At 35.4% G+C, this 115,343-nt stretch carries 111 protein-coding genes, 3 pseudogenes, 2 riboswitches and 1 other annotated feature (1 of these 117 only partly in view); of the genes and pseudogenes, 64 read left to right on the plus strand and 50 right to left on the minus strand.

From position 1 onward, the window contains the following. Nucleotides 1–636 precede the first annotated feature (636 nt). Nucleotides 637–1,167: a hypothetical protein gene (locus QNH24_RS13355; RefSeq protein ID WP_283868088.1), complete on the minus strand. Its 531-nt coding sequence runs from the start codon at nucleotides 1,165–1,167 to the stop codon at nucleotides 637–639. Nucleotides 1,168–1,278: 111 nt separating this feature from the next. Continuing rightward, nucleotides 1,279–1,404 carry a hypothetical protein gene (locus tag QNH24_RS13360; RefSeq protein ID WP_283868089.1) on the minus strand — a complete coding sequence of 42 codons (126 nt, stop codon included), beginning with the start codon at nucleotides 1,402–1,404 and terminating at the stop codon, nucleotides 1,279–1,281. Nucleotides 1,405–1,544: 140 nt separating this feature from the next. On the opposite strand from QNH24_RS13360, the gene QNH24_RS13365 reads away from it, so the two are divergent. The 18 genes and pseudogenes from QNH24_RS13365 to QNH24_RS13450 all read left to right on the plus strand — a co-directional run bounded on the left by QNH24_RS13365 (nucleotide 1,545) and on the right by QNH24_RS13450 (nucleotide 17,247). Continuing rightward, nucleotides 1,545–2,600: an ankyrin repeat domain-containing protein gene (locus tag QNH24_RS13365; protein WP_283868090.1), complete on the plus strand. Its 1,056-nt coding sequence runs from the start codon at nucleotides 1,545–1,547 to the stop codon at nucleotides 2,598–2,600. A 264-nt stretch (nucleotides 2,601–2,864) separates the two neighbouring features. Then, nucleotides 2,865–3,521 (plus strand): YolC/YozM family protein, encoded by a 657-nt coding sequence (locus QNH24_RS13370; RefSeq protein ID WP_283868091.1) that lies wholly within the window; start codon nucleotides 2,865–2,867, stop codon nucleotides 3,519–3,521. Nucleotides 3,522–3,630: 109 nt separating this feature from the next. Next, nucleotides 3,631–3,822: a hypothetical protein gene (locus QNH24_RS13375; protein ID WP_283868092.1), complete on the plus strand. Its 192-nt coding sequence runs from the start codon at nucleotides 3,631–3,633 to the stop codon at nucleotides 3,820–3,822. A gap of 228 nt (nucleotides 3,823–4,050) precedes the next feature. Next, a complete protein-coding gene (locus QNH24_RS13380; protein ID WP_283868093.1) occupies nucleotides 4,051–4,401 on the plus strand; it encodes a PadR family transcriptional regulator in 351 nt (116 codons plus the stop codon). Next, nucleotides 4,388–5,203: a permease prefix domain 1-containing protein gene (locus QNH24_RS13385; RefSeq protein WP_283868094.1), complete on the plus strand. Its 816-nt coding sequence runs from the start codon at nucleotides 4,388–4,390 to the stop codon at nucleotides 5,201–5,203. The genes QNH24_RS13380 and QNH24_RS13385 overlap by 14 nt, the downstream gene beginning before the upstream one ends. 596 nt (nucleotides 5,204–5,799) lie before the next feature. Then, nucleotides 5,800–6,435, plus strand: a complete 636-nt coding sequence (locus QNH24_RS13390) for a TnsA endonuclease N-terminal domain-containing protein (protein WP_283868095.1) — start codon at nucleotides 5,800–5,802, stop codon at nucleotides 6,433–6,435. A gap of 154 nt (nucleotides 6,436–6,589) precedes the next feature. Beyond that, on the plus strand, nucleotides 6,590–6,940 hold the full coding sequence (locus QNH24_RS13395) for a helix-turn-helix domain-containing protein (RefSeq protein ID WP_283868096.1): 351 nt from the start codon (nucleotides 6,590–6,592) through the stop codon (nucleotides 6,938–6,940). Nucleotides 6,941–7,245: 305 nt separating this feature from the next. Next, nucleotides 7,246–9,204 carry an FRG domain-containing protein gene (locus tag QNH24_RS13400; RefSeq protein WP_283868097.1) on the plus strand — a complete coding sequence of 653 codons (1,959 nt, stop codon included), beginning with the start codon at nucleotides 7,246–7,248 and terminating at the stop codon, nucleotides 9,202–9,204. Between the two features lie 481 nt (nucleotides 9,205–9,685). Further along, nucleotides 9,686–10,012 carry an ArsR/SmtB family transcription factor gene (locus tag QNH24_RS13405; protein ID WP_283868098.1) on the plus strand — a complete coding sequence of 109 codons (327 nt, stop codon included), beginning with the start codon at nucleotides 9,686–9,688 and terminating at the stop codon, nucleotides 10,010–10,012. Further along, on the plus strand, nucleotides 10,005–11,063 hold the full coding sequence (gene arsB / locus QNH24_RS13410; RefSeq protein WP_283868099.1) for an ACR3 family arsenite efflux transporter: 1,059 nt from the start codon (nucleotides 10,005–10,007) through the stop codon (nucleotides 11,061–11,063). The genes QNH24_RS13405 and arsB overlap by 8 nt, the downstream gene beginning before the upstream one ends. Before the next feature lie 21 nt (nucleotides 11,064–11,084). Continuing rightward, nucleotides 11,085–11,504, plus strand: coding sequence for an arsenate reductase (thioredoxin) (gene arsC, locus QNH24_RS13415; protein ID WP_283868100.1), 420 nt, complete (start codon nucleotides 11,085–11,087; stop codon nucleotides 11,502–11,504). 1 nt (nucleotide 11,505) lies between these two features. Continuing rightward, the gene (arsD, locus tag QNH24_RS13420) at nucleotides 11,506–11,865 is read left to right on the plus strand and encodes an arsenite efflux transporter metallochaperone ArsD (protein ID WP_283868101.1); all 360 of its coding nucleotides are present in this window, start codon (nucleotides 11,506–11,508) and stop codon (nucleotides 11,863–11,865) included. A 1-nt stretch (nucleotide 11,866) separates the two neighbouring features. Then, nucleotides 11,867–13,636 (plus strand): arsenical pump-driving ATPase, encoded by a 1,770-nt coding sequence (gene arsA / locus QNH24_RS13425; protein ID WP_283868102.1) that lies wholly within the window; start codon nucleotides 11,867–11,869, stop codon nucleotides 13,634–13,636. After that, nucleotides 13,633–13,914 (plus strand): Fe-S cluster assembly protein HesB, encoded by a 282-nt coding sequence (locus tag QNH24_RS13430; protein ID WP_089932649.1) that lies wholly within the window; start codon nucleotides 13,633–13,635, stop codon nucleotides 13,912–13,914. The genes arsA and QNH24_RS13430 overlap by 4 nt, the downstream gene beginning before the upstream one ends. A 399-nt stretch (nucleotides 13,915–14,313) precedes the next feature. Next, nucleotides 14,314–14,487 carry a hypothetical protein gene (locus QNH24_RS13435; protein ID WP_157059193.1) on the plus strand — a complete coding sequence of 58 codons (174 nt, stop codon included), beginning with the start codon at nucleotides 14,314–14,316 and terminating at the stop codon, nucleotides 14,485–14,487. A 302-nt stretch (nucleotides 14,488–14,789) separates the two neighbouring features. Next, nucleotides 14,790–15,428 (plus strand): annotated as a pseudogene (locus QNH24_RS13440) (FadR/GntR family transcriptional regulator). 21 nt (nucleotides 15,429–15,449) lie between these two features. Then, a complete protein-coding gene (gene accD, locus QNH24_RS13445; protein ID WP_283868103.1) occupies nucleotides 15,450–16,298 on the plus strand; it encodes an acetyl-CoA carboxylase, carboxyltransferase subunit beta in 849 nt (282 codons plus the stop codon). Next, nucleotides 16,291–17,247, plus strand: coding sequence for an acetyl-CoA carboxylase carboxyltransferase subunit alpha (locus tag QNH24_RS13450; RefSeq protein ID WP_283868104.1), 957 nt, complete (start codon nucleotides 16,291–16,293; stop codon nucleotides 17,245–17,247). Before accD ends, QNH24_RS13450 begins: the two co-directional genes overlap by 8 nt. A gap of 1,302 nt (nucleotides 17,248–18,549) precedes the next feature. Here the strand turns inward: QNH24_RS13450 and QNH24_RS13455 are convergent. Together QNH24_RS13455 and QNH24_RS13460 are read right to left on the minus strand one after the other, a co-directional pair. Beyond that, nucleotides 18,550–19,176, minus strand: coding sequence for an SdpI family protein (locus tag QNH24_RS13455; protein WP_283868105.1), 627 nt, complete (start codon nucleotides 19,174–19,176; stop codon nucleotides 18,550–18,552). Continuing rightward, nucleotides 19,173–19,460 (minus strand): autorepressor SdpR family transcription factor, encoded by a 288-nt coding sequence (locus QNH24_RS13460; RefSeq protein WP_283868106.1) that lies wholly within the window; start codon nucleotides 19,458–19,460, stop codon nucleotides 19,173–19,175. Before QNH24_RS13460 ends, QNH24_RS13455 begins: the two co-directional genes overlap by 4 nt. Before the next feature lie 411 nt (nucleotides 19,461–19,871). Between QNH24_RS13460 and QNH24_RS13465 the strand changes: the two are divergent. From QNH24_RS13465 to QNH24_RS13480, 4 genes and pseudogenes are all read left to right on the plus strand, one after another. Next, nucleotides 19,872–20,057, plus strand: a pseudogene (locus QNH24_RS13465) (arsenic resistance protein); the annotation flags it as partial. Between the two features lie 311 nt (nucleotides 20,058–20,368). After that, nucleotides 20,369–20,734, plus strand: coding sequence for a DUF2089 domain-containing protein (locus QNH24_RS13470; RefSeq protein WP_283868107.1), 366 nt, complete (start codon nucleotides 20,369–20,371; stop codon nucleotides 20,732–20,734). Nucleotides 20,735–20,747: 13 nt separating this feature from the next. After that, nucleotides 20,748–21,137, plus strand: a complete 390-nt coding sequence (locus tag QNH24_RS13475) for an SHOCT-like domain-containing protein (protein WP_283868108.1) — start codon at nucleotides 20,748–20,750, stop codon at nucleotides 21,135–21,137. Nucleotides 21,138–21,145: 8 nt separating this feature from the next. After that, nucleotides 21,146–21,427 carry a hypothetical protein gene (locus QNH24_RS13480; RefSeq protein WP_283868109.1) on the plus strand — a complete coding sequence of 94 codons (282 nt, stop codon included), beginning with the start codon at nucleotides 21,146–21,148 and terminating at the stop codon, nucleotides 21,425–21,427. Nucleotides 21,428–21,780: 353 nt separating this feature from the next. Here QNH24_RS13480 and QNH24_RS13485 read toward each other — a convergent pair whose 3' ends face one another. Next, the gene (locus QNH24_RS13485; protein WP_283868110.1) at nucleotides 21,781–22,368 is read right to left on the minus strand and encodes an SCO family protein; all 588 of its coding nucleotides are present in this window, start codon (nucleotides 22,366–22,368) and stop codon (nucleotides 21,781–21,783) included. 588 nt (nucleotides 22,369–22,956) lie between these two features. Between QNH24_RS13485 and QNH24_RS13490 the strand changes: the two genes are divergently transcribed. The 5 genes from QNH24_RS13490 (at nucleotide 22,957) to QNH24_RS13510 (ending at nucleotide 27,509) form a co-directional block, all read left to right on the plus strand. After that, nucleotides 22,957–23,292: a DUF485 domain-containing protein gene (locus QNH24_RS13490; RefSeq protein ID WP_283868111.1), complete on the plus strand. Its 336-nt coding sequence runs from the start codon at nucleotides 22,957–22,959 to the stop codon at nucleotides 23,290–23,292. Then, entirely contained in the window at nucleotides 23,293–24,846 is a 1,554-nt protein-coding gene (locus QNH24_RS13495; protein WP_283868112.1) for a solute symporter family protein, read from the plus strand. 493 nt (nucleotides 24,847–25,339) lie between these two features. Continuing rightward, nucleotides 25,340–25,678: a DUF485 domain-containing protein gene (locus QNH24_RS13500; RefSeq protein WP_283868113.1), complete on the plus strand. Its 339-nt coding sequence runs from the start codon at nucleotides 25,340–25,342 to the stop codon at nucleotides 25,676–25,678. A gap of 11 nt (nucleotides 25,679–25,689) precedes the next feature. Next, nucleotides 25,690–27,234, plus strand: a complete 1,545-nt coding sequence (locus QNH24_RS13505) for a solute symporter family protein (RefSeq protein ID WP_283934541.1) — start codon at nucleotides 25,690–25,692, stop codon at nucleotides 27,232–27,234. Nucleotides 27,235–27,332: 98 nt separating this feature from the next. Continuing rightward, nucleotides 27,333–27,509 carry a hypothetical protein gene (locus QNH24_RS13510; RefSeq protein ID WP_283868114.1) on the plus strand — a complete coding sequence of 59 codons (177 nt, stop codon included), beginning with the start codon at nucleotides 27,333–27,335 and terminating at the stop codon, nucleotides 27,507–27,509. A gap of 24 nt (nucleotides 27,510–27,533) precedes the next feature. On the opposite strand, the gene QNH24_RS13515 is transcribed toward QNH24_RS13510, so the two are convergent. The 9 genes from QNH24_RS13515 to parE form a co-directional block, all read right to left on the minus strand. Continuing rightward, nucleotides 27,534–28,286 (minus strand): TatD family hydrolase, encoded by a 753-nt coding sequence (locus QNH24_RS13515; RefSeq protein WP_283868115.1) that lies wholly within the window; start codon nucleotides 28,284–28,286, stop codon nucleotides 27,534–27,536. Then, a complete protein-coding gene (locus tag QNH24_RS13520) occupies nucleotides 28,276–29,025 on the minus strand; it encodes an ABC transporter ATP-binding protein (protein ID WP_283868116.1) in 750 nt (249 codons plus the stop codon). The genes QNH24_RS13515 and QNH24_RS13520 overlap by 11 nt, the downstream gene beginning before the upstream one ends. Continuing rightward, nucleotides 29,003–29,773 (minus strand): ABC transporter permease, encoded by a 771-nt coding sequence (locus QNH24_RS13525; protein ID WP_283872838.1) that lies wholly within the window; start codon nucleotides 29,771–29,773, stop codon nucleotides 29,003–29,005. Before QNH24_RS13525 ends, QNH24_RS13520 begins: the two co-directional genes overlap by 23 nt. Then, nucleotides 29,773–30,063 (minus strand): thiamine-binding protein, encoded by a 291-nt coding sequence (locus tag QNH24_RS13530; RefSeq protein ID WP_054770681.1) that lies wholly within the window; start codon nucleotides 30,061–30,063, stop codon nucleotides 29,773–29,775. The genes QNH24_RS13525 and QNH24_RS13530 overlap by 1 nt, the downstream gene beginning before the upstream one ends. Before the next feature lies 1 nt (nucleotide 30,064). Then, nucleotides 30,065–31,063 (minus strand): ABC transporter substrate-binding protein, encoded by a 999-nt coding sequence (locus QNH24_RS13535; RefSeq protein WP_283868117.1) that lies wholly within the window; start codon nucleotides 31,061–31,063, stop codon nucleotides 30,065–30,067. A 159-nt stretch (nucleotides 31,064–31,222) separates the two neighbouring features. Then, a riboswitch (TPP riboswitch) is annotated at nucleotides 31,223–31,333 on the minus strand. Between the two features lie 59 nt (nucleotides 31,334–31,392). Next, the gene (locus tag QNH24_RS13540) at nucleotides 31,393–32,583 is read right to left on the minus strand and encodes a hypothetical protein (RefSeq protein ID WP_283868118.1); all 1,191 of its coding nucleotides are present in this window, start codon (nucleotides 32,581–32,583) and stop codon (nucleotides 31,393–31,395) included. Next, nucleotides 32,564–33,097, minus strand: a complete 534-nt coding sequence (locus QNH24_RS13545; RefSeq protein ID WP_283868119.1) for a sigma-70 family RNA polymerase sigma factor — start codon at nucleotides 33,095–33,097, stop codon at nucleotides 32,564–32,566. Before QNH24_RS13545 ends, QNH24_RS13540 begins: the two co-directional genes overlap by 20 nt. Nucleotides 33,098–33,302: 205 nt before the next feature. Further along, entirely contained in the window at nucleotides 33,303–35,741 is a 2,439-nt protein-coding gene (gene parC, locus QNH24_RS13550; protein ID WP_283868120.1) for a DNA topoisomerase IV subunit A, read from the minus strand. Next, nucleotides 35,738–37,714, minus strand: a complete 1,977-nt coding sequence (gene parE, locus QNH24_RS13555; RefSeq protein WP_283868121.1) for a DNA topoisomerase IV subunit B — start codon at nucleotides 37,712–37,714, stop codon at nucleotides 35,738–35,740. The genes parC and parE overlap by 4 nt, the downstream gene beginning before the upstream one ends. Before the next feature lie 819 nt (nucleotides 37,715–38,533). Between parE and plsY the strand changes: the two genes are divergently transcribed. The 6 genes from plsY to QNH24_RS13585 all read left to right on the plus strand — a co-directional run bounded on the left by plsY (nucleotide 38,534) and on the right by QNH24_RS13585 (nucleotide 43,945). Then, the gene (gene plsY, locus QNH24_RS13560; protein ID WP_283868122.1) at nucleotides 38,534–39,136 is read left to right on the plus strand and encodes a glycerol-3-phosphate 1-O-acyltransferase PlsY; all 603 of its coding nucleotides are present in this window, start codon (nucleotides 38,534–38,536) and stop codon (nucleotides 39,134–39,136) included. A 19-nt stretch (nucleotides 39,137–39,155) separates the two neighbouring features. Beyond that, on the plus strand, nucleotides 39,156–39,446 hold the full coding sequence (locus QNH24_RS13565; protein ID WP_283868123.1) for a HesB/YadR/YfhF family protein: 291 nt from the start codon (nucleotides 39,156–39,158) through the stop codon (nucleotides 39,444–39,446). 147 nt (nucleotides 39,447–39,593) lie between these two features. After that, on the plus strand, nucleotides 39,594–41,156 hold the full coding sequence (locus QNH24_RS13570) for a spore germination protein (RefSeq protein ID WP_283868124.1): 1,563 nt from the start codon (nucleotides 39,594–39,596) through the stop codon (nucleotides 41,154–41,156). 14 nt (nucleotides 41,157–41,170) lie between these two features. Beyond that, nucleotides 41,171–42,373, plus strand: a complete 1,203-nt coding sequence (locus QNH24_RS13575) for a Ger(x)C family spore germination protein (protein ID WP_283868125.1) — start codon at nucleotides 41,171–41,173, stop codon at nucleotides 42,371–42,373. A gap of 4 nt (nucleotides 42,374–42,377) precedes the next feature. Next, a complete protein-coding gene (locus QNH24_RS13580; protein WP_283868126.1) occupies nucleotides 42,378–42,611 on the plus strand; it encodes a hypothetical protein in 234 nt (77 codons plus the stop codon). Nucleotides 42,612–42,631: 20 nt separating this feature from the next. Continuing rightward, nucleotides 42,632–43,945, plus strand: a complete 1,314-nt coding sequence (locus QNH24_RS13585) for a GerAB/ArcD/ProY family transporter (protein ID WP_283868127.1) — start codon at nucleotides 42,632–42,634, stop codon at nucleotides 43,943–43,945. Nucleotides 43,946–43,989: 44 nt separating this feature from the next. Here QNH24_RS13585 and QNH24_RS13590 read toward each other — a convergent pair whose 3' ends face one another. The 3 genes from QNH24_RS13590 to metA form a co-directional block, all read right to left on the minus strand. Continuing rightward, nucleotides 43,990–44,544 carry a TetR/AcrR family transcriptional regulator gene (locus QNH24_RS13590; RefSeq protein WP_283868128.1) on the minus strand — a complete coding sequence of 185 codons (555 nt, stop codon included), beginning with the start codon at nucleotides 44,542–44,544 and terminating at the stop codon, nucleotides 43,990–43,992. Between the two features lie 159 nt (nucleotides 44,545–44,703). Continuing rightward, nucleotides 44,704–47,871: a bifunctional cytochrome P450/NADPH--P450 reductase gene (locus tag QNH24_RS13595; protein ID WP_283872840.1), complete on the minus strand. Its 3,168-nt coding sequence runs from the start codon at nucleotides 47,869–47,871 to the stop codon at nucleotides 44,704–44,706. 205 nt (nucleotides 47,872–48,076) lie between these two features. Continuing rightward, a complete protein-coding gene (metA, locus tag QNH24_RS13600) occupies nucleotides 48,077–49,012 on the minus strand; it encodes a homoserine O-acetyltransferase MetA (RefSeq protein ID WP_283868129.1) in 936 nt (311 codons plus the stop codon). A gap of 125 nt (nucleotides 49,013–49,137) precedes the next feature. Further along, nucleotides 49,138–49,248, minus strand: a riboswitch (SAM riboswitch). 194 nt (nucleotides 49,249–49,442) lie between these two features. Here metA and QNH24_RS13605 point away from each other — a divergent pair. After that, nucleotides 49,443–49,814, plus strand: a complete 372-nt coding sequence (locus QNH24_RS13605; RefSeq protein WP_054770698.1) for a nucleotide excision repair endonuclease — start codon at nucleotides 49,443–49,445, stop codon at nucleotides 49,812–49,814. Between the two features lie 53 nt (nucleotides 49,815–49,867). On the opposite strand, the gene QNH24_RS13610 is transcribed toward QNH24_RS13605, so the two are convergent. Continuing rightward, nucleotides 49,868–50,650, minus strand: a complete 783-nt coding sequence (locus QNH24_RS13610; RefSeq protein ID WP_283868130.1) for a TrmB family transcriptional regulator — start codon at nucleotides 50,648–50,650, stop codon at nucleotides 49,868–49,870. Between the two features lie 123 nt (nucleotides 50,651–50,773). Between QNH24_RS13610 and QNH24_RS13615 the strand changes: the two genes are divergently transcribed. The 3 genes from QNH24_RS13615 to QNH24_RS13625 all read left to right on the plus strand — a co-directional run bounded on the left by QNH24_RS13615 (nucleotide 50,774) and on the right by QNH24_RS13625 (nucleotide 54,009). Continuing rightward, nucleotides 50,774–51,544 (plus strand): TSUP family transporter, encoded by a 771-nt coding sequence (locus tag QNH24_RS13615; RefSeq protein WP_283868131.1) that lies wholly within the window; start codon nucleotides 50,774–50,776, stop codon nucleotides 51,542–51,544. 235 nt (nucleotides 51,545–51,779) lie between these two features. Next, a complete protein-coding gene (locus QNH24_RS13620) occupies nucleotides 51,780–53,207 on the plus strand; it encodes a serine hydrolase domain-containing protein (RefSeq protein WP_283868132.1) in 1,428 nt (475 codons plus the stop codon). Between the two features lie 544 nt (nucleotides 53,208–53,751). Next, on the plus strand, nucleotides 53,752–54,009 hold the full coding sequence (locus QNH24_RS13625; RefSeq protein WP_283868133.1) for a hypothetical protein: 258 nt from the start codon (nucleotides 53,752–53,754) through the stop codon (nucleotides 54,007–54,009). A gap of 37 nt (nucleotides 54,010–54,046) precedes the next feature. On the opposite strand, the gene panF is transcribed toward QNH24_RS13625, so the two are convergent. The 6 genes from panF to QNH24_RS13655 all read right to left on the minus strand — a co-directional run bounded on the left by panF (nucleotide 54,047) and on the right by QNH24_RS13655 (nucleotide 59,482). Continuing rightward, nucleotides 54,047–55,492: a sodium/pantothenate symporter gene (gene panF / locus QNH24_RS13630; protein ID WP_283868134.1), complete on the minus strand. Its 1,446-nt coding sequence runs from the start codon at nucleotides 55,490–55,492 to the stop codon at nucleotides 54,047–54,049. Next, nucleotides 55,492–55,755 (minus strand): YhdT family protein, encoded by a 264-nt coding sequence (locus QNH24_RS13635; protein WP_054770700.1) that lies wholly within the window; start codon nucleotides 55,753–55,755, stop codon nucleotides 55,492–55,494. The genes panF and QNH24_RS13635 overlap by 1 nt, the downstream gene beginning before the upstream one ends. Nucleotides 55,756–55,868: 113 nt before the next feature. After that, nucleotides 55,869–56,498, minus strand: a complete 630-nt coding sequence (locus tag QNH24_RS13640) for a type 1 glutamine amidotransferase family protein (RefSeq protein ID WP_283868135.1) — start codon at nucleotides 56,496–56,498, stop codon at nucleotides 55,869–55,871. A 107-nt stretch (nucleotides 56,499–56,605) separates the two neighbouring features. After that, nucleotides 56,606–56,803 (minus strand): hypothetical protein, encoded by a 198-nt coding sequence (locus tag QNH24_RS13645; protein WP_283868136.1) that lies wholly within the window; start codon nucleotides 56,801–56,803, stop codon nucleotides 56,606–56,608. 455 nt (nucleotides 56,804–57,258) lie between these two features. Beyond that, nucleotides 57,259–57,405: a PepSY domain-containing protein gene (locus QNH24_RS13650; RefSeq protein WP_283868137.1), complete on the minus strand. Its 147-nt coding sequence runs from the start codon at nucleotides 57,403–57,405 to the stop codon at nucleotides 57,259–57,261. A 382-nt stretch (nucleotides 57,406–57,787) separates the two neighbouring features. Beyond that, nucleotides 57,788–59,482 carry a methyl-accepting chemotaxis protein gene (locus QNH24_RS13655; RefSeq protein WP_283868138.1) on the minus strand — a complete coding sequence of 565 codons (1,695 nt, stop codon included), beginning with the start codon at nucleotides 59,480–59,482 and terminating at the stop codon, nucleotides 57,788–57,790. A 559-nt stretch (nucleotides 59,483–60,041) separates the two neighbouring features. Here QNH24_RS13655 and QNH24_RS13660 point away from each other — a divergent pair. Together QNH24_RS13660 and QNH24_RS13665 are read left to right on the plus strand one after the other, a co-directional pair. Then, nucleotides 60,042–60,593 (plus strand): sigma-70 family RNA polymerase sigma factor, encoded by a 552-nt coding sequence (locus tag QNH24_RS13660; protein WP_283868139.1) that lies wholly within the window; start codon nucleotides 60,042–60,044, stop codon nucleotides 60,591–60,593. Beyond that, nucleotides 60,590–61,165: a hypothetical protein gene (locus QNH24_RS13665; protein ID WP_283868140.1), complete on the plus strand. Its 576-nt coding sequence runs from the start codon at nucleotides 60,590–60,592 to the stop codon at nucleotides 61,163–61,165. Before QNH24_RS13660 ends, QNH24_RS13665 begins: the two co-directional genes overlap by 4 nt. 70 nt (nucleotides 61,166–61,235) lie before the next feature. Here QNH24_RS13665 and QNH24_RS13670 read toward each other — a convergent pair whose 3' ends face one another. Further along, on the minus strand, nucleotides 61,236–62,054 hold the full coding sequence (locus QNH24_RS13670) for an alpha/beta fold hydrolase (RefSeq protein WP_283868141.1): 819 nt from the start codon (nucleotides 62,052–62,054) through the stop codon (nucleotides 61,236–61,238). Between the two features lie 228 nt (nucleotides 62,055–62,282). After that, nucleotides 62,283–63,263: a diaminopimelate dehydrogenase gene (locus tag QNH24_RS13675; protein ID WP_283868142.1), complete on the minus strand. Its 981-nt coding sequence runs from the start codon at nucleotides 63,261–63,263 to the stop codon at nucleotides 62,283–62,285. Between the two features lie 283 nt (nucleotides 63,264–63,546). Here QNH24_RS13675 and QNH24_RS13680 point away from each other — a divergent pair, with 283 nt between their 5' ends. After that, nucleotides 63,547–63,870 (plus strand): hypothetical protein, encoded by a 324-nt coding sequence (locus QNH24_RS13680; protein WP_283868143.1) that lies wholly within the window; start codon nucleotides 63,547–63,549, stop codon nucleotides 63,868–63,870. 160 nt (nucleotides 63,871–64,030) lie between these two features. On the opposite strand, the gene yeiL is transcribed toward QNH24_RS13680, so the two are convergent. Further along, entirely contained in the window at nucleotides 64,031–64,693 is a 663-nt protein-coding gene (yeiL, locus tag QNH24_RS13685) for a transcriptional regulator YeiL (protein ID WP_283868144.1), read from the minus strand. Nucleotides 64,694–64,788: 95 nt separating this feature from the next. Here yeiL and QNH24_RS13690 point away from each other — a divergent pair, with 95 nt between their 5' ends. Next, entirely contained in the window at nucleotides 64,789–65,940 is a 1,152-nt protein-coding gene (locus QNH24_RS13690; RefSeq protein ID WP_283868145.1) for an MFS transporter, read from the plus strand. A 54-nt stretch (nucleotides 65,941–65,994) separates the two neighbouring features. Here QNH24_RS13690 and QNH24_RS13695 read toward each other — a convergent pair whose 3' ends face one another. Continuing rightward, on the minus strand, nucleotides 65,995–67,170 hold the full coding sequence (locus QNH24_RS13695) for an oxalate decarboxylase family bicupin (protein WP_283872842.1): 1,176 nt from the start codon (nucleotides 67,168–67,170) through the stop codon (nucleotides 65,995–65,997). Nucleotides 67,171–67,366: 196 nt separating this feature from the next. Here QNH24_RS13695 and QNH24_RS13700 point away from each other — a divergent pair, with 196 nt between their 5' ends. Genes QNH24_RS13700 through QNH24_RS13710 form a run of 3 tightly spaced genes read left to right on the plus strand, consistent with a single transcriptional unit; the run spans nucleotide 67,367 to nucleotide 68,658 of the window. Continuing rightward, complete coding sequence (locus tag QNH24_RS13700; protein ID WP_283868146.1) at nucleotides 67,367–67,936, plus strand: GNAT family N-acetyltransferase; 570 nt, start codon at nucleotides 67,367–67,369, stop codon at nucleotides 67,934–67,936. Nucleotides 67,937–67,954: 18 nt separating this feature from the next. Further along, a complete protein-coding gene (locus tag QNH24_RS13705) occupies nucleotides 67,955–68,095 on the plus strand; it encodes a hypothetical protein (protein WP_283872844.1) in 141 nt (46 codons plus the stop codon). Nucleotides 68,096–68,109: 14 nt separating this feature from the next. Continuing rightward, nucleotides 68,110–68,658, plus strand: a complete 549-nt coding sequence (locus tag QNH24_RS13710; protein WP_283868147.1) for an SDR family NAD(P)-dependent oxidoreductase — start codon at nucleotides 68,110–68,112, stop codon at nucleotides 68,656–68,658. Between the two features lie 134 nt (nucleotides 68,659–68,792). Here QNH24_RS13710 and QNH24_RS13715 read toward each other — a convergent pair whose 3' ends face one another. Continuing rightward, nucleotides 68,793–70,235 carry an aminotransferase-like domain-containing protein gene (locus tag QNH24_RS13715; RefSeq protein ID WP_283868148.1) on the minus strand — a complete coding sequence of 481 codons (1,443 nt, stop codon included), beginning with the start codon at nucleotides 70,233–70,235 and terminating at the stop codon, nucleotides 68,793–68,795. 108 nt (nucleotides 70,236–70,343) lie between these two features. On the opposite strand from QNH24_RS13715, the gene QNH24_RS13720 reads away from it, so the two are divergent. Then, the gene (locus QNH24_RS13720) at nucleotides 70,344–70,946 is read left to right on the plus strand and encodes a LysE/ArgO family amino acid transporter (protein WP_283872846.1); all 603 of its coding nucleotides are present in this window, start codon (nucleotides 70,344–70,346) and stop codon (nucleotides 70,944–70,946) included. A 438-nt stretch (nucleotides 70,947–71,384) separates the two neighbouring features. On the opposite strand, the gene ileS is transcribed toward QNH24_RS13720, so the two are convergent. The 6 genes from ileS to QNH24_RS13750 all read right to left on the minus strand — a co-directional run bounded on the left by ileS (nucleotide 71,385) and on the right by QNH24_RS13750 (nucleotide 78,438). Next, nucleotides 71,385–74,477 (minus strand): isoleucine--tRNA ligase, encoded by a 3,093-nt coding sequence (gene ileS, locus QNH24_RS13725; protein WP_283868149.1) that lies wholly within the window; start codon nucleotides 74,475–74,477, stop codon nucleotides 71,385–71,387. Between the two features lie 58 nt (nucleotides 74,478–74,535). Beyond that, nucleotides 74,536–74,776: a binding site (T-box leader), on the minus strand. 403 nt (nucleotides 74,777–75,179) lie between these two features. Then, complete coding sequence (locus tag QNH24_RS13730) at nucleotides 75,180–75,584, minus strand: hypothetical protein (protein ID WP_283868150.1); 405 nt, start codon at nucleotides 75,582–75,584, stop codon at nucleotides 75,180–75,182. Beyond that, complete coding sequence (locus QNH24_RS13735; RefSeq protein WP_283868151.1) at nucleotides 75,577–75,900, minus strand: hypothetical protein; 324 nt, start codon at nucleotides 75,898–75,900, stop codon at nucleotides 75,577–75,579. Before QNH24_RS13735 ends, QNH24_RS13730 begins: the two co-directional genes overlap by 8 nt. 377 nt (nucleotides 75,901–76,277) lie before the next feature. After that, nucleotides 76,278–77,225: a DUF3221 domain-containing protein gene (locus tag QNH24_RS13740; RefSeq protein WP_283868152.1), complete on the minus strand. Its 948-nt coding sequence runs from the start codon at nucleotides 77,223–77,225 to the stop codon at nucleotides 76,278–76,280. Then, complete coding sequence (locus QNH24_RS13745) at nucleotides 77,218–77,706, minus strand: sigma-70 family RNA polymerase sigma factor (RefSeq protein WP_430675510.1); 489 nt, start codon at nucleotides 77,704–77,706, stop codon at nucleotides 77,218–77,220. The genes QNH24_RS13740 and QNH24_RS13745 overlap by 8 nt, the downstream gene beginning before the upstream one ends. Before the next feature lie 285 nt (nucleotides 77,707–77,991). Then, nucleotides 77,992–78,438, minus strand: a complete 447-nt coding sequence (locus tag QNH24_RS13750) for an Lrp/AsnC family transcriptional regulator (RefSeq protein WP_283868154.1) — start codon at nucleotides 78,436–78,438, stop codon at nucleotides 77,992–77,994. Between the two features lie 141 nt (nucleotides 78,439–78,579). Here QNH24_RS13750 and QNH24_RS13755 point away from each other — a divergent pair, with 141 nt between their 5' ends. Beyond that, nucleotides 78,580–79,164, plus strand: a complete 585-nt coding sequence (locus QNH24_RS13755) for a DJ-1/PfpI family protein (protein ID WP_283868155.1) — start codon at nucleotides 78,580–78,582, stop codon at nucleotides 79,162–79,164. Between the two features lie 634 nt (nucleotides 79,165–79,798). On the opposite strand, the gene QNH24_RS13760 is transcribed toward QNH24_RS13755, so the two are convergent. The 3 genes from QNH24_RS13760 to QNH24_RS13770 form a co-directional block, all read right to left on the minus strand. After that, a complete protein-coding gene (locus QNH24_RS13760) occupies nucleotides 79,799–81,343 on the minus strand; it encodes an S-layer homology domain-containing protein (RefSeq protein WP_283868156.1) in 1,545 nt (514 codons plus the stop codon). Nucleotides 81,344–81,534: 191 nt separating this feature from the next. After that, a complete protein-coding gene (gene acnA, locus QNH24_RS13765; protein ID WP_283868157.1) occupies nucleotides 81,535–84,240 on the minus strand; it encodes an aconitate hydratase AcnA in 2,706 nt (901 codons plus the stop codon). A 588-nt stretch (nucleotides 84,241–84,828) separates the two neighbouring features. Next, nucleotides 84,829–85,167, minus strand: coding sequence for a DUF4288 domain-containing protein (locus QNH24_RS13770; RefSeq protein WP_283868158.1), 339 nt, complete (start codon nucleotides 85,165–85,167; stop codon nucleotides 84,829–84,831). A gap of 279 nt (nucleotides 85,168–85,446) precedes the next feature. Between QNH24_RS13770 and QNH24_RS13775 the strand changes: the two genes are divergently transcribed. Further along, nucleotides 85,447–85,893 (plus strand): GNAT family N-acetyltransferase, encoded by a 447-nt coding sequence (locus QNH24_RS13775; protein WP_054770722.1) that lies wholly within the window; start codon nucleotides 85,447–85,449, stop codon nucleotides 85,891–85,893. 395 nt (nucleotides 85,894–86,288) lie between these two features. Here QNH24_RS13775 and QNH24_RS13780 read toward each other — a convergent pair whose 3' ends face one another. The 4 genes from QNH24_RS13780 to QNH24_RS13795 all read right to left on the minus strand — a co-directional run bounded on the left by QNH24_RS13780 (nucleotide 86,289) and on the right by QNH24_RS13795 (nucleotide 89,904). After that, nucleotides 86,289–87,044: a CPBP family intramembrane glutamic endopeptidase gene (locus QNH24_RS13780; protein ID WP_283868159.1), complete on the minus strand. Its 756-nt coding sequence runs from the start codon at nucleotides 87,042–87,044 to the stop codon at nucleotides 86,289–86,291. Nucleotides 87,045–87,183: 139 nt separating this feature from the next. Further along, nucleotides 87,184–87,936 carry a GNAT family N-acetyltransferase gene (locus QNH24_RS13785; protein WP_283868160.1) on the minus strand — a complete coding sequence of 251 codons (753 nt, stop codon included), beginning with the start codon at nucleotides 87,934–87,936 and terminating at the stop codon, nucleotides 87,184–87,186. Nucleotides 87,937–88,070: 134 nt separating this feature from the next. After that, nucleotides 88,071–89,426 (minus strand): serine hydrolase domain-containing protein, encoded by a 1,356-nt coding sequence (locus QNH24_RS13790; RefSeq protein ID WP_283868161.1) that lies wholly within the window; start codon nucleotides 89,424–89,426, stop codon nucleotides 88,071–88,073. Next, on the minus strand, nucleotides 89,407–89,904 hold the full coding sequence (locus tag QNH24_RS13795) for a MarR family winged helix-turn-helix transcriptional regulator (protein ID WP_283868162.1): 498 nt from the start codon (nucleotides 89,902–89,904) through the stop codon (nucleotides 89,407–89,409). The genes QNH24_RS13790 and QNH24_RS13795 overlap by 20 nt, the downstream gene beginning before the upstream one ends. A 595-nt stretch (nucleotides 89,905–90,499) precedes the next feature. Here QNH24_RS13795 and QNH24_RS13800 point away from each other — a divergent pair. The 8 genes from QNH24_RS13800 to QNH24_RS13835 all read left to right on the plus strand — a co-directional run bounded on the left by QNH24_RS13800 (nucleotide 90,500) and on the right by QNH24_RS13835 (nucleotide 98,292). Then, nucleotides 90,500–90,745, plus strand: coding sequence for a hypothetical protein (locus QNH24_RS13800; RefSeq protein WP_283868163.1), 246 nt, complete (start codon nucleotides 90,500–90,502; stop codon nucleotides 90,743–90,745). 700 nt (nucleotides 90,746–91,445) lie between these two features. Then, a complete protein-coding gene (locus tag QNH24_RS13805) occupies nucleotides 91,446–91,850 on the plus strand; it encodes a VOC family protein (RefSeq protein WP_283868164.1) in 405 nt (134 codons plus the stop codon). 910 nt (nucleotides 91,851–92,760) lie between these two features. Further along, nucleotides 92,761–94,038: an IS110 family RNA-guided transposase gene (locus QNH24_RS13810; RefSeq protein ID WP_283868165.1), complete on the plus strand. Its 1,278-nt coding sequence runs from the start codon at nucleotides 92,761–92,763 to the stop codon at nucleotides 94,036–94,038. Nucleotides 94,039–94,416: 378 nt separating this feature from the next. After that, nucleotides 94,417–94,719, plus strand: coding sequence for a PadR family transcriptional regulator (locus QNH24_RS13815; RefSeq protein ID WP_054770725.1), 303 nt, complete (start codon nucleotides 94,417–94,419; stop codon nucleotides 94,717–94,719). Beyond that, nucleotides 94,716–95,159, plus strand: a complete 444-nt coding sequence (locus tag QNH24_RS13820) for a hypothetical protein (RefSeq protein ID WP_054770726.1) — start codon at nucleotides 94,716–94,718, stop codon at nucleotides 95,157–95,159. The genes QNH24_RS13815 and QNH24_RS13820 overlap by 4 nt, the downstream gene beginning before the upstream one ends. Before the next feature lie 207 nt (nucleotides 95,160–95,366). Beyond that, on the plus strand, nucleotides 95,367–95,564 hold the full coding sequence (locus QNH24_RS13825) for a hypothetical protein (RefSeq protein WP_283868166.1): 198 nt from the start codon (nucleotides 95,367–95,369) through the stop codon (nucleotides 95,562–95,564). 591 nt (nucleotides 95,565–96,155) lie between these two features. Then, nucleotides 96,156–96,497 (plus strand): ATPase, encoded by a 342-nt coding sequence (locus QNH24_RS13830; RefSeq protein WP_283868167.1) that lies wholly within the window; start codon nucleotides 96,156–96,158, stop codon nucleotides 96,495–96,497. Nucleotides 96,498–96,879: 382 nt separating this feature from the next. Further along, entirely contained in the window at nucleotides 96,880–98,292 is a 1,413-nt protein-coding gene (locus tag QNH24_RS13835; RefSeq protein WP_283868168.1) for a VanZ family protein, read from the plus strand. Nucleotides 98,293–98,375: 83 nt separating this feature from the next. Here the strand turns inward: QNH24_RS13835 and QNH24_RS13840 are convergent, their stop codons facing one another. Both QNH24_RS13840 and QNH24_RS13845 read right to left on the minus strand, forming a co-directional pair. After that, on the minus strand, nucleotides 98,376–98,771 hold the full coding sequence (locus tag QNH24_RS13840) for a DUF2178 domain-containing protein (RefSeq protein ID WP_283868169.1): 396 nt from the start codon (nucleotides 98,769–98,771) through the stop codon (nucleotides 98,376–98,378). A gap of 1 nt (nucleotide 98,772) precedes the next feature. Continuing rightward, nucleotides 98,773–98,979: a helix-turn-helix transcriptional regulator gene (locus QNH24_RS13845; RefSeq protein WP_054770729.1), complete on the minus strand. Its 207-nt coding sequence runs from the start codon at nucleotides 98,977–98,979 to the stop codon at nucleotides 98,773–98,775. Nucleotides 98,980–99,655: 676 nt separating this feature from the next. Here QNH24_RS13845 and QNH24_RS13850 point away from each other — a divergent pair. The 4 genes from QNH24_RS13850 (at nucleotide 99,656) to QNH24_RS13865 (ending at nucleotide 102,984) form a co-directional block, all read left to right on the plus strand. Further along, entirely contained in the window at nucleotides 99,656–99,799 is a 144-nt protein-coding gene (locus QNH24_RS13850) for a YjcZ family sporulation protein (protein ID WP_283868170.1), read from the plus strand. A 161-nt stretch (nucleotides 99,800–99,960) separates the two neighbouring features. Beyond that, nucleotides 99,961–100,614, plus strand: a complete 654-nt coding sequence (locus tag QNH24_RS13855; RefSeq protein ID WP_283868171.1) for a pentapeptide repeat-containing protein — start codon at nucleotides 99,961–99,963, stop codon at nucleotides 100,612–100,614. A gap of 193 nt (nucleotides 100,615–100,807) precedes the next feature. After that, nucleotides 100,808–101,380 carry an AAA family ATPase gene (locus QNH24_RS13860; protein WP_283868172.1) on the plus strand — a complete coding sequence of 191 codons (573 nt, stop codon included), beginning with the start codon at nucleotides 100,808–100,810 and terminating at the stop codon, nucleotides 101,378–101,380. Nucleotides 101,381–102,117: 737 nt separating this feature from the next. After that, the gene (locus QNH24_RS13865; RefSeq protein WP_283868173.1) at nucleotides 102,118–102,984 is read left to right on the plus strand and encodes a hypothetical protein; all 867 of its coding nucleotides are present in this window, start codon (nucleotides 102,118–102,120) and stop codon (nucleotides 102,982–102,984) included. 343 nt (nucleotides 102,985–103,327) lie between these two features. On the opposite strand, the gene QNH24_RS13870 is transcribed toward QNH24_RS13865, so the two are convergent. The 3 genes from QNH24_RS13870 to QNH24_RS13880 all read right to left on the minus strand — a co-directional run bounded on the left by QNH24_RS13870 (nucleotide 103,328) and on the right by QNH24_RS13880 (nucleotide 104,876). Continuing rightward, on the minus strand, nucleotides 103,328–103,843 hold the full coding sequence (locus QNH24_RS13870; RefSeq protein WP_283868174.1) for an SRPBCC domain-containing protein: 516 nt from the start codon (nucleotides 103,841–103,843) through the stop codon (nucleotides 103,328–103,330). Nucleotides 103,844–103,873: 30 nt separating this feature from the next. Beyond that, nucleotides 103,874–104,218 (minus strand): ArsR/SmtB family transcription factor, encoded by a 345-nt coding sequence (locus QNH24_RS13875; RefSeq protein WP_283868175.1) that lies wholly within the window; start codon nucleotides 104,216–104,218, stop codon nucleotides 103,874–103,876. A gap of 289 nt (nucleotides 104,219–104,507) precedes the next feature. Further along, on the minus strand, nucleotides 104,508–104,876 hold the full coding sequence (locus QNH24_RS13880; RefSeq protein ID WP_283868176.1) for a DUF6713 family protein: 369 nt from the start codon (nucleotides 104,874–104,876) through the stop codon (nucleotides 104,508–104,510). 608 nt (nucleotides 104,877–105,484) lie between these two features. Here QNH24_RS13880 and QNH24_RS13885 point away from each other — a divergent pair. Further along, the gene (locus QNH24_RS13885) at nucleotides 105,485–107,191 is read left to right on the plus strand and encodes a methyl-accepting chemotaxis protein (protein ID WP_283868177.1); all 1,707 of its coding nucleotides are present in this window, start codon (nucleotides 105,485–105,487) and stop codon (nucleotides 107,189–107,191) included. A 230-nt stretch (nucleotides 107,192–107,421) separates the two neighbouring features. Here the strand turns inward: QNH24_RS13885 and QNH24_RS13890 are convergent. Next, nucleotides 107,422–108,433: pseudogene (locus tag QNH24_RS13890) on the minus strand (S66 family peptidase). Nucleotides 108,434–108,716: 283 nt separating this feature from the next. Between QNH24_RS13890 and QNH24_RS13895 the strand changes: the two are divergent. Next, a complete protein-coding gene (locus QNH24_RS13895; RefSeq protein WP_283868178.1) occupies nucleotides 108,717–109,178 on the plus strand; it encodes a GNAT family N-acetyltransferase in 462 nt (153 codons plus the stop codon). Nucleotides 109,179–109,343: 165 nt separating this feature from the next. Here QNH24_RS13895 and pdxR read toward each other — a convergent pair whose 3' ends face one another. Beyond that, complete coding sequence (gene pdxR / locus QNH24_RS13900) at nucleotides 109,344–110,750, minus strand: MocR-like pyridoxine biosynthesis transcription factor PdxR (protein ID WP_283868179.1); 1,407 nt, start codon at nucleotides 110,748–110,750, stop codon at nucleotides 109,344–109,346. Nucleotides 110,751–110,888: 138 nt separating this feature from the next. Between pdxR and QNH24_RS13905 the strand changes: the two genes are divergently transcribed. Both QNH24_RS13905 and QNH24_RS13910 read left to right on the plus strand, forming a co-directional pair. Further along, on the plus strand, nucleotides 110,889–111,515 hold the full coding sequence (locus QNH24_RS13905; protein ID WP_283868180.1) for an FMN-binding negative transcriptional regulator: 627 nt from the start codon (nucleotides 110,889–110,891) through the stop codon (nucleotides 111,513–111,515). 234 nt (nucleotides 111,516–111,749) lie between these two features. Next, complete coding sequence (locus tag QNH24_RS13910) at nucleotides 111,750–112,013, plus strand: hypothetical protein (RefSeq protein WP_283868181.1); 264 nt, start codon at nucleotides 111,750–111,752, stop codon at nucleotides 112,011–112,013. Between the two features lie 772 nt (nucleotides 112,014–112,785). Here the strand turns inward: QNH24_RS13910 and QNH24_RS13915 are convergent. After that, nucleotides 112,786–114,273, minus strand: coding sequence for a methyl-accepting chemotaxis protein (locus QNH24_RS13915; RefSeq protein WP_283868182.1), 1,488 nt, complete (start codon nucleotides 114,271–114,273; stop codon nucleotides 112,786–112,788). A 139-nt stretch (nucleotides 114,274–114,412) separates the two neighbouring features. Here QNH24_RS13915 and QNH24_RS13920 point away from each other — a divergent pair, with 139 nt between their 5' ends. After that, nucleotides 114,413–115,343, plus strand: the 5' portion of a protein-coding gene (locus tag QNH24_RS13920; protein WP_283868183.1) for an MBL fold metallo-hydrolase. 29 nt of this gene lie beyond the right edge of the window; the window shows 931 of its 960 coding nt (coding positions 1–931); it begins with the start codon at nucleotides 114,413–114,415; its stop codon lies beyond the right edge, outside the window.

The raw sequence follows: 115,343 nt of genomic DNA on the forward strand, positions 1-115,343 counted from the left end.
TTTAGTTTACATAATATAAATACCGTGGTCACAACTTTCTAATTATCGGATGGTTCCTATAATTTATCGTTCAAAAGGGGATTATTCGTTTAAATAATGCTAATTATCGTTTAATGTAGATTTGTCCAATATTCATAAAAAATTCATAAGAGTGAACAAACTAAGCTAGTTGATACTATATCTTAACAAAGGATAAAAAGTTGATATGGTGTATTTCTCCTTATCAACTTTTTTATTATCATGAAATGATTTTGTGGATAGTTTAGCCAAATTAGTTGGTAGCAACATCAAAGAAATACGGAAATTGAAATTACTCAGGAAGAATTAGCTGAAAGATTCTGACTGCAAACCTCATATTTGATTGGGATTGAAAGAGGGAATAGGAAGATTATCATACAGACCTTTACAAGAAATATATCCTAGCATTTGAAAATACAAAATAATAATCGAGAAACTAACAGACATAAAAGTATAGTCGCTATATGGGATTAATGAGGTGGTATAGAGGAAAAAAACTGCTGAACACATTGCTCGATCGATGATGGTATCTTCTGGTGTTGGCTTCATTAATACGACCATCATATTAATGATGTGACGTACTGAACCAAACCCACCAACACTGTTGGTAAGGAATGACTACATGCCATTATTACATAATAGGCAACCATGACAAGATAGAAGAACTTTATGGTTCGAACATTTTGGGAAACCAATAGGTATAGTAGGTTCCTCATCTGACTCGTCTGTAACCCAGTAAGTGTAATAACTCTCATCTACAAATTCTTCATGAAAATTAGTTATTAATAAGCATAAATGATTTAAATTCCTTACTACCATGTACTCATTTGGGGTGTAATTTAAATCTTCCCATGTGCATTTATTAATTGCACCATCAATAACAGACAACAAAAATCTCTTTAGCTCGATAAAATCCCTTTTCGTCCAAGGCATCTCACTGATGCTAAAACCCACAGTTCCAATACCTACAACTGATTGATCTCTTTGATTCAACCAAACGATAAACTCTTTCTCTCTGGTTGTTACTGTTAAGTCTGACCCACTTAATGCTAGTACATCGAGAAGCACATTAGTGGCGCCATTGGACATAGAGAGTGACTCAACAATTTTTTCATCGCAATTGTCACATAAAGTTATTGTGTTTCCCATATAAACGATCACCTCGTCACTATTACGTACAAATTATTCCACGTTAAACTGCCCATTAGAGTAATATGAATCAATTCCTAATTTGGGTCACGGATACTGTCATAAGCGTAATTACTCTAATATTTCTCGCCGAGAGGAGGAAAAAACACGAATGTTTAAACGTCCTTTTACTTTTTCTTGGACTACCAAAAGCGTAATACCACCTTCTTTATAGTCATTTTCGCAAAACAGTTGCATAAGTATTACCTCTTTTCTTAATTAACTGTTAACTCTCATAGCAAAGAAATTATAACATGGTAAAATATAGATTGGTATATATATGGTGAATGACGTGATGAACTATATTCAAAAATCTAATGTAAGGAGCGAAAATACATATGTCGAGGAAGAGAAAAACGTTACCGAAAAATTTTAATGAACTAATTGAAGCAGGTGATATTGCGGCATTACAAGAGTTATTTACAAAGTGTGAGCTAGATGCATATGGTGGTTATAGTAAAACAACAGCCTTAAGCTTTTTCAATGTACCGGATGAATTGGTTCGCTGGCTCGTGGAACAGGGGGCAAATATAAATGCGAGAGACAAATACAAAAGATCGGCTTTACATAATCAGGCAATAAGTGGGCGAGGGAATATTGAATTACTTCTTGAGTTAGATGCAGATATAGAAGCCTTGGATTATCAAAACGAAACACCTTTATTTGCTGCGGCCGCTTTTTTTAAACCAAATGCTGTGCGCACATTGGTTTCTAAAGGCGCAAATATTAGCGCAGTAAATATGATGAATGAAACACCTTTAGACAAAGCTTTAGCAGTATGTAGAAATATAAATATTGTTGATCTAGTGGAAGTTTCTGAGATTTTTCTGAGCGCAAGTATAGCTGTGACACCGGAAATGAAAAATTCTATTAAGCGAATTGGAAAAGACTTTGAATTTCACAGAGAAGGTTTTAATAAAGAATATTTGATCGAAACGGATGAGGCACTTTCCCGTCTTTATGAGCTATTTGATGTTCCACCAGTAGAGAAGCGAAAAACGCATGATGGTACGTCTCCAATAACAGTAAGTACAAAGGGCTGGCAGGCTCAACATAATGAACTTTGGAATTTGCTAATTCCTTCGCAAGGACATGCGCAAACTGTACAAGGAGAGGTTATTCGTATTACTGGTAAAGTCTCATACGAAATTTTAGATAATGGCGGCATCAACTGGGATAATGATTTTCGTAAAATGCTCAAAAGTTTTAACCATTACATTAGCTTAGGGACACCATTACATCACGCTGCACTTCAGGAGTCTATCACTTTAGCGAAAGAACTTCACAAAGGCGATGGAGATGAGCAACCTGCGAGACTATGCGAGTTGGCAGTGCAATGGGTACTTAGCAATCCGAATCCGATTATTTTAGAACAGCCCGAATATAAGCGCTAACATATTTAACGAATCCAATAAGCATTTTTATAAACAATACTATCCTCTTTTCTAAGCACTTAACGGCTAAGAAAAGGGAATAGTATGCCGTAAGTGATGCATTGATGAACCAGATAAGTAATTTAAATTCACTAAAGGGGCTATACTTGAAGATCATTGATCTGTTTTAGACAGCTCTTTTTTCTTATTGAACTAACGGCGCAGTATTGTTCAATAAAATAATGGATTAATTTGGTATGATAAATCTAGAGGGGAGGATTTGTAATGAGAAAGTTTGTTCCTGTTTTAGTAATAGTTTTTGTAGTCGTCTTAGTAACTAATATATATGCCAACAATTATGATAGTTTTTCTAATGAAAATAATAATGATGAGAAGCGATGGAACCGTATTGCATCTGTCCTTGATAATGAGATGGATAAATTTGGTTTATTAAGTTTTCAAAAGACCCCAGATTCAACAATTTTTATTGTAATGGATGAAACTAAAAGTGAATTACAACTGAAAAAGTATTTGGAGAAAAATGTAAATAAAACAGATTTGAGCCAATTCAACATCGATATTACTAAATTAAGTTTACAAGAAGTTGAGACGGAAGAATTTATGTCGATAGTTTCAGGCATTGTATATGATTATATACAAGAAAAAAATTATAACGACGTGCAAGTGTATCTTCCTTTAATTGTACCTGAACCGATACTAAAAATATCGATTCCTAAGTCCAGTGAACGATCTAGCGAAAACATGAAAAAAGAGCTAGAAGATGTATTAGCTTCCAAGAGCGCTGAACTACCCAAAAAAGATATTTCCTATGAAATCCAGGTGATAGAGCATGTTGATGAAAGTACTATTGAATCAGATGCCTTAATCAGTGATGTTGTTGAAGATTTTCAAGGAACAGAAAACCATTTAATTTATATCTGATACAGATATTTTTAAAGGAAATGGTATCTATAAAACGTCTTGGACACAACCATCAGATTCGAAGGTCTTTAAATTTCATGTTACAAACAATACAGGGAGAAATGTAACCGTGCAAATTCAACAGAGTAGTCACACACAAACTTATAATTTAGTGGCTAATGGTTCTACTACATGGGTCCAATCAGCTGCTTCTTATGGTGACCATACAATAGTGGTCACAACATCTGATGGAAGGATTGTTAAAGGGGATGTTTTTGTTAGTGTATGTGATGCTCCATTGAACCAATTAGAAAAACTTTAACAAAGTTAAGTTCTTTAACAGGGGATTTAGTGCAAACGTATACATAACTAAACCGAATAACGTTCCCAAACGAAAGTTAGGTAACTATACACCCCCATTCATTTGAACGGGGGCTTTTTGGCTGCTTATGAACATTATGTTCCAAACCTTCATTTTGGTATCTTTCCTGAAATAATACCTTGCATTATTAAGTAATATGTTTTATAAATGAATTGGGAGGTGAAAAATTTGGAAGTAAATAAAGAAGTTCTAAAAGGTCATATTGATACGTTAATCCTATCGCTTTTACATACAAGAGATATGTATGGTTATGAGCTAGCCAAATTGGTTCGAGAAAAAAGCGATGAACAGTTTGAATTAAAAGAAGGTACGCTTTATTTGTCTTTAAAGCGATTAGAAAGCAATAAATGGATTGAATCTTACTGGGGGGATGAACAAGGACCAGGAGGAAGAAGAAAATATTATAGGCTTACGCCTTTAGGTGCAGAAGGTTTTGAGGTTAAACGCAAGGAATGGGAATTTGTAAAAAAATTAATTGATTCGTTTTTGGAAGGTGGAAAAAAAAATGAAACAAATTGAAGCATTTGTTGATTCCGTTTATCAAAATGTCGGTGGAAATAAAAAAGAAATAAATGAATTAAAAGCAGAAATGAAAAGTCATTTACTAGAAGCAGTTTACGAGTTGAAAACAGAAGGAAAGTCAGAGCAAAAAGCAATTGAAATAGCGATTGAACGATTTGGCGGTGAAAAAGAAATGCGTTCTGTTGTCGGTCAATTATTTAAAGCACAAAAAGCATTTGCCAAATGGGTGCTTTATACAGCGATTGCATTTCTTTTAATTTCTACTCTTATTTTTGGTATTGTAATGCCTATCGAAAAAAGTAAGGTTAATCAAAATAATCAGTTCGCTTCTCAAATTCTTAACAGTTTAGGCGATAATGAAGGAATACCAACACAACTTGAAACCGATATTCGGGAAATTGTACAAAATAGCGGAAGAATTACTGGAATTAGCATATATGATCATGAAAAATTATTTTCTTCTGCTGAAGGCACCGAACCAATATATAGTGTTCGAGAGGGAAACAAATTCAGTATTTGGAATAACATAGGATTTCTAAATTACATTGGATATGGCGAAAGTAACAATACTTGGCATGTTAGTATTGAATCAAAAAGTTATGAAGGAACAGCTATTATTCTACTTTTAGTAGGTATCGTTGTTTATTGGACATTATTTACTATATGGGCAACTATTAACGTTTATCATCATAGGCGTTTAAATATTGGATGGGTTATTGTGTTTGCTTTATTAAATATTGTAGGTTATTTTACTTACCGATTGGTTGGAAATAAACAGTTATCAAAGGTAAATAGTTAATTTCATTATTAAACTAACGGGTTTAGTGAAACAAGGATTTATAAGTTATGCAAAATAAATTTAATAAACGTTCCCAAACGCAAGCTTGGAAACACACCAAAAGCCCACGAAATGTTGTTAAATTAATATTTTCGTGGCTTTTCTTATGAACATTGTTTATACGTCTTTTTATACAGGTAGCGTAAACGGTTGAAGTAGCAGTATTTTTACTTGTTTGGTTTGTTCTTCACTTTGCATAAAATCGTGTATATTTCTTAACGTTGTAAATCCGCATAAATATGAATTTTCATCTGTCCGTAAAAATAAAGTGTCTAAAAGTTCTTGTCCAAAAATATAAAAAATCCCATAAATTCTTGATTACAAAGAATAAAATGTCTAAAAGTCCTTGTCCTCATTTAAAATAAAGTGTCTAAAAGTTTGTGTTCAAAGAATCAAAATGCTTTAAAAACCACGTGAAAAGAAGATGGGTTTGTCGCAGTGTCTAAAAGTTCTTGTCCAAAATTAAGGACAAGAACTTTTAGATTTTGTATAATAAAGACAAGAACTTCTATACATTTTTTCTGAAAATTCAAAAAATAAAAGACGAGGTGCTTATATTGTACAAACCTTTAATTACTGACGCTAGTAAAAAATATGGCAACAATAGATGGTTAGCATACAGTAATAAGTTAAAAAGAGTGGTCTATTTATTTAGCGATTTAGAATATGAGCATTGGCTTCAGGTAGAAACTGATCCGGATATAATCACTTTTTGTGAACAACCGATTAAAATGGAAATCATTGAAGACGACAGAACACATTCATCCATAATTGATATGTGGGTAAAATATAAAAATGGTGAGGAAGCATTTATTGAAATTAAATATACTAACGATTTATTAAAAAAATCTGTTGAAAAACAAATTTATGGTCAAAAAGTTTGGTGCAGGGCGAATCAAATAAAACATTTAATTAAAACAGAAAGGGAAATCAGACTTAATCCAATTAAATTATCAAATCTTAAACTATTAATAAAACAAGTTAATAATTCAGTAAATCAAAATTCTCAGACCAATGACTTTATAAAAAAACATATTATTGAAGAGCCAAAAACTATTCAACAAATAGAAAATGAAACAAATATCGAATTTCATACATTATTCAATATTTTATGCATTCTGTTTTATGAGGGAAGTATTAAATGTAATTTTGATGTAAAACATTTAGGTAAGTATACGGAGGTGTGGAGATAAAAATGCGAAGGTTTTTTCAGAAAAAGATGTTTCAATTCAAGACCTAAATATTTTTTCGTGGGATGCAATATAAGTACATAATTCAATCAAATTTATACTATATGTAACTGTAAGATAGTACAAACCTCACATAATCTAAATGTGAGGTGATTTTGTGGAAAGTTTAGTCAAATTAGTTGGTAGCAACATCAAAGAAATACGGAAAATGAAAAAACTCACTCAGGAAGAATTGGCTGAAAAATGCGGTCTGCAAACTTCGTATTTGGCCGGGGTTGAACGAGGGGATAGGAATATTACTATCCAAACCTTAGAAAAGATTACTGAAGGTTTGGAAGAAACACCTAGCAGTATCTTTAAATTTGATACTATCAATTTCGATAATAAGTATTTTGAAAAAAAAGAATTGATTATGATCTTGCAAAATCTAATAAAGGATAGAAGTGAAGTAGAGGTTCGTTTAATATTAAATATTGCCAATGAAATATTTAATACATTTGAAAAATGAAGTCCATTAATAAAAAAATCCATAAAGAATCATCAAGTTTACCACTCATCCGAGTGGTTTATTTTTTATCCTTCAAAAAAGTCAGTGTTTTTGAGTTCTCTAAACAAATCAAAGGATAGAAAAGAGTCGTAAAACTTCTCAAGTAACTATAATATATAGTTATTTCATTGGAATCTGTTATTCTATAATTATGTACAAGTAGGAAACAATGGTTAATTATTCATTTATATATTTTCTTTGTTCAGAAGTCATCGTTTAAACTAATGCAATTTATAATGTTTCGAAAAGTAAGGAGGAAAGTGTAAGTGGAACAAATCAATTCAATATTGGACTATCAAAAGGCGTTGGAATGGTATGAGCAATATTTTGAAAAATATTTTAGAGGACAGGCAGCTTTATATCCCTCAATTAAATCTAGCATTGCTCGAGATGATGAATATCTAATTAATGAATATAATATAAATCAAGAAGCTATAAAACTTGCTGAAATGGATTTTAGCAAATGCAATTCTCCTTTAGAAAAACTTGCTAAAATGCAGCATTATGGAATTCCTACTCGTCTAGTAGATGTAACGACTGATCCTTTAGTTGCTCTTTTTTTTGCTGTTACGGATACAAAAAACGGTGATGACGGATACGTGTATATGTTTGTGAAAAAAAGCAAAGAAAGCACCAGCAAAGAGGTTAAATTACTATCAATACTAGCGTTTTCACCAGATTATAATATTTCGACTTTACAGAGGGCATACGCAGAAAATTATGGTGAAACAATAGAAGAATATGAAATTTTTAAATACATTTCATCGACACCATTTATTAAACAAGAGGGTCATTGGGAAAACGAGCGATTAAAAAGACAGCAAGGTACTTTTGCGATTTGTGGAAATACCATTCAAAGCAGAAGGGTTAATCGCCATCTCTTAAATCTTGATTCATATAAGCCAACTATGACATTTAGAATTCCTTTTGAAAAGAAAGAGAGTATTAAAGCAGAACTAGATGAGATTGGATATAATTTGACGTGGATGTATCCAGATTTACCTTCAGTTGCTCAGTATCTGAAGGAAAAATATTCGGTATCTAATAGAGATTTAACAAAAGCTTTTATAATAAAAAAAACTGAAGAATCCAATGTATATGGTGGAAAAGTAAGAAGGATTTCTATTTACATAGCATTAACAGAAAAAGTATCAAGTAGGGAAATAAAAAAAATAGGGTCGATAATTAAAGAAAATAATGAGCATTTAGCTGATGTAATATTTTTATATGTTGCTAGAAATGAAAAGGATTTTTTATCCGATAATTATTTGATAAGAGGTCAATGGGTATCACCAGCACTTCCAGAAAAAATGTCACCTACGAAATGGGCTGAAGCAGATTTAACTGGATATCAATGGGTTGAAAATACAGGATACGCGGTCTATGGGGATTTTTTTGATAAACATCTCTTCAATTCAGATAAAGAAGTATATGTTAAAACCATTATTTTATTTAATAAAGTGCAATCATTGAGTGAAAAATTATTATCGGTTTGTGATGATATTGAAAAAATGCGAAAGTTTGCTATACAGAATCAGAGTAAAGTAAGAGAAATCTTTTTGCAGTCAGGAGATATTGGAATAACTGAAAAAGAGTTTATTAATGAGTTTATAACGAAACCAAAAGAAGTAATATCGACTTTAGACAATATTTTTATTTATTTGCTACGAGAAGATTATAAAGAACAACAGATACAATATAGAATTCAACGTAATTTATCGGAAATAAAGAGCATTACTGATAAAATTAATGAAGAGTATTTACATATTGAAAAACTGTTAAATATTTCTCAAGATGATTTTGAGAGGTACACGATGGAGAAAATAGAAGAAAAGTTTTGCTATACCGAAACATTGCCTATTTGTTCTGATGCGCTAGACGTAGAGATAAATGTCTCTATTCTTAAAAATGAACAGGGGTATGTAAAAGTTATGGGAAAAACAAATTTATTTGATGGTGCATCATTATTGATAGGATTTTCTAAAGGATCAGACCGTACAACTGTGTGCAAAGGAAAATTTGAAAGTAATTTTTTTAGTGATAAAGGACAGGGTTTCACACCCGGAAAGTATGAATGTAACATAACTTTATCTATTCCTCGAACACAAAGCAAAGAGTTTGTTTCGAAGACCGGTATCGAGTATGAGCGATTAAAAGGACCTTTGGTTAAAAGAGAGGGAATAGGTCCAACTATTAGTTATAGTAAAATTATTACGCTGAACTAATATGAGTTTAGTAAACAACAGTAAATAAAGAAATCTTAGACGCTGAATGTAAATTGCAATATGCCTGAGGATAGTTAGATTTATTGTAAATTAAAAAGGAAAATTGATTCTTTGAAAGTAAGTAGATTCAAGATTCAGGTTTCTATTTTTTAAATTACTTAGATATAAAAGTGCTCTGATAAATTAATTATAGAGCACTTTTAATCCATATTATTTTTGTAAATTAATATCTAATAACTTTTAGGGGTTGAATAAAAAGCAGAAAGCTCGATGTATTAACATAAAAATCACATAGAATTCTTTTCTAAAAATATATTGTGGCAGACTTTGCAAAAAATGTTGTATCGAAAAAAGCTATTGCATTTTTTTTTACTAAGCATAATATAAGTGTATAGTTATATATCAATTTAATCACCTGTAATTTTCGCAGGATTTTATTTTAAAATATATATAAGTAAATGATTATACAAGGAGAGCAGATATGGAAAACACACTAATTGAAAAACAACTAAAGGCAACAGCTGACTTGAATCGCATTAAACTACTTGCATGCATGAAAAATGGGGAGGTATGTGTATGTGATTTTGTGGATGTTCTAGGGATATCACAGCCAGCAGTTAGTCAGCATCTTCGAAAATTAAAGGAGGCAGGCATTATTACTGAGCGAAAAGTAGGAACTTGGAAACATTATCGTTTAGTTGAGGACCAAACGCCGTTGATGAAGGGCATTTTAGAACAAATCCAGCCTGTAACTGGATGCGATTGTGGCACAGATTGTTGCCATATAGGAGGAGATGTAAATGAGTAATGAATCCTTAACGAAACAACTATCTTTTCTTGATCGCTACCTTACACTATGGATTTTTGTAGCGATGGGGATAGGTGTTTTATTTAGTATTACAATGCCTAATATTGGCGAAGCATTAGAATCTATGTCTATCGGGACCACATCTACACCGATTGCTTTAGGGTTAATTGTCATGATGTATCCACCTTTAGCAAAAGTAAAATATGAGGAAATGTGGCGTGTGTTTAAGGACTGGAAAGTTCTTTTGCTTTCACTTTTCCAAAACTGGTTATTGGGTCCATTTTTAATGTTCTTTTTAGCCATTATCTTCTTGCGAGATTACCCAGAGTATATGGCTGGACTCATTATGATAGGTTTGGCTCGTTGTATTGCAATGGTTATCGTCTGGAATGATCTAGCTCGTGGGGATCGAGAATATGTTGCTGGTCTTGTTGCATTTAACTCCATTTTTCAGATCTTAACATATTCGATTTTTGCTTTCTTCTTCTTAAATGTCTTACCTGGTTGGTTTGGCTTAGATAATTTTAATGTATCGATTTCCATGTGGGAAATTACGAAAAGTGTTCTTATTTACTTAGGAATACCATTTGCAGCCGGAATTCTAACACGATGGATCGGCATCAAAACAAGAGGAAAACAGTGGTATGAAGAAAAATTCTTACCTAAGATTTCCCCACTTACTTTGATTGCACTGCTTTTCACTATTGTGATGATGTTTGCATTAAAGGGTGAAAAATTAGTCGAACTACCACTTGATGTAGTACGAATCGCTATTCCATTATTCATTTACTTTGTTGTGATGTTTGCTGTTTCATTCTTTTCTTCTCGTAAAGCTGGTGCATCTTATCCCGTTACAGCGGCTCTTTCGTTTACAGCTGCTAGTAACAACTTTGAGTTAGCCATTGCTGTAGCAGTAGGCGTTTTTGGACTTCATAGTGGAGTAGCTTTTGCCGCTGTTATTGGTCCACTTGTTGAAGTACCGGTACTCATTGGACTTGTATGGGTTGCTCTACGATGGCAAAAGAAATATTTTAAAACTATTAAATTATAAGAATTATAAGGAGCACTTAATATGACAAACACACTTTATTTCTTATGTACAGGGAATTCTTGCCGTAGTCAAATGGCGGAAGGGTGGGCAAGAAAACTATTGCCTACAGATTGGACAATTAAAAGTGCTGGTATTGAAGCACATGGTGTAAATCCGAAAGCTATCAAAGCTATGGCTGAGGTAGGAGTTAATATTTCGAATCATACATCTGATCTAATTGATTTTGAGACATTAAATAATGCAACACTAGTTGTTACTCTTTGTGGAGATGCAGCAGATAAGTGTCCGATGACGCCACAACATGTTCGTCGTGAGCATTGGGGATTTGAAGATCCAGCAAAGGCATCAGGTACAGAAGAAGAGAAATGGACAGTTTTCCAAAATGTCCGTGATGCTATTGGCAAACGTATTGAACAATTTGTAGCTGAGGAGTTGAAATAAAATGAAAAAAATTCATATTTATGAGCCAGCAATGTGCTGTTCTACGGGTTTATGTGGACCATCTATTGATCCAGAGTTATTACGCATGTCATTTGTCATGAATAATTTAAAGAAAACAGATATGGAAGCTGAACGATTTAATCTAACAAATGAACCAAATGCCTTTGTAGAAAACGAAGCCATCAATCAGCTTCTAATGTCAGAAGGAATGGATGCCTTGCCTGCAACATTTGTAGATGGAGAGTTACTCTGTAAAGGAAAATACCCTACTAATGCACAGTTTTCACAGTGGTCAGGGCTTACTGAAGAAGAATTATTACAAAAACCCAAAGTACGCTTATCTCTAAAAGGAGATGCGTAAAATGGAACGCTTTACAAGAAGTCATTTCCCTGATACCCCGTTCTTGTTTTTCACGGGGAAGGGGGGCGTTGGAAAAACATCAGTTGCTTGTAGTCTATCAATAGCCATTGCAAATGAAGGGAAAAAAGTACTTTTAATTAGTACAGATCCCGCATCCAATTTACAAGATATTTTCGGCCAAACGCTTTCTAATACCCCGACAAAAATTGAAGGTATAGACAATTTATTTGCATTAAATTTAGACCCTGAACAAGCAGCACAACAATACAAAGAGCAAATGGTTGGTCCGTACCGTGGGAAACTGCCTGATGTGGTGCTACAAAATATGGAGGAGCAACTTTCAGGCGCTTGTACAGTAGAAATTGCTGCCTTTAATGAATTTGCGACACTATTGACTGATACTTCAGTGATTGAAAAATTTGATACCGTTGTGTTCGATACGGCACCAACAGGACATACACTACGTTTATTACAACTTCCTTCTGCATGGTCTACGTTTTTAGATGATAACACTACCGGTACATCTTGCTTAGGTCCACTAAAAGGACTAGAGCCGCAACGTGATATCTATAAAAAGGCTGTTGAACGTTTAAAAAATGCCAATCAAACAACACTAATGCTCGTGACACGTCCAGACGTAAACCCATTAAAAGAGGCAGCACGTGCTTCTCATGAATTGTTTGAAATCGGCATTCAAAATCAGGTTTTACTAATTAACGGATATATGAAAAATGTTAGTTCTAATGATGAAATTGAGAAGGCATTCATTGCCCGCCAAACCGAGGCATTAGAGATAATTCCTAAAGAGTTAAAGCAATTTGACCAATACTACTTACCGTTTGTACCATACTCATTATCAAGTATTGAGCGTATGCAAGCATGGATGACAAATCAAGATATCACACATGAAAATGAAGCAGACAAAGGTATGACGATCCCTGAAGTAGAAGAAATGATTGCTGACTATTTAGAACGTAAACCGAAGCTTATTTTTACAATGGGTAAAGGTGGTGTTGGTAAAACAACAGTTGCTTCGTATATTGCCCTACGCTTAGCAGAAGAGGGTATCCGCATGCATTTAACTACGACTGATCCAGCAGCGCATTTAAATTGGACGTTCGGTGATGACAAAGTTAAAAATGTAACGGTAAGTCGTATTGATCCGAAGGTAGAAGTTGCAAATTATGAGGCAGAAGTGCTTGCAAAAGCAAGTGAAACAATGAATGAAGAAGGCTTAGCATTTGTGAAAGAAGACTTGGCATCTCCTTGTACCGAGGAAATTGCAGTATTCCGAGCATTTGCCAATGTTGTAGAAAATCATCAAGATGAAGTCATTATTATTGATACAGCACCGACTGGCCATACGTTGTTGTTACTAGATGCGACAGAAGCTTATCATCGTGAAATAAGCCGTTCACAAGGTGACATCCCTCCAGCTGTTTCAAACTTGTTACCACGGTTACGTGATGCAAGTTATACAAGTGTAGCAATCGTAACACTGCCTGAAGCAACACCTGTTTTTGAAGCAACACGTTTACAGGAAGATTTACAGCGAGCTGGTTTATCTGTTGGTTGGTGGGTTGTCAATCAGACATTTTCATCTATCAAAACAACAAGTCCAACATTAATACAAAAACAACAAGCCGAAACAAAATGGCTAGAAGAAATCAAATCCATCAGTAACAATCAATTCGTGGCAATTCCATGGGTAAAAACGCCACCAGTTGGAACAAAAGGTTTACATGAACTTAAAGGAGAGAACATTAAATGAAAATGAGTCCAGAAGGTAAAAATTATATAGAGCAGGTATTAGCTGATTCAGAGGTAAAAACACTTCGTTTCTTCGGTATTGCAGGATGCTGCGGAGTTAATTTAGGTGTAGGCATAGAAGCACCAACAGAAGATGATACTGTACAGACAATTGAAGGTATCGAAGTTGCTATTCATCCTGATATTGCACCACAATTAACAGATGTTACGATTCATGCAGAAGAAGAGAATGGTGAACTAGGTTTAGTGTTAGTAGGATATTCACCAAAATCTTGCTAAGAGGTGATTTTATTATGAAGAGAGAAGACGATATTCCACTCTTATCCCTATATCGGGAAAGAGCGTAATATTGCCAAAAAAGTACTATCCTTATTAGATTTTGACTTATAAATTGAGAAAGATTTTATTAAGAAGGATTAAACAACTTTAAAGAGCTTGGGATATAATTAATCAAAAACCTTCGCGAGAAATCAATGAAACTAAAGACACAAAAGTTTAAATTACTATAACTTTTTGTAGAATTGAAATAAAGTTGCGATGTTTATAAAAAGGATACGATGTTTAAAATAAAGTCGCGACGATTATAAAAAAGTTACGATTAATAACCCTGGGTATTGGCTCAGTGGGCCACGTCCGGACGATGCCAGGTACGTGCTTTCCTTGTAGGTCGCCGTTTACATGCTTCAGGATGAGTTTGGAACGGTTTCTGTAACCTTATTCCCGCAAGTTTTTCATCTTGTTCAAGAGCTTTTACTAGAAGATGAATTGCTTTACATTGAGAGAACGCTTGAAAAGCGCTTTGGTAGACCTCAAGTGAAAATAAAATATGCACAAACGACGAAAAGAATATGAAATTGAAGGGAATTTTAGAAACTGCATAAATTTTTATGCAGTTTTTTCTTTACTTTCAAATAATTATTTTGTAAGATAAAGCCAACTTCAAAAGTGGCCAGACCACTTTTGAATTCATTCAGTAAGAGACGCCATCATCTGAAGGTGGTGGATTTTGTTTCTTTTTAGTAGGTATCTAAACACCTACTGAATGAAGATACTGAATGAAGATAAAGCCTTTGGATGCATTGTTTATCTGCGCGAAAGGAAAGCGACAGCAATAATTATTCCAAGGCGAATAGATTGACCGAGGAGTTGATCGTATGGATAAAAAAACCGAACAAAAGAAAGTGTTTTTAGATATCGTCCAACAATTACGACAACTTATTAAAATAGAAAAAATACAGGCTGGTGAAAAGTTACCTTCCGAAAGAGTCCTTTCAGAACGTCTAGGTGTCGAGCGATCCTCTGTGAGAGAGGCATTGCGAAGTTTAGAGTTATTAGGTCTTATTGAAACGAGACATGGGGAAGGTACGTTTCTAGCTTCTACAAAAGCATCAGCTCGTAGAAATATTGTCGATGTTTATATTAGAAGATGAAAAATCAAAAAGGATGTCGAATTAACGCGACAAATTCATGAAAAGGAAGCCATTCGCGTTATAAGTTGTACAGAGACTCTGCGAACACTACCAGTGTGGGGCAGTTTTTTTGTAAAGCTAGAGATAGAAAGTACGATTAATTGTCGGGATGTTTTACGAGAAATAATCATCACGTCAGGAAATCGTCTTTCACTAAAAGTCTGGTTTCAGTTAGCAGTTTATGCCGGTGACCGTTTAAATCGAAACTCAACAGAAGAAGAAAAATTAATCATTCAAACTATGTTGAAATCGATGCAGCTTGGCTATGAAAAAGAAGCATTAAAAGCTTACGAACAGTGGATGAATGCTGAACAAGGCATTTAGACAACAAAGGGGGAGTAAAACATGGTAATACGTAGCTTATTTAGTAAAAAGAAAGAGGACGGACAGGAAAAGGGATTTCCAGAAGGACTTATGACAAAATGTCCAGAATGCCGTCACATTCAGTTAACAAAAGAATTAGAAAAAAATCATAAAGTGTGTACAAAATGCGACCATCATTTCAAAATGACTGCACAGGAGCGCGTAGCATATCTCTTAGATGAAGGTTCATTTGTTTCAATGGATGATCATTTACAAACAAGTAATCCACTTAATTTTCCTGATTATGTAGAAAAAATTTCAGTGGCTAAACAACAAACGGGATTAAGCGAAGCTGTACTGACTGGGTTAGGTACTCTTGATGGAGAAGAAATTGTTGTAGCCATTATGGATTCTCATTTCCGTATGGGCTCAATGGGCTCCGTTGTAGGAGAAAAAATCACACGTGCCGTTGAAAAAGCTATTGAATTACGTGTACCGGTTATTATTTTTACTGCTAGTGGTGGAGCGCGCATGCAAGAAGGTATTCTATCATTAATGCAAATGGTAAAAACGAGTGTGGCATTAAAACGTCATAGTGAAGAAGGACTATTATTTATTTCGATCATGACGCATCCTACATACGGTGGCGTTTCAGCAAGCTTTGCCTCTGTTGGAGATATTAATATTGCTGAACCACAAGCATTGATTGGCTTTGCTGGTCGCCGTGTCATTGAAGAAACATTAAGAGAAAAATTACCAAATGATTTCCAAAAGTCAGAGTTTTTACTAGAGCATGGTCAGCTTGATGCAGTTTTCCATCGAAAGGATTTACGAAATCAAGTAGTAATGCTTGTAAAAATGCATACAAAAGGCGGTGTGCAACATGTCTAAAAATTTAGCTTTTGAAGAACCAGTAGTACAATTACGAGAAAAAATTGATGAATTAAAAACGATTGCTACAGAGGCAGATGTAGATATGACAAGCGAAATCGAAAAGCTTGAAACACGTCTAACACAGCTAGAACAATCTATTTATGCCAATATGAAGCCATGGGATCGTGTACAGGTTGCTAGACATCCAGAACGACCAACTACTTTACAATATATAGAAGCTATGTGTGAAAACTTTATTGAGTTACATGGAGATCGTACATTTGGTGATGATGCAGCTATTCTTGGAGGAATTGCTCTCTTTGAAGAACAGCCCGTAACAATTGTTGGACATCAACGCGGAAAATCAACTAAAGAAAATATTCGACGAAATTTTGGTATGCCACACCCTGAAGGATATCGTAAGGCATTACGCTTAATGAAGCAAGCTGAGAAATTTAAGCGCCCAATTATTTGTTTTATTGATACAAAAGGAGCCTATCCGGGTAAGGCAGCCGAGGAACGCGGCCCAAGTGAAGCCATTGCTAGAACTCTCTCTGAAATGGCGATTCTAACAGTACCAGTTATTAGTATTGTTATTGGGGAAGGCGGAAGTGGGGGTGCCATTGCATTAGGGGTAGCTAATCGCGTCTTTATGTTAGAGAACTCAACGTATTCGGTTATCTCGCCTGAAGGGGCTGCATCGATCTTATGGCGAGATGGTAGCCTAGGGAAGCAAGCTGCAGAAGCAATGCGTATAACAGCACCTGACTTAAAAGAGCTCGACGTTATTGATGGAATAATCCCTGAAATAACTGGTGGAGCACACCGCAATGTTGCGAAGCAAGCATCTTATATAAAAGAATGTATAAGCGTCACACTAAAAGCATTGAATTCTCTAAATGGCGAACAATTAATTGAAGATCGCTATGAGAAATTCAGAAAGATTGGACAATATACAGAAGTTTAAATTCATTTTTAGGTTATTGGACATGTGAATTTGTTCGTAAAGAGATAAAAAATGTTTCTTAAATAAATTAATATCCTAATGATGGAAGAAAAAAGAGTTGTAGTTTGTAAAAAAGATTGATCATTTATAATAAAGTTCGATTATTTGTAATATAGTTTGATAAAAATAACTTCGCATTTAAATAAAACCCACGCATTTTGATCAAACTTTTTTCAAAATGCGTGGGTTTCTTCTATTATAAAATCAACGATTGCAACAAACTTTTAATCAAACTTTATTCCAAACCAACACTTTTGTGTCTTATTAATTTGCTTTAAGTGACCATTTACACAGAGTAATTTAAACTTTATGAGTTTTCATCTGTCCATAAAAATAAAATGTCTAAAAGTTCTTGTCTTCATAAAAAAATAAAGTGTCTAAAAGTTCTTGTCCTAAAAAATAAAAAAATCCTATATATTCTTGAATACAAAGAATAAAATGTCTAAAAGTTCTTGTCTTCATAAAAAATAAAGTGTCTAAAAGTTCTTGTCCAAAGAATCAAAATGCTTTAAAATCCTCGTGCAAAGAAGGTGGGTTTGTGGCAGTGTCTAAAAGTTCTTGTCCAATTTGTCTAAAAGTTCTTGTCCATATACAGAAAAGTTTATGGGTAGTTGACATATTCAAGCCCTCCTCCACGCCAAATAATTTTAGTTTACATAATATAAATTATAGGAAGTTATGTATCATTGAAAAGTATACTATTAATAATGAGACAAAATCACTTTGAACATGGACACCAAAGTCTAAACTCACTTCAAATTTTAGACTTTGGTGTCTTCTTTTTTTATTTTTCATAGGTTCACTCAAATGTTTTTACTGTAATAATAATAATAATCCATGAATACATGATTGATTAAAATTGAATACTTGATGTATTGTTGGCAAAGATAGATGATTGAAGTGTCCAAAACCCTGCCTAAACGCAATTTTGCATGGTGTCCTTCGTCCCATTCACGTTCACTTGGCACTTCTGTTTGAAAGGTAGCCATTCCTGTATCGATTCTCTCTTTATAAATCTTTAATACCTCATATAAATCCTTCTATTCCATTTTAAGCCTCTTCTTAAAAGAAAGATGTTAAGTCGGATAAAGAGCTAAATCTAGTCGCGAACCAATGGAAACACTATATGTATTTCTCTAGTTGAGTTTCTTAATAATACAAAAATATACCCTGAAGGTAGACTTTTTTAGGGGTTTACTCTACATGGTATATTTTAAAATAACTGAAGGCATGAACTTTTTTAATAATCTCAGGGCAGATTTCTTATACCCGTTGCAACCTTGTGTTATACCCAATAATTGAGATAATTACAGTAAGCAAAAGCAGTGTAATAAAGATTGGTAAAGATGCGCCACCAGGCACGAGTGTGCTAACTAGCATGATGAAGCCACCTGATACATAAACTCGCCCCATGAAAAGGTGAGATTTGCGAATTTCGATGCCGTTATTGGTATCGTATTGGGAAGTAGTCAGGCTGGATCCTAAATTCCCTCTCATTCTTGGAATAAAATTACCGATCACAATGAACACAGCACCTGTAACTAGAGGAGCAATGATATCCACGTTAAATGGATTACCAATGCCATAGGCCAATACCAGACCGTGAACTGGCAGGAGGATAAGAATGACGCCGTTCAGAATCGCATTAACCGGCCCAACGGAGCGCGGGTTTTTTTTATTCAATCCAAGCTTCTGGATCAATGCCATGCAGACAAGCATAAAAAACATCATTACTGGAATCATGCTCATAATAAACTCTTTGGGAGTAGCGGTAGAATCACTTCGATACTTTGAAGCGGAAATAATGTTTTCAGGAAGCTGTGGGTAGCTCCATACACTTGCTAACACAGCTATAATGAAAAGCAACACCGGAAACCAATACTTTTTCATAATTGTTCCTCTCCCTTTCCCTTGTTATTATTGAATTGCATAAACCACTTCATTACTTCCTGTAATACAGTAGTATTGATTGAGTAAACAACATGCTGCCCTTGCCTTTCGTCCCATACCAAATCCCCTTGCTTAAGCAAGCCCAAATGATGAGAAATCGCAGGCTTTGTCATCTGAAAATGATCGGCTATTTCCCCAGCCGTTAAATCCTTATCCATAAGCAGATCAAGAATTTTACGTCTAGTCGGGTCGGAGAGCGCTTTGAATGTAAGATTTAACGTCATATTATCATCTCCCTTTCCTATTACATTTAAACATTTAAATAATTGTTTAATAATTAAATTAAAACACGCTGGTGTATTTCTGTCAATATTGCAAATAACCAGAAGTGACAAAAGGTTGTTTGAATTTATTCAAGTGTATCTTTTTTCTCTTTAGCAGTAATGCTATCTTCTAGTAAACTTGGCTACTCTAAAATATCTGATTTACTTATGCTTGATATTTATTAGAGTATTTCCCATTGATCTGTGACACCTCCAATTTAGTTCCAAAAAAACATGTATCTAGGTTCGCGTTTATTTTTACATATTTGCGATTCCCACATGCTAAATCCAATATTGTACGTTTGATCATCGAGCCAGAAGTGATTACCAAAAACGTTAAATTTGAAAATTAATAAAATAATACTTAACTAATCTGGTAGAGCATTAATTTTTAGTGGATCTACACGTAATTCACTTGTTGTTCTTCCCCTAGCCTTATCATTACCGAATCATTTAAATACATTGGTAGCCGCCATTATTGTCACACAAACCATTGTTGAAATTATAGGGGAAATAATTTATATTCGTATAGTTCCGAATCTAATTTTACGAAAATAAAAATAATATTATCGAACGTGTTTGAAAAAACTTATTTCAAACACGTTCTTTTCGTTTATTTCACCTGACAAGTACACGAATCAGGCTTTCAAACCAATACTTTTAAGTTGATTCCTCCCTCTTTATTTTTAGTTCTTTATTTGAATCAGCAACTCAAAATCTAGGAATCGTATTCTGGGTAACAAAATTCAATATTATTAATTCAATTATTAACATTGTTTAATTTTTAGTTTAAAAAAATTAAATATTATTATTTATATTTTCAATTCCTTATTGTATAATCTAATAAACTAAAAGAAAGGAATCTTATTATGGCATATAAAGTAATTACAAATTGTCCTGTCTGCAGTCAAACATTGAAAATTACAAAGTTGCAGTGTTCCTATTGCCACACTACGATTGAAAATGAGTTTGAATTATCGAAGCTGGCAACCTTGTCAAAGGATCAGCTTCATTTTGTGGAGGTATTTTTAACATGCAGAGGGAATATTAAAGATGTTGAAAAGGAACTAGGGATTTCGTATCCAACGGTTCGAGGTAAGCTAACTGATATTATTTCTTCCCTTGGCTATGTACAAAAGAAGAAAAATGAAGTAGATAAGAAAAAGGTTGTAACCATGTTGGAAAATGGTGAAATCACACCTGAAGAAGCCATTAAGCTTTTAAAAGAAGAATAAGGAGGAATTTATCATGAAAGAGGAAATTACAAGAGTGTTAACAATGATTCAAGAAGGGAAAATTGATGCGGATAAAGGATTGGAACTCATTCAAGCATTACAAGAGAAAGAAGAAACAGGCAATAAGTCTTTTGAAAAAACTACTAGCTATTTAGATAAAACATTAAAAATCCGTGTTGTCTCAGCAGAAAATGATAACGTCACAGTCAATTTGCCTATTAAACTTGTTAAGGTAGTATTAATGGCTGGACATAGCATTGCAGCTAGTATTCCACAGTCGGAAAAATATGTGAAGGATATAGACATAAACCTTATTATAGAAGCAATCGAAAACGAATTAGATGGCCAAATTGTTGATATTAAATCGGCAAACGGGGATTCCGTTGCGGTCTTTATTGAGTAGTGTTGCTTATGATGCATGTAAAAGTAAAAGCAAAGGATATTCGGTTTACTATCCCAGTTCCATACGCTATTTTAAACATTGTTCTTTCTATTTTGTCTTCTAATTTTTTGCAGCAGCATGTCAACAAATGGACCAAAGAATACTCCGAAAGAAAAAAAATAAACCTTTTCTTACCACAAATAGACAAAAAAATGCTAATGCCTATTGTTAAGGAACTGAAAAATTATAAAGGTACCGTACTTGTAGATGTCAAAGCTAAGGACGGTACGGAGGTTAAGGTTAGACTTTAGAATACTGGCTACTGACATTTTCAAGAAAATACCTAATTTCACTAATAAAAAGCTGAAACAATATAGAATATACCCCGTTCTAGATTTAGGACGGGGTTAATGTTAGGTACCTCATTATATAAATTCCCCTTCCCCTTTCAATTAATTTTTTTAAATAGCAATTTCTCTGTCTTAAATTATACGGTGCTGTCTCACAGCCTTTTGGAGTAAAATCACAGGAAATTGAAAAGACAGAAACATTGATTTATCAACATTTCTGTCATTCACCTTTTTATTCATTTTTGGATATAAATTCTCTTTTGGGACAGCCCCATCAGAAGTTATCCATATCTTTAAATTGTAATATAAACCATTTATTTTGATAGAGCTTTTATGTCTGCCACAATTGTATCAACTGGTACATCTGTTGTGCCATCATAATCTTTAACAACTGTACCGTCTGCATTGACTAAGTAATATCTTCCCATATGTATAACTTGGTCAGAATTTGGATCATTTTTTACGTGTGAATTAAACGATTTCATTGCAAACTGTTCAATAAACTTTTGATCATAGCCAGTCAATAGCTGCCATTTGCTTTCATCCGGGATTGAGTATGTTTTTAAATAATTCGTTAAAACATCTGGTTTATCAACTTCTGGATCAACGCTAAAAGCTACAATTTGATAGTCTTCCAAGCCTTTATCCTTTAGCGCTTTTTGGACATCTGTCATATTAAACGTCATTGGTGGACATATGGTATTACAGTTTGTAAAAATGAACATCGCCAGCCATGGCTTGCCTTTAAAATTCTCTAGATTCACCTTTTCATTGTGTTGATTTGTTACTGAAAAATCCTGTACCTCTATATTCATTTCTGGTTCAAATTTATAGCTACCGCAAGCAGCCAAAATGCTACTTAATGCTAGTATCAATGCAAGCATTATACTTTTCTTTTTCATTAATTTGCCCACTTCCCTTCAATTTACCACTATTTTTATTGTATAAATTCTACCCACTAAATACAAGATTATGGTCTAAACCTTACAATTTAATATGTCCAATCTTTGTATTTTGTATGATTTTCCCATAACAAACCCCTGTATATTCCAGATAATTCTCATTTTTTTAAAATTTTTTTCAAGCTGTTTTTTACTATTTTGGTTATTTCCCAAGGGATCAGATAATTGTTATATAACAAAGTTTTTCTGCTTTTTTTAATCTTCCATTATTTGATAGCACAATAACAAATTCATTAAAATTCTCTTTCATGTTTAAATATTCTCCTACATTCAAAATTATTATCACTAAACTATTTCAATAATATTATTCCAGTAGGTAATTCGGTTCTCTTTCGTACGGAATATTTCTATTAAATCCTTATTATTTCTATGTTATTTCCATAAACATAAAGAGACTAAAAATTATAAAAACTCAAAATTTAGTATTGCATTATAAGAATATACCTCATAAAATAAGTGAATATAACGGCGATAAAGAAAGAAATATGCCGTTTAAAACAGAAATATAACACTTTAGGGGGAATAATAATGGCAAACATTTCTGGTAACAAAAATGTAGAATCAGTTGATTATAGTGCAATTGAAGCTATGGAATCGTTCAACAAGTTCGTGAAAAAGAAAAATACCTTTCTTTTCTCAATTACAGCAGCATTTTTAATTCTTTATATCTTGCTGCCAATCCTTGCTTTCCAGCCTGTACTACAACAAAAATTCATCGGAAATATTACAGGTGTTTGGATTTATTCAGCAGGGTTATTCATTATGACAATCGTACTTTGTACAGTATATGTAAAAAAAGCTTCTTCATTCGATAAAGCTGCAGCAGCCGTGCTAGCAGAATATCATGCGAAAGGTGGAAAATAAATGAACTTGGTATCTGTTGGTTTCTTTTTAGCAATTGTTGGATTAACACTTGTTGTTACCTATATCGCTGCAAAGCGCACGTCGTCTGCAGCGGATTTTTATACTGCTGGAGGAGGCCTTAAAGGCTGGCAAAATGGTTTTGCGATTGCTGGTGATTATTTATCTGCAGCCGCATTTTTAGGTGTATCTGGTGCAATTGCTTTAACAGGTTTTGATGGCTTTTTCTTCTCTGTTGGTTATGTAGTAGCAAACTTAGTTCTATTATATGTAATTGCAGAGCCAATGCGTAATTTAGGTCGTTATACATTAGCTGATATGCTAACTGCTCGTTTTAATGAAAAACGTATCCGTGGAGTTGCAGCTTCAGGAACAATTATTATCGTTATTCTTTATATGATTGCTCAACTAGTAGGTGCTGGTGCTCTTATTAAACTTTTATTCGGGATTGAATATTGGATTGCTGTGTTAATCGTCGGCGTGATGATGACAACTTATGTATTGTTTGGCGGTATGACTGCTACATCTTGGGTTCAAATCATTAAAGCAAGTCTTCTATTATTTGGGACAGGTTTATTAGCTACACTGGTATTAGTTAAATTTGATTTCTCTCTTATGAAGATGTTTGATACAATCGCTGTTGATCACGGTGAAAAATTCCTTGTACCAGGGATAAAATATACAAGTACGGTTGATTCTGTTTCGATGATGATGGCCCTTGTTTTAGGTACATCTGGTTTACCACATATTTTAATGCGCTTCTTTACTGTTAAAGACGCAAAAACTGCTCGGTCTTCTATTTCATGGACTACTTGGATTACAGCTATTTTCTTCTCATTAACTATTTTCTTAGGCTTTGGTGCATTAAATTTTGTAGGAATAGATAAAATACTTGCTGAAAGTAAAGCAGGTAACACTGCTGCCCCACTTCTTGCTCAGTTCTTAGGCGGAGATGTGTTAATGGCATTTATCGGTGCAGTAGCATTTGCCACTATTTTAGCTGTTGTTTCAGGCCTAGTTTTAACAGGTGCTTCTGCGATTTCTCATGATATTTATGGTGAAATTATTAAAGGTGGTAAATTAACTGAAAAGCAACAGGTTCTTGCAGCTCGTACTGGCTCTATTTCGATTGCCATTGTATCGATTATCCTTGCTTTATTTGCGCAAAACCTAAATGTATCGTTCTTAGTTTCCTTTGCATTTTGTATTGGTGCTTCAGCAAATCTACCTGTTATTCTTTACACAATTTATTGGAAAAAATTCAATTCCACAGGTGCTGTATCAGCAATGGTAACTGGTTTAGTATCGTGTTTAATTTTAGGTGCGATGGGACCAAATGTATGGAGTCCTGTTGAAGGAGCGGCAATCTTTGTTGGTAACCCTATTGTGCCTTTAGCCGTGCCAGCCATTATTACAATTCCACTTGGCTTTATCGCTGGTTACTTAGGTTCTGTTCTTTCCTCTAGCAAAGTTTCACAGGCAGAAGCAGATCGCATTTACAAGGAAATTCGTGTTAAAGCAAATACAGGTGTATCTGTTTCTGATATTTCACATTAATTTTTAGCACTTTACAAACTCAAATTTCATATATGCTTCTATCTGTTCTACAACACTAACAATTTAAGTAAAAAACTCGATTTTTTATCGAGTTTTTTACTTTTTTATTATAAAAATTTTACCAATTTACTTATTGAACAATACTATTCTATTTCCAAAAAACAGAAAAAACCCAATTTTCACTAGGTAAATAGTGTTTAATTTTTATGGAAAAAATAATTTTATTTTCAAATTTTAACCTTATTTTATGCCTTAAAATCTAGATTTGTCCTCGTTTCGTATATTTATCTGAATTTTCCAAAACCCCTATATTTCTAGGCTTTGTCATATATTTTCTCTTCTAAGACTATTTTTCTAAAAATTTTTTTTACATAATTTTTCTGAAATGTATTGCAATTTTGTGAACTGTCTCATAAAATGAAGATGTGAATTCACTTAACTAGCAAAATCAAGTCTTGAAGCAGTAAAAATAAACACAAAATGGGGAATGTTAATGGCGAACAATCAAGCAAACAAGGGCGTCGTGATTGACTATGATGCAATTGCAAATCAACAATCGTTTAAAGCACTTGTACGAAGAAAGAATTCATTTCTTTGGTCTATGACTGTAATCTTTTTAGCAGCATATATGTTGCTACCAATTCTTACTTCGTACACGACAATTCTACACCAAAAGGCATTTGGGGAAATCACTTGGGTGTGGGTTTATGCAGCAGGATTATTCATTATGACATGGGGGTTATGTCATTTATATGTAGCAAAAGCAAATAGCTACGATAAAGAAGCAAAGGCGATTATCGCTGAATATGAGAACGGAGGTGGCCGCCGATGAATGATGGAGGAATGAGTTTTACAGCCATATTCTTTTTCGTTGCCATTGTAGGTTTAACATTAGTTATTACATGGTGGGCATCTAAACGTACTTCTTCAGCAAGTGACTTCTATACTGCAGGCGGTGGATTAACAGGCTGGCAAAATGGACTAGCTATTGCTGGTGACTATTTATCAGCAGCCTCTTTCTTAGGAATCGCAGGTGCAGTTGCATTATTTGGATTTGATGGATTCTTCTTCTCTATCGGTTATTTAGTAGCCTACTTAGTGGTATTATACATTGTTGCAGAGCCATTACGTAACCTTGGTAAATTTACTTTAGCTGACATGATTACAGCGCGTTTTGATAGCTCAAAGGTTCGTGGTACAGCAGCTTTAAGCACTATTACAATTGTTTTATTCTACATGATTGCACAACTAGTTGGTGCAGGAGCACTTATTCAATTACTTTTAGGGATCGACTATTGGATTGCCGTGTTAATCGTAGGTGTTATGATGACAACTTATGTATTATTCGGTGGTATGACTGCTACATCTTGGGTACAAATTATTAAAGCATGTCTTTTAATGTTAGGTACTGTCATTATTTCATTCTTAGTATTAAAAGAGTTCGGCTTCAGCATTGCTACAATGTTCAAGGATATGTCAACTGCTACTGAAAGCGGTGCAGCTTATTTAAATCCTGGTCTTAAATATACAAATGGTATTGATACAATTTCAATGTTAATCGCTCTTGTATTAGGTACTGCTGGTCTTCCACACATCCTAATGCGCTTCTTTACAGTAAAAGATGCGAAGACAGCTCGTTCTTCAGTTATTTGGGCTACATGGATTGTAGGTATCTTCTATGTACTAACAATTTTCCTAGGCTTCGGTGCAGCAAAATTCGTTGGTAAAGAAGCTATTATTGAGGCAAACGCAGCTGGTAACATGGCTGCTCCACTTCTTGCAGAAGCACTTGGTGGCGACATTCTATTCTCATTCGTTTGTGCGGTAGCATTTGCAACAATTTTAGCGGTAGTAGCAGGTCTTGTACTTTCTGGAGCGTCTGCCCTTTCTCATGATATTTATGGTCAAATCATTAAAAAAGGAAAAATTACAGAAAAAGAGCAAGTACTTGCAGCTCGTATCGGTTCGATTACAATTTCAATTGTTTCTATCCTTTTAGCACTTGGTGCACAAACATTAAACGTAGCGTTCTTAGTATCACTTGCATTCTGTATTGCAGGTTCTGCTAACCTACCAGTAATCATTTATACAATTTATTGGAAACGCTTTAACACAGCTGGTGCTGTAACGGCAATGTTAACAGGCTTAATCTCTGCATTAGTACTTGTTGCAGTGTCACCAAACATCTGGAATCCAGTTGAAGGAAAAGCAATTTTCGTGGGTGAACCGTTAATTATGTTAACAAATCCAGCATTAATTTTGGTACCTCTTGGTTTCCTTGGTGGTTTCATTGGAACATTACTTTCTAAAGAAAGTGATGACAAGAAATATCGCGAAGTGGATGTTAAAGCAAACACAGGTATTTCTGTACAAGACGTATCTCACTAATAATATGACAACTACCTCGTAAGTAAGTTACTTACGAGGTTTTACATTTTCTGTTTTATTCAGTATTATATTGATAATAAGCAATTGGAGGTATTACTATGTCACAATCAAAAGCCAAAAAGAAACGTATGCATTTAAAGCGTACAAAAGGAAAAAATGTTGAAATCGATCGTCAATCCTCCCCTTTTAGTACACATGAACGTGTCACAAAGACAAGGCAAGAAACCTTAGAACGCAACTTCACAAAATACAAAAAGCAGCGTATAGATGAATAAACATTCTATATACTGCTTTTTTATTTATGATAGATTGTAAAATGATCTAGTGTTTTGTGTAATTATTTGAGCCGCTTCCTGTGTTAATATCCCCTTTATTGATGCAATAGCCGCTATAGAATGATTCATCATCCAGGGAGATGTACGTTTATTTTCAAAAAGACCTTCAAATGGCCAAGGCCCATCCGTTTCTACCATGATTAGCTCGATTGGATATCTCGTAATAAGCTGTTGAATCTCCTCCTCATATGTACAATCAGGTGTAACAGAAATAAAATAGCCATTCTGGATCATGCGTTCTATTACTTTCTCATCTCCCTTGAACCAATGGAAATGGGCTTTCGTTACTTGATGTTTTTCAAGCAAATCACAAACAAATGCTGCATCCTCATAAACGGCATGTAAAATAATTGGTTTATCTAATTCCTTTGCTAACAAAATAAACCTTTCCAATAATGCTGTATATGGACGATAATCAATAGATTTTTCTTGCTTTAAATAATAAGGCAAACCTACTTCCCCTATTGCTATCATTTCATGAGCATGTTGACGTATCCAATTAAATAAAGCATCCATTTCCATTTTACTAGGTAAGACTTGCTCCGGATGAAAGCCAAATGCAGCCTTTACATTTTTATAGGTTTTCGATAGCATCCATGTTTTTTCACATGATGCAAGATTCATACTGACAGCAATAACATATTCAGCCGCCTCTAGTAAAGAGGGTATCTCGTTGTCTTGATACTGATCTAAATGAATATGAGCATCAATCAACATAAGCATCATCCTTTTCTTCTTTTAAAAACATAAATAATTGCTCTTTTAATGCTGTAAATGTCTCAGAATGACGAATCTTCTCTTGTCGTGGTCGTGCAAAAGGAACAATTATTTCTTTTTTAATTGTTGCTGGCCGTTTTGATAGCACAATAATCCGATCTGCCAAAAATAGCGCTTCCTCAATACTATGGGTAACAAATAAAATGGATTTTCGATATTTTTCCCAAATGGATAATAGCCAAGCCTGCATTTCCAGTCTCGTAAACTCATCTAGTGCAGAAAATGGCTCATCTAAGCATAATATAGGCTTGTCACTAACTATTGCACGGATAAAGGACACTCGTTGTTGCATACCGCCAGATAGCTCATTCGGATAGGCATTAATAAATGAAGCAAGACCCACTTTTGCTAACCACTCCTTGGCAAGTTCCACATTCGGCTTTTGCTGAAGCTCCTCTACAATTGTGACATTTTCTAAAATGGTTCGCCATGGTAGTAAGCAGGGTTGCTGAGGCATATAGCCAATAGTTCCTCTTTTTTGCTGTATATCTGTACCATCTAATAAAATGGCTCCCTTATCAATAGAAGAAACACCACCAATTAGTTGAAATAGCGTGCTTTTCCCGCTACCAGATGGACCAATGATTGCCACAAATTCACCGTCCTTTACCTCAAAGGATAAATCTTGAATGACCTGAAGAGAATCAAAGGATTTATCAATATTTTGAACGCTTAGCATGGAATCCTCTCCCCTTCACAATGATTTTTTCTAGCAGTCGAATAGCGCTAAATAACACTAAACTTAAGCATATAATAGCCAAAATGGCCACAAACACACGATCTGTACGAAATGATGACTGTGCCAATGTCATATAGACTCCTATCCCCTTTTTAGCACCTAGCCATTCCGCAATAACAGCCCCCATAACGCTGTAGGTAGCGGCAATTTTAATGCCCGAAAAAATAGATGGGTATGCAAATGGCCATTCTAGCTTCCAAAAGGTTTGTGCCTTTGTTGCCCCAATCATCTCAAAATAATGCTTCAACTCTGGTGAGGTTTGACGAAAGCCATCCATTGCTGCAATAACAATCGGAAAAAAGCATACCAGGCAAATAATGATAAGCTTAGGTAATAAACCAAAGCCAAACCAAATAATTAACAAGGGCGCTAGGACAAGTATTGGAACGTTTTGTGACATAATAAGAATGGGATAAAATAGCTCTCGAATAAATGAAAAACGATGTAGGAGAACAGCAACTGCTAGTCCACAACATATGCCAATCGTAAGTCCTAGTAAAGCTAATTGTACTGTTGCAAAGGCATGAGGCATAAATGTTTCAAACGATCGTATCCCTTCTGTTAAAATAGCACTTGGTGACGGTAATAACCAATGTGGGATGTCTGCTAAACGCACGATTAGCTCCCATATGAATAAGAGGAAGGCGATAAAAATTATCGACCTTCCCTTTTGTATTGCCTGCTTCATCACTGGTATTTCTCCGTTAATGTATCCATTGTAATACCGGATGGTTGATATAAAATTTTCACTTGTGTAATAACATTGATGGCACCAAGCTCTATCATCTTAATATTCATTCGTTCAATAATTTGTAATAACGTTGTCAGCTCACCCTCCATTGTTGTTTCTAAAGGGTGCACCTCATATTTCACGCCTGAGGCATCAATAATAGCAATGGCCGCATCAACAAATGGAATAACATCTTCATATTTTTCTGTTTTCGGAATAATTTGCACACTGATTAATGAGTTTGCCATGTTACTTCGTCTCCTTTTTCGGTAAAAAGTCGTTTGTAAATGCTTGTTCTGCGTTAAATTCGCCCTCTAAAACGTTGTTGCTAGTCATCCACTTCGCATAGTTTTCCCAGACAGCTAGCTTTTGCTCGCCCCATTGAGCAGCGTCATCCTGATATTTATCTGCCAGCCACTCCTGACTTTTATGCACAAGATCTTTATCTAAATCAGGTACTGCCTCAAGTAAAACATCTGCCGCCTCACTTGGATTACTGATCGCGTATTCATAGCCCTTTGCCACGGCAGCGACAAATGCTTCAACGGTCTTTGGATCATCCTTAATCATTTTTTCATTTGTAGCAAGAACGGGTGTATAATAATCCAGTTGGTCACTATAATCTGTTAAATACAGCATGTTCAGTTTTTCACCACGAAGCTCAGCTTCAATCCCAGTCCAAGCATAATAAATCCATGCAAAATCAATATCTTTTTTCATCATTGTAAAGAAATCTATATCACCAGCATTAATAATATCTAATTTATTAATATCCGCATTTTCAGTTTGCATTAATGATTGTAGTACGGCCTGCTCTAATGGAGCTCCCCAGCCGCCATATGTTTTCCCTTCAAATTTCTTCGGTGATGTAATGCCTTTAGAAGCTATTGAGGCAAAGCCAGAAGTATTATGCTGAATAATCGCTGCAATCGATACTAGAGGTACACCCTGTACACGAGCCTGTGTAATTCCCTCCTGATAGCTTACGCCAAATTGTGCCTTGCCAGATGCTACAAGCTGATCCGCTCCTGCGTCACCAGGTTGTAATATATCAACATCTAAGCCCTGCTCTTCAAAATAACCTAATTTCTTAGCAACATATAACCCTGTATGATTTGTATTTGGTGCCCAATCGAGTACAACAGATATCTTTTTCAATGCATGCTCATCCTTGTTGGCATCCTTTTTTTCGCTACAGCCCGCTAATGTTAAAAGGGTAGCCATAAGAACCAATAACCATTTTTTCATGCTGATTCCTCCCAGTAAATAGTGTGAAAGTGTTCATGAATGAATGTTTTAACCAGAAGAAAGCGTATTTATGGATTGTCTGCACCCAAGACATGTACATTTAACAAAAAAACGCCCAGGATTTCTCCCAGACGTTGTCAATCAATATCAAAAATTTACTTTTTTTGAATAGATGTTCCCTACGCTGGTACGAGCCAAATCAGGTTCAAAGGGTCAGCGTCTAACGGACACAATCTCAGCTGGCAACTACCAGCCCCCCTACATTCTTTCCATATGAACTTTTCGATGATTATTATACCCATATCTCACTGCAAATGACAAGGCACTATTTAATAATAACGCTGTAAAAATATTTTAATTGCATCATCTTTCGCTTCATGAATTCCATCCTCCGTGAGATACTTTTCATTTAGCCCAAATACCTGTAATGTTCCTTCCTTTGTATAACGTGGTATTAAAAGAGCTAATGAAACATCTTTAAAGGCGTAAAGTGGTGTTAATGAACCATCTTCTTCGACTTGATATAATCTAAAGCGGTAATGTTCCTCTTTCGGTATCCATTCGTAAATAGCAAGATTATTTTGATAGGCTGTTAAAGTAAGGGCTTTTTTACCATCAAGTTTATGATAGGAGCCATCTACTAAATCAACATATCCTGTCTCTAAGCTATCTTCAGTTCTAAAGGAGGCATAGATTTTATGGTCAGTAAGTGCCACGTCATGTATGCCTTTCAAAGGTAAATCGTATTGTTTTTCTTTTTCCGTTCCAACATCATAGAGCGTAAAGCTGACCGTTTCTACTCCATCTTTTTTAAAGGCTCTTGGTAGGAGCAACTGATTGTCCTGATAAATTGGCTGACTTACTGCACTATTATCAAAGGCTTGTTTAAATTGTTTTACCTCGTTTGTACGCAAATTTGTTAAGCTATAAATGGTATGACCTGTCCTTGTGTCAGACATTTCTGTCAGTAGCGTATCATCTTCTAAACCCATAAAAGTTTCCGTAGAAAAGCCTTTGACCTCTAATGTTTCTCTATTTTTTACAAACACAGAATTCCTATCATCAGCCATCCAAGCAAGCCAATCTTCATTTACTAACATTTCTGAAATAGGGAATTCACTTGTTACTTCCGCTTTTTCAATATGTGTATCGAGTGCATAGGAATAAATGGTATTACCCTCGTAATAATAAAAGGAGTTCGTTGCATCATCAAAGACAGCTGTAGATAATGTATTAGCAGATCGACCAGGGATACTAACTTCTTCATAGGATTGTTCACTTATTTGCGAAATCATCAATTGTTCCTTTATTTCATCTATAAATGGATAACTTAGTAATGCTGTAAGTGCTAAAGCTGAAAATCCTACTGCTACGGGCTTCCACACATGTTTTTTTACAGGGGTTTGCTGTTGCTCAAATCTTACATGAGCAGCTTCTAAAATCTCTTCTTTTTTTTGGGGAGTTAATGCTAATTGATCTGGTATAGTAGCCTTTAATCGATTACGTAAATTCATTTCCATTATAAAATCCCTCCTTTTCTAATTGGATGCCTACTCGTTTTCTCCCTCTTGCTAGCCTTGTTTTCACTGTATTGACTGAACATTGTAAAATGGATGCGATATCGGTGATAGATAGTTCATCATAGTAATAAAGCCAAAGGACCTCTCGATATTTCGTTTCTAATGTTGTAATGCTATGAGCAATAACATCCATTTCCTCCTGCTTTAAAATTTGAGATTCCACTGAAGTAGAGGCTTCCTGCTTTTTAAAAAGATTAGTTAACTCTGTTTTCCGATATGTCCAGCTCTTAAAGTAATTGTGACACTCGTTGACGACCATACGGTATAAGTAAGTTTTGACACTAGAACGTCCTTCAAATTGCTCCATATGAATGTAATAGCGGATGAATACTTCCTGTACAATATCCTCTGCCCTTTCTTTACTTTTTACATATGTATAAGCTAGTCGAAGTAAGTAATGACCGTATAAATCCATAACCTCCCGTAAATGTATATCTCTTTGTTGTTTCTCCAAGCAATTCCCTCCCTTCATCAATTTGTATAAGTTAGACAAAGCACATTGCTCGTTGGTTTCATCTTTTCATTAATTTTATATTAATACCATTATTTATCTGGTACTGAACAACAATTAAAGAAGGGCACTAAATAACTAAAAAAGTCAATTTGCATCACATTTTTGTGGCAAATCGACTTTTTTTAGTGTCCTTCTCATTAAGAGATCAGCTTGGGTTTTGTTCTTTTTTTACTGTTAATACATGTGAAATCTGTCCATCAGTTGCAATATCTACCTTGAATGAGCCATTTGAATGACGATCTGCTCGCGTTAATGCTTGTACATCAATAACCTCTTGCACACCTTTTTCAGTTTCAATGATAACATGCTCCTCATCTGTAGCCTTGACTACTGCAACGATACGATGAGGGTTAGCTTTTAATTCAGTTAACACCTTTAAGCCCCGTTTTGCGCGACTTGCCATCTCAACTTCAGCTACATTCATTTTCTTAACAGCACCACGCTGCGTTACAATAACAACATATTCTGTGTCGTTTGGCTGTAAAACATTGATACCCACTAATGCTTCCCCATCTTTTAAGGTAATTCCTTTAACACCACCAGTTTTGACACCAGTTACTGGTAATTCCTCCGTTGGGAAACGAATCGCATAGGCTGTATCGGTTGTTAATAGTAATTCAGTGTCATCCGTTACAAAATCTGCAAAAATCATTTCATCGCCAGCTTTAACATTCATTGTCTTTATCGGCTTCGAATAACGGGTAACTGCATAATCTGCTAAAGGCGAGCGTTTAATTTGTCCATCTTTCGTAGCCGTTAAAATATAAGTATTCGCTTGCTCAAATGTCTCGAAACCATAGACCGCAATAATGGATTCATCCTCTCCAGTTGGCACAATACTAGAAATATGCTGACCGAGATCCTTCCAGCGAATGTCTGGTAGCTCATGAACAGGCTGATAAATATAATTGCCTCGATTTGTGAACAGCAGCAGATGATGCTGTGTATTTAAGTTTTCTTCATATAATAAATAATCTGAATCCTTCATCGCAATATCCTGACCATTTGAGGCTGCATGGGAACGTGTGGAAGTACGTTTAATATAACCATCCTTAGTCACAGTCACGACAACCTCTTCACTTGGTACAAGGACATCTAATGTAATTTTGATTTCTTCAATTTCTTGTTCAATTTTCGAACGGCGTGGCTCTGTAAAGCGTTTTTTAATATCAAGCAACTCCTGTTTTATGACGCGGATAAGCTTTGCCTCACTATTAAGAATGCCTTCTAGCTTGGCAATTAATTTATTTAATTCATCCTGTTCTTGGCGAAGCTCTGTAATGTCCGTGTTCGTTAAACGGTATAATTGCAAGCTAACGATCGCCTCTGATTGTACCTCTGTAAAGTCAAACTTAGTTTGTAAGTTTAATTTCGCATCTTTTTTATCATTTGAAGAACGAATTGTCGCAATTACTTCATCTAAAATAGACAATGCCTTAATTAAGCCGTCAACGATATGCGAACGATCCTTAGCCTTTTGTAAATCATAGATTGAACGGTTGGTAACGACTTCTTTTTGATGTGCAATATACGCATCAAGTAATAATGGCAATGTCATCATCGTTGGACGACGATTATGAATGGCAATCATATTAAAATTATAAGCTACTTGTAAATCTGTTGTTTTAAATAAATAATTTAAAATACCTTGTCCTGGTACATCTTTTTTCAGTTCAATGACCACACGTAAACCTGTACGATCCGATTCATCACGAATTTCCGCAATACCTTCTAGACGCTTATCAACACGTTGCTCATCTATTTTTTTAACAAGGTTCGCTTTATTAACATCATATGGCAATTCCGTAATGACAATCTGCTCTTTGCCACCCTTAATTGGCTCCACAGCGGCTTGTGCACGGACAATGATTTTACCGCGGCCCGTTTCATAAGCTTTTTTGATGCCATCAACACCTTGAATAATGCCACCTGTTGGGAAATCTGGACCTTTAATAACGGTCATCAACTCATCAACCGTTGAGTGAGGCTTTTCTAAGCGCATTAGAACCCCGTCAAGCACCTCATCAAGAGCATGTGGAGGAATATCAGTTGCATAGCCGGCTGAAATACCTGTTGAGCCATTCACTAGTAAATTCGGGAAGCGTGCTGGTAAAACGGTTGGCTCCATATCCTGATCATCAAAGTTTGGCACGAATTCAACGGTTTTCTTGCCGATATCACGTAGCATCTCTGCAGCAATAGCTGAAAGTCTTGCTTCCGTATAACGCATCGCTGCTGGCGGATCACCATCTACTGACCCGTTGTTCCCATGCATTTCAATAAGCATATGACGCGCTTTCCAATCTTGACTCATGCGCACCATAGCCTCATAAACTGAGCTATCACCATGAGGATGATAGTTCCCAATTACATTCCCGACTGTTTTAGCGGATTTTCGAAATGGTTTATCATGTGTATTCCCCTCAGAAAACATTGCATATAATATACGACGCTGCACAGGCTTAAGACCGTCACGTGCATCAGGCAACGCGCGGTCTTGAATAATATATTTACTATAGCGACCAAAACGGTCACCCATCACTTCTTCTAAAGGTAAATCTTGAAACTTTTCCGTACTACTCATGCTTGGTCCTCCTCTTGTTGGATGAATTCATTGTCTAAAATATTTGAATCATCCTCCATACCGAAGTTTACATTGGCTTCGATCCATTTACGACGTGGTTCAACTTTATCGCCCATTAATGTTGTAACACGTCGTTCAGCACGTGCACCATCCTCAATCGTTACACGAATTAATGTGCGTGTTTCTGGGTTCATCGTCGTATCCCACAGCTGGTCTGCATTCATCTCACCAAGACCTTTATAGCGCTGTAGTATGTAACCCTTTCCAACTTTTTTGATGGCATTCTGTAAATCATTTTCAGTCCAAGCATATTCAATCACTTCTTTTTTACCAGTGCCCTTAGAAATTTTATACAGTGGTGGTAAGGCAATAAAGACCTTGCCTGCTTCAATTAATGGACGCATGTAACGGTAGAAAAACGTTAATAGCAACACTTGAATATGTGCACCATCTGTATCGGCATCGGTCATAATAACGACTTTATCATAGGCTGAATCTTCAACAGAGAAATCTGTACCAACACCTGCACCAATAGCATGAATAATCGTTGAAATTTCCTCATTTTTCATGATGTCCTGTAGCTTGGCTTTTTCCGTATTAATGACTTTACCGCGCAAAGGTAATATTGCTTGGAATGTACGATCACGCCCTTGCTTTGCTGAGCCTCCAGCAGAATCTCCTTCGACTAAATATAGCTCGTTTTTCGCTGCATTGCGAGATTGTGCGGGCGTTAATTTTCCTGAAAGGATGGTACTGGCCTTTTTGTTCTTTTTGCCATTTCGTGCATCTTCACGTGCTTTACGAGCCGCTTCACGAACTTGCTGTGCACGAATAGCTTTACGCACAAGGGATGCAGATAGCTCAGCATTTTCCTCTAGTACATATAAAATTTGCTCAGAGACCACACTATCTACGGCAGAACGAGCCTCACTCGTTCCTAGCTTGCCTTTTGTTTGACCCTCAAATTGTAGTAAATGTTCAGGAATACGTACAGACACAATTGCTGCTAGACCCTCACGAATATCTGTCCCTTCAAGGTTTTTATCTTTATCTTTTAACAGACCTATCTTTCTTGCGTATTCATTAAATACACGTGTTAATGCTGCTTTTGCGCCTGTTTCATGTGTGCCGCCATCACGTGTACGAACATTGTTAACAAAAGACAGAATTGTTTCTGAATAGCCATCGTTATATTGGAATGCAAATTCTACTTCAATATCATCCTGAATCCCTTCCACATATTTGACAGGATGAAGAACGTCTTTCTCCTCATTCAAATACGCAACGAAAGCTTCAATGCCGTTCTCATAAAAGAACACATCACCTTTGCCTTCCTCGCGTTCATCAATTAACTCAATTTTTAAGCCCTTCAATAAAAATGCTGACTCACGTAAACGTTCTGCAAGTGTATCATAATTAAACTTTGTAACAGAGAAAATCTTGTCATCTGGTAGAAAATGGACTAGAGTACCTGTCTGTTTCGTACTGCCGATTTCTTCAAGTGTCGTAACTGGATGACCACCATTTTCAAAACGTTGGCAATATTTCTTACCGTCGCGATGTATGGTTACCTCTAAAAATGTTGATAACGCATTAACGACAGAAGAACCTACGCCATGTAAACCGCCACTTGTTTTATAGCCGCCTTGTCCAAATTTGCCACCAGCATGTAAAACCGTAAAAATAATTTCAGGTGTTGGCTTTCCCATCTTATGCATACCAGTAGGCATTCCACGACCGAAGTCTCGCACGCTAATACTTTGATCTTTATGAATCTTGACAATAATATGAGAACCAAAGCCAGCCAATGCTTCATCCACCGCATTATCCACGATTTCATACACGAGGTGATGAAGACCACGGCCATCTGTAGAACCGATATACATGCCGGGTCTCTTTCGTACCGCTTCTAATCCTTCTAATACTTGTATAGCGTCATCATTATAGACGCTTGGTGACTGTTTATTCGTCAAAAAATTCCCCTCCAAAAAACAAACGCATGTTCTATTTATCTTCTCTTCCTAATAATAATAGCATTTCCTGTCAATAGCTAGCGACAGGCCCAATAAAATTTTTTATTCCTCACAGCTTCTTCGTTTTTAAAAGTAATTATCCGCATTGTCATAAGCTGTTATATTCCCTTGACGCAAGGACCTAAGCTTTTGTTGCATAAATCGATTATGCCACAGCGTAATGACATCCAAATTTCTCCATAATCAAGCTCCTCTTAAAAAATCATCCGCTACATACGCCCCTTAAGGGTAAAAGTTGTCTGTATCTGAGGCTAAGCTTTCGATACAAGAACATTACCGCTTCAAGATAAGACATCGAATGACTAATAACCGATTATAAACTTTCAGCTAAAACAAAGATAGCTCGTGAAGGTTTTCAATTCTTCATGCAGAAGCATTTGATAGCCACTTGAATAAGAGTGGATATGTATGAACAACTAAGTGGGTATCTTCTGTCTGACTGATGATTTATACTAGCATTTCCATGAAATTTAAGATAGACTTCTATTCTACCAAAGGAAAGGATGATTGACAAAATTGCCATTTTACCTATATTTTTAGAAAAGGATTGTCTTGATGTTAGGATACTCGTGTCAAATAGCCTAACCTCAATCATTATACATATCGAAACCCTTGAAAAAATAGTTATCTTTTGTATTGAATTCAAGGAACGTCATGAAATCTCCTTCATGCCGTTGTAGATTATCAAGAAAAAGTGTAAAATACTTGTTACAAACTATTAGTACCAAGTGATGAATTACCAATGAAAGGAGTCCAACTATGGTAAATGGACTTATTATTTTATGTGCTTATCTAATTGGCTCTATACCTTCTGGATTATGGATAGGCAAAATTTTTTATAAAACTGACATTCGTGAACATGGTAGTGGTAATCTGGGTGCCACGAATACCTTCCGTATCTTAGGAAAAACAGCAGGAATTGTCGTAACCATTATGGATGTCTTAAAAGGGACAGCGGCTGTATTGTTAGTAGCACTACCGATATTTTCCGAAGTCTCCATACACTCGTTAATTCTTGGACTTATAGCGGTTATTGGTCATATGTTCCCTATTTTTGCAAGCTTCCGCGGAGGGAAGGCCGTAGCGACATCCGCTGGCGTTCTCTTAGGATATACATGGCCATTATTTGTCTTACTTTTTATTACGTTCATTGTAATGTTAAAAGTCACAAAGATTGTAAGTTTAACATCCATGATTGCCGCTTTAGTAGCACTTATTTATTCAATCGTTTATTATTTTGTTACAGGTGATTTTGCGTTAAGCATTTTAGTCGCATGTTTATTCACCTTTATTATTTATCGTCACCGCGCAAACATTGGCCGCATTAAAAATGGGACCGAGCCAAAGGTGAAATGGCTGTAGCAAAGAGAGGAGCATTCTAATGAATATTGCACTAACAGATGAAGCCCTACATTGGTTTAAACGAGAAATGGAAGTAGAAACAGGCGATACCATTCGTTTTTATGCAAGATACGGAGGTTCCAGTCCATTTCATGAAGGCTTTTCTCTTGGTATGACTCGTGAGGAACCAATCGAGATTGGTGTTAAAACAGTGATTGATGGAGTTACCTACTATATTGATGAAAAAGATGTATGGTTTTTTAATAACCATAACCTACATGTAGATATTGATGCTACAAACGATGAATTAAAATATGACTATCGTAAATAAAGCCGTGTTTCCTTTCGTTTCTACGAGGGGAACACGGCTTTTTCATTTCCCCAACAATTAAATAGAATAATTTCCTACCTTTGTTTATCTATCCTGAAATTTGTCCATTCTATTGGTAGTGAATGCACACTTGGAGGAGGAAAGTAAATGTCCGTTTCAAAAAGTACAGATGCCTCCCAACCAAATTCCAACAATGAACTCCTATATAGTTCACTTTCGAGCAATGTCAAACTGATTCGAAACACACTTGGAAATAGTAATGATTTGGTTATCCGAGAAATACTGATTGGAAAAGCTGACAAGCATACAATCGCAATTGTTTATATGGATGGCTTATCTGATAAAACAACCATTTCGGATACTGTTATTGATAAGCTCATGCACGATATGGTTGAAGCAAATGGCTCAGAAACAGATATAGAAGCTATTCATCAATATATAAGAGAATCTTGTTTGACAGTCGGTGACGCAAATAATATTTCTCATTTCTCTGCACTATATACCGAAATTTTAAATGGCAATACAGTCATTTTATTAAATGGATGTACTATTGGTATCGTGACAAGTACAAAAGGTGCAAAAGATCGAGAGGTTACAGAACCATCAACAGAATCTGTAATTAGAGGTCCCAGGGAATCCTTTACTGAAACGTTACGCACAAACACAGCCCTTATCCGCCGAAAAATAAAAAGTCCTAATCTTTGGATAAAATCTCGTGTGGTTGGAGAGGTAACGCAAACAGATGTAGCTGTTATGTATATAAATGGCATTGCAAATGACAAAATAGTGGCAGAGGTTCTAGCACGCATAGATCGTATTAACATTGACGGCATTCTAGAAAGTGGCTATATTGAGGATTTTATTCAAGATTCTAGATTCACATTGTTTCCAACAATCTATAATTCTGAACGACCTGATGTTATTGCTGGAGAATTGTTAGACGGGAAAATTGCTATTTTAGTGGATGGTACACCCTTTGTGTTGGTGGTACCCGCTTTATTTACTTCCTTTTTACAATCTGCGGAGGATTACTATCAAAATTGGATCATCAGCTCTCTTATTCGGTTATTAAGATTTTTAGGAATAAGCCTAGCATTGGTGGCACCGTCACTCTATGTAGCTATTACCACCTTTCATCAAGAAATGCTTCCAACCGCTATGCTTATTAGTATTGCCTCCCAACGAGAAGGCGTTCCCTTCCCTGCAGTGGTTGAAGCACTTATTATGGAGGTTGCCTTTGAGGTGTTACGAGAAGCAGGTCTTCGTATGCCAAGAACCATTGGACCTGCTGTATCCATTGTGGGAACCTTAGTCATTGGTCAGGCAGCCGTTGAAGCAGGAATTGTATCGGCTGTAATGGTAATTATAGTATCTTTAACCGCGATTTGTAGCTTCCTGTTCCCTGCCTATGGCTTATCAAACACCATTCGAGTTCTACGTTTTCCATTAATGATTGTAGCAGCAATGCTAGGTTTATTTGGTGTTATGTTTGGAATTATAATCATTATCCTACATTTATGCAGCATTCGCTCTTTTGGTGTGCCGTATTTAAGTCCATTCGGTCCACTAATTTTAAAGGATCAAAAAGATGCGTTAGTATTATTTCCTCGAAGAGCGCTATTGACTCGACCACGCTTAGTCAGTCAAAAAAATAATGTTAGAGGACATAAGTATTTGGATACGAAAAAAAGAAATAAATCTAATGTATAAACGAGGAATGGCACATGTCAAAATTCAGCTTAATTTGTTTCCTCCTCATCCTCCCTTTACTACTAAGTGGTTGCTGGAGTAAGCGTGAACTAAATGAATTAGCAATTGTCGTCGCATTAGGGGTGGATAAGGTTGATGATGAATATGAATTATCAATTCAAGTGGTAGATCCTAGTGAAATTTCTACTAGGCAGCCATCTACTGGACGAACTCCTGTCATTACCTATCATGCAACAGGAGAAACCATTTTTGAAGCTGTTCGAAAAATGACGGCTTTAGCAGCTAGGAAACCCTATTTTTCTCATCTTCGGATTGTTGTTATCGGTGAGGAATTAGCGAAAGAGGGAATAAACGAAGCGCTGGATTTAATTTCCAGAGACCATGAATTTCGAAATGATTTTGATGTCATCCTCTCTCATCAGGCAACTGCAAAAGATGTTTTAAATGTGTTAACACCGATTGAAAAAGTACCAGCCAACAAAATGCTAAATTCTTTGAGAGTGTCAGAAAAAGTTTGGGGCTCCACCATTTCCATCAATATCGATGATTTAGTTAATACTTTAAACAACAATGAAAAAAGCGCTATCCTTTCAGCTATTGAAATACATGGTGATCCAAAATTAGGTATGGATCAGACAAATGTAAAAAAAGTGAAAACCCCTGTACTTTTAAAATATGCTGGATTAGCCGTCTTTAAAAAAGATAGATATATCGGACTTTTAACAGAAGATGAAAGTAGAGGCCTTAGCTTTATCAATGACAAAATAGAGAGCACCATTGAGATTATCCCTTGCACAAAAGGAGGTACACTATCAACTGAAATTACCAAATCAACTACCAAAGTAAAAGGTAATTTTAAAAAGGGCTCTCCTCATATAAATGTGCATATTGACGTAGAACAAAATGTTGGAGAAGTTGAATGTGATATGAAGCTTTCTAACAATAAATCCATTAAATATATAAATAAAAAAACGGAGAAAATGATTAAACAACAAGTTGAACATACAATCAGAACCGTTCAGCAAAATTATCAAGTCGATGTTTTTGGTTTCAGCGAAGTACTCCATCGTTCAGATGCTAAACAGTGGAAAAAAATAAAAAATGACTGGGAGACAATTTTCCCTGAACTTCCTATTAACGTTGAGGTTCATGTTAATACACAGGGATTAGGAACTATACAAAACTCATTATTGCATAAATCCAAAAAGGAGGAGTAAGGTCATGGTAATGACGCTATTTATCCTTATTATTTCGTCTATAATTGCCTTTGCTTTTATTCCACAATTAAAGAAAAAAAAAGAAACCAAAACGATCATTACTTTTTCAGTTATTTTAATATTGGCTACTGCAATAAATATTGGCATCGCATTAAAGCTTAAGATTCCAAGTCCACTTGACTTTATCACGTTTATTTTTTCGCCAATCAGAGATCTAATTGTTTCACTTACAAAATAAAAAAGAAGGGGTTGCTCATAATGGAAAAGGAAATCATTAGTTCAAGACAATTTATGATCATCACCCTTCTCTTTTCTATTGGAACTGCCATATTAATTATTCCTGCCACTATAGCAAGTGCGGCAAAGCAAGATGCATGGATTGCGGCAATTATCGGAGTCGCAATAAGCTTTATCTTAGTAAAGCTATATATTTCTTTAGGAAAACGCACACCTTCCCTTACATTTATTGAGGCAAATGAAAAAATACTAGGTCGCTTTTTGGGGAAATTTACAGCGGTCGGCTTTATTTTTCTTACCTTTCTTTCCTCAGGGGAATTATTATATTTTATTGGCATTTTTATGAAAACAGAAGTAATGCCAGAAACCCCTACGATGGCATTTGCACTGCTGTTTAGTATTATCATTGTGTATGCTGCTTTTCTCGGTATAGAAGTATTTGCTCGTTCTACAGAGATTCTATTTCCCATTTTTATCTTGATTTTTATCATCTTTGCAGTTTGTATCACACCTCAGATTAGCTTCGATAATGTACAGCCAATCTTGGAAACACCTAAAAAATCCTTTTTATATAGTATTATTCGATTTATGAGTATTTTTTCTTTTCCACTTGTTGTACTGCTAATGCTTTTCCCATCTGCTGTGAATGTCCAAAAATCTGCACAAAAGGGATTTTACATTGGAGCAATTATCGGTGGTATTGTCTTAATTATAATAATTACCCTGTGTATCCTTGTGCTTGGTCCTTCAAATACCGCCTCTCGCACCTTTCCTAGCTATGCATTGGCGCAAAGAATTTCAATTGGTAATTTTTTGCAGCGCATTGAAATTATTATGGCAGGCATGTGGATTATATCTATTTATATTCGAACATTTATGTATTTTTACGCCTCAGTCATTGGTGTAGCGCAGTTATGTAAGATACAGGATCATCGTCCACTTATTTTTCCATTTGGTTTATTAATGATTGGTCTTTCTCAAATTATTCATCCTAATATTGTTCATTCCAATGTCTACAATAATGAAATTTGGCCTATATTTTCTGCGATATTTACTGTTATTTTACCGTTAACGTTGCTGATAATCGCGAAGATTCGCAAAATAGATGGGAATTCACAAGGTGAAAATAGCAATGAAAATCAAACAAATAACAATAATCATGCGCAGAAAGATAGTGAGAATAACAGCCATAATGCTTCAAAGGGTGATAATCATAAAGAGAGCGATTCTAAAAATGACGCACAAAATGAGAATAAACTTGAACTAGAAAGCCAAAAAGATAATAAGCCAAATGAAAATGATGTAAAAATTGATCAAGATACAAATGACCATTAAAAAATGATGACCTTATAAATTAGCCAGGTCATCATTTTAATCATTTATTTCGCCTTAATCCCGTTAAACACTGTTTCCATAATTAACAATGCAGCTGAGTTTTTGGCGATATTCCCCTCCTGTACTTGCTGCCACATCGTAAATAGGAGTGAGTATAAGACATTAAGCATCCATTCACTAGTCATATCCTGACGTAAATACCCTTGTTTTTGTAATTGGATAATTGTCTGTCTAATCGGCTCCTTAAGCTGATCCTCAGCAGCCAAAAGTTCGGAACTGTAATTCACAGAGCATTCATGTGCAAGAAAATAAATTTTATCTCCTAATGGAATTAAAGCCTCAACAAGTCTCGGGATATAGGATTCCAGCTTTTCCTCATCCACTGGTATTTCATTTATGGTTTCGCTGACAACCTGAACAGCTCTGAAACCTAATTGCAACATTAGTTGATCCCTGTTTTCAATATAGCGGTGTAATGTAGCGATACCAATACCAGCATAGTTAGCGATGTCGGTTAAGGATGCTGTCGGCTTTTCGACGAGGAGCTCTGTAGCTGCATCTAATATAGCATGAAGCCTAGCCTCTTTTGCGTTTTTCATCATGCTTCACTTCTTTCCAAAAATAAGGTGAATACTAGATAGTGTATACTACCAATTGATACAATTGTAGAATACAGGACACTGGAATTCAACCTACTTGCCCATCGTGAAGGCTGTTCTTACAAGGAAATAAAACATTTTGCACTGCTATGAATACCACTACCCATTCTGAACCCAGACATCCTTCGCATACTTTCTGTTATGCTGATGCTGCTCTAACCAGTCTATTGCCTCCTTCTCTCCTACCCCTTTTTTAGATTGATAAGTCTGCTGTAGCATAGCTTCTACAGCTGGTGCCATATGATTACCATCTCCACAAACATATAATCGTCCATTATTATTTAACATTTCGATGATATTTGAGGAATATGGCTCCATTACTTGCTGCACATAAGCTTTCGGAGTTCCTTCTTTACGGGAAAATGCCGTGTGTAGTGTCACAATTCCATCCTTTTCAAATTGCTCAAGCTCCTCACGGTAAATAAAATCAGCCTCATTTCTACAGCCGAAGAATAGATGTGCTTGCCCAAGGGGAATTCCTCGCTTTTTCATGGCAGCGCGAGCCTGTAAAAAACCTCTAAATGGTGCTACGCCAGTTCCATGTCCAACCATTATAATCGATGTAGTCGCATCCTCTGGCAGCTGGAATCCTGAATCAACTGAGCGTATAAACATTACTAGTGACTCCCCTGGTTGACACTGTGCCAAATAATTTGATGCTACGCCATGATAGTCTCCTCGACCACTCCAGGCTGGTTCCCTTACTACACCTACTGTAATGCTTAGGCGTTCAGGATCTTCCTTTGGTGAACTAGAAATAGAGTAATATCTAGGCTTTAAAGGAGGTAGTAAGGCTATAAATTTTTCAAATGGTAATTCACAGGCTTCGTACATTTCAAGAAGCTCTAGCATGGATAACCGTTTATTTAATACCTGCTCCTTATAAATATCTTCTTGTAATAAATGCTCTAATTCACGTTTATGTGGCGGACACTCTGTATAAACCGCTAGCTCTCGTATTTGTATACGACTAGCAGTCTCCTGCAATTCAACACTAGTGGCAAGCACCTCGTATAAGCTAACCGGAAAATCTGTAGGAAGATGCAACCCATTTCCATTAGACGAAATGATTAGCTGATCATTGGCATTCAATTTAAATCGACGAAGAACTCGATGGATGAGCTTGCTGCTATTTTTGGGTATCACGCCAAGGTGATCCCCCTCCTGATAGCTTAATTCCTTTGGCAATGCAATTTCAATATGACGTGTACTTCGGTCACTATTGGCTGTTTGAAGCTCTTCATTTTTTATAATCGATGCATAACGGGCACCGTGTTTTAAAGCAAGTGGTACCGTTGCTAAGCCTTTTACAACTTGAATGGACAATTTTGTTTGTTCTAGTAGCATATTGTCATCTAACGTTAAATCATATGTCACTTTCATGGTTCTCCACAGTTGTTCTAGCCAGTTCTCCAATTGCTTTTCAAAATCTGCACTTACGTCCGCTTCCCCATGTGGCAAAATTCTTGTAGCCCCTTTAATGGCAAGCTGTTCATCTATTGTTCGAGGGACCTTTTGATACGTATAATGCCAATTTCGATCTCCGCAGCCAAACACAGCATAATTTATTCCTTTTAGACTATTCTCATTACTATTCTCTAGCCATGCAAGAAACTTTCGAGCGTTTCTTGGGGGATGACCATTATAAGAAGAGCAAACAATTAGTACAGCGCCCTCTTTAGGTAATTTTCCAGCATACTCATCTAGCGTAGCGACTTCACTTCGAATACCATACAGAACAGCTTCATCTGCTAACTGTTTGGCAATTCTTTCAGTAGTTCCTAAATCAGAACCATAGAGGATTAGCAAAGACATTTTTGCATTCTCTACACTAGGTTTTGGTAGAGGATACATTTTTTCTTGTCGCTGAGGTGCTACTGTCTTTTCCGGATCAATTACTCGATTACGCTGCTTTACTCGAATTTTAAAATCACCTGGCTTTATCGTTAGAGTTTGCTGTATTTTTAATTGATAATTGTCATAATCGATTAATTCAAAACGCTGTAGAATCATTCCTAATACCAATGTTGCTTCATGAAGGGCAAATTGCATGCCGATACAGGCACGCTGACCATTTCCAAACGGTTTAAAGGCATGTGTAGGAACATTCTGAGAATCTTCAAAGCGCTCTGGATAAAATTGTTCCGCATTTTCACCCCACGCATTTTTATCACGATGAAGCTGTGGCAGTAGGACACTGATATTGTCACCTTTTTTAATCAGGTACTTGTCGCCAATGACAGTATCCTCTTTTGCATAAAGCTCAAAGCCAGGTGCTGTCGGCCATAATCGTAATGATTCATTTAAAATTAGGCGAATGTACTTTAGCTGTAAAATCTGTTCATATGTCGGTGTTTCTTCAGTCAAGATTTGATCAACTTCAGCATAAGCCTTCTCTAAAACTTCAGGATGCTTGATTAAAAAATAGAGTGCAAAGGACAGCAATCCGCTAGTCGTTTCATGTCCGGCTATCAAAAATGTGATGATTTGATAACGAATATTTTCATCGCTCAGTGTTTCTCCTGTGTCTGGATCTTTTATATTTAACATGCGGCCTAGTAAATCTATCTGCTCCTGCGTACCTCTTGCCTTTCGCTCCTCAATAATTTTATCTACTAATGTAAACATTGTTTCAATGTCTTCGTTAAATTGGCGCCTTGTGCCAACCATCATCAGATTTTGTATCTTTAATCGGGAACTTTTTAACATAGCTTCATTTAAAGCACGGACCATGCTCATAATAAAAGGGCTATGTGTTTCTCTATAAAAGCTATTAAAGCGATAATTGAAGCCACAAAGTCCAATTGTATCTAGCGTCAATCGTGTCATATCCTCAGGGACATCAATTTCCTCCATCGGATTTAAGCGTTCCCATTTTTGTATCAGCTGTGTACTAATATCTATCATCATCGAATGATAATCTTTCATAGCATGTTTACTAAACGTGGGAAGTAGGATGTTATGAGCCTTTTGCCAATTCGGTTCAGTTGTTCTGCTTGTAAATAGACCATCACCGCCAAAAGCACGAACATTTTCCAACTCACTATATATCTGTTTATCAAAACGAGAAACATCACAAACATCAGCTACCAATTCATGACCAGATATTACTAAGCTAGTATAACCTGGAATTTCTAATCGATATATCGGCCCATACTCTTCTGCAAGCTTACAAAGTGATAATGTTGGCTGCTCTTTATCGATTAAAGGCAAATGGCCAAGTGGACCAAATGTTTTTGGTTTTGGAACATCCTCTACACTAATCATCATGAATCCCTTCTTTCAGCAAATTTAAAATGATAGTTAAATCTATCATTTGATAAAATAATATACCATGCATTATGTAGATTCAACTTTATAGAAATTGTCAAAGGAAAAAATGGCAGTATTTGTGAACAAAGAGTGAAATAGCAAAAGCCCAACCTCTCACTCTAATCAGTTGAGACATTGGGCTTTTGAACCTTAAATTTAATTAAATATGATATTCAATTTCATCAACGAAATCCCATTCATATGGTGTTTCCTGATAAACATAGTAATTCAACCAGTTTGAGAATAATAAATGGGTGTGGGCACGCCATGTATTAATGGGCTCGTTTGCTGGGTCGTCATTCGGGAAATAGTTCACCGGGACAGCAATGTCTAACCCCTTCGCAACATCTCGTCCGTATTCATCTGCTAAGGTTGTCGCGTCATATTCAAGATGACCTGTAATCATAATGTTTTTATTATCCTTGGACTGCACAATAAATACACCAGCTTCCTCTGAATAGGACAGTAAACGTAAATCAGGATGATTGCGTACTTCATTGATTGAAACAGATGTATAACGAGAATGTGGTGCTGTAAATAAATCACTAAAGCCACGCACTAAGTCCACTGTTAAATCTGTAATGACATGCGAGTAAACCCCAGAGCATTTCGCTGGAAGTTCAACCTTCCCGATCCCATAATGATGATATAAAGCAGCCTGTGCCCCCCAACATATATGTAGAATGGATGTCACATTTTTCTTAGACCAATCCATAATTTGCGAGATTTCCTGCCAATAATTTACTTCTTCAAAAGCCATTTTCTCTACAGGCGCTCCCGTAATAATCATGCCATCAAAGCGGCGATGACGAATTTGTTGGAAAGTTGTGTAAAAAAGCTGTAAATGTGATTTACTAACATTTTTTGATTCATGTGTTGCTGTATTTAAAAATGTAATATTGACTTGCAGTGGCGTATTCCCGAGTAAGCGCAGTAATTGCAGCTCTGTCTTCTCTTTCTCAGGCATTAAGTTTAAAATTAATATATTTAATGGACGAATTTGTTGTGTTTTCGCACGATCCTCTTCCATCACGAAGATTTTTTCCTCTCGTAAATGTTCTCCAGCAGGTAAGTTCTTTGGAATATTAATTGGCATCTTGCATTCCCCTCTCTTTTATTTATAAATGTGTTAATCGTAATGATTACAATGACACTTTTATGAAATTAAAAAATCCCCCTCATTCCATGCGAGATAGAATGAGAAGGACTTTACCACGTTCACTCTTATCTCTCAAAGGAAAATACCTTTGCTGGAATTAGCACCTTTCTAACATTTGTTAGAGGTTGCTGAAGCGTCATCGGGCCAAATCCCTCAGCTTCTCTTGATAAGATTATTTAATTAAATTGAATTGTAACATGAACAATTAAGAATATCAATAAAACATAGAATATTTTGTCATTACAATGCATGTTCAGCTCAATTTTGATGAACACTAATTATCATAGCAACATATGAAATTTTATGGTAAACATGCTGTAATTATGTTAACATATACCTTTAGTAACAGAGAGGAACGTGAACTAGCTTGATTAAAATTGAATTTCCAAAACCAGATGTAGTGATTCGCCAGCGTGAGCAAGATGTAAAGCCTGGGGATGTACCTATTACACCATACCACGGGTTTATTGACTTCCATAAAATCACACGAGACAAAGGTGGCATTTTCTTATTTTACAATGAGAAAAATGAGCTTTTATTTGTCGGTAAAGCGCGTAAAATTCGTCAACGTATAAAAAAGCATTTTGAAGACAATGTATCGCCTATGAAAAATCATCGTCAAGAAATCTTCAAAATTGAGGTATATGAAATCGAAGATCCTATGGAACGTGAAATTTACGAAACATATGCCATTAATGTTTTCCGCTCTAAATATAATGTTGATAAAGTATTTTATTAAAAAGAATCTGCTTGCCTTTGTAAACCTTAAGAGGCAAGCAGATTCTTTATTTTTTACTCTACAAAAAATGCTTTTCGTTCTTTCGTAATCCATTCCTCAAGCTCATGATCATCTCGTCTTAGTAGACGATTAATCAGGACGTCATGCCAAATATAATCTTCTAATAAATAGATGTGAACCGGATCATTAGTAATAAAAGCGGTTTCAAGATTTGAAGGAGAATGTCCATAAATCATCTCTTGCCCATCGATAGACAAGATAAACCAATGGCGAGTGGAAGATTTTTTTGTATAATAGGTCATTCGATGCCTATCAATGGATGACACAGGTTCATCCACGTATAGCGTAATACCGTGTACAGCGACCTGTTCAGCCACCTCAAAAATATCCTCTCGTAATGCTTCATACATCTCTTCCCACATAGAAAGAAGTACCTTTTTCTCCGCTTTTTTTAATAATGACTGACAATAATTAATAATTGTCTGCCTGCCTTTTAGCATTAACACTTTAGGTTCCGCTTCCTGCTCCTTAGATTCTAATTTTTCTAATTGATCACTAATAGACGTAAAATTCGATTGCCAACGCTGCTGTATTTGCTGAAGAAACATCTCAACAGGAATAGAACAATAGGTTGTTTGATCAGCAGCTTCCTCTTTTAGCACTAATCCTTTTTCAACGAGTACATCCAGTATGTCATAAATTCTTGCTCGAGGAATACCAGAATTTTTGCTGACCTGATATGCACTAATATGGCTCTTTTGTACAAGTGCTGTATAGGCTTTAGCCTCATATTCTGTAAATCCTAGCTCTTTTAATTGGGCGATTAATTCATCCATCCAATCCCTCCATTTCCTTTATTATAGAATAATTTGACGAATAGAAGCCAATGAAAAAAAATCTTTACAGAGAAACAAAAATTAGTTACTATTTCAGTAGTAACTATCTAATGAGGTGTCAACATGTTTTTTGAAGTAGATGTAAATGTAGTAATTTTATTAATTGCGTTTGGATTTCTCGCTGCTTTTGTAGACTCAGTGGTTGGCGGTGGAGGCTTAATCTCATTGCCTGCTCTGTTGTTTGCGGGTTTAAATCCTGCAGCAGCGGTTGCAACCAATAAGCTAGCAGGTACCATGGGTTCGTTAACCTCTACAATTTCCTTTTATCGTTCAGGACAGCTAGATATTCGTTCTGTTTTAAAATACTTTCCACTCGCCTTTGTGGGGTCATTGTTTGGCGCATGGACTGTGCATTTAATCAATCCCTCTCTACTCAAGCCAATCATGCTTATAATGCTTGCAGGAGTAGCCGTTTATACGATTTTTAAAAAGGATTGGGGCTCTGTATCCGCTGTCAAAACATTATCGCCTTTACACTTGGTTTTATTTATGTTTTTGCTATTTAGTATTGGCTTCTATGATGGATTTCTCGGCCCAGGTACAGGTTCATTCTTAATCTTTAGTTTTTTACTTGTTGGCTTTGACTTTTTAAAGGCAGCAGGTAATGCAAAGTTTTTAAATTTAGCAAGTAACTGTGCTGGTCTTTTAATGTTCATCTACTTAGGACAAGTTCATTTTGCCTATGGATTCATAATGGGTATCGCTCAAATTGCTGGTGCAATGGTGGGTTCACGTGTAGCCATTAAAAAAGGTAGCGGTTTTGTACGGGTTTTATTTATCATTGTGACTATAACATTATTAACAAAAAATGCATATGATTACTTTGTACATTAATAGCCATGAAAAATGCCGTGAATAATAAAGTTATTAAATTTTGATTAATAAAAGCTAAGAGCCTTCCTACATTCTACGTAGTAAGGCTCTTTAAAGTTGTTTCGTTTAAGTGTAACTCTTCACAATTACTTGATATTATATAGGTGAATAGAAAGATAAATTAAAATTTAGTTTAGCAGTTGTAAAAGTAGGTTATTTATATTATTCTCTTATAATTTTTCAAAAAGGAGAGTTTATGAAAAAGATTATTGTTTTTGTATTAACGATATTTATATTATTCTCAGGATTCGCAACACAAAGTTATGCGTTGTCAGATTCGAAATCTGCGGCAATACAAACGTTGCTAGATGATGCCTGTCGTATATCAGGTGTGCCGGGAATGTCAATCTCAATACTTGCTGATGATGAAGTGTTCTACTTTTCTTCAGGGTATGCAGACCGTGAAAAGGGGCTGTCTGCAAGTGAAAATACACTCTATGAGTTGGCCTCGGTCAGTAAAGCTTTTACCGGTATGGGTATTATACTGTTGGAAGAGCAAGGGCTGCTCTCAATGACTGACCCTGTCCAAAAATATTTACCTTGGTTTACGTTAAAGTATCAAGGGAAACCTGTTGATATGCAAAGCCTTACACTAAATAACTTTCTTCACCATACCAGTGGTCTAACAAATATTAGGCATACTCAAAATATTCCTCAAGGCAATACACCGGATATGTTGCAAAAGACTGTGGAAATGCTCGTGGATGCTGAATTGGCGTTCCCTCCCGGTGAACAGTATAACTATGGAACTGTTAATTATGACGTATTGGGTTTGGTTATTGAGATTGTGTCGCGACAAAGCTATGAAGACTTTATGAGGGAACAGGTATTTCAGCCATTAGGTCTTCACCAGACGTATGTTTATAAAGAAGATGCTCAAGCCACTGGACAGTTGGCGCAGGGCTACCGTTCTTCCTTTTTTATGACAACTCCATTTAAAGCTCCGGATTATGCTGGGAATAAACCCGCAGGCTACATCATTTCTAATACAAAAGATATGGCGCGTTGGATGGGCATACAAATGGGTATCGTGCAGGACATACCCGAAATATTTCACACGGTTATCGAAAAATCACATAGGGGTGATATGTCTGTTTCGGCTGTCAACGATATGTATTATGCGGCAGGCTGGTCGGTAAACGCCGACCAAACGATTGTAGAACACACTGGGGGCAATCCAAATTTCAGAACCGAAGTAGCCATACTGCTAAATGAACGAACAGCCATCAGCTTGCTGAGCAACGGCGCAAATACCAATATAAACCTGGTACTAAAAGTTAAAGATATATTAGACGGCAATCTAACTCAGTCATATGAAATAAGTGGCACACAGCTTTTGGATATCATTTTGTCGTCTATTACAATTATTCTTTGCCTATTGGCCGTTTTGCTTTTTCTCTTAGGATTACGCAGAAGGAAAACGAATGAGCGGCAGCCAATGACAAAAAAGAGAATAATCGTAACAGTTATTTTCCTGATCGCTACGGTTGCCCTGGGGATACTATGCTTTGCTTTCGATTGGTCAACGATACTTATTTGGCAAACATATAGTGTTCTTACAGCTTTGATTTCGTCAGCATTATTAACAGCAAGCATTACATGGTTTGTATACACTCACCGATAAAATACGTCGCTCCCAAGATAAGCATAATGTTAAGTAATTAAATTTCAATTTATCGGTATGCTTAATTTGAAAAACATTAGACACTTCGGAGTCTTTTTTAATATCATCGACAATTTTCCCAGTCAAACCTAATTACTATTGCTTCCACTAACCTGCTCCGTTCGAGGAATAAGGATTTTTAAACAACTATATTATTTTTTAAACGACTTTATTGTAAATTAAACAACTTTATTATTTCTGCACAGTGAATTTTCGTCCACGGCATTTATCTAAATCCATTTTGCCTCGGCATAATTGCGTCCGGAATCGGCTTTGTGCTTAGGCCTCCTTGATACAGGTCAGTTAGCCGTTATCGCTATGGATGCGATGATTTTAGGCTAACATCTTTTATGAACTCCTTTTCGATTACGTGACATCCCACGGGGTGCTTGTTTTTTTGTGCGAAAGCGTAGTGCTAACGTAGCGGCAGCAACATGATGTTTTTTTTGTGCGAAAGCGTAGTGTTAACGTAGCGACAGCAACATGATGGTGGTCACTCAGTCATGTGTTGTTGTTGTTGTTGCTGTCGCTTCGCTTTCGCACAGATAAAACCATGTTGCTGTCGCTTCGCTTTCGCACAGATAAAACCGTGTTGCTGTCGCTCCGCTTTCGCACAGATAAAACCGTGTTGCTGTCGCTTCGCTTTCGCACAGATAAAACCGTGTTGCTGTCGCTCCGCTTTCGCACAGATAAAACCGTGTTGCTGTCGCTTCGCTTTCGCACAGATAAAACCATGTTGCTGTCGCTTCGCTTATTCTCATAAAAGTGCTTTCGATACAAAAAACATTTGCAGAAAGAAGTTATATAAATAACTTGTCTTCCTTAAATTTATGATTTGTTAATAAACTTACAATTACAAAGATGAATAAAGAAGCGACAATCGGGATAGTCACGGTATGCATTCCGAAGACGGATGGGTAAAAGCGATCAATAATAATATATAAAATCATGCCTGAAAACATTGACGCAATAGCACCGTACTTATTAGCCTTCTTCCAGTATAGTCCTAATACAACGGTCCAAATAAAGACAGCCTCAAGTCCACCAAAGGCAAATAAATTCAACCACACTAATAACTCTGGTGGATTCAACGCAAAAACGATAACTGCTAAACCGATAACAGTCGTGACAATAAAGCTGGCCCGCTTAATTTCTGTATCATTGGCTGTCGGTTTTATATAATTTAGGTAAATATCCTTCACAACAGTGGAGCTTACAAGCATCAATAAAGCGTTGACCGTTGACATTGTGGCTGCCATTGGTGCAGCTAAGACCACACCTGCTAAAAATGGCGGTAAAACCTTTAAGGTCAGTAGCGGCATTACCTTATCCCCAATCTCAATTCCTGGTAAAACCGGGCGTGCTAGAACACCAATTAAATGCATTCCAAACATGATTGTCCCAATGGCAATAGTGCCAATGATAATGGCTAAATGCATGCTTTTTGAATCCTTATAGCTCATGGCACGAACTGCGATTTGTGGAAGCCCCACAACGCCAACACCGATTAAAATCCAAAATGTAGAAACATATAATGGTGTTAGTTCTCCATCAGCACCAAATGGAGAGATGAAATTTGGATTTTCCGCAACAAGAGATGCCATAATTCGATCGATGCCTCCACCAGCAACAATTGTCCCAATTAATAATATAATCGTTCCAAAAACCATAATAGTGCCCTGTACAGTGTCTGTTAATGCAACAGCACGAAAACCTCCGATAATGACATACACTAAAACGGAAATGGCAAAAATAAAGAGTGCTGCTGTGTAGTTTAAGCCTGTTAATGATTCTATAAGACGTGCGCCACCTACCCATTGTGCCATCATGGCAGAAAATAAAAAGACAATAATACTAATTGCTGATAAGATGACAATCACATGACTTTTATAGCGCTCTCGTAAAAAATCAATTAATGTAATGGCATGATAACGTCTTGCAAGAATGGCGAATTCCTTCCCTAAAATCATTAGCACAAAATAGCCGGCAGGAAGTTGTGCCATTGCTAGCAATACCCAACCTAAACCTTTCGTGTAAGCAACGCCTGGACCACCAATAAAACTACTTGCACTACCATACGTTGCTATCATGGTCATCGCTAAGAGAAAACCGCCCATTTCACGACCACCCAGAAAGTACTCCTGCAAAAATGAATTGGAGGAACGTACATGCTTATTAGCCCAGACACCAATGCCAAAGATAATAACTAAAAACAATAGCAGTGGAAAAATAACTTGCCAATGCATTATTGCTCCACCTCCTCATCCTCAAATGGTACCTCTTTGAAGAAGAGTTTCATCACAAGCCAAATGAGAAGTATCATAAAGCCTGTCCCTGCGATACAGCTATAGAAAAACCATGCAGGAAAACCGAAAACATACGTATAGGTTGTCGGATCACCAGAACCTAGACCATAGGCAAAGCCAAACCAAATGGCAAAGTTGATAATGACAAGCACGACACCGATAAGCGCCTCGCGATGCGCAATTTTAAAGCGTTGATCTTTCAAAATAAAGTCCCCCTAACCTACTCTATTTTACTGATATATATCCATTATGGGAACCTTTGTGAAAAAATTATTGCTGGCAAGACGGAGATTATCGATTTTATTCCTTCCATTTGCTATTCAATAGAATTCATTAAATCAAAAAAGTATTTTGGTTCTTGTGTCTGATACAGCTTAATCCATGCTTGCAATGTTTCGGGCGCAAATACATCCAGCAATTTCAATACATGCATGGTAAATTCTAAAGGAGCTATTCCTGATGCAGTAACTAAATTACCATCAGTAACAGCTGGTTTTATTTCATAATTTTTTTCTCCACTATAATTAGGACAAACCATTTTCAAATACTCTAGATGATTGCTAGTGTGTCTTCTAGAGTCCAATAACCCCTCATTTGCCAGTCTCACTGTTGCACCACAAATTGCAGCAACAACAATTCCTTCCTTTAAAAATGTAGATACCTTTTTCAGGATGGGGTCATGTATCGATTCCATCCAAGTATTTCCTCCTGGAAGTACAAAAACATCTAAATTTTTTAAAATACACTCATCAATAGAAATGCTAGGTATTATTTTCAATCCTCCCATTGTCGTAACAGCATTTTTATCAATGCCTACTGTAATCACCCTTAAAGGTGCTAGTTCCTTTTTAAAATACCTTCCTGAATTTAGTTCAGCAATTAAATAGCCTACCTCCCAGTCTGACATTGTATCAAATACATATAAATATACGTTTGCATTCATCATAGACACTTCCTTTTGTAATTAATATCCCAATTATAAAAAAACATTACTGACATCCACTGTCAGTAATGTTTTCAGTTTGATAATTAAATAACAATAGATTCCTTATATTAGTATCCGTATGGACGGTTGTATGGTTGGCGATAGTATGGTGGATAGAATGGGTAAAATGGATAGAATGGGTAAAACGGGTAAAATGGATATTGATAACGTGGACGTCTTCTTCTACGACGTCTTCCATAACTGTCATAGTCATAGTCATCATCATATCTGTCATCTCTATCATATTGATCATAATAATTTTGCATAATTATTTCTCCTTTCCATCTCTGTATAGGTTATGCTATGTAAGGATTGACAGTATACGCATTTACCTATATTTAGCACTCGATCAGACAAATTGGGACCTCCTCAATTTAAAGAAAGCCTGCCTAAAGAATTCAATTTTGGACTCTCCACAAAAAAACATTCACCATTCCAACCAATTTTCTAACGTTGGTTCACTTGTACTGGAAACTGGCTATCGATTGAGTAAAATTAAAGCAGCTTTTGAGGAAGTCATTGAGAAGCTAAACAAATCTATTCGGAACGTGGAACAGATAACTAAAACAGTTGTCAGTTACAACTAAAAAAGCCTAGGCTCAAAATTAATTAAGTACCTGGGCTTTGTGTCAATTAAGATATTTTAATCGAAATCATTCTCTTCTTCAATTTTGCGAATTACACCTGTCTTTGCATTTACTTCTACTTCGTAAATTTTATTTTAAGATGTCAAAATAAAAATTTCATATACTAAAGTACCGTTTTCCATATCCATTCCATAATGTATGATTTGTCCTGGCACTCTTTGAACTGCAATTTGCATCGCTTGTTGCGGGGAAAATCTCTGATTATATGAAGGCATTACCATAAACATATCCTCCTTACTCTGCATACATGCTCTATTTTGTGCAAGCACAGAGTTTCTGTTACCAGTTTATTTACCCCGCCTTTGCTGAATTGTAATATACAGCCCGATTAAACGGTCAGTGGTCGTTTATCATTCTACAAATCCTTCAAATGTAATTCCTAAATAATGCTATTACAGTATAGTGAATGCAACTGCACAGCAAAACCTCTAAACTCTCAGCTAAATAAATGAAACACTAAAAAGTGCTATTAAGGGTGGATTGTTAGGCTCTAATTCCACTGGATTAGGAATGCACAATTCCCCCAAAATTTTCAATACAACTAATTTTTGAGGCGTTAGGTGGATTTTCTCAGTAAGCTGTTGTCACTTCTGTTGCTTCATCTTAATAATGAAATTTCTTTAATAAGCCCTGAAGCTCATCTGCCTGCTGAGCCATCTCCTTTGCCGAAGAAGCCATTTGTTCTATAGAGGCTAGTTGCTCCTTAGCAGTGACTGTTACATGCTCTGAACTATCCGTTGCTCTACTAGCAATACGAGCCATTTCCTCTGAGGAAGCTGTCACTTCTTCTATACTCGCTGACATTTGCTCAGTCACTGCTGAAATGTCATGAAGCTGTGTACTTACCCCTCCTATGGATTGCATAATTTTTTGGAATGCCTCTTTTGTTTCATCAACAACTTCCATTCCAGCAGCAGTTTCCTTCGTATTACTTGAAATAGCTGTAATCACATTGGTAGTATCGTGTTGAATCGAAAGTATAAGAGCCGCAATTTGATCTGCTGATTGCTTCGATTGCTCTGCTAATTTTCGTACCTCATCTGCTACTACAGCAAAGCCCTTTCCTTGTTCCCCTGCACGTGCTGCTTCAATTGCAGCGTTTAAGGCAAGTAAGTTCGTTTGATCAGCAATGCTTGTTATCACATCCACAATATTGCCTATTTGCTGGGATTGTTCACCTAATATCCGTACCTGTTTCTCTACATGATCAGATGAATCATTGATAATTGTCATTTGCGACATCACGCGATTCAAGGAATCATTTCCTTGTGCTGCCTCTTGTCCCATCACATCAGCAGCATCTGACACTGTTGAAGCAGTTTCAGCCACTTGCTGAATACCAATCGCCATTTCCTGCATGGCTGTTAAGCTTTCCGCTGTTGTATGTAATGTCGTTTTAGAGCTTTGAGCTAAATCTTGTAGAGTTGAGGCTAATGCTCTCGTCATTTCTGCTGATTGCTCTGACTGAGACGTTAGGGTATCAGAGGATACATCAACCTGTTGAGATGTATGGGCAATTTGTTGCATTAAGCTCTTTAAACTCGTCAGCATTTTATTGAAGGATTGTGCAAGCTCGCCTGCTTCATCCTTTGAATTAATTTGTAGCTGCTTTGTAAGGTCCCCTTCTCCTTCTGCTATACCTCGAAGTTGACGGTTCATTTCCTGAAGTGGTCTTACAAATGCTCTAGTGAAAAGGAAGCTACCTAAAGTTGCAATGGCGGCTCCAATAAACATGACAATAAACAGCTTGCCGATAAATGCGAAAATAATTTGTTGAACCTCATCTATTGTTTCACCCACAAACCACATCCCAATAATGTCGCCATTTGCATCTTTTATGGGCGCATAAAGTGTTAAGTATTTTGTTCCAACAACATCCGCTTCACCTATAAATGTATTGCCTTTCTTCATTACCTCTTCAATAACTTTGGGATCAGCATCCTTGCCCACTAAGCGCTCTCCATTAAGCTGTAAATTAGTAATCAGTCCTTTTGTTCCTTGAAAAATCGTTATACCACCTTCGATGCTTTCTCCTACCTCATCCACAAAATCCACTTGGTCAACTATTTTTGTATTACCTTTATAAAGCTCTCCATCTTTAATTGCCCAGTCACCTTTGAATCGTTCTTCAAGCAGCAGATAACCAACCTTTGAAAGATGCGTTATACTTTGCTCGAAATTATTGCGCATAATATCCTTTACTTGTACATAGGAAACAACACCAATGATAATGCTTAAACATATAATCACTACCACTAGAAGCAAATTAAATTTTGTATTAATTTTAAATGTGCGCAAAATCTCTCTCTCCTTTCTCAAATAGCTTTTAGGAATAATATGTATAAAATGTAAATCACGTTAATTAAACATGATTCTAATAATAGTTTCAATACATTATCAATAAATTAATATATTTTACATATATAAACTGTTTTTTATTGAAAGATAAAATATAATAAAGCACGTTTACTATGAAAAAATCTAGTGACACTAAAGATTTAATAGAATGATTTTTGGTTGTACTATTGGATACTATAGTAAGGAAAAAACTCATCATATAAAGATATGAGTAATAGAACTATATTAGAAGCATGATTTCTAAAAATGATTGCTATAAAAAAGTCTTGTAAATCTCCATTAGTTAACAATAAGCCCCAAATACTTTACCATTTAAAGTATTTAGGGCTGTCCGAATTATGCCAAATTGCAGTTTAAATTAAGCATTTTTATTTTGCACAACCTCAACTTAATAGAGCGACACAAAACTAATTAAATCCAAAGAAAAGTTTCCATTTTTGCGCGAGTGTTCCCCAAAATTTTCGTTATAGTATGTATAACGATTATAAGGAGTGAAAAAATGAATGATTTTATCCAGCGTCTTCAAAGGCATGATGAAAAAGCATTGAAATATGTCGTTGAACACTATTTGGGATTTGTAAAGGCAATTACACTAAAAATTTTAGAAAAACCATCTGATTATATGCTGGTTGAGGAATGTGTTAATGATGTATTCCTACTTATTTGGCAAAAAAGTAATTATTTTATTGGGGAGGAAGCGGATTTTAAAAGGTGGATAGGGATGATTACTAAATATAAAGCAATTGATCTTTACAGAAAACAGCAAAAGCAACTAGCGACACTACCAATGGAAAATATTCCTCCTCTTATCGCACCAGATAATATTGAACAACAGCTTGATAAATTGTATGCGAAAGAGCAATTACTTCTTGAAATCATGCATCTGCCTGATTTAGATAGAGAACTATTTTTAATGAGGTATTATCTTGAATATACAAATAACGAGATAGCAGAAATTCTACATATTTCAAAATCTGCTGTGGAAAATCGCTTATATAGAGGAAAGAAAAAGCTTGCTAAAAATCCTAAATTACAGGAGTGTTGGACATGAGTAAAGAAAAAAACTTTCTACAGTTGGATATAGATGATATAACACCGGTAGAGGTCTCGAAAAATGAAAAGCAAAAGGTTATAAAAACCATCTTACAGAAGCAATTCTTACGAAAAAAAATCCGTAAATGGACCATTGCTTCTATCCTTGCCATTGGAGTTGGTTCGGCTAGCTTAGTGAATTTTCCATCTATGGCCTCCATATTACCAATTAAGGATGTAACTTTATCTGAAAAGCTCTTTTCAAAACAGCATGAATTTATTTTTAATCGTATTTTAATTTCAGAAAATACAGCGACCATTTACTTTAGCTGTAATTTAGACTTTGCTACAGAATTCATAACTTTAGACATAGTTGATAATTTTGAAAATCATTATTATGACACATCTGAAACATCGACAAATAAAATAACTGATAATTACTCAAATGGTAAAGTAATATTAAATAATTTCCAGGCTAATGCATCTTCCATATTCATCACACCAATCGTTCATACGATGGATAAAGAAGGGAATGTTACGAAAGAAAGATTGGAGACAATAGAAATTAAAATAGACTCTAATGAGAAATGAAATATAGGAAAGAAACCTGTGAATTTATTGCGCACTTAAATTCGTCAATAAATTCACAGGTTTCCATTTTTTAATCGGTAAATTCCACTACTCTATCCAACCATTCATCAATAAGGCTATTGAACAAATTAGCTTGTTCAATTTGCAAATTATGACCTGCCTTATCTAAAATTGTGAAGCTTGCTCTTGGAAATTTTTCTATAATATCAAATGCATCCTTATATCCAACCATAGAATCTTGTTTGCCTAGCAAAAATAAGCAAGGTTTTTCAAATAACGTTTCATCAACAGGAAAGGAAAAGCTATAGTTTTGCTGAATTTTTTCCAAAAAGTTCACGTCAGCTTTTTCTTGTCCTGCTACTACCTCATTCATGTATCGGTTACAATGATGTTCATCTAAAACAACTAGATGTGAGCTATAATCTTCTAGCTCCTGCTTCGTCAATGTCGATATAAATTCTTTATCGGATAGAATAATCCTTTGCTTTGGTACTGTTCTTCTTTGTTTTTCTGGAATAATTAACGGACAAATAAATGCAGCCCCTAAAATTTCTTCTTCATTATCCCTCATAATGCCTCGAACTAAATAACCGCCATAGGATTCCCCTACTAAAAGATAGGGTTCATTTGGTATTAAGGAATGAATTACCTCTTTTACAGCCTCTAACATCTCATCTGAATTATTAATTACTTCATAGTCTGTCGTCTCTCCCATTCCTGGAAGGTCAATATAGATTCGTTTCCAGCCTTCCCTTTCGATAAAAATGGGCTCCATACACCCCTTCATTAATCTATGATCTGGCGAATATCCATGAAGCATAACGATTGGTATACCCTCTCCAATTATTTCATAGTAAATATTAGCCTTACTAACGTGGCAAAATGGCATAATAGTTCCTCCAAAAAATGTTGTTTCAACTAATATATCATCTATACCCAATTTTTCAAAAAATCGTTAGACTTAGGAGAGATTCTAACCATCAGTTTTGTAGTTCTATCCATCACTTTGGCTTTTCTCTCCATCAGTTCATTGATCCTATCCACCACTTTCATTTTACTGTAAAAAAAACCCCGATTATCAGTAGAGAGATAATCGAGGTTATTAACATACAAAAAATTATAATAGCTCTTTTCGTAATTCAGCAGCTGATTTAGGTGATAACAGCCCGAATGGAATGTCGAATACTGTTTTCGCACCTTTGTCCCCAGCTTGGCTTAAACGGTAGGCTGCACGCGCGTAGGCTACTAGAACACTTGATGTGAAGTTTGGATTACTTTCCAATTTTAATGAGAATTCAAGAATTTGTTTATCATTTGCGCCACTTTCACCACTGCGGATTACAAAACCACCGTGTGGCATACCAGTATGGTTTGCTTTAAATTCTTCTTCAGAAATGAAATTTACAGTTGTATTATATTCGTCGAAATAGTTTGGCATAGTCACAATTTCTTGTTCAATTTTTGCTGCATCTGCACCTTCCTCAAGGACAACCCAGCATTCACGGGCATGTTTTTCACGTGTTGTCAACTCAGGATTTTCACCGTTACGAACGCGCTCTACAGCATCTTTAATTGGTAATGTATATTGTACAGCATTTTTTACACCTTCGATACGACGTACAGCATCTGAATGCCCTTGGCTTAAGCCATCTCCCCAAAATGTATATGTTGTACCTACTGGAAGTACAGCCTCACCAAGTACACGATTTAATGAGAATAAACCTGGATCCCAACCAACTGAAATGACTGAAACTTTACCAGATTTTTGGGCTGCCGCATCCACCGCTTCAAAAAACTCAGGAATTTTCGCATGTGTATCAAAGCTATCAATTGTATTAAACCATTGTGCAAAGTGTGGACCTTGCTCTGGTAAATCTGTTGCAGAGCCTCCACATAAAATCATTACATCAATGTCATTTTGGAATTTTTCAGCATCATCCACTACATACACTTTGGCATTACTTGCAACGTTTACTGTTGAAGGGTCACGACGTGTGAATACTGCTACTAATTCCATATCTGGATTTTGTGAAATAGCGTATTCTACCCCGCGTCCTAAATTTCCATATCCTACAATACCTACTCGAATTGCACTCATCAAAATTCCTCCTTACGATTTCGTGACTATGTGAAAACCTTCACGTTAAATCTACTTACAATAATACTTTGTGTTAGAAAAATTCACAATAGTTTGAGTATCTGTTTTTTATCCGGAATTTATATCGGTTTTCTATGATTTTTATCGGTCAACGGCATGAATACGGTTACAAATTACTATTTCATATACTATCCTTTAAGTTTTCGTTAAAGCCTTGTAAATAAAGACTTTTTAAACCCGATATCTTGTACAATAAAATTAACGACAAAAGGGGGCATGATGAATGAAAAGTAATTTTTACTCACCAAGTACACCATGTGAACAAGGAGCATTACTTGCTTGTCCATTCCAAAATGCACAGAAATCTGGAAAAGCGTATGATACTACATTTTCAACTTCCACTGAGGTAAAGCACAAGTCCTTTTCACCCAACATGCATTTTTGTACAGGAATTATACCTTTTGACGTTATGGAAAAAAACCTCAATATTACTCCACAAATACAAAGAATCAATGAAATTGGCCTTTATTGTAGCGGCAAGGAAATTGCTCGCTGGTTAGTTAAAAAAAGTGAATATAATAAGCTTGAGTTTGACTTCTTTTTATGAAGTCTGTTAATCTCGTTTTCAGATCTGAGCTGATAAAATGTAATTAATTCCCATTGAAAAGTTTCCATCTCAATGGCATCATTATCGCCAAGGCGAAAATGTACATAGAAAAATTTTGCAGGGTGAAAGAATGTTGACTAAACTGGTCTATTAGCTCAGGTTACTGAATTTCTTGGGCTAATCGTTGAAGACGCTCTTCATCAATAATGTAATAACCATTCTTTTTCTTTTCCAAAATCTTTTCATCACAAAATTGTGCCAAGACATATAATAGGTGACGATAGGAAACCCCCAAATATTCACTGATTTCTGTATGCCTTTCTTTATAAATACCTTGATCTGCGGATAACTGAATAAAGGCAGCTAAACGATTTTCGAATGGATACGCCAAATTTTGTGTATATTTAGCTGTCATGTTTGTCGCCTTCTCTCCTAAAAACACGCAGAGTCTTCGTAAAAAGAGGGCATCAGCCAGGAGTTTTTCTTTACATGCCTGTGTAATAGAAAAGCAAATGGTTTCTGTTACAGTTTGAATTCCTTTCGTATATCTTGCTTCATTTAGCAGCTCGATTTCCCCCATAAAACGTGGAGCCTCTAAATATTCAATAAGAGAAACCTTACCATTTTTATGGGTCATATATAGCTTTGCTTTCCCCTCCACCATGTAATAAAGCGTATCTGGAAAGGATCCTTCTTTAAAAATCCATTCCCCTTTGTCAAATTGACATACTTCAAGATAAGGGTAAATATCAAATGAAAAGAAATCATGAATCGGGTATTCTTCTAGATAATGTAAGCGTTTTTTAGCTGTCAGTATATGCATTTTTTACTCTCCCCTAAAAAATATGAGATATCTCACATTATTGTACCGACGAACGTGCTATTATTCAACGTAGTTAATGGAGGTACGGTAAATTTATGAATAATCAACGATGGCTTTCTCAGAATTTCTTTGCATTTTTTATTACTTGGGGTATTTTCTTGCCTTATTGGACAGGCTGGCTCGTAGATGTCAAGCATCTAACTGTCTCACAGGCTAGTGTTGTGATGGGCTGTGGTCTTTTAGCTCGAGCTACTTCAAATCTGTTTTTCTTCCCAACCCTTGCTAAGTATGTACACAATAAACGACTTATTACAATTCTTGCGACTGGCGCACTTATAACAACTTTCCTTTACTTACCGAGCACAAGCTTTAGTATGCTTTTAATTGTTACTATTTTATTTAGCATTTTTTACCCAGCTCTTCTACCTGCCGTTGAAAGTAGTGCCGCTACATTAGTCCAGCATGGAAATGTTCACTATGGTAAAAGTCGTTCATATGGATCTTTTGGCTTTGTTATTGCGGTGTTAATTATTAGTATGCTGACAGGTGTATTTGGCAAGGATATTATTTTTTGGAGTATGGTTCTTGGTCTTATCGGTATGCTGTTGATGCAGCAGCTAGCGACACCAAAAGAATTGCTTATGGTACCAACAAAAGAACAACGAGCAAAATCGCTGTCGATGAAAACACTATGGACTATTAAAGGCTTCCCTATTGTTTTATTCATCGTCATCCTATTACAAGGCGCACATGCTTCGTATTATAGCTACGGTTATATATATTTAGGTGATTTACATGTCGATCCATTTTATATGGGGATGATTATAAACATAGCGGTTATTTGTGAAATCCTATACTTTATGAAGGCAGATACATTATTTACAAAATGGCGCTCATCCTCTTTATTGCTTTTAGCAGCAAGTGGCTCCTCCTTACGTTGGTTACTTATTTATCTTTTTCCTAATGTTTGGGTATTCATCGCGTCACAAACCTTGCATGCAATGTCATTTGCCCTGGCGCATTTTGCCTTTATTGGCTATTTGACTAAAACATTACCAAAGGAACAAATTCCAAATGCACAAGGACTTTATTCTGCCTTAGCAATGGGATTAAGTACAGCCATTCTTACATTTTTAGGCGGTTATTTATACGAAATTTCTCCTGGTCTATCCTTTGGCGCGATGCTGATTTGTACGGTTCCGGCTATTGCTATTGTGCTTGCGACTCGAAATAAATATCAATACTAAAAACAAGCAGGTGTGAAAGAAAATTTATCTTTCTTCACCTGCTTTTCGATAGATTTACCTTGGATAATAGGAAAATCCAGGATATTTTACAACTGGCCATTTTTCCTTTCGCAATACCTTGAGGAGCTCCGGACCAACTTGTAAATTGCTTTGCACTAGCTCAGATGGAGTTAACGCCATCCATTGATTTAACGACACATCCTGGAAACGATTGCTTTTAAACATTTCGAGGAACCATAATGTTTCTGTTCCAGTATTCTCAATATAATGACCGTTGGCAAACGGCACATAACCGACATCCCCCGCACGGTAATCAAATGTTCTGGCCGCACCATTAGCGGCAAACACTGTCATACGCCCCTTTCCTTGTAGGTAATATTGCCATTCATCATTATTCGGGTGCCAATGTAATTCTCGCATTCCACCAGGCTCAATTTCTACAAGTGCTGCCGCAATATTTTGGGAAATAGGAAAGTTAGAGGAATCTACAATTCTAACACTGCCTCCTGGTGTTTGAATGGGGGTTTGTGCAAGTAGACGATGTTTAAAACTTTGAGGAACTTCACCATATGGAGATTTTACCTTTTGAGTGTCGATAGGTCCTGGCACTTTATCTTGATAAATATAGACTTGTTCATTTGGAATATGTTTAAAAGCGCTAATCGGAACACCAAAATTGGCTGATAGCACCTCTTTAGGTGTATGCGCAAACCAATCAGATATTGAAAATGTATTGAGATCTGAAAAATTACCATCATCAAATACTAGAAGAAATTCACAGCCGTCCTCAAGCCCCTGTATGGAATGAGGAATTCCAGGTGGAAAATACCATAAATCTCCCGGCCCAACATCTGCAATGAAATTTCTGCCATCTTGATCGACTGCTGTAATCCGGGCATGGCCTAGAAGCATATAGGACCATTCTGCTTGTTGGTGCCAATGCAGCTCACGCACGCCACCAGGTGTCAAACTCATATTAACCCCTGCCAATGTCTTAGCAATTGGCAAATCACGCACAGTAATTTCTCGTGACCATCCGCCTTTATTTAAGGTCATATGTGTATCAGAAAAAGAGAATCTTAGATTTGGAATAAGTCCAGCATCTGTTTTTGGAGGGACTAGCATATCGGGATTTTCCAGGTCCCTCATAATGTCTCTTGGCCCTTTATCCACCCCTCCAGCTCCATCCTTTCGAATAGGCTGTGGAACATAAAAATAGCCCTCTGGCATATTCTCCAATTATTCACCTCTTCATAAAGAAATCGTTATTTAAAAATGTATGGGTTCTTTATCTAGATTATTCTTTTTTATATGCAAACGCTCAGAATTTCAATTCACAAGGTGACAATTTGACAATATTAACAAAGATAGTTATTTTAAGTATGCATCTATTTCTGTGTGAAATTGTACAAAGGAGAATTGAAGGATGAATAACGAAATTAAAAATCAGACTATTTTCAAGAATTTGTTAATCGAAACCGAAAGACTCATTATTAGACCTTATCAATTGGAAGACACTACTGATTTGTTTAATATAATATCGGAGCCAAATTTTTACGATTATATCCCTGAAACCCCTCCTTCCCTAAAAGAAGTCGGGGAAATAATACAATGGTCTATGGATTGCAATAATAAAAATACCCTAGAGAAAATTTATAAATTAAATCTTGGTATTATTTTAAAAGAATCAAATTGCTTTATTGGTTTTTGTGGTCTTGGTCCCTATGATTTAGATTCTACAAAAATTGAAATCTATTATGGTCTCAATAAAGATTTTAGAGGAAGAGGGCTTACTACTGAAGCGGCAAAAGCCTTATTAGATTATGGTTTTTCTACCTTAAGATTAGATGAAATAGTGACGACGGTATTTCCCCAAAATACCCCTTCGGTAAGGATTTTAGAGAAAATTGGAATGACTAAACAATATTCCATAACAAATCCGCCTAAAGAACATCTAGATTTTAAAGGAATGGATTATTATACAATCTCGAAATAGAGATTAGCAGCTACTGGTATTGGTCGTGCAACAGCGCTTGCTTTTGCACGTCGTGGTGCGAAAGTAGCAATAGGTGATGTTGATGAGCGTGCACAAGAAACAGTTGCGCTTATTCAACAGGATGGTGGAGAAAAGCTGCATTTTTTAAAACAGATGTAACTAGCTCTGAGCAATTGAAATCACTTGTCCAAAAAACCGTAGAAACATTTGGTGGGTTACATCATGCTTTCAACAATGCAGGGGTTTTAAATAAACCAGCAAAATTTGTTGATATTGAAGAAGATGCATTTGAAAAAGTGATGGCAGTTGACGTAAAAGGCGTATTCTTCGCTGTGAAACATGAACTTGAATACATGATTGCTAATGGTGGTGGTACAATTGTAAACACAGCATCAGTTGCTGGTTTAATTGCTGATCCAAATATGGCTCCATACGTTACAGCAAAACATGCAGTCACTGGTTTAACAAAAGCAGCCGCAATTGACCATGCTCAAAATGGTCTCCGAGTAAACGCTGTGGCACCTGGTTTAACAGAAACACCTATGACTCAAATGTGGAAAGACAATCCAGCAGTATGGGAAGAAGTTGTTTCTAACGTTCCTATGCATCGCTCTGCGAAACCAGAAGAAATCGCTGAAGTAGTAGTATTCCTTTCTTCAGACGCTGCAAGCTTCTGTAATGGTTATATTTATGCTGTAGATGGCGGTCAAGTTGCCCACTAGTATCGGGAATAATCAAAGTCAAAAAAATGATCAGGCTCAAAATTATTTGAGTACCTGATCATTTTTCCTTGGTTCATGACATGATTAGCTTATCATAGGGTTCTAAACAGAATCTGAACTAATATCTAATAGATTTATTTTTTCATTTTTTGAACCGCTTCCTCTACACATTCATACAACTTTTCCAAGCCACTCTGTAATTCTTCATAGGTTCCATAGGCATAGGATAATCGGATATGATGGGCATCCTGTGGATCATAAATATAGCCAGGATTGATAAGGACTTGTCGATGTAATAGCTTGGTAAATAACTCTTTATCAACAATGGGCTCATGAAACTTTAGCCAAATATAAAAGCCACCCTTTGGCTTGTTCCAGTTAGCCAAATGATTGAATTTTTCTTTTAAAATATTCTCTACATAATGTGCCCTTCGCTGTAATTTTTGGCGTAAGTCTTCAATATGCTTTTCATATTTACCGGATTGTAACCAATGTAAGACAATTTCCTGCGAGATGGCACTTGAACCGTAATCTGTTTGCATCTTTATATCTGCTAACCGTTCAATCACTGTCGTAGGACCAATTAGCCAGCCTATACGAAGTCCAGGGCTTAATGTTTTCGAGACGCTTCCAATATAAAGGACTTGGCCGCTATCATCCATTGATTTTAGTGGAGGTGTTGCCGCTTCAAAGAGCAATTCATGATAAACGTCATCTTCAATAATAGGAATGCGAGACGCTTTACATGCTTCATAAAGTTGCCTTTTTTCGTGCGTTGTCCATACCTCACCAGTTGGATTGTTTAGCGTAGGAACAGCATAATAGACTGCTTGTCTTTTTCTTTTTTGTTGAGCCAATGTTTGGGCAAGCTGTTCACCTCGATGGATAGCCATCATTTGCATACCCACTGACTGAAAGGGATGCACTGAATTTAAATAAGATGTTTGGTCCTGGAACACAATAGCACCCTGCTCAAGCAATCCAACAGCAATCAGCTGCAATGCCTGAAGTGCGCCTGAAACAATACAAATATTTTGAGGCTTCACATGGATGCCTCTTTTTTTCACATATTCACAAATTGCAGCTCGTAGCCTGTCATTACCTTGAGGTGATGAATAACCTAACGCTTTCGGGTGCAAAGAAAGCTCCTTCAGTGATGCTTCAATATCAGCTGTTGGCAGTAGACTCGGTGCAGGCTCTCCAGTTCCCAAGCGAATGACATCATTGCGCTGCTCATATTCATTGATTAATTGAATGGTGTGATAATTGGGCTTATGAAGACTGGTGTCTATATACTTTTGCCAATTTGGTTGTGTTTGTGTAATTAAAGAATGCCAGGAATTATCAGCTATATAAATACCTGAGCCAACCTTTGCCTCTAGTATGCCAGCTGACTTTAACTCCTCTAACGCCTGCTGAACGGTACTACGATTGACTCCAAACTGCATCGCAAGCTGTCTTTGTGTTGGTAGCTTTGTTCCAGCCACCCAATCTCCTCGCTCAATATGTCCTGTAATCCACTGGATAATTTGCTGCTGTAATGTCATTTCACCCTGTTTAGTAGGCCGCCAACTCATTCATATCACCTCAAGCCCTTAAAATTGGGTGGTAAAAAAACCATCCAATTGGTCGTTTTCTTTTAGTTATAACATAACTAGAATGGTTAATGAAAGGAGTGAATTTTGTTGGAAGCATTTTTTCATGGAATGATTTTAGCTTTTGGACTTATTTTGCCATTAGGCGTACAAAATGTCTTTGTCTTTTCACAGGGTGCAACACAACCACATCTAGTTCGAGCCTTACCTGCGAGCATCACAGCTGCCATATGTGATACGCTTCTGATTCTCCTTGCAGTATTCGGTTTGTCTATCATCGTATTGCAGTTTGCCTGGCTACGTCTTGCCTTAATGACGGTTGGTATCCTTTTCTTACTTTATATGGGCTACACCATATGGCGGTCCAGCCCAGCAACAGCTAATAATAACGAAGCACTTCCTGTAAAAAAACAAATTTTATTCGCGCTCTCTGTCTCGCTTTTAAATCCACATGCCATTTTAGACACAATCGGTGTGATTGGAACAAGTGCTTTAAAATATAGTGGCACGGATCAAATATTGTTCACCGCTGCATGTGTAGTAATCTCTTGGCTATGGTTTTTCGGTCTTACCATCGCCGGAGCCTCTTTCAAAAAACTAGATAGCTCTGGAAAACTAATGAACATTTTTAATAAATGTTCTGCTATCTTTATTTGGGCTACTGCTCTTTATCTTATTAATGGCTTATTGTAATTTTTTACAAAAAAACGCTCAGGATCCCTAATATATTGGTTACCTGAGCGTTTTCAAGGGTTGCTAGAGTGCTTTTTTTTTGGGGACCTGAGCAGTTTTCGGGTTAACCCGAGCGCTTTTCCTTGAGATCCGAGCAGTTTTTGGGTTAACCCGAGCGCTTTTCCCGGCAATCTGAGCGGATTCCGGGATTACCCGAGCTCTTTTCCTTGCGACCTGAGCGGATTCCGGGATTACCCGAGCACTTTTCCTTGCGACCTGAGCAGTTTTCGGGCCTACCCGAGCGCTTTTCCCGGCGACCTGAGCGGATTCCGGGATTACCCGAGCGCTTTTCCTTGAGACCCGAGCAGTTTTCAGGCTTACCCGAGCACTTTTACCAGCGACCTGAGCGGATTCCGGGATTACCTGAGCTCTTTCTCTGACGACCGAGTAATATCTGGACTAAAGATTATTAAAATAAACGGTAAACTTTTCATCAAACAAATCTGTTTCGATATAGCGTTCACTTTGACCATTACTCACATAATCAATATCATGCAACAACACATTTGCTTTTAATAATGCTTCGTGTTGCTGGATAATAGACGTTACTTTAGTATTCCCAGCAATTGATATCGAAACATACTGCTCAACAGGGAGTTTCCATTTTTTACGTGTGTCTTGGATTGTTCGGATTAATTCTCTTATTTGACCTTCTTCCAATAAGCTTGCTGTGAGATGAACATTCATAAGGATTCGACATGAGGCATCTTCAGCTATAATATATTGATCTTTTACGATGGATTCCATTAACACATGTGCCTTTAACAATGTTAGCTGTTCTCCGTCAATCGTAATAATTACCTCATCCGTTTGCTGTAATTCACATTTCTCCTGATCATTTAAATTCATGACGTAATCTTTTACTTTATTCACTTTTGCTCCAAACACAGCCCCTGCTGTTTTAAAGTTCAGTTTATAATGAACTGTTTCATATGCTGAAAAATCATTTGTCCATAAACATTCTTTCATATTTAGTTCGTCTTTCACAAGCTCGCAATACGGCTGAAAATCTGTTAATTCTCCATCAACTGAGACAATGATTTCGCTTAATGGCTGCTTGACCTTAATCCCCTGACTATTACGAACGCTCCGCCCTAATTCTACGATTGTTAAAATAGTTTGCATTTCTTTTTCGAGCTTCGCATTAACGAGTGCTTCATTATATTTTGGGTAGTCTTGTAAATGCACGCTCTCCCCACATAATTGTCGATACAAATCCTCTGTAATAAATGGTGTGAATGGTGCTAATAATTGACAAATTGTTGTTAGTAGCTCATACAGTGTACTAAATGCTCCCCGTTTGTCCTCTGACAGCCCATTTGCCCAAAATCTTGCCCGTGAACGTCGGATATACCAATTACTTAGCTCTTCCACAAGCTTTCCGATTTCACGTGTTGCCTGTGTAAATTGAAAATCGTCCATACATTTTGTCACAACTTGAATTGTATGATGTAAGCGAGACAATATCCAATGATCTAATTTTGTACGTGAGCCTGTATTGTTTGCATCGTACTCAAAGCCATCGATCTCTGCGTATAACTGATAAAATTTAAATGTATTATCCAATGTATCGACTAATTTTGATTTCGCATCCATAACAATTTTTTTTGAAAAGCGTTTTGGATTCCAGGGTGAACTGTCGACTAAAAATGACCATCGCAAAGCATCTGCTCCATATTGCTCAATTAATTCAACTGGCTCTAATGCATTTCCTTTACTTTTCGACATTTTCTGTCCGTGCTCATCTAAAACATGACCCAAGGAAAGAACTTTTTTATAAGGTGCCTTTCCTGTAAATAAAGTTGAAACCGCTAATAGACTATAGAAAAAGCCTCGAGTTTGATCGATACCTTCGATGACCACATCAGCAGGAAATTGATTGTTAAAAGTAGCAGGGTTTTCAAAAGGATAATGCTGCTGTGCAAATGGCATTGACCCACTATCAAACCAAACATCAATGACTTCAGGTGTGCGTTCCATCTCACCCTTACATTTTGGACAACTACAAATAACCTCGTCGATATATGGCTTATGAAGCTCGACATCCTGTAAAGTCCCCTTTGCTAACTTCTTCAAGGCAGGAATACTATTTGGTGCTTCTTCATGACCACAATCTTGACAAATCCATACATTAAGAGGTGTGCCCCAATAGCGATTACGGCTAATATTCCAGTCCACTAAGTTTTCTAAGAAATTTCCGAATCTGCCATGTTTAATATGCTCTGGATACCATGTGACTTGCTCATTATTTTCTAAAATCTTTTCTTTTAATGCTGACATTTTGATAAACCAGCTATCTGTTGCATAATAAAGCAAAGGTGAATCACAGCGCCAGCAATGAGGATAGCTATGTTCATATTTTTCCTTATCAAACAATAGCTCCTTTTTAGCTAGCATTTTAATAATGTCGACATCGCATTCTTTGACAAATTTACCGACTAGCTCTGGCACCTCTTCTGTATAACAACCTTTTCCATCCACAACATTGACAAATGACAGACCATTTTGCTGAACTGCTTTATAGTCGTCTTCTCCATAAGCAGGTGCTATATGCACGATACCTGTTCCACTATGCTCCGTCACATAATCGGCTAGTACAACAATATGCCCTTTCTCAACTGTAACGTATGAAAAAGGTGGAATGTAGGACACACCCTCAAATTCATGACCAAAATGCTCACTTAGCACTTCTACAGGCTCAGCAAAAACTTTGCTGACAAGCGATTTTGCTAGAATATACACCTTTTCTTCCTGCTTTACACGTACATACGTAAGTTTTGGGTTCATCGCCAATGCAACATTAGCAGGCAATGTCCACGGTGTTGTTGTCCAACCAAGAAAATATTCATCCTTCCCCTTAATTTTAAACATCGCAGTTACAGATAAATCCTTTACATCTTTATAGCCCTGTGCCACTTCATGAGAGCTTAACGATGTTTGACAACTAGGGCAATATGGCGACACGCGATGACCTTTATATAAAAGCTTTTCCTTGTGTACATGGCTTAAAATATGCCATATGGATTCGATATAGTCATTACTTAGTGTTAAATAGGGATCATCCATATCAATCCAATAACCTAGTTGCTCTGTAAAGGACCGCCATTTCTTTTCATAAGTAAAGACACTTCCCTTACATTCCTGAATAAATTGTTCAACACCATATTTCTCAATTTCTTGTTTCCCAGAGATACCTAGCTTTTTTTCTACCCCTAATTCTACAGGTAAACCATGTGTATCCCATCCCGCTTTACGTTCAACGAAATAGCCCTGCATGGTTTTATAGCGAGCAACGACATCTTTAATCGTTCTACCAAAGGCGTGACCTACATGGGGTAATCCATTAGCTGTTGGTGGCCCTTCGTAAAATACAAATGGCTTATTGCCAGAACGATTTGCAACAGTAGCCTGGAATGTCCCTTCTTGCTCCCATAATGCACGAACCCTTAATTCCCTTTCAACAGTTGTTTCTTTTTTCTCTTCCACCTGCATATGAATTCCTCCTATACAATCCATTTGTATAAAAGGCATACAAAAAACCCCGTCCCAAGCAAGGGACGGGGTTAACCGCGAATACCACCCTAATTCTATTGATACATCGTTCAATAGCACTCAGCAACGTACAATCATACGTGTTCTTTTTAACGGTAGACACCCGGATTAACCTACTATGTTCGGCCAATCTTCTCAGAGAGGATTTTCATGTAACACTTGCACACCGACTTTCACCATAAATGTCGGCTCTCTGTAGAACATAATGAAACATTACTCTTTCTCATCAACGAATTTGTATGCTTTTATTGTCATTCATCTTAACAAAGTAATTTTTGACTGTCAACAATTTCAAAATCCTTAGAATGCATTTAGACATACCCCAATGCTTGCTATAAAGTACTGTATGCTGGGGTTTGCTACTTGTTTGGATAAAAAAGCTTTTTAAAAATGTTTTACAATTAAATAATAATATTCTGTGATGCTGCTCATCAAGCTGTGCCTGCCTTTCTGATAAAGGGGTTGGAATTTGTTGTAAATTAAGATCATTCACGGCAAAAACGGGGCTACTAGCCTTTAAATTAGTTCCTCTCTCAGCATACTATCTAATCTGCTAATATGTATTATCATTGATTGTATAAGTTGGGCATGCTCCTCCGATTGCTTTATTTTCCAACCATTTTTTATAGCCTTAATTTCTCATTATTCTTGATTCAAATGCCATAAATTTTTTAATGGTATATCTGCTAATTTATAACCATATTTCTGTAACAACAATCGATCTACTGCAATTTCAGGTTGCTCCAAATAAAATTTAACGACTACGTTACAATGGGCAAGTGCTAAATGATCTGTGAAACGCTTAACATAATCATCTAAAACTTCTATATGTTCCTCTTTTACGCTGATTTCAGAAAAAATGCTCACTGATACATAGTTTGTCCGTTGAATATCTTCATCAATGATAGCATCTGGCAAATCTAATTCCTCAATTGACGCCTTCCTTCTTTCATCCACAATGACTAAGTAGTAATGTATTTGCTCAATACGGATTGACCAGATTTCCAAATCAGTCAAGCGCACAATCCGTTCAAAATAATCAATCATTCTCTGTACTCCTATCAGCATCCATTGTATAACTTTCTCCATAAATGCCATCTAGCTTCCACCCATCGTATAACCTTACATAAGTGAATTCCTTCTGTGCCCTATTGTCTATCGTCACAATTACCTTGCTTCTCCACGGTAAGGTTAATGCCCGTTCTTGTCCACCTCTCACTTTTTCTATTTGATCTGATAAACCTAGTAATGTAGCTGGGGTTATTGTATGTTCGATTAAATAAAGCTGACGGTCAGTGCTATCCTCAACATCCTGCATTACTTGCTGATGGAAGACAATGACTTTTTTATTGGTTTCAAACATACCTATAAACACTATAAAGATGCTAATGATTGTGAGTGTTCCTATCCAGTACAATCCAAAAGATATCACCGAAGGATATCACATAATAAATAGTTAAAAAATTTAATAAGCCTATTGAAGAAAATAGCTGCCGCTTACAATGCTCCAGGTAGTTACTCTTAAAATGTAAAAATAATAGAGGAATAGTTAACAGAAGTGCGGTTGCAAAATCCATAAGCATAAACAAAGCCTTCACTCCCCTCATTCTTTTTTTATATAAAAATGCTGTAATTACTTGCAATAATTGTACCTTAATTTGCCACAAAAAACAGCTTATTAATAATGATATGCCCCAATTGTGAATTGGGGCATATCACTATTAATAAGCTATTATTCTATTATTTTTCGATTTTAATTTCATCCAAATTAGCTACAAAGCCATATTTGCCAAGTCGCTCTTGCATACTGTAGGTAACGCTTACCATGTTTCCTACAGTAATTTTATCTTTTACTTCATGAAGGGGATACCAAATACCATTTTCTTTTTGATTAATCATTTCTTCATTTGATAAATGTCCAATTAAATCTTTTACTTCCCCAGAAACAACTAAGAAACGATCTCCTTCAATTGCTACAACATAGCCTGTTTTATATTTTGTGCCAGACACGTACGCATCTTTTGGATCGAGCGAAAATTGGTATTTTTGCTTTAAATAGGAAATTCTATCAACATATTTTGCAGTAAGATAGTCCATTGCCTCTTTTTTAATACCAAGATAAGCATGTAGGGGGAAGGAATTCTCATATCTCTTTTGATAATCTTTAAGTAATTCATTTCTCGCGCTTCCTTTGATATTAAAAGGTTCGATATATTTTTCAACATACTCATCCACTGACAGCTCTAAATTAGCAAGGTTTTTTTTGAAATGATCATCTTCTAAATTCTGTTTACTCCATAGTCTTTCTTTATCTTCCAACTTATGATTTATGTCAATGCCCTTACTTAAAGCATATGCATAATAAGCGTCTATCTCTATCATTGTTTGAAAAAATTCATTACGAGATTGTTCACTTTGAGGATTATATGCATTCAACATTGTGGACATTTCATCTTCATCTAGAATTGGCAGGTCATTTGAAGATAAAAGTAACTTATTATCTAATTGTAATTGTGAATAGAAAAACAACCCTATACATGCTGTAAAAAAGACGGAAATTACACTATATTGCCACCGCCAAACTCTTTTTTTATTGTCACGTTGTTCTATATGCTGCACAACATTTCCTATAACCCTCTTTTTACTTTCCGATAAATCCCTTATTACTGTCACATCCACTTTACTCATGCAGTAGCACCTCCCACTCAATATGCTGTAGCTTTGGCTTTAATAGCTCTCTTCCACGACGCAGCCTTGTTTTGACTGTGCTCTCTGGAATACTTAATAACTCGGCAATTTCCATAACAGGTAATTCCTCAAAATAAAAATAAATTAGAACCTCACGCTGTTTTAATGGTAGAGCTAAAATTGCATTTTCAATTAATGTTTGTTCATCTTGCTGAACAAGCATGTCCCTTCTTATCACAGCTTGCTTCGCAAAAATTTTCTGTTGCACCTGAATTTTACGGTATGTCCAGCTACGTAAATAATCTTTACTTTTATTGGTGACAAGTTTTGATAAATAAGCCCTCAATTCTCCACGTTCTTCGTAGTTTTGTTGATGATCATAAAACTTAATAAATACATCCTGAACGATATCTTCTGCACATTGTAAATCTCTTACATAATAAAAGGCTAGTCGAATTAGTCTTTCTGTATGCTGTTCCATAATTTTTTCGAGTTCATAAATCTCAAGCAACTTCACTCCCCCTCTCTGCCCTATAAACGGTGCTCACAAGCTAGAGGTTTGCATTTTTTGAAATTTTTTCTCTAAAAAGCTGGCAGTATGATTCCCACCCTCAACTGGTTTCTAGAAGTCTTCTCGGTTACCTGAGCAGGTTTTTCCCTTACCTCAGCACATTTCTCGGCTACCCGAGCGGTTTTCTCTTCGTCCGCCCCCGGAATTTTTCTTCTTGCCTGTGCAGTTCCCATAGCCACTTTCCCTGCTCTATTCTTATTTATCTAAATTTTCATTACAAAATGGAGCTATAACTTTCTTTTCTGTTGAAGATAGCACAATATTAGTTGAAGGCGTTCCATAAGGCATTGCCTCATCGATAAACCGCTCCAATGTTTCCACTGAATATGTAGCAAGCTTCACAATATAACTAATCTCCCCAGCAACCCGATAACACTCCAAAACATCTGGGTGGTTATTGCAGAAATCCGAAAGACTTTTACAATCAATCGATTTAAACAAAATAATGGCTTGAATCGTGCGTTTCATTTTTTTTAAATTAACTTTTGCTTTATACCCCTCAATCATTCCCTGCTCTTCCAACTTTTTAACACGTTCGATAACAGCTGGAGAGGATAGATGAACGGATGCCGCTAATTCCTTCATCGAAATTTTGGCATTTCGCTGTAATTGCAATAAAATATCTGTATCTATTTGATCCATTGTTATCCACCTTTTTTTATTAATTTGATTTAAGAAAATTCCTTATATTATAAACCAGATTCTCATAATTACATTATACAACTTCTGTTCTTGTGAAACCTCGTCCTCTAAAATTAAACGTATAAAGGAGGCATAATCAGCATGAAAAAAGTTTTATTATTATTAGCAAATGGGTTTGAGGCTGTTGAAGCGAGTGTTTTTACAGATGTACTAGGCTGGAATAAATGGGAGGGTGATGGATCAACAGAAGTAGTGACTGTCGGTTTACATCCACAACTGCAATGTACATGGAATTTTAACGTAGTCCCAGAAAAATTACTTCATGAAGTTTCATTAGAGGAATTTGATGCTCTTGCCATCCCCGGAGGCTTTGAGGAGGCGGGTTTTTATACAGATGCCTTCAGTCAAGAATTTCAAGAAGTTGTCCATCACTTTGATGAACATAAAAAACCAATTGCTACGGTTTGTGTGGCCTCACTTATTTTAGGCCATAGTGGCATTCTACAAAACCGAAGAGCTACGACCTATAATCATCCAACAAGTAAACGTTTAGCACAGCTCCAATCCTATGGTGCAGACATTGTCAACGAGCGAATTGTTCAAAATGAACATATTATTACTTCATCCAATCCAGGTACTGCATTCGAGGTAGCTTTCTCCTTACTTGAAAAGTTGACATCAATTGTTAACACAAGGAAAGTAAAAGATTTAATGGGTTTTAAATAATAGTAAGTCACCAAGAATCACCGTTGAAAAATTTACGGTGATTCTCTTTTTTGTTTAAAACATAATCATTACTACCATATCGTCATCATCACTACCTATATGGCATTCGAGAATAATTCATTGTAGCCCTCATAATAAGTTTTGCCTTTAATGGAACACAATTTAAACAAGGTATTCTTGTCTATGGAGAAAAATTACCATGTAACCAAAAATGCTCACATATCCTAACACATTCAATCAAATAGCCATTTTATTTACTTTCTCTGCAATAATTACATAACAAAATTAATAAATTTGAAATATGGATACGTTAAGTAAAATAGTAGCGCTTATTTTTATTCCTAGTACAATTAAAGAAAGGTTTAAACAACTGCTTGCCAAAAATCCAAAGGTTGAAATGCTGGATTATGTATATTCCATTTATTAAGAGGATAAATAATTATTAAACTTGAGGAAAAGAGATTCATTAAGTGGACTTGTATTGTTATGTACATTTACACATCAGGGCAACCCTTCTAAACAACATAGCCACCTAGCACCGATTAAGTCGATACTAAGTGGCTATATATTTTCTATCATTCATGATAGGGAATAATCCACTACCATCCGCTTTACAGTTTCACTGCATCCAATTTTATTTATTAATTGAAGAAACTAGTTCCATTTCTTTTGCTGATAATTCTGATAAATCCTTCGCATTTTTCAGCACATCTTGTGGGATAGTAATTGTAGTCAGTGTATTAAATGCATCATATTTGATGGCTGATTTTTGGTCAACTTTTATTTTTACATCTGCCATATTCATTGCTAAAGTCATATCAATTTCAATATTTTTCATATCAAATGTCTTTTTATCAATCGTTAATTGATATTTTATATTGTCAAATGACATATTATTCAATGAAGCTAAAATTTCATCTGTTCCTACCTGTACTTCCGCTGTATCTTTTGTTGCTGTTTCTCCTGCCTGTACTTCTGCTGTATCTTTTGTAGCTGTTGCCGCCCCTGTTTCCAACATTGGTAATAGAGATGAAATTTGGTCTTTAATTAGTTTTGTAAACTTTTCACCATCTGCATTTAATGTCAAAACATAGGCATTATCTGTTTCTTTTAATGTAAAGTCTTTTGCAAATTCTTTTAGCATTTCAAGCTGATCAGCTGCACTTGCTTGCACGCCCGCTTGTTCAAGCATTGCATCATACATATCAGTTGGGAACTTAAGCCAAGCGCTTTGTGTTGCCTCATACATATACATTCCATCTTTAGCTGTCATGTACATTTTTATTGGCATTTCCATTTTTTCGCCGCTTTCAAGCTCTGTCATAGCAACTGTTCCCTCTACGAAAAATTGCATTGGATCAACCACTACATCCATTGACATTTTGCTAGATGTGTTTGTTTTGATTGTTTCCTTTCCATCATTCACTTGTATTGCCTGTGTCATCGTCATGCTAGCTTTCATGCTCTTCACATCTTGTTGTTTAGCTAGTGCCTTATTAAATACTTCTTCTAATGTTAAAGCGCTTGGCTGTGGTGTTGATGGCGTTGATGGCGTTGATGTTGCTGCCAATGTATTGACAATTAAAGTAGCTAATTGACCACGTGTTACTTTTTCATTGACACCGTATTCTGTAGCAGAAACCCCTGTTGAAATTCCTGCCTCATATAGTGCTGTCACAGCATTAGCATAGGAGCTACCCTCTGGAACATCCACAAACGGACTTTTACCTTTTGCATCTAAGTCTAATGCTCGTGCAATCATCACAGCTATTTGTCCACGAGTCACAGTTTCAGAAGGACGGAATGTATGATCATCATACCCCTTCACCACACCAGTTGCTGTTAATTTCTTAATAGCATTGTAATATTCGTTTGATTTGTTAAGATCTTTAAAGTTTTGTTTTTCTACAGAAGCTGTATCCGCTGTCGCAAGTCCAAAAGCATTGACAAGTATTTTGGCAACTTGACCACGTGTTACAGCTTGTGAAGGTTTAAATGTACCATCACTATAACCATGTAAAACACCTGCTGTATAAAGTGAAGAAATTCCTTCAAAATGTGGGTGGTCTTCGCTTACATCTGAAAAAGGGCTTGCCGCTGATGCAGGTACCGCTGCTACCGCTGTTACTGCTAATGCAACTGCAGTTGTTGTATACAATTTTCTTTTCTTATTTTTCATCTTATGATCTCCTCTACTAATTCCGTTATGTATGTATAACATTATTAATTATAAACAAATTTATGATAGATTGCTATATGTTGGAGCAATTTGAATAATTAATATTTATAGTTGTAGATAATTTGTAAACTTTTAAGCTTTTGGAAATACAAAAAAACCGACCTCCAAGGAGATCGGTTTTTTTAAAATGATTACTCAGCAGCTTTTGCGCGTAGAACCATTTGTAGGATACCACCGTGACGGTAGTAATCTACTTCTACTTCTGAATCGAAACGAGCTAAAGCTTGGAAAGTTTTAACTGTGCCGTCTTCAGATTTAGCAGTTACTGTTAAGATTTCACGTGGTTTTACATTGTCAGTAATGTTTACAGAGATTTCTTCTTTACCAGTTAAGCCTAGTGTATCAGCAGATTCACCTGACATGAATTGAAGTGGAAGAACACCCATCATTACTAAGTTAGAACGGTGGATACGCTCGTAAGATTGTGCGATAACAGTTTTCACGCCAAGTAGGAATGTACCTTTCGCAGCCCAGTCACGAGAAGAACCCATACCGTAGTCGTTACCAGCAAGTACTACTAAGCCAGTACCTTGCTCTTGGTATTTCATACATGCGTCATAGATGTATTCTACTTCGCCTGTTGGCCAGTAAGTAGTGAATCCACCCTCTGTACCAGGAGCAACTTGGTTACGGATACGGATGTTTGCAAATGTACCACGCATCATTACTTCGTGGTTACCACGACGAGAACCATAAGAGTTGAAGTCACGGATTGCAACACCGTTTTCAATTAAATATTTACCTGCAGGTGTATCTTTACCGATTGCACCGGCTGGAGAAATATGGTCAGTTGTGATTGAGTCACCAAACTTCGCCATAATGCGTAAGCCGTCTAAGCCTTTAATAGCTTCTGGCTCTTTTGCAAGACCTTGGAAGAATGGTGGGTTTTGGATGTAAGTTGATTTTTCATCAAATGTGTATAGAGACTCAGTTGATGTTTCAATTGCATTCCATTTTTCGTTCGCTGTGAATACAGTTTCGTATTCTTTTTGGAATAATTCACGGTTAACAACAGTCCCTAATACTGCGTTAACTTCTTCAGTTGATGGCCAGATATCAGCGAAGAATACTTCGTTACCATCTTTGTCTTTACCGAATGAATCTTTTTGTAGATCGATATCCACTGTACCAGCAAGTGCATATGCAACAACAAGTGGTGGTGAAGCTAAGTAGTTAGCTTTTACAAGTGGGTGTACACGACCTTCGAAGTTACGGTTACCAGAAAGAACTGATGTTACAAATAAGTCATTTTCTTTAATTGCATCTTCGATTTCAGGTAATAATGGACCTGAGTTACCAATACATGTTGTACAACCGTAACCTACAGTGTTGAAACCGATTTGGTCAAGGTATGTTTGTAAACCTGAATCTTCAAGGTAACCAGTTACAACTTTAGAACCTGGTGCTAAAGAAGTTTTTACCCATTTAGGCACTGTTAGACCTTTTTCTACAGCTTTTTTCGCTACTAAGCCCGCAGCTATTAATACGTATGGGTTAGATGTATTTGTACAAGAAGTGATAGCAGCAATTGCAACAGCACCTGTTGGAATTTCTACATCGCCTTCAGCGAATTTAGCTACAGAAGTTTTTGCAAATTCATCTTCTGTTAAACCGAAACCTTGTGTACCTTGTGGTGCCACTACTGCTTCTTTGTAACGAGAACGCATTTGAGATAGTGGAATTAAGTCTTGTGGACGTTTTGGACCAGAAAGGTTTGGTTCGATTTCAGCTAAGTTTACTTCTAATACGTCAGTGTAAACTGGTTCTAATGTTGGATCGAAGAACATGTGGTTTGCTTTTAAGTAAGCTTCTACAACCGCGATGTGCTCTTCGTCACGACCAGTTAAACGCATGTAGTTTAATGATTCTTCGTCAATTGCGAAGTAACCACATGTAGCACCATATTCAGGAGCCATGTTAGAGATTGTCGCACGGTCAGCTAGTGGTAATTTAGATACGCCAGGTCCGAAGAACTCAACGAATTTACCAACTACGCCACGTTGACGTAATACTTGTGTTACTTTTAATGCTAAGTCAGTAGCAGTTGTTCCGTTTGGAAGATCGCCAACTAATTTAACACCGATAACTTCTGGAATTGGGAAGTATGAAGGTTGACCAAGCATACCTGCTTCAGCTTCGATACCACCTACACCCCATCCAAGAACGCCAATACCGTTGATCATAGTTGTATGAGAGTCAGTACCTACTACTGAATCTGGGAATGTTTCGAATGTGCCATCAGCATTTTCGTTAACGTGTACAACTGGAGCTAAGTACTCTAGGTTTACTTGGTGAACGATACCTGTTGCTGGTGGTACAGCACGGAAGTTATTGTAAGCAGTTTGAGCCCATTTTAAGAAGTTATAACGCTCAGCGTTACGTTCGAATTCAAGGTCCATGTTTGCTTGTAATGCAGTTGCATTACCATATTTGTCAACTTGTACAGAGTGGTCAATTACAAGGTCAACTGGAATAGCAGGGTTGATTTTGCTTGGGTCTCCACCCATTTCTTTCATTGCAGAACGAAGAGATGCAAGGTCAACAACTACTGGTACACCAGTAAAGTCTTGTAATACTACGCGAGAAGGTTTGAATGGTACTTCAGCTTCTGGATCAGCGCCGTTACCCCATTTTGCTAATTCGTTTACGTGCTCTTCTTTGATTACATACGCATCATATTGACGTAAAACAGATTCTAATAATACTTTAATTGAGTAAGGAAGGTTTGAAACTTTTGCAACGCCAGCTTTTTCAATCGCAGCTAAGTCATAGTAATTGTAAGTTTTACCATTTACTTCGAATGATGCGCGGCTGTTGTGTAAATTACCTTGTGCCATTTGCGGATCCCCCTAAATATCTTTTTGAAAAGGCCTGTGTAAAGCAACTTTTCTCCAATACCCATGATAACGTATTTATATTCATAAGTAAATTACATTAATATTATCTTTTTTGATAAGTAATCCTTATGACCTTGGTTTCTAACCTGATGTTTCTAATTTTATAGATATGCATAAGATGAAGGGTTTGCAGGAAGGACATTTTTTATACCTTTCTAACTAAATGAATCTAAATGTATTTAACTGGGGTACGAATTGAGGTACACGTTATGTTTTTAAAAGTGTACCTCAATAATAAATAGACATAAATCTTTTCATCTGGACAGGTTATTTAATAGTAAAAATATAACAAAAAAACTGATTTACAACAACTTATAATTTTTGTAAAACCAATATCATATTTTTTACGTTTTTATATGCGTATTTAATCATTGCTGCATCAATATTTATCATTCTTACTCTTAGACTGTGGATAGTGAAGCTGTTAAATCTAATGAAGAGCAAATGAATAAAGCTTTAGATAAAATGTAATCACACAAAAAAGCCTAGGCTCTAAATTAATTGAGTACCTGGGCTTTGGCTTTACTCTTATTTGTCTAAAGAATATTTTTCAATTGCCTCTTCTGTTGTAGTAGAAGGATTTTCAAATATTATATATCGACTGTAAACCTCTTTTAAATTTAAAGATTCACTTAAATCGTCAACTAATTCAAAAACATCTAATATCTTAACTAATTCTACTTTGTTGATTCCACCATCAGCATTTTCATATGTCTCTGGCTCAAAATGTTTTTTTACGATGCTACATACCTCTTCTGAGCTTCCTCCTTTAACTAAGAAAATTCTCTCTTCAAATATCTTAGCAGGATTTATTGTAGATGTCGCTGTCGATTCAAATAACAATTTAACCGAGAATAGATTATACAAAAAACCACCTCTTTTTATATAATATATAATCTTAATGAGAAATACAGAATTTATTTTTTAAAAAGGCCATCTGTCAGTAGTTTTTTTGCCTTCTTAGCAGCATTACCAGCTTTTTCACCTTTTTCAATTTCATTAAGAGTTTTATCTAGATATTCGGTAGGAAATCCTATTTCAGATTTTTTTAACTTTAAGATTTATGATATAAGTAAATTATGGAATTTAAATTATATTTACCAAGCAAAGTGGTAAAGAAAAAATGACTTACCGGGGGGAATTATCATGTTAATTAGAAGTGCAAAAGAAAAAGATTGTAACATATTAAGCGATTTAGCCTATAAGTCAAAAGCCTACTGGGGATATACAGAAGATTTTCTAAAACAATGTAAAGATGATTTGACTGTAACTAAAGAGTACATACGAGAAAATCCAGTTTATTTAATGGAGAGTGATAACAACATAGTAGCATTTTATAGCTTTACTATTAATGAACGGAAATTAGATGCATTATTCATTGATCCTACTCATATCGGTAAAGGATTAGGAAGAACGATATGGGATCATTTATTAAATAAAGCTAAGGAGTTAGGAATAAACGAATTTACGCTTGATAGTGAACCTAATGCAGAAGGTTTTTATTTAAAAATGGGAGCAAAGAACATTGGCTCTACTCCATCTTCAGTGTTCCCTGACCGCCATCTTCCTTTAATGAAAGTTAAAGTGTTTTAAAATGCATTAATAAGTAAGACCAAGAAGGCGATTTGAACTGCATACCGTCAACTAGACAGTGGGAATAATAATAACTGTATTAAACGGCTTAAGCCCAGAATTCTAAAGGGCTCAAGCCGTTTAATCATTTTTTATAGCCACATATCCAAATCTTTTTTTGCGAATGATTTGGTATGTCATGTTTTTTTGCTTAATAATATATAACCTAACATGAACCCCATTTATTTTAAATTCTTCACTGTATTTCCTATTAGTTTGGAGGGGTCCCCAACTAAATCAAAAACAAATTAATAATTTACTTGACTGGAGGTAAGAACGTGGCTGGGACAAAATGATGCGTTTTTGCCACTTTCAACGTGAACCTATTTTTCAATTTTTCCCCAAAAAATCTGTAATCATGTTTTGTTATGTATCAAATGCTTATCTTCTGTTTTTGAGTCACCTAATTTTGCAACATAATCTATAAGGAAATGAAAAACAATTAGGGGTAAAATTGAACCTAAACCAATATATAATCCCGAAAAAAGTATTCCAACGATTGTTGTTTTTAACACTCCTAGTAACCCTTGATAGGTATGGGCAAGTCCAAACAATAACGAAGAACAGAATATAATTAACCAAATTGAAAAATTAGGAAATATATAAGATAAAGCAAAGATTAAAAAACCTCTATATATAATCTCTTCTGTGACTCCTGCTGTTAATGAAACATAATTCCATAGTTTTTTCTCTTTACCAGTAACAGGGATTATATCAGAAAAACTTACTGTATTTAATTGTTCTTCTTTCGCTTGTATGAATTTGGTTCTAAATTTATCACTTAAATGATAGGAAATGAAATAATATAAAATACTTAATAAATATAGTATTGCAATAACAAATATCGAATAAGTTATTACGTTTCCTAATGTTTTTGTATTAAAATTTGGATAAGCAAGCCCAATATCTTTAAAATCTAAATCTGTAAAAAACACTAATAATATTATTGAAATAGTAGGAATCCAAAGACCTATAATAAGTTTTATATAATATTTAAATCTTGTATTCGGGTTTTCTTTCACAGCAAATTTAAACTTTTGATAACCGAAGTATCCTATAAACGGTTCGTATATTAAAGTAAAAATAATTATTAACCATAGACCAAAAACCACAAATCTTCGCCGCCTTTTTATATTATATGAAAATAAAATTATTTAAAATCTAAGTGGTTAAGCAATCGTGCCCTTTCGTGTAGGAACAAACAGTAGTTCATTAAGAAGATGAATTGAAGTACCGATTGGAATCAGTATATTAACCTAAATGATGTCTCATCCAAACATTCGGTTCAATGTAAACACCTTTATTCGCCGCCTTATCTACTTCCAATGGCACTAACCCCTCATTTAAAATATAGCTTCCTGAAGTGGGGAACTTCATACCACACCACTTTTCCCACATTTCAATTGATGCTGGAATTACCATTGATCTTTCTGCCACCTTTATAATCGAAGCACCCGTCTTATAATGTGTTCTAATCCAAGGATCAAAAGGGAAACCATCATCCCTTATCCAACTAATATATTCTTTCATAGGAATAAGTGGGAACTTGTATTTTAAGGAAGGCCGAACAGGAGCTACCATATTTTTAATTCTATTTTTAATAGCCAAGCCTTTCATTTCTTTTACCATTAACTCACTGAGACCTTTACCTCTAAATTTAGGATGAATGACAATGGCTAAGGCTGACAATGAATTAGGTGATATATTATCTTGGTAATCTAATATTCCTTTTTCAAAGACTCCATCCCATCCTGATGGTAAGTTATCTTCATTACCGTCCCAATCAAAAGGTATTGAATTACCACAAGCCATAGGTGTTGATTCTTCATTCAAGAGAATATATTGAAATTCAGGAAACCATGAATATAAATTACCCCAATATTTTGCTCCTATTGGATCCTCTTTCATAAACTTTGCCCATCCTATATGATGTAGCTTGTCAAATTCGTCTTCTAAATCCGGACATTCTTTTAATGTTACTATGGTGTTTTTCTTATCCATCATCTATAACCTTTCTTCATATTTACTTAATTCGGTTTAATATTTTCCTCACAATTATCCGAATATCTCAAAAAATTTCTTATTTAAATTAACGATTATTAATCTTTTCCAAAATCAAAATTAGTTTTGTTAGTTACTTATTGACGTTCTGCAGTCCGTAATTCGGCATCATCGACAATTCTTACTAATTCCTTACTGCCTTCTGTTGTAAAATCAACATCTATTGATAGTCCTCTTATGAAGAAACTATTCTCTGTTTTAGCGTACAGTTCGAGTTTCATTGAACCAGGAAACTTGATAAAGAGTCTGTTATTTTCTAAAAAAACATGAATGATTAAATCTGGATGCTCTGTTAGTGCATAATTACCGACAAGACGTTTTAAAATGTCTAACGAAATAGCTTGGGCACGTTCTAAAGGAGGTTTTTCCTCGGCAAGTTCATAAGGCTCATCGAAAGCAGCTTGCTCAATTGCAAGTAATATATGTTGGTCAAAATCGAAATCATGTTCTTTATTTCTTAGTACAATAACGACAATATCATGATTGATGAAGCGTCTAAGGCTTGTAACATAACCTGGCCAACCGCCACTATGCCAAATTATTTGACCTTTTTCCTTATCATCCTCCAAGATCCAACCAAAACCATATTTAAATGGTGTTTCAGTTTCTGTCACCGCTGGTTTATAAGCTTCTTGTAGTAATTTATCATTGATTAAATTCCCTGCGCTTAGAGCACGCTCATAAAGATAGAGATCTCTAACAGTTGATTGAATGCCACCATCACCAAGCATTCCATCTAAATAAGTAACCATTTTTGACTCCTCAAAATCATCTGCCAATATATACTTACCTGCGTACACATCGTAGACATAACCGTATGCATAATCATCAATCTCAATATTCTCTTTTCTAACTCCAATGGCTTGAGTGCAAGTCATATTAAGTGGTTTAAAAATGTTTTCTTGTAAAAAAACAGAAAAACCCATGTTAGTTACACGTTCCACGATAATTGCAAGTAAAATATAGCCAGTATTACTATATTCAACACGCTCATTCGGTACAAATAAACGCTCAGGTTTGTATTTGGTTAAATACATGAGTAAATCATCATTGTCAGCGATTTTCGTTTTGTCCCAATACTTTTCAAATAGATCTAAATAATCAGGGAGTCCACTCGTGTGATTAAGTAAATGTCGAATCGTAATGCCTTCATAAGGAAGATTAGGTATCCATTTCTGGACCGCATCATCAAGATTTAGCTTACCTTCCTGAACGAGTAATAAAATTGCGGTTGCTGTAATTGGCTTGGAAACAGATGCAAGATTGAAAACAGATCGTGATGTTAATGGACGATATGTTGACAACTCAGCATCACCGAAAGCTCCTTCGTATAAAATCTCGCCTTTTTTAGCGACAAGAACTGTACCATTTAACAATTCTCTTTCCTTAATATCATTGAATAATCTTTCTAAGTTAACCTTTGTGTTGGTCAAGATTAGTCTCCTCCCAATTTTGGTTTGTACATTTTTTTTCTACAATCTTACTTAGCTTTGTAAGAATTTTTTTAAGTTCTTCCATTTCACTCAATTCCATTTCTGAGTAAAAACGATTAACAATTTCACGGTTTATTTTTTCTTCCTTTTCAAAATATTGAAATCCTTTATCTGCTAGTTGCACAAGTATTTCCCTTCTATTTTTGGGGTTTATCATCCTCATTAAGTAATCCTCATTTTCCAGCTTCGTAACAATTTGGCCAACAGCACTTGATGTTATTTTCATTAGTTGAGCAATTTCTCCAATAGAAATTGCTTCAAATTTTTTAACAATATCCATTAGAATCGTTTGATTATTAGAAAAATCATCATCGAGTAGAGATTGATATTCTTTAATAATGATTTTATTCATTTCATAATGCATCTCGTTAATTTCGGTAACGAGTTTAAATAATTTATCTCCATCATCACTTTTCATGTGTTTACACCCTCTAACATTAAAATTAGCTTCACAATAAATTTAAATTAATTATAAACTTAACTTTAATATAAAGCAAGATTAATTAATGAAATAAGAAATTAATCTAATCGACTTACCAACTAAAACTATTTATAATCCTTTTTTATCTTCCTCCTTCACTCCCTTCTAAATTTAGGATAGGCATTCACACGTTCTACATTTTAGCTTTAGAATAAAGATTGATTAAAAAATTCCTTTCAACCTTTTATCAGTAAATGCAAAAACTCCATTTTTGAAAAGATTGTTCAAAATGGAGTTAATCATTCTAGATTTTTATAAAAGAATTGATCAATTAAATGAGCCTTATTAAACCAAAGCATCCGTTAGCCATCCATAGCGCAAAATCAACGCTACGCCACTGAAAATGAAAGATTTTTACGTTCTTTCATGGAAGTTTAAGTACAGATAAGCATCAATTTACATAAATTTCTGATAAAAATCCTCTCAAAGAATAAATAAAGAGCGATACTTATTATAAAGTCCCCTATAAGATAGACACTTAAAAAAATCTCTCTTACAGGGGACTTTTATTTATGATGAACATAACAACTGGATGGAGCAGAACTTATATCAAAGAAACTATTTACTGATCAAGGACAAAAATACTCAAGGCACATTCTTATTTAAAAGCTTTAGTGAAAAAGGGATAACATACACAGATGAATTTAAGGCAATAGCAATTGCGGAATATGAAAAAGGAAAATGTTCACATAAATTATTTGAAGATGTAGGCTGCCATATCGACCAAGTCGGAATTCATCGAGCAAAATCAGCTTTAACACGATGGCGTGCGGTGTGATAAGGTTTGAAGATACACGCAAATATCATTCGGGACGACCACTTGAACGAATTAACGTTGGATTATTCATGCGAAATTAAAAACTGATTTCTAATTATTTTATTCCCCATATTACACCATTCATTTTTTACTTTTTATATTTTATGAAGAAGAAAAATCCAGATAAAAATAATGCAACAGTAATTTTTATTAAAAGACTTAAATTGGTTTGCATATTAAGAATAAGTAACAACATTAGAAAGAAAAAAACGGATGCCCAAAATACTCTATCTTTTATTAATTTGTTTATACTATTCATTAAAAATCACCCCAATATTAGTATCCCATATATGTAATATACATATAAATTTATAAAAATTTTTAATTTTCAGTTTTCGTCTACACTGTTAGTACATATTTGAGGCTGTCCCAAAAGAGGATTTTCATCTCCCTTTACTTAAGATAGTTAAATTGTATGTAAAATTAACAATTTTTTCAATCTCACCATTTTCCTTTATTTCTGTTAGAAAGTTTTCTTCAGCATCCATGCTATATAACAGTCTTTTTTAACATGATATTCCGCACGCTTCTTCCTACACTCCATACTAAATCCCCTGTCCAAATTTTTTTCGGTTTATATTTATTCCTTCTATACTAAATTGATATAATATTTTAATGAACCTATTAAAGGAACATCTATCTATTGAAAAGAGGTATTTTTATGAAAAAAAGTTTTGTCCATCATTTATGCATCCAAACTAATACATACACCGAATCATTAAAATTCTATACTGACGTACTAGGTTTTAAAGTAGTACAAGAATCACCCGATTTTCATGGACGAAACTTTAATACATGGATACAGTTAGGCGATTTTTATATTGAATTGCAAACTGGAAAACAAAATGAAATACTTAGTGACGTAAACACAAATTCTCAGGGTCTAGTTCATTTTTGTTTATGGGTAGAAGATTTAAAATCAGAGGTATCTCGTCTACATGAATTAGGTACCAAATTCTTAATAAAGAACAATGAGCTCATTTACCATGTTGAGAATGGTAGCTTATGCAAAATAAAAGCACCTGAAGGAACAATTGTAGAGCTTCGTAGCAACAAAGATATTTAAATACCCTACAGTCCCTAACGATTCTAAATCCTTATTTAATTTCTATAAAAACCCATCTAATTTCTCAAAACCCGCAAAACTAGCACTCCCTTTAAGCACCCTATAGTTTGGACATTTATTCATGTATTGAAGGCCCAAGCATTTAATTTCAGCTTTATTCCCTCCTGCCTGTTTGGAACAGGCAGGAGGACATTTGGATACGGTCATCTAGATGCACCACCTAATCTTGTAGAAGGAAGAATTTTAGAATTCAAATGAGATGGAATCCAAAAAGGAGTTATCATGTTGAATTTAGTTTGGTATGTATGAACCATTTCTAAAAGAGTTTTTGAATAATATGCCCTAAAACATTTAAAGAACATGAAATAGGCGGAGCGTATGAAAATCCAAAAAAGTAGTCTGACACTATCCAAATAGAATATTGGATTTCAATATCAACTTAGCTAGAAAATAGAATGCTAAGTAAATCCTCTCATGTATTATCATTTCTTTTACAAATACCTCATGTTGAATTTACTCCTGATGGTTCACGATGAGCTACAAACATTTTCATGGAAATTCTTCCTGAATAAAACCTTTCTAACATACTTAAGTCTATTGCTTTATCTATATATCGCTAAACTTTTCTGTTTGATTTCCAAATCCAATTTTTAAGAAAAGGGTATTTAGTATTGATGCTCATAATTTTTATTTCAGAGGTGAAGTTCCATTAAAAACTTAAAGAAGTTGCATAAATTCTAAATTGCGGTTATTATTACGTTGTACGTTATATCGTCAGACGTAATAAATATTTTAAGGGAGCATTCCTGTTAGAAGGATTTTCAGGGGCTTGAAAAAGAAAAAGCCCTCTTGTATGATGCATGAGTGTCAACGGGAAATTGACTCATCATCACACAGGAGGACTCCAATTATGAATTCTAATACGAACCAAAAGATTAATCAAGTCTCTGAAAAAACACTCGTCATCGGTATCGACATTGCCAAGCGTACACATTATGCATGCGCGGTTGATGAAAGAGGACGCGTGCTCCAAAAATCGTTCCCTTTCTCGCAAACAAGAGAAGGTTTCGATGCTTTTTATGAAAGATTACTGGCTTTACGTGCTACCCATGAAAAAAGTGAAATTCTTGTCGGTTTCGAGCCCACAGGTCACTACTGGATGAATCTCGCTGCCTATCTGCAAGCACATGGAATTCCATTTATCATGGTGAATCCTCATCATGTCAATCGTTCCAAAGAGCTAGATGACAATCTTCAAACAAAGAATGACCAAAAGGATGCGCTCGTCATTGCACGTTTAATGCGAGATGGACGGTTTAGTTATCCACGTATTCTAGAAGGCGTGGAAGCTGAATTGCGTAATGGTACAACCTTGCGTGCCAAAATCCAAGAAGATGTAAATGCCTTACAAAATCGAATGATCCGTTGGTTAGATCGCTTTTTTCCTGAGTTTACACAGGTATTTAAAAACTTCGGGAAAATGGCGTATGCGGCGCTTGAAAAGACACCACTGCCGATGGACATTCAAGGGAAAACGCCAGAAGAATTATTATTTTTATACCGCCAAGTAGATGGGATGAAAAGTCCACAGCTACCAAAGGCAAAACAATTAGTCGAGGTGGCACAAAGCTCGATTGGACTGACAGAAGGCTTAGTGATGGCACGCATTGAAATCGCTACACTACTTTCCCAGTATCAATTGATGCAAGCTCAGCTTGATGAATTAACAGCCCAGCTTATAGAACTGGCAAAACAAATGACGGATTATGCGTATTTAGCATCAGTACCTGGAATCGGAGACGTAACAATTGTCGAGCTGCTTTCCGAAGTTGGTTCTCTTACACAATATGAGCATCCACGCCAATTAATCAAACTAGCGGGACTCACATTACGTGAAAACTCTTCTGGACAGCATAAAGGAAAAAAACGGATTTCTAAGCGTGGTAGAAGAAAACTTCGAGCTCTTTTATTCCGTGTCATGATACCGTTAATTCGTCATAATGAGGCCTTTAAGCAATTACATGATTATTACACTACACGCACCATCAATCCACTTCGAAAGAAACAATCGATTGTCGTGCTCTGTGGAAAGTTACTGAAGATTTTACACACCTTGTGCAAGAAGAAAGTACATTTTGATGTGAGCCAAATGATGAAAGACCTTTATTGTCTCGGAGAGGCAGCCTAAGCAATCAGAACTCGACCTCTAACAGAAGGATGACACGGAGAAGCCGGCATTATTTTCACCATAAGACTACGAGTCCCTTAAGGAGCATCGCCAGCCTCTGCCTTATGAATAGACCGAACGAAGGAATGTATGCGCTAGACGCCAAGAGACATGGGAGGGTGAGTCGTCATAAGCATCGCAGAGATCCATTAGTGCATCATATAGTGGAATTAAAAGTTAATTTTTTTCAATTAACTTTAGCGAAGCGTACTCACCAAATGACAATGAATTGAAGAACTAGAAAAGACTATATGTACTATGCGGTGAAAAAATATTTTCATCACTTTAAAAACGGGTCAGACCGTTGATATATCAACATTTATAGAGGGAGGTATTGTAATGAAAAAGGATAGATTCTCCGAGCCTTCATTGTTTATTTTGATTAGCCTGGCAGAAAAAGATTGTCATGGTTATGCGATTATGGAGGACATTGAAAAAAATTATAGTATTAAGTTAGGGGCTGGGACTTTATATGGGGCAATTACTCGTTTAGAGAAAGCAGGATATATTCAAGTCCTTGAATCAGATGATCGTAAAAAACCTTATAGGCTTACAGATGAAGGACGTGAATATTTAAGCAATCAAATCAAAGAAATCCAAGCAGTAACTGCACTCGGTGCAAAAAGGCTTGGCTTAATATGAAGTGGTTGATTTATTTATATCCAAAAAATTGGAGAAAACGATATGGCGATGAAATAATTGATTTATTAGAACAAGAAGATTGGTCATTCTTTATTATTATCGATTTACTGAGAGGAATTGTTGATGCATGGAAAATCGAAATAAATGAACGACAAGTTTTTGGCATTCGTATGAGTAATATGTTATTGCTTATCAGTTTGATTAATATATTTATTATTCTACAATACAGATCATCACAGGGGGTTATTTTCTTGGAACAAATTACTTTAATTATTGCAATGGCATCATTTTTCTTAGCTGTTTCTATTTTCATTGTGAATCTTTTTAAAGAAGGTTTTCAAAAAGCTTTTTCAATCAGAACTAGATTATCGAAAATGGGTCTCGGATTTATGGGCTTGTATGGATTGAGTTTTATAGCATTTTTAGTGTTAGCAAATTAATTCAAATAGGTTTAATAAAATGACCAAGGCAATTGATGTCTTGGTCTACTAGTATCTTAACAAGTACAAGAATCCAACTGTTTGCACTCTTCACATAATTTAGCTCTCATATTTTGAGTATCTTGGCTGTTTAAATTTGCTGTAACGTTGACGAATGTACGCCCTTTTTATGATACAATTTACATAATTACTCAACGAGGTGATTTCATGGAAAATGATAAACTAATTTGTAAATTATGTGGTAGTGATACCTTTACTCAAGGTGAATTAGGTGGGGCTTATGCAAATGTAAGACCAGTAGACTCAGTTTCAATTTTTTCGAGCTCCCCACTTATATTATCTATTTGTACTAATTGTGGAGAAGTAGCTTCAATGAAAGTAAAGAAACTAGACAAATTCAAATAGTCTCTTAATGTTTTTATAGGGTCGCTTCAAGCAGAGCGCCCCTTTAACAGTTTCTTTCCACAAAAGACCATTTAATATGTGATAGAAAATATTTTTGCTATAAATAGAGAAAAGTAGATAATGGAGAAAGTCATAAATATATTCAAATTATCATATCTCTATCAGTTATATTTCTATTATTATTGTTTTCATTCACATATTTTATTGATGCCTAGTCCTTACATCCTCTAACTATCTTTAATCATCGCTTTGATTACCCTTTTATTTTATGAATAGATGCCTAATATCATTTCAAGCCCTAGAATAATACCTCCTGTCAAATCCCCCTTTTTTGAAATAATTCCATCAAACACCAACTGTATAAAATTGACATCTCACGCCAATAGGTTTTTCTACTACGGTAATACATCTTGATATAAAAGCACACCTTTATTTATAGATTTTTTTAAATATTTCTACTAATCAAACCTCATATTTCTTTTATTTTTTGAAATATGATGAATAAGTCTAGAGAGTGTAACAGTTTACTACATATTATAAAAATGTAATCTGCAGATTATCAATCTTTAATTTGGAGGAGGTGAAAATTACATGCCTTTAACTACTGGTCCAATCGAAAATACTGGAAATCTACCGGCTAATGCCACTAGCGTTCGTGTCAAAGTTCTCAACCTTACTGGAGGTTTACTGACTGGAGTTGTACGCGTTTTTAGACTCAACGGTACAAGACAATTATTATCAACAACTCCTTTTGCCGCTAATGCCAACGCTTCTACTTTTGTAACTGCAGGTGTAGGTGGTGCGTTTCAATATGAAGTTGAAATTGTTCCGAATCAAACTGGCGGATTATATAGCGTTTACGGGCGAACAGCTTCAGGTAATATCATTGATGCCCAACGGTTAGTGAACTCAGAATTAACACAGATTCTTTAATTTTGAACAGATTGTAAAATCAGAAAAGCCTTATACTTCGGTATAGGGTTTTTCATGTTCATTCATTTACCCCAAACTTGTCCCCCTTTCTTAAAATATCTTTCGGACAACCTCTTACCCTTCCTTACATTGCATTTATTACAAGCTTCTTCACCAACCTTGAATCACACTAATATAAAACTTGTTAATTATGAAAATCCTTAAGAAAATCTTCATAAATATCCTCATTAATTATTAATAATTTCCATTTACAATAATCAATATCATTTCAAATAAAACCAAAAAAGGATTCTATATTGCGAAATCAAATAAAAACATTTAGTTAGTCTCTTATGATATGTAGCATTTGACAATTACCATTAGAAAAAAGGAGCAATTCATCTTGGGTATTACAGAAATTATTAGCAATATTCGTTTTTTAATGTTACCAGTAATTATTATTATTGGTGTAGAGTTCTTACTCATCACCCTTTATTACTTTTATCGAAAACGACAATTGGACAAAAAACAAATCCCTATAAAGAAGCTTATTCTTGGTGCAATCTTCGTTGGGTATATTGTTTTTGTGTTGGAGCTAACGATTATTGGCCGTGGCACTTCCCATTACATGCAAATGAATCTTCAACCATTCAGTGGTTATATTGACGCGTGGAAAAAATATTCTTTAAGAGATCTCCAAAATTGTCTATTTAATATATTAATGTTTGTTCCACTTGGAATCTTGTTGCCTTTACTTATCGCTAAATTTAAAGAATTTAAGTGGCTTCTTCTTGTAGTTGTAGGTGCTACAGTGTCAATTGAAACGTATCAGACACTAACGGGAGCAGGGATTTTTGAGCTTGATGATTTAATGAACAACTCACTTGGTGGTATTTTTGGATATCAGTTATACAGATTAGCTGCCTCCATTACACATAACAAAAAAATAAAAATGAAAAGTCTGATTGGAAACCTTGCTATACCTCTATTGATGGGTTTGATTTTTTTGTGTATGAATATTGTCTATGCCCAAAAGGAGTTTGGTCATTTAGCCATAAATGCCTATACAAAATCGAATATGTCAGATGTGAAAGTATCAACCTCATTGGAATTAAGCTCAGCATCAACTGTTGCTCCAGTATATAAGAAAATCATTAAAAATGAGGACGTAGAAGACCTATTACAACAGAAATTAGGATTATCTCAGGTGAATACACAGGATGATAAGGGCAGTGGTGAGATTTTAGTGGAAGATAAAGATGGGGTCCCCTATACATTGACTAAAAATGATGCAGAGGGACAATGGTGGTTAACAGATAACAATTATACACCAGAGCAAACTTCAGTTATTGTGCAAGAAGAAAAGGCAAAGTCACTAATGGACAAACTTTCTATACTACCGCAAGATGCAGAATTTACTGTACAGGAGAATGGCGAATTTGAATGGAAATTACCTGATCGTCCCGATTTAAAAAGAGATTATTGGACTGGGGATATTGAGCTCGGCCTAAAACAAGATGGCCGTGTTTATTCGTTAGCCTATAGTCTTCATGAAAATCGATTTATACGAGAAGTTGACATATTGTCTCCTGCAGAGGTGTATGAACGAATAAAGAATGGCGATTTCCCTCAAATAAAATATAACGCACTGGTACAGGAGGAAGATCTTGTTATAAAAAAAGGAGACCAAATTGAAATAGAATCGATTGAACTTTCGCATATGTATGACACAAAAGGCTTCTACCAGCCAATATACAATGTTTCTGGAAAGTTTAATGGAAATGATTGGTTCACATTAATTCAAGCTAGGAAGTAATAAATACGGGAGTACATATTCCTAAATTTAGTAAAGGCCCAGACTCAAATTATTGGAGTATCTGGGCCTTTCTAATTTTTAACTCAATTTTTAAATTTTCTTGAATAAATAAATTCTATTATTGGTGAAGTAACAAATGTAAGACCAACTACCAAGAGTAAAGGATAATTCTTCATGTCATTTAAATTAGATACACCCTCTGAAATAAATAATATAAGACATGCCATAATCATTAAAACATAATACCCAATCTTTGCGCTTTGAGTTTCAATATGCCTTTCTAATTCATCTTTGTCTTTTGCGCCATTATGGTCACCCCAATTTAACCAATTTAAAAGATAAGATAATGCAATAAAACTAAATATGATAGAACCCCCATTAATAGTACCAAAACGTAACCATTTGTATAAGGTGTAGCTTACGAATGTACAAAATACTATCAAAACAATTATACCGACTAATTTTTTTGATTTATTCATTTCATTTCTCCCCATTCCCATACGGTATAAATAATTCTTCCATAGTGACCCCTAATACTCTTGCAATATCAAAAGCTAACTTTAAACTCGGGTCATATTTGTTATTCTCTATTGCATTAATTGTTTGTCTAGTTACATCACAACGTTCTGCTAATTTTCCTTGAGAAATATTACATTGTTCTCTAAGTTCCTTTATATTATTTTTCATTCAACAACCACCTTCATATTTTGAGGTGTAAAACATTTTTTACACCCTAATAATACCTAAAATACTAATCATATGTCAAACATGTTTAACACATGATTTTGTTCACATTGGGTTGAAAAAGCAATAATCTTTAAAATGGCAAAAAAAGAAGTAGCCTCTCAGCCACTTCATCAGTTTATATTTCTCAATTTATATAACATCAAAATCACTCTAGAAGAGAATTCAAAAAGCTATCCGAATTTACAATTCAATATTGTCCTTCAGCTAATTATATCTTCATCATCTAATTCACCATCTTCAATTAGCACTATCTCAACCTTAGCGACTCTTTCCCCCCATGAGCCGCAGTCTTTGATAGTAGCAAAACTTCATATATGCCATCTCCAAAACCTGACCGAAATGCTACGCCTAGTCCTTCCTGTCCCCCGCTGTAATTTAATTGACCTCCTTGTTTATCATTATTGGAAGTTTATTTCACGGGCAATTCACTATACAAACATAGCTATCATAAGAATAGTAGGTAAAGCTAATTTTAGTCTTACACCTCCTAAACTCACTTCTACTTTTAATTTTCCATCTAACAAAAATATATAAATATGGATAGCTTTTAATGGTTTAACACCCCACTCATTCCCTACAACTAACATATTATAAATGTAGAAAGGAGGGATACTTTATGGGATACTATGGTGGAAATGTTGGTGGCATTAATAACTGCGGCAATAACGGCGGCGGTTATGGTTCATCATTTGCCTTAATTGTTGTTCTATTTATACTTTTAATTATTGTCGGCGCTACATTTATGAGTGGAGGATATTAACATTTCTGATTTAAGGGTCACTTCCTAGCTTGGTGGCCCTTTTTTAGTGTTTTTCTTCATATTGTACATACTTTTACTTAATATGAAAGTCTTTTCATTTTATTCTTTTTATCTAAAATTAACATATATAGTATTACTAGCTTTTTGAAAGGGGTACTAATATGTCACAGAGTTTCAAAATAGAATTACCAAAAATCTTTTCAGATCTAGAAAAAGCTAATTTTCAAGATATTTTTTATGATGAAGACCCATATTTATCAAATTGTATTATTGCTGATACAGTAATTGATAAAGAAGTTGTTGAAAAATTAGTTGTATCTAAAGTTATCTTTAAAAATGCAAAATTCATTGATGTTTCTTTTAGAAAAATTGATTTAACTGATGTAATTTTTGAAAACTGCGATCTATCTAATGCAAACTTAAGGGAAGGTATCATACATAGAGTTAATTTCAAAAACTGCAAATTATTAGGCACTGATTTTTCTGAAGCTAATCTTGGAAACGTTTCTTTTGAAAAATGTATTGCAAATCTATGCAATTTTGCTGTAACCCGTTTCAAGCAAGTGATATTTGACAATTCAATACTACAGAGTGCAAATTTTTATGATTGTTCACTTAATAAGGTGAAATTTTATGAAAGTGATATTAATGATGTTGATTTTTCTCAGACTTCTTTAAAGGGAATTGATATTAGTACATGTAATTTTGAAAAACTTAATGTAACCATAGAAAGTTTGAATGGGTGTGAGGTTTCCACTGAACAAGCTATTGGTTTTGCTTCTTTGTTGGGATTAAAGGTAAAGTCATTAAATTAAAAAAGCACAAGCTGATTGGAATTACGGCTTTCTCTTCTCCAAAAAATCAAGAAAATTTGTAGTAGTTGAAAGAGGTTTAATAGAAAAAGATGCACACCTGCTAAGTGAGTGTAGTTTAGTCGTACCTTTTATAAGAAAGATTGGATCTACTCAATTATTATAATAAAGTAAATATCTAGGAGGATATCAGAAATTGATTGATAATAATTTATTTAGAGGTGATTTTATCATTATTACCGGAGGTCCAGGTTCTGGTAAAACAACTTTGTTAGATGAACTACAGAAAAATAGCTATAAATACATCCATGAAGTTGCAAGAGAAATCATTCAAACACAAGTTTCTTCCAAGGGTGATGCGTTACCTTGGAAAAATGTAAAAAAATATCGTGATTTAATGTTAGATCGATCAATAGAAAGTTTTATTTCAGCATTGTCGAACCCTCAAAAAAAGCCTTTATTTTTTGATAGAGGCATTCCAGATACTCTTGCTTATACTCAATTGATTAATCTTCCTATTTCTAAGAAACTTGAGTCAGCAACTAGGAAGTACATGTATAACAAGAAAGTGTTTATTTTACCCCCTTGGAAAGACATATACAAAACTGATTCTGAAAGAAAACAGGATTTTGAGGAAGCTGTAGCAACCTATAAAATCATGTTTGAAACATATAAACATCTTGGATATGAACTTATTGAAGTACCTAAATTGAGCGTTGAAGAAAGAGCAAGCTTTATTACTGAAAATGTAGTATCTTGGGAGCTTTAAATGAAACGTTACCTGTACTTGATTACTTTCATTGTTTTCATTCCTCGTTTTTTTCCTTTGCGTCTTATGCGCTCGAACAAACAAAATTCACAAAAGCATTTGATGTAGACGTTAATCACTTTAAATAGCATATGCATTTACTATCTTGATTTTGGATATAAATTTTATCGTTTTTTAATTACGTATTTTATGCTAATAGATTTAACAAGTGCAAATCCAGTAAAGTAGTCTGACACTATCCACATGGAATATTGACTTTAACTGGAGAGCTTTTGACTGTTGCTTCTAAATATCATAAAAAGCTTATATATTTCATCTACTTTTACAATTCCCCCTCTTGTTTAAAATCACAACAGAAGCGTTTGTTTACTGGACTTATTTAAAGCAGTAGGACTTTTGATTTTGTTCTATGTATCTAATTATGTGCAATGACGAAGTTGAGGAATGCACTTTTAAATCTCTTTTTGCAACCCAAGATTGAATTGCTTTGGTTTTATTAGTTATTGAGATAATTTGTTTAGTTAAAAAATTCATCCTCCTCATTTTATAAAGCGAACAAAAAATAGTTCAGTTTTTCCATTACAATCTATTTCACCTATACTTACAAATAAATAAATTTTTTATTTTTGGAATTTTTTAACCTAATTTTAACCTTAATAGTTTATATTACCAATTATGGAATTTATAAATATGGATTTGTTAATTCCAAAAACAATTATTTTTAGGAGGCTTATATTATGTCAAATCAAGATTTACAGATGGAAAGCTGGTTAACAGTAAATGATGTTTCCCTTCATCAAAATATTCAAACACCACTTTCTTTCGACCTTACTTCCTCTTTACAAGATGCTGCGCCTGTCCAAGATACTATTAGTGGAGGTTTAATTATTGGTAACACACAAAACGAAGCTATCGATGCCAATAATAATGTAAAAAATGCACTGCAAACATACGGTCGTTTTAGTAATGAGGTCAAAGAATCTGCTCAAGTAAGTCCGATTGTTGGATTAACAACTATACTTGATATTGCAAGAATAGTTTCCAATTACAACCCGGCTTTGCCCACTGATCAAGAAAATGATGAAACTAAAAGAGCAAGAGTTGCTGCATACAACCAATATATTACGAAGGTGTTGCAAAATCCTTTAATGCACTTAAAAAGCAACTATGAAAAAAAATACACAAAACGAACTTCTAGCTGGAAGACAGCCATTGATGAAATCAGTAATTTATATGACGGCATCACAGAAAATGATAAAGAGAAAATTAAAAATAGTTTACAAGCTTTAGCAGAAGCTGCCTCATCAAGATCAAATAAAGCCAATACAGAAAATATATTTGCTCAAAATGTCATTGTGTGCAATGATAAAGAAATTGAATTTTGTATTTATTCAAGTTCAGTTACAATGCTTTATAGTGGTGGTAAAAATACCGTAAGACAGGTTGATTTCACTCTAAACGAAACCCACATTAGATTTACAAAAGAGTTATGGAGTAGATACTCTGATAAAGTTTTAGATAAACACTTAGCGTTGATAGATGATTGGCTACTTGGAATTAGTACTCCTAATAGTGATAAAACTACTCTCGCTTGCTTTGTTTAACATATCTATCAAAGGAAACCAGATAAATAGTGGTTTCCTTTTTTCTTTGATAATCATCAATTTTCTACTTTATTGTAAAAGCAGTAATAAGCTTTGTAATTTGTGTTTTAAAAGATAATACATAATAGAATTTGAATACCTTGATAAACCTGAGATGTTCTATAAAACATGCAAAAGGCGATGCTTTTATTCAAGCATCGCCCTCGTAAATTTATTTTTTCTATTACTGCATAGAGTTTTAAATTACCTACAAAATTAAATATTACAGCTTCTGCAAAAATTATAATTTATCGAAATCTTTTATGCAAAACATCAAAGCTTTCAGGCTGCATTTTATGATAATTTACTTCAGTGACTGAACAATCTCATCCAAACGATCCCAAGTTTCTGTAATTCCTTGTAACATGCCCATATCCATAACAGTCTTAAGTGCCTCGGCGGACACGTATTCTGCACGGTTTATCAGCTTAGTCTTGCCATTAAAATCGATGAAATCCAATGTCATCTCGGTCGATGGCATGGAATCATTCAAGTTTCCTTCAGCATCTGAAAAGTAATCAGTATAGCTAATTTTCTCTGGCTCAATAATCTCCTTATAAATCCCTTTGCCCCACGATTCCATACCAAAAAATTGGCCTTGGTTTGGATCGACACATTTCATGCAGTAGTGCCAAACGCCTCCTGGACGGAAATCAACGGTGCAAACTGGAATTTCCCATCCCTTCGGCCCCCACCAGCGTTTCAGATGCTCTGGCTCTTTAAACATTTTGAATAAGAAATCACGTGGAGCATCAAAAACGCGCTCTAGTATAAGTACACAATCATTTTCTACCCTTGATACCATTGAATTGCTTGACATTGCGCTTCCTCCTTTAATCATGGAATGGTTTTATGATCTTTCTTTTTTCTGCAATTCCTTCAAATATGCATCTAGGTTATCGTATCTTTCCTGCATCACACACTGGAAGGACTGTATCCATGAATCCAGCTCTTGGAATGGCTCAGGTCGGAGCTTGTAGATTCGGCGGTTAGCTTCAGCCTGCACCTCCACAATCCCATTATCACTAAGAACCTTTAGATGCTTTGAAGTTTGGGGCTGCCTCAATTCCAGCTGGTCGGTGATTTCACCCACGGTTAGAGGACCCTGGCGCAAGAGTTCGACAATATTTATACGGTTTGTTTCAGACAAAGCGCTTAATGTCGATATATTTACTCCTGGAATTTTCCCTGACATATAGCTCACCTCGTAATATGATGGTCGCCTGTTCTATATCGCACAGGCATTATCACCTGTTATCAATATAACCTATGAGGAATATTCCTGTCAAAGTATATTAAAAAGAAACCTCTTGATTAGGTTGTGCTCAATAATTTCAGATGCTTGCCAATTGACATTAAGAAGCATGTAAGATTCCCTGACCTTTATGTACTTCAAGAAACTTCTGTCTACTTTCTATTTCTTTCTCCTTTTTAAAGCTAAAAAAACCACACCAAGTAAGATGTGATTTTAAAAATAATATTAACTAACTATTAATTAAAAACAAGAAATGTACAACTGCAAGAATCCCCATTGGATAAATTATAGCTCTTGAAAATGTATTTTTAAATTCATTTCGAGGGTGTTTTTCAAAAAATAAATGTAAGATTGCATGGATGATAAAGAATAAATCTAGGAACCAAAACACAATTATCTGATACTCGCTGAATAGTAAAGAAAGTATTATTACATATAGAAAAAGATGAAGAAACGTGAATACTTTATATGCTTTAGAATCCTCCATATCCTTCAGTACAATAAACAATCGCCATTCTGAGCGCCTTATGGCATCCATTTCATGCAAAAGAAATAAAGATAGGTTAAATAAGAAAAGCACAAGCAAAAAATCAGGCATGTTATACCCCCTACAACTTTATATCATCATGTTACTACAAAACTATCGCCTCAAAATAAAATAAATATGTCAATATGAAGTCAAATTAACATAAGTTAGGCATAGCAAAAGACCGTACAAAAGAATACGGCCTAGCTATCACTGTTTAAGCCATTAAAATTAATTATGTTAGAAAGTGTTTTTACTTAATAGAAGTCATTTTATTACAATTAAAATCAATATTAAATTTCTCTATTTTTACTACATAATCCCCTATTCAACTCTTCATCATAAGTACCAGAGTTTGTTTTTTTACTACCTAAATCGAAGATGCAACCTTTCTGAACACCATTATGACTATCTTGATTAATTTTCTAACGAACCTAGAAATACATAGTTCGTATTTTGTTTAGTTTTTCAATTCCAATTAAGACTTTCTTTCCTTCAGTAAACATGTTCGCCTGTAACCCTTTAACTTCGTAATAAAAATTTCGCAATTTACTCTTCTCTTATAATAGATTTAGATGTAGTATATTATTACTAAATCAGATTTACTCAATATATTCAAAGTTATACTTTTTTTTCACAATAATTTTTGAAGATAGTTGGGCCAATAGGAGGATATATTTTTGAAAAACTTATCAATTGGAAAGAAAATGCTAACACTTATTACATCTGCTGTTATTTTTCTGCTAATTATTTCGGGAGTTGGTTTTTTCTACATAAAGGATATGGCGGACAAATCCAGCAAGATGTACAACGAGTCACTTTTGCCAATTCAATATATCGGTGAAATTCGCACTGACATTCGTGCGATGGGTTCTTTCGTTTTAGAGCTCATGATTACTACAGATGCAGATCGTAATGCCGACCTACAAACAAACATCTCACAAAGGTCTGAGAATATTAAAGACTCCATCGTGAAATTCGAGGCCTCTTACAATGGAAATGAAGATGAACAAAAACTGTTAGAATCTCTTAAATTCAATGTCGATGGTTATTTTAATGCCATGGAAAAAGTTATTGATTTGGCTGGTCAGAACCAAAACATCGAAGCCTATTCTATGTTCATCACAACATTAGCTGATTTTAGTGAGAATATGGCAAATGATGCACGTAATCTTATGACTCTATGTTCTGAGGATGCCGATAAGCTTAATAAAGAAAATGAACAAAGTCTATTCACTACTATGATTATGACTATCATTCTCTCTGTTTTGGCCGTTATTTTCTTTATTACATTGGCAACATGGATTGCCCGTTTAATTGTAAATCCAGTTAAAGAATTGCAGGCGAATATGTTAAAGGTTGGCGACGGCGATTTGACTGTGGAGGGTAAGTATTCATCAAAGGATGAAATCGGTCAATTAACCCAATCATTTAATACAATGATAAATAATATTAATAATACAGTAACGAAAGTCACTGAAACTGCTAATCATGTCGCTGCAGCATCTGAAGAACTGAATGTTAATGCAGCAGAAACTTCAAAAGCAACAGAATTGGTTGCAAATACAATGGAAACCATCGCTCAAGGATCAGTAGAACAACTCAATAATGTTTCTAACACATTCAATACCGTCAATGAACTGTCAACAGGTGTTCAACAAGTGGCTGGCAATGCTCAAGCTGTAAGCGAACTTTCAGGGGATTCATTATCTCTAGTGATAAATGGTATAGATGCCGCAAATCAAATGAATCAACAAATGATGGACATTACAGATCGTGTAAAAGGGTTATCTGAAATTGTGGACTTGTTAGGACAACGTTCAAATAAAATTGGTCAAATTATTGATTCAATTACAGCAATCGCTGAACAAACGAATCTTCTTGCCCTGAACGCCGCAATTGAAGCTGCACGTGCTGGCGAGCATGGGAAAGGTTTTGCTGTTGTTGCAGATGAGGTTAGAAAATTAGCAGAACAGTCTGCTGTTTCTTCAAATCAAATTGAAGTATTGATTTCTGAGACACAGAAAGATACGCTTAGGGCTGTTGAATCAATGAAGTTAGTAACATCGGAAGTGACAGAAGGGATTAAAACAACTGAAAATACACGTACAACTTTCGCTTCAATTCAAAATGCAATTCAAAGTGTTACAACACAGGTAGAAGAAGTGTCGGCAGCAGTCGAGGAAATGGCTGCGGGAACTCAGGAAATTGTTGGTAGTATGAATACAATTCACTCCATAACTAAATCTACTACTGTTGGAGCAGAGAGTATGTCTGCTACAACTGAAGAACAAATGGCATCAATGGAGGAAATTTCATCATCTGCTAATGCACTTGCAAACTTGGCAGAGGAGTTAAGAGACCTGGCTTCTCAATTCCGAGTTTAATACGATCATCATTTGCAGCACCACTTTTAACAATTTAATTTGATTTTACATTTTTTCCAAAATAACAATATCAGTTATATAAAAAGAAGCGGCTAGATTCTGTTTTTGATCTATACCGCTTCTTCTCCATTAGCTCTCACTGTTCCTTAAAACCTTTGTAGTTACTTTGTGAAGTGGTATAGTGCTAACCCCTCTGCAATCGCTTCATATCAACATTTATAAAGCTTATATTATATAAAATATTGTAAAATCCTCCCTTTTCCACTGCGCAATTCCACTTCTGCATATGCTCCGTTTATAAATGTTATTTGTGGGGGAACATGTCCACAGTCAATATCATAAATTATGGGTACTTGAAGCTCCATAGCTAGCTCCTTGTAAACATCTTCAACTGTATAATTTCCTACTGTGGTATTTGCCTGGCTTCTGCCAAACATAATACCCGAACAATTAGTAAACCATCCAGCCAATTTCATTTGTACAAGGTCTACGTAAATCGGTCGTTGACAATTCACAATTTTCTAGAAACCATAAAATAGGTTCATCTTTAATATAATTTTCTTTAAAGTTTTGAACCTCACCAAATCTTGTCCCAATTAAATGTCTAATAGTATCAATACATCCACCAAGTAAACGCCCCTGTATTTGAACAAGGTTATTTGAAATTGATTTCCATTCAGTTTTTTCTGTGAAATTAAAAACATATGGAGTGGGTTGATCAAACTGCCATTCCTTTTGATATTGTTCTGACGAAAGTTGTAGTATGGATTCTCCTTTTTTCAGAGAAAGAACTGACTCCCACATTGCTGTCGTATTATCAGAATACTCGTCTCTTAAATCTATAAAATTTGTTCCATGTGCAGTAGCCATACCTGTTTTTAATGTAATCGCCAACAATAAAAGACTAATATCTGAGTAACCTAAAATCCATTTCGTTTGAATATTATCAAAGTCAATAAATTCAAGAGTTTCAATAAGTAGCTCCCCTCCCCATGGTGGAATAATAATATGAATATCATCATTCATCATCATTTCATTAAACTCTTCAGCACGCTTTGATGCAGGTGCAGATTTTGCTTTATCTTGAGTCCAAGCAGTATCTCCACAAATCACAGAATAGCCTTTCCTCCTTAAACGATTGCATGCCGTTTTCAATAATTCATGCAGTTCAGTGGGCACTCCAGAAGATGGTGCTGTAACTCCAATTGTTATCTCCTTTTCTAAAAATGGATATTGAATCATATGTATCACCCCTATTTTTGTATTATTCTAACATAAAATATTGGTTTTTCGAAAAAAGGAATTCTCTAGCAATAATTTTTTCTGTATTAATATGTTCTTATTGAAAATAAAATAGTGTCCGCATCGTACCAAATTGCAAAAGATTTAAGCCTACTGGAGATTATGTAGTAGGCAAAACCTTGAGAGTAAAATATTTATATTACTTATCATATTGTATATCTATAAATCAACCTATAATCTAAAATATTACTTGAATTTATTAAAAACTTAATGGAGGTATATCATGAAGATAAAGATAGCAACAGTAGATGAAATTCAACAAATTGAAATTTTATACCAAGAACTTTTTTTAGAAATGTCTATCTTACAACCTAACTATCGGAAGCCTGCAAAACAAGATGTCGAGTTTATTAGAAATACAATTAATGAAAAAGAATCAGATATTCTCATAGCTGAAATAAATAAGCATGTAGCTGGCTTTCTGCTTGTTCAAGAAACAATAACCCCCTCATATTCATGTCTAGTTCAACATAAATATGCCTTTATTACTGATGTTATTGTTGGAAAACCCTATCAAAATCAAGGAATTGGTTCAGCTTTGCTATTAGAAGCGAAAAATTGGGCTCAAGATCGCAATTTAGATTACTTGGAGCTCAGCGTATTAACTGAAAATACTGGTGCTATTTCTTTATATGAAAAACATGGTTTTAAAGATATGAACCATACCATGCGTTTGGAATTTTGATGATTAGTAAGGGGCTGTCCCAAAAGAGGGTTTTTAACCAAAAATAAATAAAAAGCGAAAGGCATAAACGTTGTTAAATCAACGTTTATGCCTTTTCAATTTCATGTGATTTTACTACAAAAGAGACTTATGGGACAGCCCCAAATTTTGACTGACAATCAACTACTATTCAAACCACGCTTTATTTAAAAGCTCAATCCCTTTAAAAATAGAAGCTTCATCTAAATTTGCAAAACCAAGTAATACTTTAGTTGATTGATTTTTTGGAGGGTTGGCATAAAAAACTGAAGTAGGATAGATGATGACTCCTTGCTCTCGAGCCGTTTGAATAAGCTGTTTTTCTGTCATATGATTGTTCGATTCAAGAAGGATATGCAAACCAGAACCAGAACCATATACCTTGACATCATTGTTCATCACTTGATGAATTGCATTTAATAAGGCGAGATGTCTTCCCTTGTAAATATTTCTTGATTTATTTAGATGTCTTTCCCAATGACCACTTTCCATAAATAATCTTAAAGTATGCTGATGGAGCCTTGACACAGTTTGAACATAGAAATTGTTCTTTTTATAAAGATTAATTAACTCCATTGGTAAAACCATATAGCTTAATTTAATAGAAGGAATTAATGATTTCGAAAATGTACCCATGTACACTACATTTTCATAGCTATCTAATCCATGAAGAGCAGGTATAGGCTTTCCGCTATATCTAAACTCACCATCATAATCATCCTCGATTATATAAGCGTTCTCTTCTCTGGCCCATTCCAATAATTCCATCCTTCTGGTAATGGGCATAACAATTCCTGTTGGAAATTGATGAGAGGGTGTTACATAGACAGCCTTTACTTTAGTTTTTTTAAGATGATAAACACTAATGCCACTATTATCAAGTGGTATTGGCTGAATCTTTCTACCACTATCCTCAAATAAATACCGAACTCGATAATATCCCGGGTCTTCCATGCCATAGACAACATCTCTTCCAATCAAATTACACAGGAGTCCAGTGAGATATTGTAATCCAGCTCCCACAATAATTTGCTCTGCGGAACAACTTACACCTCTAGCTTGATAAAGATATTGAGAGATTGAATTTCTTAATTCAGACTCCCCTTGAGGATCTCCATACAAATATAAATAACCCTGTTCTTCATTTAAACTTTGTAAACTTAATTTCCGCCATATTTTATAGGGGAAATCCTTTAAATTAATATCACCATAATTAAAATCGTATTTTACTTTTACATCTTCCGACTCTTGATTAGAGCTAGCTGCCAAAATATCATTATCTATTTGATTATTCTTTACAAAGAAATCCTTCTCTAATTCCACAACATATATTCCATCTCTTTCTTTACTTATAACATAGCCCTCTGCGATAAGTTGCTGATAGGCTGCGTCAACAGTGTTTCGACTTATATTTAGATGTTTAGCTAAGCTTCGTTGAGATGGCAATTTACTATTTGCACGAATATTCCCTACTTGAATTTCATTTTTGATAAATTTGTATAACTGAAGATAAAGCGGACCATCTTTATCTAAAATTGGTGTTATTTCAATCATTATATTGGCTCCTTTAAAAATAACATTATTGGCACTTTGATAGGTGCCAATGAATGATTATAATTAAATCTATATTGTGGGATGTAAAATGTAAAGGTTTTAAGACATTTCACTAAAAAATCAGAGAGGGCGATTTCTATGTTTATTCCTAAATATTACAAAGTAACCGATGTAGAGGAAATTAAAAAATTTATTCGTTTAAACGCTTTTGCCACAATAGTTTCTATAAAAAAAGGTAGACCCATTGCTACGCATTTACCACTGCTTCTCAGCAAACAAGGTGATGATTATTACCTCACAGGGCATTTAGCATATGGAAATCCTCAATGGAGAACTTTTCAAGAGACAGATGAGGTACTAGTTATGTTCCAAGGGCCTCATGCCTATATCTCGTCTTCTTGGTATGAACAAGAGAATGTTCCAACATGGAACTACCAATCAGTACATGTATATGGAAAAGCCGAAACCTTTGAAGGAAAAGAGCTCGAAAAAGATTTGTCAAATTTACTTGAGAAATATGAAAAACATCGTGAGCATCCCGTATTATGGGATACACTTTCTCCCCAATTATTAGAACAAGAAATGAAAGGAATTGTTGGTGTAAAGGTTAAGGTACAGGAAATACAAGCTGCATATAAATTAAGCCAGAATCGAAATAAAGAGGATTATTCAAATATTATCCATCAACTATATGAAGAAAATGATTCGAACGCATGTGCAATAGCAGAAGAAATGAAAAGATTGGAACGTGGTCATAATTCGTAGATTCTAGTATAAGTACAACTTTTCATTAAACATTGATTATAAGCCATTCACGATAAAATTCACTACTCTTGCATAAAGCATTGTAGTTGACTTATGTTATAGTTTTATAAAAGAGGAATGATAATATGCGCCAAGTAATCCATTCTATCAGCTCAATACCAAGCTTGTAGGGAGTGCTATTATATCCCTTGACTCTCCCTGCAAGCTTGGGTTTCTCAAGGGAGCTGATAGTTTATGAAAAATCGATCAAAAGCCTATATTCGCCATCAGAAAGAGCGAATAATTCGAAAAAAATGGGCCATTTTAAAAAATGTATTTTTATTAGAGAGTAATTACATGCCAGCACGCGGCAAATTAAGCAAAGGCAAAATTCACTGTTCATGTAGAATGTGTCGATATGAGCAGTATCACTCGATTCCAAAAGCTAAACACAAGGCTAAATTAAAAGCAATGAAGGAGGAAATAGACGATTATGTCTATTTTCTCCTTTCATACTAATCCCATCAAATCACTTCAAATTGATTTGAGTCTCTATAAAAATTTTACATTTATTAAAAATATTAGAAAGACCAAGCTCTACTAAAAATTAAGAGCCTGGTCTATTTGTGCGTGTTGGTTTGCTTTCGCATTCCTCGACATGAATAGATTAGCAGATTGCTCTATACAAAATCTGAACAAATTTCGATTCTTTTCCAAAATTGTTGAGCTTGTACTATTTACGATAATCCCTCCTCCCTGCATACTCAACAGAGAAAAAATTATATGTATGTAAATCCGGCACCTAACGTTTACAAAAATAGCATGCAAATGTATGGGGTACTATTTTGAAAGCGTTCTATTGTAGTTAGTATTGACTTCGACTAGCTATCCTTTTTCATTTAACCGTTTAACATTAACAGCAGCTTTCCGTTTTAAATACTACCCTATAATAAATATTTAATTATTCGAATCCATCCAAAAATTGAAATCCACAAAATTGCACTTAAAATAAAGCCATTTATAATACCAATAAAAAATCTGTTTTCCACACGAACCACTCCTTTTCCTTTCAGGATTGGCTTATTCACAGATACTTAAACAAGTAGGGGCGCTTGAATCACAAACTTTAATCGTTAAAATTCTAATTTGACAATAGGAGATTTTAGTATTTTAAACAATCTTATATAAATACTACTTTCTTTATTTTGTATGTCATCATGTTTATTCGGTATTTAAATTAAATAAAAACACAGGAGGAAAAATATCTTTATCCCCTGTGTATATTTTCTTTCTATGAATATCTTTCTTCCTTATTTGTAACGAGCAACTTTAAGGTATTACTTAATGTTTGTATACGATTTGTAGTGTTCGTCATCATTTCTAGCATGCTGTTTTCATCCTCTACGGAATGTAGAATTTCACCAGTAGAATTCGCGTTTTGCTCAGTCATTTCATTAAGTTTTTCTATTTGTGACTGTATTTTATCAAACTGTGAAATGGCACTACTTAATTCAGACATCCCTCTAGTTAAATCCGTATTTGTAATCGCAAAAGAATCTTTTAAAACATTCAAGAAATTGCTGACATCCTGTAACAGCATCTCTCCGTGATGTAATGCCTTTTCACCTGCATCTGAGCGTTGGTGCGCCTCTGTAGATTTTTCAAACAATGTTTTTGTCACTTCCGTAATGCTAACTGTTATGGCTGCACTTTCCTCTGCTAATTTCCGTACTTCATCGGCAACGATAGCGAAGCCTTTACCATGCTCTCCTGCTCTTGCCGCTTCAATTGCTGCATTAAGAGCCAATAGATTTGTCTGTTCTGCAATATGCTGAATTCCCTGTAACAAGCTGTCTACAGTTTGCAGACTTAGCTGTAACTCATTGACAGTTTCTGCAGTAGAGCCTATAGCATGACTCATAACCTCCATTTGTGCCATTGCATCCTGCATTTTCTCCCATCCTGCTAAAACCTCCTCTTGAAGATCTGTAGATTTAGAGACGGTTTCCTTGGAAATAGAAAATGTTTCGTTGACAAAATGGACAGATTCCTTCATCGTTCCGTGAATCATTTGTAGGCTTGAGGACTCTTGCTGAATACTTGCAGAAATATCCTCGGTAGCTAAGAGGATCTGCTTACTCGAAGTCGATATTCTCTGCATTGTATGTTGGAATTGTGTGACATGCTCGTCCAATGCTTGGCTACTATTTTCTATCTCCTGAAATGTTTTTTGTAGCTGCTCTAAGGATGCTTTTACTTCATTTTGCTGAATTGCTGCGTGTTCAATCAATTCATTTCCCCACTTGGCAATTAAAAAAAAGGCAATGATAACTCCATTCATAATGGCTAATAGCGTAATAAAAACGATAATATCATCAAAGGGTCCTAGCAATGATTTAGAATTGGCAATATACAAGATGAAAAAGCTTATATTTGTTAGTACACCAAAGAATACAATTAATTCCTTTTTAAAATATAGAGCAATAATAGCTACTGTACAAAGTAAAATATAATGTTTATTTAATGAAAAGCTATCGACTAAAAATAATGTAAAAACTACGCTTGAAGGAATCATACCAAAAATAAAGCCTTTGACATATGTTTTAATTGGTAAAAAATAATTTCCTATCGCGAATGCAATAACAGTAAGTCCAATAAATAAGAACATAATACCCTTTGAAAAAATCATGGGACCACAAATTAGAATGGCCAAAATTGAAATAATAGCTAAATTAACCCGATGAACCTTTCGTGTGTCATAGCGAATCCTTCTCTCCATTAATTAATCCCCCTAAAAAATGAATGGACATTCAGTTTGGTTTTCTATTATTATATAGTATAACCACTACTTTTTGTAGCTAAAAAATTCCTACAAGAGAATATTTTGCACAAATTTGAATTCGAAGGGAGAAATTAGATTGTCTAGAGTCCAACAGATAGCGCCAAATTTTTTTTGTATCGATACACATGATTTAAATCGAGAACAACGTACAAGCTCTTATTTACTGATTGATGAAAAAATCGCTCTAATTGAAACGTCTGCCAGTCCGTCTGTGCCATATATAATAGATGGGTTAGATGAATTAAATATAGCATTAGAGGATATCGACTACGTGATTGTCACGCATATCCATTTAGATCATGCTGGTGGAGCGGGGCTATTTTTACAAAGCTGTCCAAATGCCACATTCGTTGTACATCCACGAGGTGTATCTCATATGGTTGATCCTAGTCGACTAATAGCAAGTGCAAAGAGTGTTTATGGAGAGGAGTTTGAGCGTCTTTTCGATCCAATTGTCCCAATCGATGCAAATCGAATAAAAGAAATTGAGCATGAGCAAGAATTAATATTGGGTCAGCACAAGCTAACTTTCTTTCATACAGAGGGCCATGCAAAACATCATGTTTCCATGCTTTATTCCGCAACAAATGGTCTGTTTGTAGGCGACACAACAGGAGTCCGTTATCCCGAAATGGATGGTGAGGCGATTGATTTAATCATCCCATCAACCTCTCCTAATCAGTACAACCCTGAGACAATGGAGCAATCCATCCAGCTATATGAAAGACTGAATGCCAGTGAATTGTATTTTGGACACTATGGTGCATATAAAAATCCAAAGGAAGCCTATCGCCAAGTACGCTACTGGACTCCACTGTTTCTAGCTGAGGGAGAAAAAGCAAGTAGGGTATCAAGCATTTTCCAAGAACAAGTCCATTATTTAGATGCACGTTTAAAAGAGCTTTTATATAACTATCTTCAGGAAAATGGCATATCAGCAAGCCACCCTGTATATGAAACTATTCCGTTTGATACAATTGTTTCCTCCATGGGGATTCTGGATTACC

It is taken from the genome of Lysinibacillus pakistanensis (genome assembly GCF_030123245.1).
GTDB classification, from domain to species: domain Bacteria; phylum Bacillota; class Bacilli; order Bacillales_A; family Planococcaceae; genus Lysinibacillus; species Lysinibacillus pakistanensis.

Bases quoted from the DNA above. Each gene is read 5' to 3' on its own strand.
- QNH24_RS13355 (WP_283868088.1), bottom strand. From the start codon at position 1,167: ATGGGAAACACAATAACTTTATGTGACAATTGCGATGAAAAAATTGTT.
- QNH24_RS13360 (WP_283868089.1), bottom strand. From the start codon at position 1,404: ATGCAACTGTTTTGCGAAAATGACTATAAAGAAGGTGGTATTACGCTT.
- QNH24_RS13365 (WP_283868090.1), top strand. From the start codon at position 1,545: ATGTCGAGGAAGAGAAAAACGTTACCGAAAAATTTTAATGAACTAATT.
- QNH24_RS13370 (WP_283868091.1), top strand. From the start codon at position 2,865: ATGAGAAAGTTTGTTCCTGTTTTAGTAATAGTTTTTGTAGTCGTCTTA.
- QNH24_RS13385 (WP_283868094.1), top strand. From the start codon at position 4,388: ATGAAACAAATTGAAGCATTTGTTGATTCCGTTTATCAAAATGTCGGT.
- QNH24_RS13405 (WP_283868098.1), top strand. From the start codon at position 9,686: ATGGAAAACACACTAATTGAAAAACAACTAAAGGCAACAGCTGACTTG.
- arsB (WP_283868099.1), top strand. From the start codon at position 10,005: ATGAGTAATGAATCCTTAACGAAACAACTATCTTTTCTTGATCGCTAC.
- arsC (WP_283868100.1), top strand. From the start codon at position 11,085: ATGACAAACACACTTTATTTCTTATGTACAGGGAATTCTTGCCGTAGT.
- arsD (WP_283868101.1), top strand. From the start codon at position 11,506: ATGAAAAAAATTCATATTTATGAGCCAGCAATGTGCTGTTCTACGGGT.
- arsA (WP_283868102.1), top strand. From the start codon at position 11,867: ATGGAACGCTTTACAAGAAGTCATTTCCCTGATACCCCGTTCTTGTTT.
- QNH24_RS13430 (WP_089932649.1), top strand. From the start codon at position 13,633: ATGAAAATGAGTCCAGAAGGTAAAAATTATATAGAGCAGGTATTAGCT.
- QNH24_RS13435 (WP_157059193.1), top strand. From the start codon at position 14,314: ATGCTTCAGGATGAGTTTGGAACGGTTTCTGTAACCTTATTCCCGCAA.
- accD (WP_283868103.1), top strand. From the start codon at position 15,450: ATGGTAATACGTAGCTTATTTAGTAAAAAGAAAGAGGACGGACAGGAA.
- QNH24_RS13450 (WP_283868104.1), top strand. From the start codon at position 16,291: ATGTCTAAAAATTTAGCTTTTGAAGAACCAGTAGTACAATTACGAGAA.
- QNH24_RS13455 (WP_283868105.1), bottom strand. From the start codon at position 19,176: ATGAAAAAGTATTGGTTTCCGGTGTTGCTTTTCATTATAGCTGTGTTA.
- QNH24_RS13460 (WP_283868106.1), bottom strand. From the start codon at position 19,460: ATGACGTTAAATCTTACATTCAAAGCGCTCTCCGACCCGACTAGACGT.
- QNH24_RS13470 (WP_283868107.1), top strand. From the start codon at position 20,369: ATGGCATATAAAGTAATTACAAATTGTCCTGTCTGCAGTCAAACATTG.
- QNH24_RS13475 (WP_283868108.1), top strand. From the start codon at position 20,748: ATGAAAGAGGAAATTACAAGAGTGTTAACAATGATTCAAGAAGGGAAA.
- QNH24_RS13480 (WP_283868109.1), top strand. From the start codon at position 21,146: ATGATGCATGTAAAAGTAAAAGCAAAGGATATTCGGTTTACTATCCCA.
- QNH24_RS13485 (WP_283868110.1), bottom strand. From the start codon at position 22,368: ATGAAAAAGAAAAGTATAATGCTTGCATTGATACTAGCATTAAGTAGC.
- QNH24_RS13490 (WP_283868111.1), top strand. From the start codon at position 22,957: ATGGCAAACATTTCTGGTAACAAAAATGTAGAATCAGTTGATTATAGT.
- QNH24_RS13495 (WP_283868112.1), top strand. From the start codon at position 23,293: ATGAACTTGGTATCTGTTGGTTTCTTTTTAGCAATTGTTGGATTAACA.
- QNH24_RS13500 (WP_283868113.1), top strand. From the start codon at position 25,340: ATGGCGAACAATCAAGCAAACAAGGGCGTCGTGATTGACTATGATGCA.
- QNH24_RS13505 (WP_283934541.1), top strand. From the start codon at position 25,690: ATGAGTTTTACAGCCATATTCTTTTTCGTTGCCATTGTAGGTTTAACA.
- QNH24_RS13510 (WP_283868114.1), top strand. From the start codon at position 27,333: ATGTCACAATCAAAAGCCAAAAAGAAACGTATGCATTTAAAGCGTACA.
- QNH24_RS13515 (WP_283868115.1), bottom strand. From the start codon at position 28,286: ATGTTGATTGATGCTCATATTCATTTAGATCAGTATCAAGACAACGAG.
- QNH24_RS13520 (WP_283868116.1), bottom strand. From the start codon at position 29,025: ATGCTAAGCGTTCAAAATATTGATAAATCCTTTGATTCTCTTCAGGTC.
- QNH24_RS13525 (WP_283872838.1), bottom strand. From the start codon at position 29,773: ATGAAGCAGGCAATACAAAAGGGAAGGTCGATAATTTTTATCGCCTTC.
- QNH24_RS13530 (WP_054770681.1), bottom strand. From the start codon at position 30,063: ATGGCAAACTCATTAATCAGTGTGCAAATTATTCCGAAAACAGAAAAA.
- QNH24_RS13535 (WP_283868117.1), bottom strand. From the start codon at position 31,063: ATGAAAAAATGGTTATTGGTTCTTATGGCTACCCTTTTAACATTAGCG.
- QNH24_RS13540 (WP_283868118.1), bottom strand. From the start codon at position 32,583: ATGGAAATGAATTTACGTAATCGATTAAAGGCTACTATACCAGATCAA.
- parC (WP_283868120.1), bottom strand. From the start codon at position 35,741: ATGAGTAGTACGGAAAAGTTTCAAGATTTACCTTTAGAAGAAGTGATG.
- plsY (WP_283868122.1), top strand. From the start codon at position 38,534: ATGGTAAATGGACTTATTATTTTATGTGCTTATCTAATTGGCTCTATA.
- QNH24_RS13565 (WP_283868123.1), top strand. From the start codon at position 39,156: ATGAATATTGCACTAACAGATGAAGCCCTACATTGGTTTAAACGAGAA.
- QNH24_RS13570 (WP_283868124.1), top strand. From the start codon at position 39,594: ATGTCCGTTTCAAAAAGTACAGATGCCTCCCAACCAAATTCCAACAAT.
- QNH24_RS13575 (WP_283868125.1), top strand. From the start codon at position 41,171: ATGTCAAAATTCAGCTTAATTTGTTTCCTCCTCATCCTCCCTTTACTA.
- QNH24_RS13580 (WP_283868126.1), top strand. From the start codon at position 42,378: ATGGTAATGACGCTATTTATCCTTATTATTTCGTCTATAATTGCCTTT.
- QNH24_RS13585 (WP_283868127.1), top strand. From the start codon at position 42,632: ATGGAAAAGGAAATCATTAGTTCAAGACAATTTATGATCATCACCCTT.
- QNH24_RS13590 (WP_283868128.1), bottom strand. From the start codon at position 44,544: ATGAAAAACGCAAAAGAGGCTAGGCTTCATGCTATATTAGATGCAGCT.
- QNH24_RS13595 (WP_283872840.1), bottom strand. From the start codon at position 47,871: ATGATTAGTGTAGAGGATGTTCCAAAACCAAAAACATTTGGTCCACTT.
- metA (WP_283868129.1), bottom strand. From the start codon at position 49,012: ATGCCAATTAATATTCCAAAGAACTTACCTGCTGGAGAACATTTACGA.
- QNH24_RS13610 (WP_283868130.1), bottom strand. From the start codon at position 50,650: ATGGATGAATTAATCGCCCAATTAAAAGAGCTAGGATTTACAGAATAT.
- QNH24_RS13615 (WP_283868131.1), top strand. From the start codon at position 50,774: ATGTTTTTTGAAGTAGATGTAAATGTAGTAATTTTATTAATTGCGTTT.
- QNH24_RS13620 (WP_283868132.1), top strand. From the start codon at position 51,780: ATGAAAAAGATTATTGTTTTTGTATTAACGATATTTATATTATTCTCA.
- panF (WP_283868134.1), bottom strand. From the start codon at position 55,492: ATGCATTGGCAAGTTATTTTTCCACTGCTATTGTTTTTAGTTATTATC.
- QNH24_RS13640 (WP_283868135.1), bottom strand. From the start codon at position 56,498: ATGATGAATGCAAACGTATATTTATATGTATTTGATACAATGTCAGAC.
- QNH24_RS13645 (WP_283868136.1), bottom strand. From the start codon at position 56,803: ATGCAAAATTATTATGATCAATATGATAGAGATGACAGATATGATGAT.
- QNH24_RS13650 (WP_283868137.1), bottom strand. From the start codon at position 57,405: ATGGTAATGCCTTCATATAATCAGAGATTTTCCCCGCAACAAGCGATG.
- QNH24_RS13660 (WP_283868139.1), top strand. From the start codon at position 60,042: ATGAATGATTTTATCCAGCGTCTTCAAAGGCATGATGAAAAAGCATTG.
- QNH24_RS13665 (WP_283868140.1), top strand. From the start codon at position 60,590: ATGAGTAAAGAAAAAAACTTTCTACAGTTGGATATAGATGATATAACA.
- QNH24_RS13670 (WP_283868141.1), bottom strand. From the start codon at position 62,054: ATGCCATTTTGCCACGTTAGTAAGGCTAATATTTACTATGAAATAATT.
- QNH24_RS13675 (WP_283868142.1), bottom strand. From the start codon at position 63,263: ATGAGTGCAATTCGAGTAGGTATTGTAGGATATGGAAATTTAGGACGC.
- QNH24_RS13680 (WP_283868143.1), top strand. From the start codon at position 63,547: ATGAAAAGTAATTTTTACTCACCAAGTACACCATGTGAACAAGGAGCA.
- yeiL (WP_283868144.1), bottom strand. From the start codon at position 64,693: ATGCATATACTGACAGCTAAAAAACGCTTACATTATCTAGAAGAATAC.
- QNH24_RS13690 (WP_283868145.1), top strand. From the start codon at position 64,789: ATGAATAATCAACGATGGCTTTCTCAGAATTTCTTTGCATTTTTTATT.
- QNH24_RS13695 (WP_283872842.1), bottom strand. From the start codon at position 67,170: ATGCCAGAGGGCTATTTTTATGTTCCACAGCCTATTCGAAAGGATGGA.
- QNH24_RS13700 (WP_283868146.1), top strand. From the start codon at position 67,367: ATGAATAACGAAATTAAAAATCAGACTATTTTCAAGAATTTGTTAATC.
- QNH24_RS13715 (WP_283868148.1), bottom strand. From the start codon at position 70,235: ATGAGTTGGCGGCCTACTAAACAGGGTGAAATGACATTACAGCAGCAA.
- ileS (WP_283868149.1), bottom strand. From the start codon at position 74,477: ATGCAGGTGGAAGAGAAAAAAGAAACAACTGTTGAAAGGGAATTAAGG.
- QNH24_RS13730 (WP_283868150.1), bottom strand. From the start codon at position 75,584: ATGATTGATTATTTTGAACGGATTGTGCGCTTGACTGATTTGGAAATC.
- QNH24_RS13735 (WP_283868151.1), bottom strand. From the start codon at position 75,900: ATGTTTGAAACCAATAAAAAAGTCATTGTCTTCCATCAGCAAGTAATG.
- QNH24_RS13740 (WP_283868152.1), bottom strand. From the start codon at position 77,225: ATGAGTAAAGTGGATGTGACAGTAATAAGGGATTTATCGGAAAGTAAA.
- QNH24_RS13745 (WP_430675510.1), bottom strand. From the start codon at position 77,706: ATGGAACAGCATACAGAAAGACTAATTCGACTAGCCTTTTATTATGTA.
- QNH24_RS13750 (WP_283868154.1), bottom strand. From the start codon at position 78,438: ATGGATCAAATAGATACAGATATTTTATTGCAATTACAGCGAAATGCC.
- QNH24_RS13755 (WP_283868155.1), top strand. From the start codon at position 78,580: ATGAAAAAAGTTTTATTATTATTAGCAAATGGGTTTGAGGCTGTTGAA.
- QNH24_RS13760 (WP_283868156.1), bottom strand. From the start codon at position 81,343: ATGAAAAATAAGAAAAGAAAATTGTATACAACAACTGCAGTTGCATTA.
- acnA (WP_283868157.1), bottom strand. From the start codon at position 84,240: ATGGCACAAGGTAATTTACACAACAGCCGCGCATCATTCGAAGTAAAT.
- QNH24_RS13775 (WP_054770722.1), top strand. From the start codon at position 85,447: ATGTTAATTAGAAGTGCAAAAGAAAAAGATTGTAACATATTAAGCGAT.
- QNH24_RS13785 (WP_283868160.1), bottom strand. From the start codon at position 87,936: ATGATGGATAAGAAAAACACCATAGTAACATTAAAAGAATGTCCGGAT.
- QNH24_RS13795 (WP_283868162.1), bottom strand. From the start codon at position 89,904: ATGAAAAGTGATGATGGAGATAAATTATTTAAACTCGTTACCGAAATT.
- QNH24_RS13800 (WP_283868163.1), top strand. From the start codon at position 90,500: ATGGAGCAGAACTTATATCAAAGAAACTATTTACTGATCAAGGACAAA.
- QNH24_RS13805 (WP_283868164.1), top strand. From the start codon at position 91,446: ATGAAAAAAAGTTTTGTCCATCATTTATGCATCCAAACTAATACATAC.
- QNH24_RS13810 (WP_283868165.1), top strand. From the start codon at position 92,761: ATGAATTCTAATACGAACCAAAAGATTAATCAAGTCTCTGAAAAAACA.
- QNH24_RS13815 (WP_054770725.1), top strand. From the start codon at position 94,417: ATGAAAAAGGATAGATTCTCCGAGCCTTCATTGTTTATTTTGATTAGC.
- QNH24_RS13820 (WP_054770726.1), top strand. From the start codon at position 94,716: ATGAAGTGGTTGATTTATTTATATCCAAAAAATTGGAGAAAACGATAT.
- QNH24_RS13825 (WP_283868166.1), top strand. From the start codon at position 95,367: ATGGAAAATGATAAACTAATTTGTAAATTATGTGGTAGTGATACCTTT.
- QNH24_RS13830 (WP_283868167.1), top strand. From the start codon at position 96,156: ATGCCTTTAACTACTGGTCCAATCGAAAATACTGGAAATCTACCGGCT.
- QNH24_RS13840 (WP_283868169.1), bottom strand. From the start codon at position 98,771: ATGAATAAATCAAAAAAATTAGTCGGTATAATTGTTTTGATAGTATTT.
- QNH24_RS13845 (WP_054770729.1), bottom strand. From the start codon at position 98,979: ATGAAAAATAATATAAAGGAACTTAGAGAACAATGTAATATTTCTCAA.
- QNH24_RS13850 (WP_283868170.1), top strand. From the start codon at position 99,656: ATGGGATACTATGGTGGAAATGTTGGTGGCATTAATAACTGCGGCAAT.
- QNH24_RS13855 (WP_283868171.1), top strand. From the start codon at position 99,961: ATGTCACAGAGTTTCAAAATAGAATTACCAAAAATCTTTTCAGATCTA.
- QNH24_RS13865 (WP_283868173.1), top strand. From the start codon at position 102,118: ATGTCAAATCAAGATTTACAGATGGAAAGCTGGTTAACAGTAAATGAT.
- QNH24_RS13870 (WP_283868174.1), bottom strand. From the start codon at position 103,843: ATGTCAAGCAATTCAATGGTATCAAGGGTAGAAAATGATTGTGTACTT.
- QNH24_RS13875 (WP_283868175.1), bottom strand. From the start codon at position 104,218: ATGTCAGGGAAAATTCCAGGAGTAAATATATCGACATTAAGCGCTTTG.
- QNH24_RS13880 (WP_283868176.1), bottom strand. From the start codon at position 104,876: ATGCCTGATTTTTTGCTTGTGCTTTTCTTATTTAACCTATCTTTATTT.
- QNH24_RS13895 (WP_283868178.1), top strand. From the start codon at position 108,717: ATGAAGATAAAGATAGCAACAGTAGATGAAATTCAACAAATTGAAATT.
- pdxR (WP_283868179.1), bottom strand. From the start codon at position 110,750: ATGATTGAAATAACACCAATTTTAGATAAAGATGGTCCGCTTTATCTT.
- QNH24_RS13905 (WP_283868180.1), top strand. From the start codon at position 110,889: ATGTTTATTCCTAAATATTACAAAGTAACCGATGTAGAGGAAATTAAA.
- QNH24_RS13910 (WP_283868181.1), top strand. From the start codon at position 111,750: ATGAAAAATCGATCAAAAGCCTATATTCGCCATCAGAAAGAGCGAATA.
- QNH24_RS13915 (WP_283868182.1), bottom strand. From the start codon at position 114,273: ATGGAGAGAAGGATTCGCTATGACACACGAAAGGTTCATCGGGTTAAT.